This is a genomic window from Actinomadura hibisca NBRC 15177, from assembly GCF_001552635.1.
GTDB lineage: Bacteria > Actinomycetota > Actinomycetes > Streptosporangiales > Streptosporangiaceae > Spirillospora > Spirillospora hibisca.
The window spans coordinates 1-96483 of record NZ_BCRO01000033.1; the positions used below are offsets into that span (position 1 = coordinate 1).

Sequence of the window (96483 nt, forward strand, 5' to 3'; positions counted from 1 at the left end):
CCCGCCGCAACCCGCCGCCAGCGCCCCGGCGGCCAGCACCGCCGCAGCGCCCCGCATCGCCCGGCCGCGCACCGTCCGGCCGCGCAGCGCCGCGTCGCAGACTGCCCGGCCGCGCGCCGCCGTCCACCGTCCCCGTCGCCGTGCCCCCACGAACAAAGCCGTACCCCCGTCGTTCCCCGCCGCTCGAACGACAGGAGCGTATGCCCGCCTTTGTCGCTATATGCCGCAACAGTTAGGTACTGTCCGAGTTTTTCCCTGGCGGGAGAACCGCTTGCCCACCGCTTTGCCTTTCTTTGACTCTGGCCCGTCCGGGCGGTCCTCTGACATCGTGAGTACCCGGGGAGTGCACGCTCCGCCCTCCCGCGGAGCGGCCCGGGGGCCGAGAGGTGAACGTTGATGGAGAGCCCGCGTGTCCGGCCCGGAGCCGCGCCCATGCGCGGGCTGCGCCCGACCGACCCCACCCGGGTCGGCCCGTACGTCCTGGAGTCCCGCGTCGGCGAGGGCGGCATGGGCGCGGTCTACCTCGGCCGGGGCCCGGACGGGCACCCGGTCGCGGTCAAGATCGTGCGGCCGGAGCTGGCCGACGACCGCGGGTTCCTGGCCCGCTTCCACGACGAGGCGCGCAACGCCCAGCGGGTCGCCTCGTTCTGCACCGCGCAGGTGTTGCGGCACGGCGAGGACCTGGGGCTCGCCTACCTGGTCACCGAGTACATCGACGGGCCCTCGCTGCTCCAGCACGTGTCCGACACCGGCCCGCTGTCGCCGGGGATGTTGCACGGCGTCGCGGTCGGCGTCGCGGCCGCGCTGGTCGCCATCCACTCGGCGGGCCTGGTGCACCGCGACCTGAAACCCAGCAACGTGCTGCTGTCGATCACCGGGCCGCGCGTCATCGACTTCGGGATCGCCCGCGCGCTGGACGAGGCGAGCGGGCACACCCGCACCGGCCAGGTCGTCGGCACCCCCGGCTACATCGCGCCCGAGCAGATCACCACGCAGGAGATCTCCCCGGCGGTGGACGTGTTCGCCTGGGGCTGCCTGGTCGCCTACGCCGCCAACGGCCGCAACCCGTTCGGCCAGGGCTCCCTGCAGGTCATGGTGGGCCGGGCCCTGCACGCCGAACCCGAACTGGGCGCGCTCACCGAGCCGCTGGCCGGGCTCGTCCGCGAGGCGCTGAGCAAGGAGCCCGGACGCCGCCCCACCGCGCGCGGTCTGCTGCTGAGCCTGGTCGGCGGCGGCGCGACCGAGTCCGACGTCAACACGACGCTGGGCGAGGCGTGGACGGCCCCGCCGGTGCTGCCGCCGAACCCGGGCGAGACCATGACCGACCCCGGGGCCCGCCGCGTCGCCCCGTCGCCGCCCGTGCCCACGCCCACCCCTGAGGCCGAGTCCCGGTCCAGGTCCGCGTCCGAGGCCGCGCCCGCGGCCAACGCCATGCCGCAGGCCGAGCCCCGCCCGGCGTCCGGCCGCCCGCCCGCCTTCGCGCCCGTCCCCACGCCCGACCCGACGCCCGACCCCGCCCCCACGCTCAGGGCCGAGCACGGCACCGACCCCGGCACCGACCCGGCCGCGCACCTGCCCACCGAGCCGTCCGGCCCGTCCGGCCCGCCGCCCGTCCTGCCGGTCCCGATCCCCGGCACCGACCCGGCCTCGACGTTCCCGCCCCAGCCCGTCCCCCTGCCCGCCGCGCCGCCCTCGCACCGGCGGTCGCGCCGCTCCGGGCCGCTGGCGGCGGGCGCGGCGGCCCTGCTGGTCGCGGCCGCCGCGGGCGGCACCTACCTGCTCGTGCAGGCCAGCAGCGGCGAGACCGGCGAGCCCCAGAGCGGAGGCGGCGGCAACTCCGCGGCGTCGTCCAAGTCCGGCGGCGCCGCGTCCGCCGGACCGCCCGCCGAGCCGATGCTCGTGCGCATCGACACCGAGCCGGGCTGGCCGTCGGAGTGCCACGGCGACATCGGCGTGTTCACGCCCGGCTCGGCCGCGCCCACCACGCTGGTCACCGGCGACACCTGCGACATCCTGCCCGAACGCTCCCCCGACCGGTCGCAGATCGCCTTCACCCGCACCGCCAACGGCAAGAGCGAGGCGTGGGTGACCGGGGCCGAGGGCAGCCAGCCCCGGCGCGTCACCGACCAGCTGGCGGGCGGCCGGGTCACCTGGTCACCCGACGGCAAGCTGCTCGCGTTCATGGGCCGGGCGGGCGGCGTGCGGCAGATCTTCACCGTGCCCGTGGCGGGTGGGCAGGCCCCGCGCCAGCTCACCACCGACTCCGCCGACAAGGACGACCCCATGTGGTCCGCCACCAACCGCATCGTGTTCTGGAGCAAGCGCGACGGCATCGAGCAGATCTACACCATGTCCCCCGACAGCCCCGACGACTGGACGCGCGTCACCAAGGACGACGTGCGGGCGGTCGACCCGGAGTGGTCCCCGGACGGGAAACAGATCGCCTACACGCGCGGCGCCAGCCCCCAGGCCGACATCTGGCTCGTCGGCGCGGACGGGAGCAGGCCGCACGCGCTGGTCCGCAAGTCCGGCCACGACATGGACCCCGCCTGGTCCGCCGACGGCAAGTGGATCTGCTACGCGCACGGCCCGACCGAGACGCCGCAGCTCCGCGCGGTGCGGGCCGCCGACGGCAAGGGCGACACCGTGCTCACCCCCAAGGGCCACACGCTCGGCCACCCCAACTGGTAGCTCAGCCGGTGATCATGTCCAGCCGGCGCAGGATCACGCCCTCGCGCAGCGCCCACGGGCAGACCTCCAGCTCCGGCACGCCGAACAGGTCCATCGCGGCGTCGGCCACGATCGCCCCGGCCGGGAGCTGCGGCACGCGCCGCTCCGAGACGCCGGGCAGCGCGGCGCGGTCCTCGGGCGTCATCCGGGCCAGCTTCTCGGTCAGCTCGACCAGGTCGCCGTGGTCCAGCGCGCGCTTGAGGAACGGTCCCTCCGACGACGGCGCGGCCCCGGCGATCCGGGCGAGCTGCTTGAAGGTCTTGGACGTCGCCACCGCGTGGTCGGGCGCGCCGTAGCGGGCGACCTCGCCGACCCGCCGCGCGATCTCGGCGCGCACGTGCCGGCGCAGGTTGCGCACCTCCTCCGGCGGCACCGGGTCGGCGGTGAACCAGTCGCGGGTGAGGCGGCCCGCGCCGAGCGGCAGCGAGATCGCCACGTCCGGCTCCTCGTCGATGCCCGAGGCGACCTCCAGCGAGCCGCCGCCGATGTCGACCACCAGCAGCCGCCCCGACGACCAGCCGAACCAGCGGCGCACCGCCAGGAACGTCAGCTTGGCCTCGTCGGCGCCCGACAACACGCTGATGTCCACCTGGTGGTCGGCGCGGATGCGGGCCAGGATCTCCTCGCCGTTGACGGCGTCGCGCACCGCCGAGGTGGCGAAGGCGACCAGGTCCTCCACGCCCTTGTCCTCGGCGACCTGGAGGGCCTCCTCGACGAAGGCGCGCAGCTTGTGCTCGCCCTCCTCCGACAGGCGGTCGCCGTCCTCCAGGTGGGCGGCCAGCTTCAGCTCCGCCTTGTGGGAGAACGCCGGCAGCGGGCGCGCGCCACGATGCGCGTCCACCACCAGCAGATGCACCGTGTTCGAGCCCACGTCCAGCACTCCGAGTCGCATGGCCCCAGACGCTACCGAACCGGGCACGGTCCGCGACGCCCGGATCCCCTTGCCCGACGAGCTTCCCGCCATGTCCTCAGCCGCCCTTCCCCTCGGCCAGCGTGTCCACCGCGACCGCGACGGCCAGCACCAGCGGCACGTCCGGGGTGTCGTCGGGGAGCTCCACGTCGTAGGCGTCGCGGACGCGCACCCACTTGCGGGAGATCACCGCGACCGGGCCCGCGTCGCCCTCGATGGTGTAGGTCTTGTTGAAGACGTTGCCGCTCACCGCCCACTCGCCGCCGCCGGCCAGCTCCACGGTGAACCGGTCGCGCGGCAGGTTGATCAGGTGCTTGCGCACCACGGCCGCCTGCCGCCCGTCGCGCTCGACCGTCATCGCGTTGTGGATGCCGAGCATCTTGCGGCGGATCACCGCCAGCACCGCGCCGTCGACGTCCTTCAGCTCGAAGGTCTGCCGGACGCCCAGCACCTTGCCGTCCACGTGGAAGGCCCGCTCGCCCGCCTCGTCCTCGATCCAGGAGTCGTTGCCGATGGCCACGATCCGCTCGCGCACCTTGAATCTCATCATCGACTCCTTTTTGCCCGGTTCGCCGCGTTCCGAACTCTCTACCGCCCGGCCGGACCGGGCGCCAGACCCGGCTACCGTGAGACACGTGACCCGAACGAACGGTCCGGCGGCGCAGTGGCGGGTGCCGCCCAAGCTGACCGTGCTGACCTGCGCCGCCGCCGTGCTGGTGACCCTCTGGGCGATCACCTCGATCGGCGACGCCCAGCGCCTGGTGATCGCCTCGATCGGCGCGGCCGGGCTGCTCGCGCTCGCGCTGCGCGACCTGGTGGCCCCGGTGCGGCTGGCCGCCGACGCCGACGGGCTGACGGTGGTCAGCGGCTACGCCCGGCGGGTGCGGGTGCCGTGGGAGGACGTCCAGGTGATCCGGGTGGACGAGCGCCGCCGCTGGGGCCTCCGCTCGCGGCTGCTGGAGATCGACACCGGCGACGACGTCCACCTGCTCAGCGCCATGGACCTGGGGGCCGACGTGTGGGACGCCGCCGACGAGCTGGCCCGGCTGCGCCCCGCCGCCTAGCGCGGGGCCCGTGCGGGGCCCGTGCGGGGACGCGCGCCGTTGGCTTCGGAGGTTAGGTAGACCTAACATCGAGCCGACGCCTCCGGCCGCCGCCGGTCCGCCGACTCTGGAACGGGGAACCCCGCGATGCGAGACACCTTCTGATGCGCGACACCTTCTGGGGCATGCCGCTGTGGCTGGGCGTCGTGGTGGCGGTCGCGATCATCTTCGTGCGCGGCCTGGTGTACTACGGGATCGGCCGGGGCGTCGGGCCGAGGATCTACACCTCGCGGCTCGGCCGCAAGATCGGCGAACACCGGTTGCGGCGGGTGGAGGCGCTGGTGGCGCGGCGCGGGATGCTGGCGATCGTCGGCGCGCACTGGGTGGCCGGGATCCGGCACGCGATCCCCGTCTGCGCCGGGGTGATGCGGATGCCGCTGCCCCGGTTCATGCTCGCGTCGCTGGTCGGCGCGTTGTTGTGGACGCCGCCGTGGGTGGTCGGCGGGTACGCGGTGGTGTGGGGCTGGCTGGAGGTCTTCGGGCGGTCGCCGCTGGCGCTGGCCGGGCTCGTCGCGGCCGTCGTGCTGCTGGTCGGCGGGCTGGTGGCCCTCCGGCGCCGCCGGGCGGCGACGCCGGAAGGACCTGACCAGGAGAACGAGGATCAGTCCGACGGCTCGCCGGGCGGCTCCTCGGACAACTCGCCGGGCAGCTCGCCGGGCAGCTCGTCCATGCCCGTCGGGTAAGAACTCTGCGCGCCCGGCCGCCGCACGGCGGCCGCCCCGACCCGCACCGCGAACCGGGCGGCGGTCTCCAGGTCGTCGCCGCGCGCCAGCCGCAGGCACAACGCGGCGGTGAAGGCGTCCCCCGCGCCCGTGGTGTCCACCGGCTCCACCTTCGGCGACGGCACGGCCGCCGTGACCGTCCCATCCGCCACCAGCGCCCCGTCGGCCCCCAGGGTGATCACGACCGAGCGGGGGCCGCGCTCCAGCAGCGCCGCCGCCAGCACGGCCGGGTCGTCGCCCGCGCCGTGCTCGGGCAGCAGGAACGCCGCCTCGTGCTCGTTGACCACCAGCGGGTCGCACAACGCCAGCAGCTCGTCCGGGACGGCGGCGGCGGGCGACAGGTTGAGCACCACCCGGGCTCCCCCGGCGGCCGCCGCGCGGGCGGCCGCCAGCACCGTCTCCTGCGGGACCTCCAGCTGGAACGACACCACCGCCGCGCCCGCGACCAGGTCGCGGGCCGCCGCCACGTCGTCCGGCGCGAGCCGGGCGTTGGCCCCGGGCGAGACGATGATGCTGTTGTCCCCGCCCGGGTCCACGGTGATCAGCGCGACGCCGGTGGGGCCCGGCGTGGTGATCAGGTGCGTCAGGTCCACGCCCGCGTCGGCCAGCGACGCGCGCAGCAGCTCCCCGTGCCCGTCGTCGCCGACCCGGCCGAGGATCGCGACCCGGCCGCCCAGCCGGGCGGCGGCGACCGCCTGGTTGGCGCCCTTGCCGCCCGGGTGGGTGGCGAGGTCGGAGCCCAGCACGGTCTCCCCCGCGGCGGGGCGGCGCTCCACGCCGACCACCAGGTCGGCGTTGACCGACCCCACCACGACGACTTCCTGCTGCTCAGGCACCTGCTGGGCTGGCACGGGGACTCCTGTCACGAGGTGGCGAACTCGGCGGCGTTCTGCCGGGTCGCCATCTTCACCGGCACCGCCTGGGTCGGGTCGATCCTGTCACCCTGGGCGGCCTTGACCGCGCTCTGCACCGCCATCTGGCCGAGCAGCCGGGGCTGCTGGGCGACGGTGGCGCTGAGCGTGCCCGCCTGGACGGCCTTGATGCCGTCGGGCGTGCCGTCGAAGCCGACGACCTTGACCTGCCGCCCGGCCTTGCCGCCCAGCGCCTTGACCGCGCCGAGCGCCATCTCGTCGTTCTCGGCGAACACGCCGGTCACGTCGGGGTTGGACTGCATGAGGTTGGTCATGACGTCCAGGCCCTTGGTGCGGTCGAAGTCGGCGGGCTGCTTGGCGACCACCTCGATGCCGGGGAACTTCTTGATGCCCTCGGCGAAGCCCTGGCCGCGCTCGCGGGAGGCCGAGGTCCCGGCCTGCCCCTGGATCCAGGCGACCTTGCCCTTGCCGCCCATGTCCTTGGCGAGCTGCTCGGCCGCCAGCCTGCCGCCCGCGACGTTGTCGGAGGCGATCATCTGGGCGACCTTGGCGCCGTTGACGCCGCGGTCGGCGGCGACCACCGGGATGTCGGCGCGCTCGGCCGCCTGGACGGCGGGCGCGGCAGCGTCGGAGTCCACCGGGTTGACGACGATGGCCTTGACGCCCTGGCTGATGTAGTTCTGCACCTGGTTGACCTGCTGGGAGGCGTCGTTCTGCGCGTCGCCCACCGTCAGCGCCACGCCCTGCTTCTTCGCCTCGTCCTCGGCGCCCTGCCGGAACTGCACGAAGAAGGGGTTGTTGAGGGTGGACACCGACAGGCCCATCTTCAGGTTGCCGCCCCCGGCCGCGCCGGTGGTGCCGGTCTTGGAGCCAGTGGAGGCCACGCCCACCGCGATGGCGGCGACGACCGCCACGACCGCGACGCCGCCGACCCAGAAGGTGGCCGGGCGCATCCGCAACCCGCGCCGCCGCACGGTGTCCAGCAGGACCGCCAGCGCGATCACGACGCCGATCACGACCTGCTGCCAGAACGCCGACACCGACAGCAGGTTCAGGCCGTTGCGCAGCACCGCGAGGATGAGCGCGCCGACCAGGGTGCCGAACGCCTTGCCCTTGCCGCCCGACAGGCTCGCGCCGCCGATGACGACCGCGGCGATCGCGTCCAGCTCGTAGCCGTTGGCGGCCTGCGGCTGCGCCGAGGCCAGGCGGCTGGCCAGCACGATGCCGGCGACGGCCGCGAACGCGCCCGACAGGGCGTAGGTGACGAGCTTCTGGCGGTTCACCCGGATGCCCGACAGGCGGGCTGCCTCCTCGTTGCCGCCGATGGCGTACATCGCGCGGCCCGAGTAGGTGCGGGCCAGGATCAGCGCGGTCAGCAGGCCCATCGCGATCATGATGAGGACCGGGACCGGCAGGTAGGAGCCGATGGTGTCGCCGAGGTGGGTGACGGCCGAGGGCAGCGCGATCGGGCTGCCGTCGGAGATCACCAGGGCCAGGCCGCGCGCCACGCCCAGCATCGCCAGCGTGGCGATGAACGGCGGGAGTTGGCCGTAGGCGATCAGCGCGCCGTTGACCAGGCCGGCGGCGACGCCGACCACGATCGCCAGCACCAGCGCCAGCGGCCAGGGCACGCCGCCCTCGGTGGCGGTCCAGGCCAGCACCACCGCCGACAGCGCGGCGACCGCGCCGACCGACAGGTCGATCCCGGCGGTGACGATGACGAAGGTGACGCCGAAGGCCAGGATGGCGGTCACGGCCGCCTGCACCCCGACGTTCAGCAGGTTGGTCACCGTCAGGAAGTCGCCCGACAGCAGGGCCAGGGCGACCACCAGGACGACCAGGCCGATCAGCGCGCCGTTCTCGCCCAGCAGGCGCAGCGCGGTCCGTCCCGCGCCGCCCTCGTTGTTGTGCGGCTGCTCGCGCAGCGTGTCCGCGGACATCACGATCCTTCCCCCGCGTCGGTACCGTGGGCGCCGGAGACGGCCAGCGCCATCACCGCGTCCTGTGTGGCCTCCTCGGCCTCCAGCGCGCCGGCCAGGCGGCCGCGCGCCATCACCAGCACCCGGTCGCTCATGCCCAGCACCTCGGGGAGGTCGCTGGAGATCATGAGCACCGCGTGCCCGGAGGCGGTCAGAGAGTTGATCAGCCGGTAGATCTCGACCTTGGCGCCGACGTCGATGCCGCGCGTCGGCTCGTCGAGGATCAGCACCCGGGCGTCGGCCAGCAGCCATTTGCCGATGACGACCTTCTGCTGGTTGCCGCCCGAGAGCGTGCGGACCTCCTGGCGCAGGCCGCTCATCCGCACGTTCAACTGCTTCGCGATATCGGCGGCCTTCCGGCGCTGCCCGGCCCGGTCCACAAGGCCGCCCTTGACGGCCTTGTTCAGCGTGACCATGCCGAGGTTCTCGGCCACGTCCGCGCCCAGCACCAGCCCCTGGCCCTTACGGTCCTCGGGGACCAGGCCGAGGCCAGCCTCCATCGCGGCGTGCACGTCGCCGCCGGGCAGCGCCGCGCCGCCGACGACGACCTCGCCGCTGTCATAGCGGTCGGCGCCGAACACCGCGCGGGCCACCTCGGTACGGCCCGCGCCGACCAGCCCGGCGAGACCGACGACCTCGCCCGCGCGCACCTCGAAGGACACGCCCTCGAAGACGCCGTCGCGGCCCAGGCCGCTGACCTTGAGCAGCGGCTCGCCCGCCTTGGAACGTTCCCGCGGGTACTGCTGCTCAATGGACCGGCCCACCATCAGGCGCACCAGCTCCTCTTCGGGGGTGTCGGCGGGCACCTGCGCCACCGACCTCCCGTCGCGCAGCACCGTCACCCGGTCGCCGACCTGCGGGATCTCCTCCAGGTGGTGGGTGATGAACACGATCGCCACGCCCTGGTCGCGCAACGTCCGGACGATCGCGAACAGCCGCTCCACCTCGCCGGTGGTCAGCACCGCGGTCGGCTCGTCCATGATCAGCACGCGCGCGTCCAGGCTCAGCGCCTTGGCGATCTCCACCATCTGGGCGCGGGCGATGCCGAGGTCGCCCATCCGGCGGCCCGGCTCGGCGTCCACCCCGACCCGCTTCAGCAGGTCGCGGGCGGCGGCGTCCATCGCGCGCCGGTCGACCAGGCCGAACCGGCGCGGCTGGCGGCCGAGGAACAGGTTCTCGGCGACCGTCAGCTCGGGCACCAGGTTGAACTCCTGGTAGATGGTGGCGATCCCGAGCTTGGCGGCGTCCTCGGCCGAGCGGATCTCCACCGCGCGGCCGTCCACCTCGATCTCGCCCCCGTCGGGGCGGTGCGCGCCCGACAGCGTCTTGATCAGGGTGCTCTTGCCCGCGCCGTTCTCGCCGAGCAGCACGTGCACCTCGCCGGGGCGCAGGTCGAAGTCCACCCCGTCCAGGGCGACCACGCCCGGGAAGCCCTTGCGCAGGCCGCGCACGCGCAGCAGCGGTGGGGCCTGCCCGGCGGTCTGTCCGGTGGCCGAAGTCATCAGCCGCTCCCTTCCGTTTCCCCGCAGGAACGCCGTACCAGCAGCCGCGCCTGGAGGACCACCGGCTCCACCGGGCGGCCCGCGACGCGCTCGGCGAGCGCGCGCACGGCCCGGCGGCCCAGGTCCTGGACGGGCTGGCCGATCGCGGTGATCGGCGGGTCGAGATGGGTGAACCAGGGCACGTCGTCGTAGGACGCCAGGCCCACGTCCCCGGGGATGCGCAGCCCGCGGGCGCGGATCTCGTCCAGCGCGCCCAGGGCCATCAGGTTGTCCCCGGCGAAGATCACTTCCGGCGGCTCGGGCAGCTCCAGCAGCCGCGCCGCCCCGGCCCGGCCGCTGGCGGCCTGGAAGTCCCCGGCCTCCAGGTACTCCGGCCGCACCTCCAGGCCGTGCCGGGCGAGCGCGGAGATGAACGCGTCGGTGCGCTCGCGGCCGGTCGACAACAACGCCGGACCGGACACGAACGCGATCCGGCGGTGCCCGAGCCGCTTGAGATGGGCCACCAGCGCGTCCACGGCCGCCGCCCCGTCGGCGCGCACCGCCGGGACCTCCAGCCCCGGCAGCGTGCGGTCCAGGAAGACCAGCGGCAGCCCGGCCGCCACGGTGTCGCGCACCAGCGGGGTGATCTCGGCGGTGGGGCACAACAACAACCCGTCCACCCGCTGCTCCAGCAGCGTGCGCACGTAGTGGTCCTGCCGCTCGGGCCGCTCGTCGGCGTTGCCGATCACCACCGACAGGCCCAGCGTGCGGGCCTCGTCCTCCACGGCGCGGGCCAGCTCGGTGAAGAAGGGGTTGAGGATGTCCCCGATCACCAGGCCGATCGTGCGGGTGGCGTCGGTGCGCAACGAGCGGGCGACCGCGTTGGGGCGGTAGCCCAGCTCGTCCACCGCCGCCTGTACCCGGGCGCGCGCGCCGGGACTCACCGCGGCGCTGTCGTTCAGCACCCGCGAGACGGTGGCCACCGACACTCCCGCCAGCTTGGCCACGTCCTTCACGCTCGCCATCGTCACCTCCCCGGTCCTGTTCGACACTTCCAATGTAAACGATTACACGCGATGTGGTGTAAACGATTACACGATGCGCGGCGATCCGCGCAAGACCGACGGTGGAACGGCCTCGTTCCCGGCTCTGGCCACCCGGCCGTTCCGCTACGGTGACCCGGTGAACGAGGTGCGTGACTCCAGGGTGGCCCGCCGGGTCGGCGAGGCCGCCGACGAGCTGGTGCGGCGGTCCCGGTCGGTGTCGGCGGTGGAGGTGTTCGTCCGGCTGCGCTGGCTGAAGCAGGCGCAGGTGACCGAGTGGCGGCAGGGCCGGGTGGACCCGTTGTCGGCGGCGATGACCGTGCGGCCCGACCGGCTGGCCGCCGCCGCGCGGGCGCTGGGCGAGTGGGCGCGCGAGCGCGGGCTGGAGCCCGTCGAGGCCGCCTACACCGCCGCGACGCGCGACCGGCGTCCGCTGCGCTTCACCGAGGAGTCCGGCGGGGACGGCGGCGAGGACGCGTTCCGGACGCACTGGGTCTCCCCCGGCATGACCGCCGCGCAGCGCGCCCGGCTGGCCGCCAAGCTCGACCAGGCCCCCGACCTGGAGGCGCTGGTCCCGGCCGACCCCGGCTGGGGCTGCCCGTCCTGCCATCGCACCGGCGGTTTCCAGCTGATGGAGGACGGCGCGCCGCTGTGCCTGTCCTGCGCCGACCTGGACCACCTGGTGTTCCTGCCGTCCGGCGACGCGGCGCTGACCCGGCGGGCCAAGAAGGAGAGCCGCCTGTCGGTGGCGGTCGTGGAGCACAACCGCCGCCGCAAGCGGTACGAGCGGCGCGGCCTGCTGGTGGAGGAGGCGGCGCTGGAGCGCGCCGAGGAGCAGTGCCTGGCCGACGAGGACCTGCGGGCGCGCCGCCGCGACCGTGATCGCGAGCGGCGCGCGACGCAGGACGTGGAGTTCCAGGAGGCGATGGCGGCGCAAGTCAGGCGGCTGTTCCCGGGCTGCCCGGCCGACCGCGCCGAGGAGATCGCGCGGCACGCCGGGCAGCGCGGCAGCGGGCGGGTCGGCCGCACGGCGGCCGGGCGCGAGCTGGAGCCGGAGGCGGTCACGCTGGCGGTGATCGCCTCGGTGCGGCACCGGGACACCGACTACGACGACCTGCTGATGGCGGGGGTGCCGCGGACCGTGGCGCGCACCCGGATCCGCGGCACCGTGGACGCCGTGCTGGCCCGCTGGCGGGCCTGAGTCGCGCTCGCGGGCTCAGGCCCGAGGCGCTGACGGGCCTGGGGCGCGCTTGCGGGCTCGGGCCTGGGACGCGTTGGCGGGCCTGGGGCCGCTATCCGCGTCCGGCCAGGAAGTCGGCGCGGGCCTCGACGGCGGTGTCGGGGTTGTCGCTCCAGACGCCGTCGATGCCGGTCCTGAAGAAGAGCCCGTACTCCTTGAACGCCTGGCCGTAGTCGGCGGGGACGGTGCCGACGCGCAGGTCCTTGGGCAGGAACTGGTTCTCGTTGCGGAAGGTGTAGACGATGACCTTGAGCCCGGCCTTGTGGGCGTCCTTCACCAGCGGGGTGGGGGCGCCGATGGTGCCGTCCGCCTTGTTGGGGATCACCCGGGTCTTCTCGGGCCCGACGAGGTCGGCGTAGGTGGAGATCTCCTTCAGCCCGGCGGGGGTGACCATGTCGTCGAAGGTCGGGCCCTTGCCCGCCACGACGGTGTCGTAGGGCGCGCCGGAGGTGGAGATCGCCTGGAGCACCGACACCTTGAGGCCCTTGTCGAGGATGCGCAGGCTGGTGGGCTCGAACGACTGGACGATGGCGCGGCCGTCGCGGTCGTCCAGGCCGTTGCGGCGCAGCGTCCTGATCAGCGTCTCCTCCAGCGGCAGCCCGATCGACCGGAAGTAGGTCGGGTGCTTGGTCTCGGGGAAGACGCCGACGCGCCGGTCGTACTTGCGGCCGAGCCGCTTGGCGAGGTCGATGACCTCCTGGAGGGTGGGCACCTCGTAGCGGCCGTTGTAGAGGGTGTTGCGCCTGCGGACGTCGGGCAGCCGCTCGACGGCGCGCAGCGTCTTCAGCTCGGCGAGGGTGAAGTCCTCGGTGAACCAGCCGGTGACGTTCTGGCCGTCGATCTTCTTGGTGGTCCGGCGGGCGGCGAACTCGGGGCGGCTCGCCACGTCGGTGGTGCCGCCGATCTCGTTCTCGTGCCGGGCGACGAGCTGGCCGTCCTTGGTGGGCACGAGGTCGGGCTCGATGTAGTCGGCGTTCAGCTGCACGGCCAGCTCGTAGGAGGCCAGCGTGTGCTCGGGCCGGTAGCCGGGCGCGCCCCGGTGGCCGACGACCAGGGGCCGGACCCCGGGGCCGTGGTCGGGCGCGGCCTCGGCGGGACCGGTCAGCGCCAGCAGCGGCAGCAGCACGGCGCCGGCCGCCAGCAGGGCGGCGCGGGCGCGGCCTTTCTTGGATGCACCGGCGGGCATGGGGGCTCCTCTCCCGGCGGCCTCCCCGGCGACCGCCGCCGGAAGATCACCGCTCCCGGAAGGTAACCGGCGGCGGGCGCCCCGGCCAGGAGCCGTCCAATGGCGGCCTGGCCAACCTTGGACGGCGGATCGGTGAACGCGGCCATGCCGCCGATCGCACTATGAGTGACCAGGATCATACTGTGCGTGACTGATCCCGATAGAGTGGTTCATATGATGAGACGCATGAGAGCGGGGCTGGTCACGCTGGCGCTGGCCGTCCCACTGGTGCTGATGGCCTGCGGGCCGGCCTCGTCCGATGATGGCGGAGGCGACGGCGACGCGGGCGGTCCGGCGGGGACGCCGGTCGGGCCGGGCGAGGTCTTCACGCTGGCGCCGGGCGGCTCGGCCCGGCTCGCCGACGGCGCGCTGACGGTCACGTTCAAGGACGTCGCCGGGGACAGCCGCTGCCCGACCGGCGCGCAGTGCATCTGGGAGGGCGACGCGACGGTGGCGGTCTCGGTGGCCGAGGGCGGCGGCGCGCCCGCAGCGCACGAGTTGCACACCACGCTCCAGCCCGGCGAGGTCGCCGTGGGTGGGTACACGTTGCGGCTGGTCGCGCTCAACCCCTATCCGGAGCAGGGCGATCCCATCGGGGCGGGCGACTACCGGGCCGACTTCACGCTGACGCCGAACTGACGCTGGGCTGACGCTGGGCTGACGCTGCACTAACGCGACGGCCGCGGCCCGGTGGGTGTCCGGGCCGCGGCCGATGTGACGCGAATGTCAGCGCACGTCGAAGGTGGCCGGGTCCGGGCCGATCCGGGCCTCGCTGTCCAGGTCGGCGATCGCCGCCAGGTCGTCGCCGGTCAGCTCGAAGTCGAACACGTCGAAGTTCTCCGCGATGCGCGACGGGGTCACCGACTTGGGAATGACGACGTTGCCGATCTGGAGGTGCCAGCGCAGCACCACCTGCGCGGGCGTCCTGCCGTGCGCCTTGGCGATCACGGCGAGCGCCGGGTCGTCCAGCAGCCCCTGCCCCTGGCCGAGCGGGCTCCACGCCTCGGTGTGAATACCGTGCTCCTGGTGGAACTCGCGCAGTCCGTTCTGCTGGAGGTAGGGGTGCAGCTCGATCTGGTTGACGGCCGGGACGACGTCGGTCTCCTCGATGAGGCGCTGCAGGGTCTCGACGGTGAAGTTGGAGACGCCGATGGCGCGGATGCGGCCGTCGGCGTGCAGCTTCTCCATGGCGCGCCAGGTGTCGAGGTAGGTCCCGACCGTCGGCATGGGCCAGTGGATCAGGTACAGGTCGAGCTGGTCGAGGCCGAGCCGCTCCATGCTGGCGTCGAAGGCGCGCAGCGTCTGGTCGTAGCCCTGGTCGCTGTTCCACAGCTTGGTGGTGACGAACAGTTCCTCGCGCGGCAGCCCCGAGGCGCGCAGGGCGCGGCCCGTGCCCTCCTCGTTGTCGTAGATGCGCGCGGTGTCGATGCTGCGGTAGCCGGTGTCGAGGGCGGTCCGCACCGCGCGCTCGGCCTCGTCGTCGGCCACCTGCCAGACACCGAAGCCGAGCTGCGGCATGGTGATCCCGTTGTTGAGCGTGACGTCGGGCGTGCCCACTGTCCCCCCTGGTCGTGAGTTCGGTGCCGGATGCGTCGGCAGATCTTGATCCTCCTGCCCAGGATATCGCCGCGAAACCTCTCATCCCTGACAAGAAATGGCACGTCGGGCACGTTCCAGGCTTTACGATCATGCGAGGCCGGACGTCGAGGGAGCGGACATGGCGGAGCAGGTCGGACGGGTCCCGTCCGGAGTCGACGTGAACACGCCGAGTCCCGCGCGAGGCTACGACTTCCTCCTCGGCGGCAAGGACAACTACGCCGCCGACCGGGAGCTGGCGCAGAAGATGCTCACCGTCGCGCCCGACACCCGGGCCGTCGCCCGCGCCAACCGGGCGTTCCTGGTCCGCGCGGTGCGCACGCTCGCGGAAGCCGGGGTGCGGCAGTTCATCGACCTCGGCTCGGGCATCCCCACCTCGCCGAACGTGCACGAGGTGGCGCGGACGGTGCACCCGGAGGCGCGGGTCGTCTACGTGGACGTGGACCCGATCGCGGCCGCGCACGCCCGCGCGTTGCTGGCGACCGACGCGTCGGTGACCGCCGTGCGGGCCGACGTCCGCGACCCTGCTTCGGTGCTGGCCGACCCCGGCGTCACCGGGCTTATCGACTTCGCCGAGCCGGTCGGGGTGCTGATGGTGGCGCTGCTGCACGTGGTCGCCGAGGACGCCGACCCGGACGCGCTCGTGGCGGCGTTCCGCGCGCCGCTGGCGTCCGGCAGCCACCTGGTGGTGTCGCAGTTCTCCACCGACAGCGACCCGGCGGCGATGGAGCACGCCTCCCAGCCCGGCCCGATCCAGATCACCTTCCGGTCCCGCGAGCGCATCGGGACCTGGTTCGACGGGATGGAGCTGCTGGAGCCGGGCGTCACCGACGTCACCGCCTGGCGGCCCGACGGCGCCGCGCCCGCCGAGCAGGCGCGCAGGATGCGCATCGCCGCCGCCGTCGGCCGCAAGCCTTAGGTGTCGGACCCGGTCTATCCTCGCCTCATGCCGCTCCGCCTTCCGCGTCGCCGCACGCTCGGCTGGATCACGCTGGGCGGGGTCGCCGGGTACGCGCTGGCCTGGCTGGCGATCAGCGCCGTCATCCTGCTGGTGAGCGAGACGATCCGGATCTCGGACCGGACGCAGCGGCCCGCGCCGCTGCCCGGCGTCCACAACTTCGCCCGCGTTGACGACCGCGTATGGCGCGGCGCGGCTCCCACCACCGCCGGATACCGCGCCCTCGCCGAACGCGGCGTGCGCACGGTGGTGGATCTGCGCGCGGAGAAAGATGTGCAGATACCGCGCGAAGTCACCTCCCTCGGCCTGACGGTGCTGCGGCTGCCGGTACGCGACGGGCAGACGCCCACCGCGACCCAGGTGGACCGCTTCCTGGCCGTAGTACGCGAGGCGCAGGGCCCCGTGTTCGTGCATTGCGGCGCGGGCGTGGGCCGCACCGGTTCGATGGCGGCAGCCTACCTGGTGGCCACCGGGCAGGCCGACGCCGTCACCGCGACGCGGCGCAGCCTGGCGGTGGGGCCGCCGTCGCTGGAGCAGATCGCGTTCATGCGGGGGCTGCGCGGCGGGCGCGCCGCCCGGCCGCCCGTCGCGCTGGTGGCGCTCAGCCGCGTCGCGGACTCGCCCCGGCGCTTGTGGTCGCGGCTGCGGCGTTAGGGCACCGTTCCGGCACCGGAGGACGCTATTAGATGACGAGTACGGCACGGTTCGCCGTTGTCTGTTGACACCCGGGGCCCGACGGCGGTTGATAGCACTGGACCAAGTCGTACGGAGGAGACAGGCCCGCTGCGGTCGGCGCGCCCGTGGGCGGGCGTGTTGCCCCGCCGCGGTCGGGGCGCCGTCGGTAGAGTGACGCCCGCGATTCTCATTGATCGCGACATTGAAGGATGAACACGGCGTCTCGACCGCCTGTCACTGTTGGGGTGTGGACATGGAGGGTCGTGCGGACGGCCGGTTGGCCCGGACGCCGGAGAACACTCCGCTGGTCGGGCGGCAGCAGGTGCTCCAGATGCTGGAGCAGGCGCTGGACGACACCGCCGGCGGGTCGTTCCGCTTCGTCGCGCTGGTCGGCGAGCCGGGCGCGGGCAAGTCCCGGGTGCTGGGCGAGCTGACGGTCGCCGCCGGGGCGCGCAAGCTGGCCGCGCTGGCCGGGCGGGCCGCCGAGTTCGAGCAGGAGATGCCGTTCGGCGCGGTGGTGGACGCGCTGGACGACCACCTGGAGGAGAACTTCCCCGACCTCGGCCACGGCGCGGTGCGGCTGCTGGCCACGGTGTTCCCGGCGCTGTCGACGAGCCTGGCCGACCCGCCCGCCGCGCTCGCCGGCGGCGCGTCCGCCGCCACGCCGGTGGCCCGCTACCAGCTCTACCGCACCGTGCGGCACCTGCTGGAGGAGCTGGCCGCGCCGTCGGGGCTGGTGCTGGTGCTGGACGACCTGCACTGGGCCGACGACGCCACCATCGAGCTGCTGGACCACCTGGTCCGCCACCCGCCGCGCGCCCGCGTGCTGATCGCGTGCGCCTACCGTCCGGCGCAGGCCGCCGCGCGGCTGGCGGGGCTGGTGCACGCCTCGGTGCAGGGCGGTTGCGGGCACCGGGTGCCGATCGAGCCGCTGACCGAGCCCGAGGTCGCCGAGCTGCTGGGCCCACGCGTCAGCCGGGCGCGCTGCCGCGAGCTGTTCCAGGCCAGCGGCGGCAACCCCTTCTACCTGGAGGCGCTGGCGCGCAGCACCGAGCCGTTCGCTGGCGGCGAGCAGCAGGGCGACCTGCCGCCCGCCGTACGCGCCGCGCTCCAGCTGGAGCTGAGCGGGCTGTCGCCCAACGCGCTGCTGGTGGCGCAGGGCGCGGCGGTCGCCGCCGACGAGTTCGCGCCGCTGCTGGCGGCGGCGGCGGCCGAGGTGTCCGAGGGCACCGCGCTGGAGGCGCTGGACGAGCTGGTCGCCCGCGACATCGTGCGGCCGAACGCCGAGCGGTTCCGGTTCCGGCATCCGCTGGTGCGGCACGCCGCCTACGGGTCGGCCGCCGCCGGGTGGCGGCTGGCCGCGCACGGTCGCATCGCCGTCTACCTGGCCGGGATCGGCGCGCCCGCCGCCTTCCGCGCCCGCCACGTGGAACGGTCGGGACGCGTCGGCGACCGCGACGCCGTCGCGACGCTGGTGGAGGCCGCCCGCGCGTTCGCCGGGCAGGCCCCGGCCACCGCCGCGCACTGGCTGAAGGCCGCGCTGCGGCTGATGACCGAGAACGGCGCGCTCACCGGCGACCCCGGCGAGCGGGGCGCGCTGCCGTCCCGGCTGGAGCTGATGCTGGAGCTGGCGCAGGTGCAGTCGGTCGGCGGCCACCTGGCCGAGGGCCGCGAGACCGCGCACAGCCTGCTGAAGCTGCTGCCCGCCGACGCCTACGAGCACCGCGGCCGCGCCGCCCGGTTCGCCGCGCTGATGGAGCGCCAGCTCGACCGGCCCAACGAGGCCCGCGCGCTGCTGCTGGACGAGCTGCGCCGCATGCCCGACCCGCGCTCCTCCGCCGCCGTGCCGCTGCGCATGCGGCTGATCGCCGAGCGCATGATGCGGCTGGACTTCCGCGCCGCCCAAGCAGTGCTGGACCTGATGCCCGACAACTCCGCCGACTGGGACCCCAGCCTGGAGGTGGCGGTCGCGGCGATGCGGCCGATGCCCGCGCTGGCGGCCGGGCGCGTGGAGGACGCGGTCCGCTACGACGACGCCGGGGCCCGGCTGGTGGACGCCGCGCCCGACGAGTACCTGGCCGACTGGATGGACGCCATCGCCTGGCTCTGCTGGGCCGAGACGATGATGGGCCGGTTCCGGGGCGCGGCCGAGCGGTTCGGCCGCGCGGTGCGGGTCGCCCGCGCCACCGGCCAGCTCTACATCGTCACCAACCTGATGGCGGGCCTCGCCCGCTCCTACGGGACGCTGGGGCGGCTCGCCGACGCGACGGCCGCCGCCGAGGAGGCGGTGGAGGAGGCGCGGCTGCTCAACTCCGGCCAGCAGCAGGTGTTCGCGCTCACCCAGCAGAGCCTGATCGCGGGCTGGACCGGCGACGACGACACCGCGCTGCGGATCGCCGAGGAGGCGATCCAGCTCGGCGCGGGCGTCGGCGAGTGGTGGGGCTCGATGGCCCGCTACGCCCGCGCGGTGGCGCTGCTCGGGCTGGGCCGCCACGACGAGGGCGCGCAGGCGGTCATGGACACCTGCAACGGCTTCGTCAACCCCACCCTGGACGCGCGCACGCTGCTGTCGTGCTGCGAGATCATGGCCGCCACCGAGGCGGCGCGCGGCCGGGGCGCGGCGGCGGTGGAGTGGGCCGACCGCACCGCCGCGTTCGTCCTGCCCGGCCTGCCCGCCCACAACGCCCCCGCGCGGCTCGCCCGCGCGCACGCGCTGCTGCACACCGACCCCGCCGCCGCAGCGGCCGAGGCGCTCGCCGCCGCCGCGGACTTCGCCAGCGAGGACCTGCGGCTGGACGTAGGCCGCAGCCACCTGCGCGCGGGCACCGCCTACGCCGAGGCGGGCGACCGCAAGGCCGCCCGCGACCAGCTCAAGACGGCGGTGGCGGTGTTCGAGGAGTGCGGGGCACGCGCCCTGCACGCGCAGGCGGTGCGCGAGCAGCGGCGGCTCGGGGTGCGGGTGCCTGCGGGCGGCGGCGGGCGCAGCGCCGACCCGGGCGGGCTGTCCAAGCGCGAGCTGGAGGTCGCGGCGCTGGTGGCCGAGGGCCGCACCAACTCGCAGATCGCCGAGCGGCTGTTCGTCAGCGTCCGCACCGTCGAGACGCACCTGTCGCACATCTTCGCCAAGCTGGGGGTCACCTCACGCGTCGGCGTGGTAGGCGCCCTGAACCGCGACCCAAGCGACACCGTCCCCGACTGACCCGTCCCACCGCCGGAACGGCAGAACCGGCGCGCCCTCCGTGGCGTCTCACCCGAACAAGGCCCGATACCCGGACCGTCCGCGAGCAAACGACGATCGGGGTACGGGGGGCAAGTCAGGACTCTCCCCCCATCTGGGACCCAGCGGGGGCGGCCGGAAGCGGGACCGACCCCCGCACCACCAGGGACCGCCCCCCGGTGTCGGCCGCCTCCACCCGCACGCGCAGCAGTTTCAGCGTCCGCGCCTGCAGCCTCTCGTCGGCCCCCTCCAGCCGCGCTCTCGCGAACGCCGCCAGGTGGCAGGCCGACCGGTCCACCTCGCCCAGCTCGGGCGGGGCGTCCATGACCTGCAATTCGGCCAACCGCTCCCGGGCCACCCGAAGGTCGCTCTCGATCGCGGACGTAGCCGCCCTCACCACCTCGGCCGGGAAGCCCTGCCGGGCGTAGTCCACCACGACCGTGGTCAGCGAGGTCTCCAGCTTGGCGACCTGCGCCTGTACCTGCCGCAGCTCGTCACCGGCCGAGGGGGCGGCAAGCCCCGCCAGCCACCGCTCGGCCAGCGCCTGCAGGCGGTCCGGGTCGCCCAGCAGCGACACCACCTCGCCCCACACGCGGGCCTCCATCTCGTCGGCGGCCAAGTGCGCGCAGTCGCAGCGCGGACGCTCAGGGTCCGGCACCGGGCTCCAGCGGCGGCTGTGGCACCGGTAGCGCCGCGCCGCACGGTCGCTGCGGTACCAGCCGCCGTACGTCTGCCCACAGGCCGAGGTGAACAGCCCGCCGCCCAGCGGGTAGACGAACTCGCGCGGAGCGGCCCTGGCGACCTCGGACCGCACGGCCTGCAGCCGCGCGAACTCGTCCTCGGTCAGCACTTGCTCCTCGGCCTGCCACACGATCGGCTCGCCGTACTTTCCGGACGCGCGGCGGCCACCGCCCCACCGGAACTCGCCCACCAGGTTCCGCGACTTGAACACGTCCCGCAGCGTGTGGTGCGACAGCGGCTTGCCCTGCCTGCCCACCACACCCATGGCGGCCAGGCGCTTGGCGACGGTGGGCCAGCCCGCGCGCTCGGTGACCCGCCACTCCCACGCCCGGCGCATCCAAGCCACCTCGTCCTCGTCCAGCACCGGCCGGGACGTGCGGCCTGTGCCCTCGATCTGCCAGCCGTACGGCACCACCCCGCCCGGCCACCCGCCGCGCCTGGCCTTGCCGCGCTGCCCGTGGGCCAGCTGCTCGACGATGCTGTCCCGGTCGAACTCGGCGAAGCCCAGCATCTGCGTGCGGAACAGGCGGCCCTCCTTGGTGGCCGCGTCCACCTCGCCCTCGACGGTGGCCAGGACGACGCCCAAGCGCTCAAGGTCGGCGCTGATCTGCAGCCCGGCCAGCGCACGCCGGGCGTACCGCTTCCAGTTCAGGACCACCACGCCATCGAACCGGTCTCGTGCCGCGTCGGCCATCAGGCGGTCCCAGTCGGGGCGGCTGGCCACCGTGCCCGTGAAACCCTCGTCGACGTAGACCCCCACGACGGTCCAACCCTTGCGCTCGGCATACTCGCGGTTCCGCCGCAGCTGCTCGGGGATAGAGGTGGTGCCCTCGGCCGCCTGTTCCTCGGTGGACACCCGCGCGTACAGGACAACTCGCATCTTGCCTCCTAGCCGTCTGCTACATAACGCGGCCGGGGAAAGGTCGTCATCCCCCCGGCCGGAACCTTTACCTGCGCGCCGCTACTGCCACTCGCCGTCCGCGCCCGGCTTGTGCGTGCAGGTGGCCTTGCCGAGCTGGTGCTGTGCGTGCCCGTGGCGGTCCACCGTCGCCGGGTAGCTGCGCTTGCCGTGGCTCACGCGGACCTCGGTGCCCTTGGCGGGTGCGGTGGCCTGCGCCCTGGCGGCCTTGGCCTGCGCCCTGGACGCCAGGCGGTCGGCGGACGCCCGGACCTTCTCCACCAGCAGCGCGGACGCCCCGGTCTCGCGCGCCGTGTTGACGGCCAGCAGCGTCGCGGCCTCGACGTCGAGACTGCCGCTGGCCACCCGCTCCGCCGCCTCACGCCCCAGACGCCCGACCATCCGCGCATCGTGGCCAGGGGCGAAGGTGCGGCGGGTCGTGGCGGTGCAGTCGGCCGAGCACTGGCAGGGGCGGACGGCAGGGGCTGCCTTCGCGGCCGAGGGGGTGGCCCGCTTGGCGGGTGCGGTCTTCGCGGCGGGGGTGGCCTGCTTGACGGGCGTCTTGCTCTTCACCATGGGGGCGCTCCTTTTCGGAGGGGGTGTTTTTGAAAGGGAAACCCCAGCGAAACAGCGCCCGGATATGCGCCGCAAGATATCGGCCACATAATGGCCGTATAATCCCGATCACAGGCCACGGCACCGCCGCGCTTTACGCCGCGCCTTTCACCGCGTCCGGTAACCGGCCCCTACCCTGTACGCCATATGGGCGGTAGGTGTACATGCCATATGGCATACCCACCCCCTATCCGCCCCTGCCATGCGGTCCTGCCGTGCCGCGTTGCGGTGCGCGCGCACGCGCTGTGTGCGCGCACGGCCAGCCACTCGCGCGTTGCTGTTGCGCCGTGTCGCACGGTTCGCACTCGGCTCTGCTGCGCGTGCTCCGGCTCAGCGCCGCTGTTCACGGCCTGCGTGCGTGCTCTGCCGCCGCTCACGCCGCCCACACGCGCGCCGCGCGCTCCAGCGGCCGTGCGGCCTGCCCTCCGCTGGCCTGTGGCGGGCAGCCCAGGACAGGGCCTCGGAAGGCGACGAGAAACCTGCCCAGGGCCGGGGGTTGTTTCGGTGCCCGGCCGCCCCTCGTGCGGCTTCCCGCGTACCCCTCCGGCCCTCGGGGACACCAGGGGAAAGCCCCCTCGCCGCCCTCGGACCTCCCACATATAAAGGGGCACCCGGTAGCGCGAACGGAAGGGGGGTATAGAGGGCGACCCCGCCATCCTTTCTCTTTGAAAACTTACCAATACGGCATACCTCTAAGTACTCAGAGATATTCACTCGACAAGCCGATATACCTCTGACGGATATGGAGAGACCCCGGTCCGGGGTGCCGAAGCCCGGTCCGGGGCCGCTCGGGCGGTTGTAGGACCCGCCCTGTGTGCCGCGCGCGGCGTGTGAAGTTGGACGGGCTACGGCTCCGAGCCCAAGACGACGCACCTCTCGGAACCGCAACCCACGGGCGGGGGTGGCTGGCGACCGAAACCCGCCACCCCCGCCCGAGCTTTAGGCGGCGACCGTGATCTTGGTGAAGGCAGAGGGGCGCAGGACCGCCACACCGAAGCGGCCCTCGGCGCGGAACTTCACCTGGTTGGTCTCGAACAACTCGCCGGACCGGTCGGCGTCCAGCCGCAGGTCTTCGCGCACCACCAGCCGCACCATGGTCCAGTCGCCCATCAGCGCGGTGCCTGCCGGGACGCTGGGGCTGACGATCGGTGCGACCAGGCCGAGGATGTTGCCCAGCCCGGCACCGATCAGCCACGCGCCGTCCGAGGTCTGGGTGAGGTCCATCGTCTCGGCGTCGGACGGGTGCAGGACCACCGCGTTGGGGTTCTCGTTGGCGAGCTGCATCGCGGTCCGCGCCTTGCGCAGCGTCTGGTAGATGTTGCTGCTGAACGCCTGGGTGCCCACGCCCGAGGTGTTCAGGATGCCCGTCATGTTCTCGCCCGACCCGGAGCCGCTGACGAGCTGGGTCTCCACCGCGTCCACGACGCCCGAGTACATCTCGGCTTCCAGCCACCGCAGGACCTCTGCGTGGTCGGCAAGGATGCGCTCGGGGATCGCCTCCGACAGGTGTGCGATGACCCGCACCCGGTCCTCGATCGGCGTGGCCGTGTAGACGCTGGTCGGCTTGGTCGCACCGTCCGCGACCGGTGCGGCGTTGCCCGTCCGCACGGTCTGCCGCAGGTACTCGAACTCGTTGCCGCTGATCGGCTGGCGGTTCACGACCAAGTCCACCAGACGCGCGGGGTTGGTCGGCTTGGCGACCACGTCCGGCAGCAGCGGGTTGGGGGTGTCGATCGAACCGGATGTCAGCGCCTTGACGCCGTGCGCGTGCGCGGTCCGGTCCAGCTTGGTCTTGACGACCTGCGCCCATTCGCGGCCGGTGGCGAACCCGCCGGACTCGGCGGCCTTGTGCTGGCCACCCCTGCGCGCAGGGACGCCCTGGTCGGTCCAGCCCCTGTCCATGGCCTTGAGAAGCGTTTCGAGGACGTCGATCTCATGACGCAGCTTCTCGACCTGCTGGACCTTCTCCCGGCCCGTCAGGCCACTCAGGCACTTGATCCGGGACGCGTCCGGCTCGTCGCCGGGTCCGGAATCGGCCTCTTCGAGGGCGCGCTTGTGGAGCGCCTTCTTCTGTTCGAGCTGCTCTTCGATCTGCTTACGCGTGCCACCCATGGTCTTGTCTCCCTTCCGGCCGCCTGGCCGGACGTAGCGGATGAAGGTCGGTCAGCCGTTCACCCAGGGAGACCACGACTCGCCTGCAGGTGGCCCGGGGCACCACGAGCGCCGGGGGCTTTGCGCGCGTTTCAACACCCATAGATGATCTTGATATTTCAGCCGTCGAGCCCGGCTTCGAACTGTCGGGTCTCCCACCACAGCTCAAGCGATGCGGCCATCGCCCGCCACACCCGCCACACCCCCTCCGGGACGCGCGGGTCGGCCCGCAGCTCCAAGGCGCGCACCCCGAACGGCTGCGCCCAGTACTGCGGGTCGTTGTCGGCGGTCACCCACCGGTCGATCTCTTCGTCCAGCTCGCGCAGGACGCGTTCTTGCTCGGGCCCCGTCAGCTCGGCCAGCGCGGCGATCACAAGGCTCTCGCGCACGGCGGGGCAGTCGGTCGGGTCAGTCACGGTCGTGCTCCTCTCGGTAGGCCAGCCCGTGGCCGGGCGGCTCTGTGTGGGGTCTGGGAAGGGCTCTCCGCACCGGGGTGGGGTTCGGGCACCCTTGCGCCCCGGTGCGGGTTTTCCATGGGCTGCCAGGGCGTCACGCCACCTCCCCGGCCCGCGCCGTCGCGCACCCGTCCACGAACGCCCGAACCTCTGAACTGGTGCGTCCCTGGCGGTACCCGAAGATGTCGTCCAGGGCGTTGATCAATCCCCTGGTGTCGGACAGCCCGTGCTTGCCGACACCGCGTTCGCCAAGGTGTGCCGCCCACCTGTTCAGGATCTTTGTGAAGCGCGGCCCGGTCTCGGGCCACGCGCACGGCTCGCTGCACAGGTCGACGGCAAAGCCCTCGAACACGTTCTCAAGCGTGTAGGTCCTGGTGTCCAGGTACCACGACCCCCACGCGCTGGGCGTGGTCTCCCACGAGACGGTTTCCATGATCCTTGCTCCTCTCGGTCGTGCGTGCCGTCGGTGTGCTGGCCCAGAGCCAGGCCCGGCCCCTGGCCCCCACGGGGCCCTACGGGGCCCCTGTGGGGCCAGGGCCAGGTCTGGCCCCCGGCACCTGGCCCCGAGGGCCAGCCGACGGGACGGGGCCTGTGAGGGTGTGGGGCCAGCCGGGGCCAGGGGCCAGGGCCAGCCAGATCTGGCCCCAGTGGGGCCAGGTGCTAGACGGCCTTCCACCGGGCCACCGCCTCTTGCCAGAGCTTGTCGCTCTTGAAGCCCTCGCCCCCGTTGGGGAGGGTGGCCAGCAGCGCCTTCTTGGCCGCGCCCCGGCCTGCGGTGGTCGGGTCCAGGTCGGACGCCTGGAGCGCCTCGACGAGCTTCCTGATCTTGTCCTCGGGGTCGGCAGGCCCAGACTGCGGCGGTCGGCCGCCCTTGGCCGGGGCGGCGGTGGCCAGGACCAGCGAGTCGCCCGTCAGCCCGCCGACCCCGGTCACCTGCTCGAAGGTCAGCGCCAGGTCCGGGGTCTGCTCCGCGTTCTTCTGCTTGGGGTTGGCGAGGGTGGCAGACGGCGGCTTGCCCGACATCACGAACTCGGAGGTGATGGCGGCCGGGACCGCCGACGACCCGCGTCCCCGCGCGGCTTCGTAGCCCGTGTGGTGGACCAGCACCACGCACGCCCCGGTGGCCTGTCGCAGCGTCTCCAGGCGATCCACGACCACGCCCATGTCCAGCGCCGAGTTCTCGTCCACCCCGACCGTGATGCGGGCCTGCGTGTCGATGACGATCAGGTCCGGCCCGATCCGGCGGCACGCCTCCACGAAGGCGTCCCACTCCGGCCCGGTGGCCTGCAGCGGCCGGGCCAGGAACTGCACGTTCTCCAGCTTCCGGCCGCTCCGGGACTCCCAGGCCCGCTTGCGCTGCCCGAACCCGTCCGCGCCCTCAGCGATCATGTACAGGCTCCGCCCCTGCCGTACCTGGTGGCCGTGCCAGTCCTGGCCCGCGCCGACGCACGCGGCCCAGTCGAGCGCGACGAACGACTTGCCGGACCCGGACGGCCCGTTGAGCCTGGCGATCGAGTCGCGCTCCAACCACCCCGCCACCAGCCACTCAGGGGCCGGGATCGCGTCCAGGCCGTCGCCGTCCAGCAGCTCGCCGAGGATCTGGTCGGCGGTCGAGCCGGACTCCAGGGGTGGAGGGTGGCGGGCCTCCAACCGCTCCTGCAGCGATCGAGGGTTTTTGGCCCCGTACGCGAAATCGTCCATGAGCTCGGCCTGCGCGTCCGGGTGAACCTCCTCCAGCAGGTCGGCCAGTTCGTCCCTGACGGCCTCGGTCGCGCACTCTTCGAGTTCGCCCTCGGCCAGCAGGTGGCCCAGCTCTCTGGCGGCGTCCTGCGCCGCGTCGAAGTCCCGGAGCCGGTAGCAATCCGTGGCGTCGTCCCAGACCCGCAAACCCCTCAGGTCGGCTAGCAGCCGCTCAAGCTGGCGCAGGCCGTCCGGGGTGGCGAGCTTGCCGATCGGGATCGGCTGCCCCTGGTCGTCGTAGGTCACGGCCCGCCACCGCCGTCGCTGGCCCCGACCTCGTCCGGGAAGGTCCGGATCCAGGCCGAGCAGCCCGTGCCCGGCCACGTCCGGTAAGGCTCGAAGCCCGCCGCGTGGAGCCAGGCGCGGGCGGCACGCAAGGTGCAGACGGTCCACTCGGGGTCGGCCGGGCCCTCGGCACCGCTGGCGAGCTGGACGACCACACCGCCGCCGTCATCCTCGGCCAGGCCGATCACCGGGTACAGCAGCACGGTCGTACGGCCGGGAGCCCGGAAGGTCGCGACGGCCACGTGCTCAAGCGGCGGCATCGGAAGTCACCTCCCCGGTCTCCTCGCCGGGGGGTCGATCTGCGACGGCCTGCTGGTCCTGATTCGGCAGCGGCCCGAACAGCAGCGCCATCAGCCGTGCGGCGCGGATGTCGTCAGGCTCGAACACCCACTCGGCGGTCACGTCACGCATCGCCGCCGCCCTCGGCCGGGACCGCGAAGAAGGCGTCGATCGAGCAGCCGAGCGCGTCGGCAAGCTGCCCCAGTCGCTTGGCCGAGGGGGTGGCGGCGGCCCGCGCGGTGCGGGGTCGTTCGTAATTGAAGACCGTGTTCGGGGTCGAGTCGATCTTGATGGCGACCTGCATGCGGGTCAGTCCCGCACGCTCACGTTCGCGGATCAGGGCGTCCGGCGAGTACTGCTTCGCAGCCATGGCGGCTACCTCCAGGTGTGAAACCTGGAGCCGGTAGGGGCGACGGCTCTGCTGGTACGAGAGCACCTTGCGATGCTCTCTCCACCCCGTGTCACTCACCTGGATCGGTGCCGCGAATTCGCGCGGATGCCGGAGTGCCGATTGGCCCCTCACGACCCATTACACCCGATCGGAGCGCAGGCAAATACCCCTCAGGGCGGTGTGACGTAGACCACGCGTTGGGAGGGCGTGGGAAACCCGCGAGGGGCGCGAGGGGGTTCTCAGGGCGCAGCAGCGGCCGGGCAGGTTTCCCGAGGGGCTCCGAAGGCTTCCCGGAGGGCCTCGGGGACACCTCGGACAGCAAGCGGCCCCGGCACCCATGGGGGGTGGCCGGGGCCGCAGGTTCAGCCGCTACGCGGCCTGCTGCTCTCCGTCCCGCTGGTCGGGGCGGTAGGACTTGATCTTCGCTCGGACCTCGCCGTCGTCGTTCTCGTGCACGACCCGGACCGTCACGCACTTGCCGATCAGGTCCTCGAAGTCAGCGTCCTCGAAGCCGACCTCGAACGCGGCGCAGACCTGGACCGCCTTCCACAGCAGCCCGTCACGCAGGACCACGTAGTCACGCAGGCGCTTGGCCGACCAGGGATCGGCCAGCTCGAAGTCGAGCACCACCATCTCGTCGCCGCGCTTCGACGTCGTGTACTCCGCTCCGATCAGCTCCACCCGGTGCGTCCCCTCCGGGAGGAGTTCCGCCTCCTGCTTCAGCTTCTCGACGAGCTCAGGCTTGAACCTCATGCGTCCGCCCCCTGGTCCTGGTAGTCGAATCGGTCGGGCGCGATCCGATCCAGCATCCGCTGGTAGTCGAACTCGCGCATCTGCTGGGCCACCGCCCAAACGTCAGGGTCTACCTGGCCCGGCTCGAAGACCGGAGCCTCGAACTCGGGCTTGGCCTTCGCCCGCCACTCCGCGTCGGACTCGTCCGCCAGCTTGGCGATCACGTCCGCGATGTACGGTGCTTTCACCTTGCTATCCCCCGTCCGCCGAGCCCCCGCTCGGCTGTGGGGGATATAACGCCACGTTTGGGAATACGCCTTCCCGAAGGCAGGTAGATCTTTAAGTCCTGGTCAGCGGGTGGGCTTGGAGGGGTGGCCCGCCTGCGCGTCGGCCAGCAGCCTGCCGTACCAGGCGAGCCATTCGGCGTCCGCCACCTCGTCCGGCATCAGGGCCAAGCCCTCGGCCAGCAGTTCGGCGGCCTGCGCGTGGCGGCCGAGGAAGTGCAGCACCACGCCCCGTTGCATGGTCAGCATGGCCCGGTCGTAGAAGTACGCCGAGCCCGGTCGGCCGTCCGCGTCGTACGCTTGCTCGGCCTCGTCCATGGCAACCAGGGCCGCGCGCTCCTCGCCCCGCAGGGCCAGGCCGCGCGCCTGCTGCTGCGCGGTGATGGCGCGGGTGGCCGGAAGCTGGGCCAGCCGCCGCGCGGCCCCGGTCGAGGCGAGCATCGTCCCGGTGTCGCGCTGGAGCCACGCCAGGTGCCCGCGCATCGACAGCGCCGTTGCGCTCGCGTCCTGGTCGTCGGCCTCCAGCGCCAGCCGCAGCGACAGGTCGTACAGCCGCCCGGCGTGCCGGAACTGCCGCAGCGCCGAGTGCAGCCAGCCCGCGAACTGCGCGGACGAGGCGGCCACCAGGGTCAGCCGCTGGCGGGCTTCGCCCCTGGCCTCGAGCAACGCCTTCTCGGTGGCGCGCTGGTGCGCCTGCGCCGCCGGAAGCACAGCCGTCGCGCCCGCTACGTCCTCAAGCCTGCGGTGCGCGTCCAGCACGGCCGCAAGGGCTCTGGCGTCGGCAGGTCCGGGACGGTCGGTCCGCAACGCCCTGGCCTTCTCGGCGGCCTCTTCCAGCACCGCCAGCGGCACGCCCAGGGTGGTGGCCAGCGCGGGCAGGTCGGCCACCGGGATGCGACGGCCGGACTCCCAGCGCGACACCTCCCAGCGCGTCAGCGCCTTGCCCGTCAACACGTTCAGCCGGTCGGCAAGCTGCTGCTGCGACAGCCCGGCCGAGATGCGCAACTCCGCGATCAGCGGTCCGATCGGCTTCGTCATCTGTGGGCCTCCGCTGTGGGTGTGGGCCAGGCAACTCCTGCCGGATCACGCGGCTGGTGCGCTGGGAAGTCCGGGCACACACGGTGACAGAGAGGCCACGCCATGGAAACCCCGCCAGCACCCCGACGCTGGAACCCGCCGCGCCTGTTCTCGTGGGACGTCCCCGCCGCCAGCACCAGCGGCGTGACGGACGACCCCCAGCGCGCCATCCGCCACATCAAGCAGGCGCTGGCCACCGCCCCTCTCGGCAGTCGCGCCACCGTCAAGCGGGTCGCGCTGGGGTGCGCGCTCAATGGCGAGTACCACGTGATCGACCAGGTGGCGGCGGCGCGCAGGGACCGGACCTCGGGAAAGGTCGTCTGGGAGCTGTAGCGGCACACGAGCAGGCTCGTGGGCGCGTCCCCTCCCCTCCAGAGGGACGCGCCCACAGCCGTGCCCGGGTGGCGTCGCATCACGGCTTCACCTCCAGGAACGGACGGCTCCGGTAGGTGAACCACGAGCCGTCCCGGTACGTCGGACTACGCGAAGACCACGAACGGTACGGGTCCCACGTACGTGGAAAGCCAGGGTTTACCACGATGCCCGGCCCCGCCCCGGGGCCGCATCATCAATGCGGACGACGACGGAGGCGGGACATGGAACGGACGATCGCGCGGTTCACCCTCGACGGCGTACGGGACGCCGACATCACGGTGCACCCGTTCGCGACCGAGGACGGTCTCGGGCTGGAGCTGACCCGCTTCACCCGCGGCGAGTCCGACGACGTCGTCCTGCTGGTGCACGGCCTCACCTCCGCCAGCGACGTGTTCATCATGCCCGAGCACCGCAACCTCGCCTCCCACCTGCTCGACAACGGTTTCACCGACGTGTGGGCGCTGGACTTCCGCATGAGCGGCCGGTTCCCCTACGACACCGAGACCCACCGCTACACCCTGGACGACATCGCGCTCCACGACTTCCCGGCCGCGATCGACGTGCTGCGCCGCCATATCGGGGGCCGGCGCCTGCACGTCATCGCGCACTGCCTGGGGTCGGTGTCGTTCACCATGAGCCTGTTCGCCGGGAAGGTCACCGGGATCACCTCGCTGACCTGCAACAGCGTCTCGCTCACCCCCCGCGTCCCGGCGTTCTCCAAGCTGAAGCTGTCCTTCGGCCCGGCGTTCCTGGAGTACGTGGTGGGGCTGCCGTTCATCGACCCGCGTTTCGGGGACGCGCCGATGTTCACCCGCGGCTGGATGTTGTCGAAGGCCGTCTCGCTGTTCCACAACGAGTGCGGCGAGACGGCCTGCCACCTCCAGAGCTTCCAGTGGGGCGCGGGGCGGCCCGCCATGTACGAGCACGCGAACCTGCTGCCCGTCACCCACCAGCGCATGGCCGACATCTGCTGCGCGTCGGGCCTGCACTACTACCGGCACGTCCGCAAGATGGTCGAGGCCGGGAACGCGGTGAAGTACGACCGGCGCAACTCCGCGCACGCCGCCCTGCCCGACGACTACCTGCGCGACGCGGCCGAGGTCGAGACGCCGCTGCTGCTGCTCGCGCCCGAGCGCAACAAGGTCTTCACCGACTCCAACGTGCACTTCCACAAGATCCTGGAAGAGCTGGCGCCCGGCCGCCACGAGCTGGTCCCGCTGCCCGGCTACGGCCATCTGGACCCGCTGATCGGCAAGGACGCGCACGTGGACGTCTTCCCCAAGATCGTCGACTTCCTCAAGCGGCACAGCGGCTGACCGGCCCACCGACAGAAGGAACAGGAACACAGATGGAGCACTTCGACGCGATCGTCGTCGGGTCGGGATTCGGCGGCTCGGTGGCCGCCTACCGGCTCGCCGAGGCGGGGCGCTCGGTGGTGCTGCTGGAACGCGGCCGGGCCTTCGGCCCCGGCGACTTCCCCCGCTCCCCCGCCGAGATGGGCCGGGCCTTCTGGGACCCGGCGGCCGGACTGCACGGCATGTTCGACGTGTGGCGCTTCGGCGGTTGCGACTCGGTGGTCTCCGCCGGGCTCGGCGGCGGCTCGCTGATCTACGCCAACGTGCTGCTGCGCAAGGACGAGCGCTGGTTCTGCCACGAGGAGCTGCCCGGCGGCGGCTACGAGTCGTGGCCGGTGACGCGCGCCGACCTCGATCCGCACTACGACGCCGTCGAGCGGATGATCGGCGTCTCGCCGTACCCCATCGACCGCCCGCCGTTCGACGACACCCCCAAGACCCACGCCATGCAGGACGCGGCCGCCGAGCTGGGGCTGCACTGCACGCTGCCGCCGCTGGCGGTGTCGTTCGCGCCTTCCCCCGGCGCCGAGCCCGGCTACGGCCTGCCGATCGTGGACGCCGGGTACGGCAACCTGCACGGCCGCCCCCGGCGCACCTGCCGGTTGTGCGGCGAGTGCAACATCGGCTGCAACGAGGGCTCCAAGAACAGCCTCGACCACAACTACCTGTCGGCGGCCCGCCACCACGGCGCGGACCTGCGCACCTCGCACGAGGTGAAGGCGGTCCGGCCGCGTCCGGGCGGCGGCTACGAGGTCGACTACCTGCACCACCAGGACATCGACGCGCCGGGCACGCCGTCGCGGGCGACGCTCCAGACCATGAGCTGCGACCGCCTCGTCCTGGCCGCCGGAACTTACGGCACCACGTTCCTGCTGCTGAAGTCGCGCGCGGCGTTCCCGGGGCTGAGCGACGCGCTGGGCACCCGGTTCAGCGGCAACGGCGACCTGCTGACGTTCCTGCTGAAGGCCAAGGACCGCAACCGGATCCGCCCGCTGGACGCCTCCCGCGGCCCGGTCATCACCACCGCGATCCGGCTGCCCGACACCCTGGACGGCGTGCCCGGCGCGGGCCGCGGCGCCTACATCGAGGACGGCGGCTACCCCGGCTTCGTGGACTGGCTGGCGCAGCCGTTCGACCTCGGCGACCAGGTCGAGCGCGCGGTGAAGTTCCTGTGGGGGCGCTTCACCGAGTTCTTCAAGGACGCGCCCGACACCAACCTGTCGGAGGAGCTGGCCTCCCTGATCGGCGACGGCGCGCTCACCGCGAGCTCGCTGCCGCTGCTGGGCATGGGCCGCGACACCCCCGACGGCGTGTTGTCGCTGAAGGACGGCCGGCTGGCGGCCGAGTGGAGCACCAAGAGCAGCGAGCTGTACTTCGAGCGGCTGCGCAAGACCATGCAGGGCATGGCCGACGTGCTCGGCGCCGACTACGCCGACAACCCGGTGTGGTTCCGCAAGCGCGTCGTCACCGTCCACCCGCTGGGGGGCACGCCCATGGGGGCGCACCCGGACGAGGGCGTCTGCGACGCCTTCGGGGAGGTGTTCGGGTTCCCCGGACTGCACATCGCCGACGGGGCGGCGATGCCGGGACCGGTGGGCCCGAACCCCTCGCTCACCATCGCCGCCATGGCCGACCGGATGAGCACGCGGATCCTGGAGGGGGCCGCGCCCGCGCGGCGCTCCTCCGCGGGGGCCGGGCCGGTGGGGACCGGCCCGCAGCACGACGCGGCGTACGGGCCGGATTCGGGGCTCCTCGACGGGACCAGGGGACCGTCCCCCGAGGAGACCGGCCCTACGTCGTTGTCGTTCACCGAGACGATGACCGGGCACCTGACGTTCGGCGCGACCGACCCGCGCGCCGGCGAGCGGTCCGCCGACCGTGTGGCGGCGTCGTTCCGCCTGACCATCACCGCCGACGACGTGGAGCGCTTCCTCGCCGAGTCCGAGCACACCGCGCGGGCCGAGGGGCACCTCACCGTCGCCGGGGACCGCCGGCCGGTCGAGCGGGGCGTGTTCAACCTGTTCGCCCCGGCGGGGCCCGCCGACCGGCGCCTGATGCGCTACCGGCTGCACCTCACCGACGGGCAGGGCCGCGCCCGCACGCTGGTCGGGGAGAAGAACGTCCTGCACGGCCCGCCCACGCGGATCTGGCCGGACACCTCCACCCTCTACGTGCGGCTGCTGGAGGGCCACCCGGCCGACGCCGAGGCCGACGGGGACGCGGCGGTGCTGGGCGCGGGCGTCCTGCACATCCAGCTCACCGACTTCGCGCGGCAGCTCACCACCTTCCGCACCGCGGGCCCGCGCGGCGCGGCCGCCCTGATCGACTTCGGCCGGTTCTTCGCCGGCGAACTGTGGGAGGTCTACGGCCCCGACCTCGACTGAACGGGGCCCCACGAACGCGCAAGGCCAAGAGAACTGCGGGGTGCTCTTGGCCTTGCGCCCTTTTCCGCGCCTTTCCGTCAGGCGAGCCGGGACCGGTAGACGGCGCGGGCGGCGTCGATGAGGTCCAGGTGGTCGGCGAGCTGCCGCTCGGTGTCCAGGCGGCCGTGCTCGCGGATCATCGTCTCCAGGCCGTCCAGGAAGTCCAGGCACCACCGCACGTCGGCCGGGCGCGCCACCGACGCGCCCGCCACGTCCAGGCGCACGGGGCTGGTGTGGGCGAACGCGCCCCCGTAGTGCAGGGCGCGCGGGTGGGCCGGGCCGGTGGCGACCGCGACGACGTAGGTCGGGTCGCCGACCGTCAGCTCGGCGGTGACCTCGCCGGGCGGTCCCTCGGCCAGCACGCCGTCGGCGGTGCGCAACTGCACGGTGAGCACCTCGGGGCCGACGCTGCGCGCGGTGACGGTGACGGTGTCGCCCGCCGCCAGATCCAGCACGTCGCCGGGGCCGTACGCGCCGGATGGGTCGGTCACCTCCAGTTCCAGCCACGGGCCGGTGGTGGCGAAGGTGCGCCCCGCGCGGATCGCGTCGGCGAACGAGGCGGCGGTGAGCGGCCCGTCCACGCGGGCGTAGACGCGTTCCCAGCCGGGCGGGCTGGACTGGTTGCCGCGCCGCGCGAACGACAACATCGCGTCGGTGCCCGCCGTCACCGCCAGGCGGCAGCCCGCGCCCAGCAGCCGCCGGTACACCACGGCGGTCGCCTGCACCGAGGAGTGGTTCAGCACGTCGAGGCTGTCCACCAGGCCGAGCGCGGCCCCGGCGACCAGCTCGCGGGCCGAGCAGTTGCGCCCGGCGGTGAGCGCGGCGGCGGCCGGGGCGTCGTCGTCGAACGGGACGTGGAAGGGGTGGCTGTAGCCCATGACCGCGCCGAGCGCGCGCAGCTCGCGGCAGCCCTCGGCGTTGGGCGGCCAGTCCACGGTGCCGAGGAAGCCGGTGTGGTAGCGGCCGGGCGGGGCGGCGACGCCGAAGGCGTACAGGTGGCCGAGCAGGTCGTTGCGGTACTCGACGCCGAGGCGCGCGACGTGCGAGGCGTCGGACCAGGGCAGGTCCCGTCCGGCCCAGTGCTCCAGCGCCTCGCGGTCGTAGACGCGTTCGGAGGAGACGTTCCCGGCGACCAGGTTGAGCACGTGCAGGTCCTCGCCGTGCTGCACCGCGGCGGCGTGCGCGGGGGTGCCGACCGTGTCGCCGGACCAGTTCATGTGGACGTGCATGTCGCCGCCGTACCAGCCGCGCGCGGCGGCGTCGTACAACCTTCGCGGGGTCAGCTCGACCAGGGTCTCGGTCCCGGCCTCGGGGGTGACGGCGCGTTCCTCGGTCCCGTACTCCATGCCGCGCGTGACGGTGACGGTGAGGGGTTCGGCGGGAACGTCCAGCACCAGGTCGTCGCCGTGGAAGTAGGGGCGGCGGTGGGCGTCGATGCGGTGCGGCGCGCCCTCGGGGTACCAGCCCTGGCCGTTCTCGCCGCGCACGCTCCAGCGGCAGGGGAACCCGGCGCGCAGCCGCAGCCGGGCGGCCGGGGCGGCGCGGGTGAGGGCGTCGAGCGGGACGGGGACACGGTCCACCGCGACGCGGCTCTCGGAGGTGACGGGCACCAGCAGTGCGCCGCCCGCCGACACGACGTAGACCGAGCCGTCGATGTGGACGGTGACGGGCTGGTCGCGCGAGGAGTCCAGGAGCAGGTGGGCGCGGAGCGGCGCGCCGTCCAGGACGGCCCGGGCGCCGACCTCCAGGGAGACGCCGCCGGGGGTGACGCGCAGCGCGGCGACGTTGTCGGGGACCTCGCCGTCGAGGGCGTCGCGGATGACCTCGTGCATGTCCAGCTCGCGGATCAGGTCGTCGAACCGCTCGGCGGTCGCGCCGGGCTCGCGGTCCAGGACGTGCTGGAGGCAGGTCAGGTGGAACCTGTGCTCGTCCAGCACGAACGCGCTGGTCTCGATCTGCCGGACGTAGGGGACGGGGTCCTCGCCCCAGGTCGGGCCGTGCCGGGCGAGCAGCTCGCGGTAGTCGTCGAGGGCCTGGCGGACCGAGGGCGGCAGCTCCGTCTCGTCGCACATGCGGCTTCTCCCCGTCGGGTGGTGTCCGGACCGCCGTCAGCGTGACACGGATCACCACACCGGGAAAGCGGACGATCGCGGGCGGTGGAGGGATCACCCTCTCCGGTGGAACGAAGTTCTACCGGTTCGGTCGTTCTTCACCCGGTATGGAAGCGGGCGAGGAGCGCCTTCTTGGCAGTGGTGAACTCCTCTTCGGTGAGGATGCCGTCACGGTGCAGCTCGCCCAGCTCGCGGAGCTGGCGCATCAGCACGTCGGGATCGGCGTCCTCCTGGACGGCCGGGGCGGTGATCTCGGCGGGGGCCTGGGCTCCGGACGCCGCCGCCGGATGCGGCAGCCGCGCCAGGACGGCGGCGGCCAGCAGGGCGCTGGTGCCGCCCTCGCGCTGGATGCCCCACGCCAGGCAGCACGGGTCCTCCTCCACCGACGGCTCGGCCCGCTCGCCGCGCACCCGGAACCGCAGGTGCCCGTACCCGAGGCCGGACTGCGGGGCCCACTCCACGCCCTCCAGCTCGTTCAGCGTGAAGGTGCGCACGCCAGCGCGCGTCTTGGCGGTGGAGGCCATCCAGTTCCACTCCAGGCGCACCCGCTCGCCGTCGAAGGACGCGGTGCCGTCCCCGGCCGCGACGGTGATCGGCACCGGCGGGCCCGGCAGCAGGTACCGGTCGGCCGGGGCGTCGGGCACCTCCCACAGCAGGCGGTGGTTGCGGACGTCGTCCACGAAGTACTCGGCCGCGCCCACCCGGTCCTTGCCGACCGCGAGCCGGTAGGGGTCGGCGTCGGCGGTGAGGCTGCCGCCGACCGCCTGGGCGAACGGGTCGGCCCCCACCCGCAGCCGGAGCCGCAGCCGTCCGCCTTTGCGCGCGGGCTCGAACGCCACGCCCGCGATCGCCTCCAGGGGGACCACCAGCTCGCCCAGCGCCCTGCGCAGCCGGTGCACCGTCCGGTCGTCGCCGGGGACGATGCGCACGATCTCGCCGTCGAACGTCCACGCCCCGTCGCGCGTGGTGATTTCCGCCATGACGTGATGGTAGGTCCTGGGCAGGCGGCGGCCCTGCCGAACACCGGCCGTCCTCGCACCGCCCTCACCGGCGGCGTGCCCAGGGGGTGCGGCCCCAGGGGCGGCAGACCGACAGCACCGTCATGCTCACGTACATCGTCAGCGACACCACCGGCGGGAACAACATCTGCGCCGAGGGGGTGACGGGGGTGGCGGCCAGGGCCGCCTCGGCGGCGTGGTGCAGTTCGGGGCGCAGCGCGAAGACCGTCAGGGTCAGCGCGGTCAGCGTCAGCACCACCTTGGCCAGCACCCAGTAGTGCCGGGTCACGCCCCAGTGCGTGCCCAGCGACAACACCAGGCCGCTGGCCAGGGTCAGGAGCGCGGCCGGGATCAGCAGGACGTCGCCGAAGATCCGCATCGCCACCAGGGCGGCGCGCAGGGTGGCCGGGTCGCCGGTGGTCAGGGCGGTGACCGTCAGGGTCAGCAGGCCCACGTCCAGGCCCAGCCAGGTGATCGAGACGATGACGTGCAGGACGACGTTGGCCTTGCGCGTGCGCGGTGACATGCGCCGCGTCTTGGGCCGTCGGGTGCGTACTACTGAGGTCGTCGTGGGTTGTGGCGGGGTTGTCATGCCTGCACGATGGCGGCGCGGTACGGTCCCGCGCATCGCATGGGCGGCGGCTTCGGGGTTACCCCGGGCGCGGTAGCGGGCGGGCGTGCGGCTACCGCGCCCGGGGTAGCGGGCTCAGGCCGGGGGCTGCCCGTAGAGGCGCTCGACATGCAGGTGCAGCGCCACCCGCTTGTCGGCGACCATCGCGCGCCGGTAGTCGTCCCAGTCGGGGTGCTCCTCGCCGCGCACCGCGCGGTACAGGTCGATCAGCTCCTCCACCGTCGCGTCGTGCTCGTCGGCGGCCGGGCCGACCAGCTCGGCGGTGCCCTCGGCGACCGCCCACGACCAGCCGTCCGGCGCGCTGACGTGCAGGCTGGCGCGCGGGTCGCGGCGCAGGTTGCGGGCCTTGGCGCGGTCGTCGGTGATGGAGACGCGGATCAGCCGCCGCTCCGGGTCGTAGTGGTAGTTGATGTTGGACAGCTGGGGGCGGCCGTCCTTCTTCAGCGTGGCCAGCACCCCCAGGTTCCGGTCCTGGACCAACTTCGTCAAAGCCGCGTCGTTCGCCATCGTCGCCTTCCCTCGCGGACACCCTGCTCGTACCTGTCGGTATTCCGCACAACCCGCGCGGGGTCCGGTCGCTTCCCGCCTCAGGCGTGCAGCAGGGCGGGGAAGTCCAGGACGCGGGCGCCCGTGGCGGGACCGTCGCCGGACCCGTCGCCCGAACCGCCCTGGCCGCGCGGCCGGGCCGCACCGCCGATGCGGCCGGTGAAGATGTGGCCGCGGAACACCGTGCCCTTGGCGGTGACCTCGACCGGCTCGAACCCGGTGGCGGGCAGGCTGACGAAGCCGGTGCGCACCACGTCGTCGTAGAGGGTGTCGGACACGATGTAGACCAGGTCGCGGCCGGGGTCGTCGGCCAGCAGGCGGCGCAGCGGGTCGGCGTCCAGCAACCGCTGCACGACGATCGGCGCGTCACCGGCCGGGCCGAACGGCCCCTCGGTCAGCGTGCCGTGGTGCAGGGCCAGGCGGATGCGCAGCCGGGGCGGCGCCTCGCCGGTCGCGCCGTCGCCGTGACCGCCGCGCGCACCGTGCCCGCCGCGTTCGGCGCTCTGGTTGGCCTCGCGCAGCGCGGCCGCCAGCCGCACCACGAACTCCCCCGCCACCAGGGCCGCTTCCACGCCCTCGGGCAGGGTGGCCAGCTCGCCGTCGCCGCCGACCTGCTTCAGCCAGCGGTCGCGGTCCAGCCCGACGCCCGCCGCCGCGGCCTGCAGGGCGGTGTCGAGCTGCCACTGCGCGAGGAGCTGCTCGCGCGCGTTCCGCCTGCTGTAGGCCTGGATGTCCACGGCCAGCAGCAGCCGGTAGATCAGGGGCTTGTCGCCGTTCACTCCCGTACGCCTTCCGATCGCCGTCGGTCCTCTGGGCAAGTCGGGCCGGAGGGCCCTCATTCGCTCCACTCGCGGAGTGAGTGTTGCCGGGCGGGAGGACCGGCACGATGGCGCGGCACCGGGGTGGGGCGCTGTGGCGCGGGTGGCCTCCTTCGTCCTCGTGTGGTGCGAGCGGTCGTCTCTACGACGTTCCCCGCAATCCCTTCCGCCTCATTAGTAAGGCCCTTCTAACCCGGAAGTAAGGCTGAACCGGGACGCGCGGGCGCCGCGTACTGCCTCCCGACGCGACGTCCAGCACGCCCGGAAGGAAACGGCCATGACAGTCCAGCGACCGATCGCCCTCGCCGGGAGCGCGGCGGCCTGCCTCGCGCTCGCCGCGTGCGGGGCGTCCGGCGGCGCGGCGCAGTCCCCGGGCGGCGGAGGCGGTGAGGCGGCCGCCGCCGCGCCCGCGGCCCCGGCCGCGCCGACCGCACTGCGCGTGGTCCCCACCGGCACGCTGGGCCGCATCGTGATCGACAGCGCCGGGCGCACCCTGTACCGGTTCGACCGCGACTCGGCCCGCCCGCCGGCCGCGACCTGTGCCGGGGCCTGCGCGCGGATGTGGCCGCCTGCGGTGTGGCGCGAGGGCCTGAAGGCCACCGACCTCGACCCCGCGCAGGTCGGCCGGGTCCGCCGGGCCGACGGGACCTGGCAGGTCACCGTCGGCGGCTGGCCGATGTACCGCTACGCCAGGGACAGCGCGCCCGGCGACGTCACCGGGCAGGGCATGGGCGGCGCCTGGTTCGCCAGCACCGCGACCGGCGCGAAGGCGCGGTCCGCGCCGGACGTGCCGGTACCGCCCACCGGAGCCGACACCCCCGCCGGGAACGGCGGTACGCGACCCACCTCCGCGCCACCGGACATGCCGCCCATGCCCGGCATGGACATGGGCTACTGATCCCTCCTCCGCACTCCCCCGCCCCCGACGAGCCGGAGTCCCCGAATGGCCCACAGATCCCCGACCGCCGCGCCGACCGCGCGCGGCCGCGCCCGGCGCGCCGCCGCGGACTCCCCGGGCGGCCCCTGGAGCTGGTTCCGCGGCGGCCCGCGCCCGGTGGACGCGGTGGACGACCAGGTGATCATCACCGAGCTGTACCGCGTCTACGGTCGCCCGCTGCTGTCGCTGGTGTTGCGGCTGACCGGCGGCGACCGGCACTGGGCCGAGGACGTGGTGCAGGAGACCATGATCCGCGCCTGGCGCAGCGCGCACCGGCTGGACGCCGGGGCCGTCTCGCTGCTGCCGTGGCTGGCCACGGTGGCGCGCCGCATCGTGATCGACGACCAGCGGCGCCGGAACGCCCGACCGCAGGAGGCGGGCGAGGGCCCGCTGGAGAACCTGCGCGCCCCCGACGGGACGGAGGACCTGCTGCGCTCGGTCGTGGTGTCCGAAGCCCTGCTCGCGCTGTCGCCCGCGCACCGCGAGATCCTGAACGAGACCTTCTTCCGGGACCGGTCGGTCAACGAGGCCGCCGCGTCCCTCGGCATCCCCGTGGGCACCGTGAAGTCCCGGGTCTACTACGCGCTCCGGGCGCTGCGCGTCGCCCTGGAGGAAAGGGGCGTGACGCCGTGACCGCGGGGAGCGCGAGCATCGGGCGCCACATCGAGGTGGCCTCCTACGCCCTGGGGCTGCTGGAAGAGCCCGACCGGGCCGCCTTCGAACGGCACCTGCCCGGCTGCCCGGCCTGCCGGGGCGAGCTGGCCGAACTGCGCGGGCTGGCCGAGGTGCTGGAGGGAATGCCGCTGATCGAGCCGGTCCCGCCGCCCGCCGGGCCCGACCCGGCGGCGGTGGGCGACCTGCTGCGCCGCCGCGCCCGCCGGGAGCGGCGCGGCCGCACCGCGCGGGCACTGCTGGGCGCGGCGGCCGGGGTGGTGCTGCTGGCCGGGGCCCTCGGCGTGGGCGTCACGCTGGGCGCCGACCGGGCCGAGCCGGACGTCCCGCCGCCGTCCGACGACGCGGCGTCGGTGTTCCGGACGGGACGCCAGATCGCCGCGACCGACGGCCGCACCGGCGTGGCCGGGCAGATCGCGTTCGAGCCGAAGGCGTGGGGCAGCCGGGTCGCAATGCGGCTGGGCAAGGTGCGAGGCCCGCTGGAGTGCGAACTGGTCGCGGTGGACGAGAACGGCCGCGCGCACGCGGTGGCCGGATGGGCGGTGCCCGACAAGGGCTACGGACTGCCAGGCTCGCCCGCACCACTGACGTTGCAGGGCGGAACGGCACTGTCGCCGTCCCAGATCGCACACTTCGAGGTACGAACCCTGGGCGACGGCCGCACCCTGCTCACCATCCCCGCCTGATCAGCCCGCCTGACCGGCCCGCTCGGCGTTCCCGCCGAGCGGGCTACCGGGCGGTACGAGCGGTGTGGGCGGCGTCTACCCTGGAGCGGTGAGCACCACCCGACCAGCCCGCGAACCCCGCCTGATGTTGCCCGCCCTGCGCGAGGTGTACCAGGCGTACGTGCGGGCCGCCGACGCGCTGCCGGCCCTGCCGTCGGCGCTCCAGGCCGAGGTGTGGGCCTCGGCGCAGCTCGGCTCGCTGGAGGCCGCCGCCCCGCACGCCGCGGGCCGCCGCGCCGCGCTGGCCGACCTGATCACCAGCCTGCGGGCCGCCGCGACGCCGGGGGCCGGGGTCTTCCTGCGGGCGCTGGCGGCGATCGGGCCGGAGGAGGCCCGCGCGGTCGCCGGACGTGCCGCCGACTCCCTGGCCGGGGTCGCCGAGCCGGACTGGAGCGGCGCTCTCGGCGCGGTCCGGCCGGGCCTGGTCTACCTGATCCAGGAAGGACCGCTGGACGGCGACCGGCTGATCTGCGAGTTCCGCTACGAGGGCGGGACGGGGCTGCACGCGCTGGCGGTGCGGCTCACCTACGGCGACGCGCCCAGCGAGATCGTCGTGGTGGGCGACGTCCCGGCGCTGATGACCGCCGCGCGGCAGGCCATGCAGGCCGAGCTGTGCGTGGTGCAGCCCTACGACCCGGCGGCGGTCGGCGTGCGGCTGCGCGCCGCGCTGGGCGGCGCGCAGCCGATCCCCGAGGAGGGCTATCCGGCGCTGGCGCTCGCCCGCCACCGCGCCGCGCTCCTGCCGGGCTCCTGACCTTTCGGCGGTCCGGTCACCGGTCCAGGTTCCGGTAGCGACGCACCGCCAGCGGGAAGAACACCGCCGCCAGCAGCACCGGCCACGCCACCGCCAGCGTCAGCGCGTGCTCGGCGGCCCATGATCCGCTGCCCGGCACGGGATCGCCGAACAGCTCCCGGCCCGCGGTGACGGTCGCCGACAGCGGGTTCCACTCGGCGATCGCGGCCAGCCAGCCCGGCAGCGTCGCGGGCACGACCAGCGCGCTGGACAGGAAGCTGACCGGCCACACCAGGATCTGCACCACCATCAGCGACTCGGGCCCGGAGGCGACCAGCCCCAGGTAGGCCCCGACGGCGACCATCGCAAGGCGCAGCGCCAGCAGCAGCCCGAACGCCGCCAGCGCCCGGCCCACGCCGTCGTGCCAGCGCCAGCCGACCAGCAGCCCGCACAGCGGCATGACCACCAGCGCGGCGGCCGCCTGGAGCAGGTCGGCGACGGCGCGCCCGGCCACCATCGCCGAGGGCGCCATCGGCATCGCGCGGAACCGGTCGGTGACGCCGCGCCGCTTGTCGGTGGCGACCGCCGCGAAGGTGTTCTCCACGCCGAACAGCATGGCCATCGCGAACATGCCGGGCATGACGTAGGCGCGGTAGTCCCCGCCGCCGGGCACCTCGGTCTGCCCGCCGAACAGGTAGCCCATCATCAGCACCACCAGCACCGGGAACAGCAGGCCCGCCACCACCTGGCCGGGCTGGCGGGCCCAGTGCGCCAGCGCCCGCCCGGTGATCGTCCAGGTGTCGGCGGCGGCCCAGCGCAGCCGGGCGGCCGGTCCGGCGGGCGGCGGCGGGACGGGGATCGCGGTCGTCGTGGTCACGGGGCGGTCCTCCAGCGTCGTCGTGGTCATACGGCGGCCTCGGTTCGTGCGGTCGGCCGGTCGTCCGGTGCCGGTTCCTGCGGGGAACGGTCGCCGGTCAGGGCGAGGAACACCTCGTCGAGGGTGGGGCGGCGCAGCGCGATGTCGGCGACCTCGACGCCCGCCGCGTCCAGGGCGCGCACGGCCTCGGTGAGCGCGGCGGCCCGGTCCGCGACGGGCGCGCCGACGCGGGCGGCGGCCGCGTCGGTCTCCGGCTCGCCGCCCGAGATCCGCGCCAGGACGGCGGCTGCGGCGGGCAGGTCGGCCGGGTCGGCGACGGCGACGTCCAGGCGGTCGCCGCCGACCCGCGACTTCAGCAGGTCGGGGCTGCCCTCGGCGATGACGCGGCCGTGGTCGATCACCGACAGGGAGTGGGCGAGCCGGTCGGCCTCCTCCAGGTACTGGGTGGTGAGCAGCACGGTGGTGCCGCCCTCGGCCAGCGCGCGGACCGCGTCCCACACCTCGGTGCGGGCGCGCGGGTCGAGGCCGGTGGTGGGCTCGTCCAGGAACAGCACGGGCGGGGCCAGGATCATCCCGGCGGCCAGGTCGAGCCGCCGCCGCATCCCGCCGGAGTAGCCGCGCACGGGACGGTCGGCGGCCTCCTCCAGCCGGAACGCCGCCAGCAGCTCGGCGGCCCGCGCCCGCGCGGTCCGGGTCGTCAGGTGGAAGAGCCGCCCGAACAGCACGAGGTTCTGCCGCCCGGTGAGCAGCTCGTCCACCGCGGCGTGCTGGCCGACCAGCCCGATCCGGGTCCGCGCCCGCGCCGCGTCGCGCACCACGTCGTGCCCGGCGACCTCGGCGCGGCCGCCGTCGGGCCGGATGAGGGTGGCCAGGACGCGGACGGTGGTGCTCTTGCCCGCCCCGTTGGGGCCGAGCAGCCCGTGCACCACCCCGGCCGGGACGGCCAGGTCCAGCCCGTCCAGGGCCGTGGCGCGCCCGAACCGGCGGCGCAGCCCGGTGGCGCGGATCATGTGCTCGCCCATCTCCACCTCTTCTCTGTACGGCGTATGGAGTTGATACGCAGAAATTAACGTACTCTGTACGGAATTTCAATCCGTAAGGTGTACGGATTTTCTGTCAGGATGGGGAACGTGAGCACCGAGCACACCGGCACCGGCGACCCCGTCCGCACCCTGGAGCTGCTGTGGGGCGTCCCGGACCGGCCCCGGCGCGGACCCAAGCCCAAGCTGACGGTCCCGGAGATCGTCGTGCGGGCGGTCGAGATCGCCGACGCGGAGGGGCTGGAGGCGTTGTCGATCCGGCGGATCGCCGAGGCGCTCGGCGTCGCGCCCATGTCGATCTACACCTACGTGCCGGGCAAGGCCGAGCTGGTCGACCTGATGGTGGACCACGCCTACGGCGAGCTGCGGCCGCCGTCCGGCGGGGACTGGCGCGCGCGCCTGGAGCACGTCGCCCGCGACAACCTGCGCCTGTACCGGCGGCACCCGTGGCTGCTGCACGTCGCCACGATCCGGCCCGCGATGGGCCCGAACATGCTGGACAAGTACGAGTACGAGCTGGCCGCCGTCGAGGGCCTGGGCCTCACCGACCTGGAGATGGACTCGGTGGTCACCCTGGTCAACGGGTTCACCCAGAGCGCCGCGCGGGTCTGGGACGAGGCGGCGCAGGCCGAGCGGCGGACCGGCATGAGCGATCGCGAGTGGTGGGAGAAGGCCGGTCCCGCCCTGGCGAGGCTGGTCGACACCGACCGCTACCCGCTGGGCAGCCGGGTCGGCACGGCCGCCGGGCAGGCCCACGAGGGCGCGGTCGGCCCCGAGCACGCCTTCGAGTTCGGCCTGGCCCGGGTGCTGGACGGCGTCGAGATGCTGATCCAGGCCCGTCCGGGCAGCGGCTAGGGCCTGTCTCCAAGACCTCAGCCGTCGCGCGAGTGACTAACTGTCCCGGCGGTTGACGCGGCGGGTCGCGACGGCCTGCGTCGGGTCCTCCGGCCAGGGGTGCCGGGGGTAGCGGCCGCGCAGTTCGGCGCGGACGGCCTTGTAGCCCTCGCGCCAGAACGAGGCCAGGTCGGCGGTGACGGCGGCGGGCCGCCCGGCGGGCGACAGCAGGTGCACCACCAGCGGCACCCGTCCCCCGGCGAGGCGCGGCGCGGCGTCCCAGCCGAACAGCTCCTGGAGTTTGACCGCCAGCACCGGCCGCTCGCCCGAGTAGTCGACGCGCACCTTCGAGCCGGACGGCACCTCGACGCGTTCGGGCGCCATCTCCTCCAGCCGCGACGCGCACTCCCACGGCAGCAGGCCGCGCAGCGCCGACACGACGTCGATCTTGGCCAGGTCGGCGCGCCGCCGGGCGCCGGCGGCCCACTCCCCCGCCCGCGCGGCCAAGGCGGCGTCGTCCATGGCGGGCCACGGGTCGCCCAGGGCACGGTGGCAGAAGTCGAGGCGTTGGCGCAGTGCCACGGCCGCCGGGGTCCAGGTCAGCAGCGACAATCCCTCGGCGCGCAGCCCGTCGGCGACGGCCGCCGCGACCAGGGCGGGGTCGGGTCGATCCAACGGTCGCGCGGCCAGCTCGATCGCGCCGAGCCGTTCGACGCGGCGGGCCACCACGTCCCCGTCGCGCCAGGTGACCTCCTCTTCCCTCCGCAGCAGGGGCGTGGCCGCTTCGCGTGCGATGTCCTCGTCGATGACCACGGCCTGCCGCACGCGCGCCGAGGCCGCTCCGGCGGGCCGGTCGGCGGACGCGATCGCCAGCCATCCGGCGCGCGCCGCCGCCAGGCTCGATCCGTCGCGCAATTCCGCGCCGGTGCCGGAGGCCATGAGGTAGCCACCACCGCCGCGCGCCCGCGCCACCCGCTCGGGGAAGGCGAGCGCCACCACGCGTCCGACGACCGCGTCGTCGGGCCCGGCCGGTGCCTTCGGGCCTGCCTCGCCGGTGAGGGCGTTGTGGAGGCGGCGGGTCTCGTCGCGCCAGCGGGCGGCATGGGCGTCGGCGGGACGGCCGTCGCGGCGCAGCGCCCGCCAGATGGCGGTCAGGTCGTCGCCCGCGCCGGGCGGCGGCGGTTCCGACAGCAGCGCCACCACCTGCGCGGCGGCGCGCCCGCCGACCTCGCGGGCGCCGTCGATCAGGGCGCGGGCCAGGCGCGGGTGCACGCCGACACGGGCCAGGGCGCGGCCCCGGTCGGTCACGCGGGCCGGGTCGTCGGGCGTGAGCGCGCCGAGCGCGGTCAGGGTGGCGCGGGCGGCCTGGAGGGCGGCGGGCGGCGGCGGGTCGAGCAGGGCGAGGCCGGAGGCGTCGGGGTCGCCCCAGCAGGCGGCCTGCAACGCGAAGGCGGTGAGGTCGGCCAGCTCGATCTCGGGGCGGGGGCGGGCGGCCAGCCGCTCGTGGTCGGCCTGGCTCCAGCAGCGGTAGACGGTGCCGGGGGCCTCGCGGCCCGCGCGTCCGGCGCGCTGCTCGGCGGCGGCGCGCGAGACCCGGACGGTGGTGAGCGCGCCGAGGCCGCGGGCGTGGTCGGTGCGCGGCTCGCGGGCCAGGCCCGCGTCCACCACCACGCGCACGCCCGGCACGGTGAGGCTGGACTCGGCGACGGAGGTGGCCAGCACCACGCGGCGGCGCTCGCCCGCCGACAACACCGCCTCCTGCACGGCCGCGCCCGCCTGGCCGTGGACCTGGAGGATCTCGGCGTCCACTCCGGACAGCGCCCCGGCGACGCGGGCGATCTCGCCTGCGCCGGGCAGGAAGCACAACACGTCGCCGTCGCGTTCGGCCAGCGCGCGGCGGACGGTCGCGGCCACGTGCGCCAGCAGCGCCGGGTCCACGCGCATGCCGTGCGGCGGGGGCAGCGGCCGGTCCGGCGGGGCCCACACCACCGCCACCGGGTGCAGCGCGGCCTCGGTCTCCACGACGGGCGCGGGTTCGTCGCCGCTGCCCAGCAGGTGCGCCCACGGCCCGGTGTCGGCGGTGGCGGAGGCGGCGACGAGGGCGAGATCGGGACGCAGCGCGGCCCGCACGTCCAGCAGGAACGCCAGGGCGGTGTCGGCGTCCAGATGGCGCTCGTGGCACTCGTCCAGGATGACGGTGCCGACGCCGTCCAGCTCGGGATCGTGCTGGAGGCGCTGGAGCAGCACGCCGGTGGTGACGACCTCGACCAGCGCGCCGGGCCGGTGCTCGCCGCGCACGGTGAGGCCGATCCGCCCGCCGACGCGCTCGTCCAGCAGCCAGGCCATGCGGCGGGCGGCGGCGCGGGCGGCCAGGCGGCGGGGCTCGACCACGATCACCTTGCCGTCCCGCACGGGCGTCCCGCCGCCCGGTCCGCCGGTCAGCCCGGCCAGGGCGAGCGGGACCAGGGTGGTCTTGCCGGTGCCCGGCGGCGCGGCCAGCACCGCCAGGCCGCGCCCGGCCAGGGCGGCGCGCAGTGCCGGGACGGCGTGCCGGACCGGCAGCCCGGTGGCCGCCGCCAGCCGATCAGAGTGCCGAGCAGGGTGCATCGTCCCAGTGTGCCGGGCGCGACGGGGCGTCCGGCACACCCGCGCTTGGCACGCTCGGTCCGCATTCGCCTCCACCGCGTCGCCAATGTGATAAATGCCACGGCGCGAAAACGGTTCTGAGGCTTGCGGTGATAGTTGCACCGCGCCTTTCGCGTTTCCCTGAGAATGTTCTCAAGAGGACGCCATGAACTGGCAATAGAAGCTCCACCCAAAGCCGAAACTTGCGGTACGACTTCCACTATCGGTGGCTTTCCGGTTTTAGTTCCCTCACCCGACCCCGTGCGATGGCATTATCCCGGGTATGCCCATAATCAGCCTCGTCACCACTGGGCAGGGAGGGTACGGCGATGATCGGCAGCTCCATCTACCTGAGGGACCGGGCGGCGTTCACCGGGGGGTCACCGCAGGCGGTCTACGAGGAACTCTGGCAGCGCGGGCGAAAGGGCCGGCTCCGAACGCGCGCCATTTTCGCGATCCTGACGCTCGTATTGTGCGGGATGGCGGTGAACGCCGTTTTCGGCGTCGTGATGGCCGTTGCGGTGGCGGCCGTGGACGCCTACTTCCACTGGTACGGATATAACGCCGCCAGCGTCTGGCGGCGCGGGCTGCGCGGCGAGGAGCGCACCAACCGGTGGTTGCGCCACACCCTGGAGCGCCGCGGTCACCGCGTGCTGCACCAGCGCGTCGTGCCGGGCCACGGCAACGCCGACCAGATCCTGTTCGGGCCGGGCGGGGTGTGGCTGGTCCACAACGAGGCGTGGCACCCCGAGGCGGAGATCGCCCCCTACGGCGGCCGGCTGTTCATCGACGGCCGTACCCAGTCGGCGCTGGTGAAGGGGCTGACCTCGGCGGCGGCCGACATCGGGCGGGTGCTGGGCGAGCGCACCGGGCACGAGGTGACGGTGACGCCGCTGCTGGTGGTGCACGGCGGGCGGCTCGCGCGCGCGCCCTTCGAGGCCGACGGCATCGTGTTCGCGCCGCCGCTGGCGATGGTGCGCTGGATCCTGCGCAACCCGATCGCCGAGTACACCGCCGAACAGGTCGAGGAGCTGATGCGGGCGGGCGTGAACGCCCTGCCGATCGGCGGCCGGACCATGACGGCGGCCTGAGAGCCGGGCGGCGCCGCGCAGCCGCCCCTTGAATCGTCGCCCGTACGGGACATCCGCGACCCCTGCCCGTACGGGCGTCGTCATCTGCGGCGGCAGATCCGTGGAGGTCCCTAGGCGGCGCGCCGGTCCCTGCGGGACACGTGCCACAACCAGTACAGCCCGACGACCGGCAGCACCAGCGGGACGAAGCCGTACCCGCGCCCGAAGGCCGACCAGACGGTGGCGTCGGGGAAGGCGGCGGGGTCGGCGAGGCTGAGGGTGCCGACGACCAGCACGCCGGCCAGCTCGACCGAGCAGGCGGCCACCGCGACCCGGCGTGAGGTGCGCCCGTCCATCGCCAGCGCGACGGTGGCCAGCACGTAGACCACCGCGGCCAGCGCCGACAGCGCGTAGGCGACCGGGGCCTCGTCGAAGCGGGTGGCGATCTGCACGCCCGCGCGGGCCCCGGCGGCCAGCGCGAAGATCGCGTAGACGGCGACCAGCATGCGGCCGGGGCCGCTGCCGGTGCGCGCGGCGCGGCCGTCCGGCGGCGCGGACGGCGTCGGGGGGCTGGAGGAGGATTGTTCAGACAACGGTGCCCTGCCAGATCTGCTGCATGCGGACGATCATGATGGCGACCGCCAGGCAGGCGACCACGATCACCCCGGGCCCCCAGCGCGAGCGCTCCAGCAGCCCCCACCCGGCCCCGGCGGCGGGGATGAGCAGGACCGCCAGCAGGTAGCCGACGAACGTCGCGCCGTCCTTGGGCCCCTCGTCGCCGCCGAGCTTGGCGAACCCGACGACCGCCTGCACGATCAGCAGCACCTCCACCACGCCGAGCGCGACCAGGTCGCCCCATCCCATGGGGCGGTTCCGGAAGGCGGTCACGGCGCTGAAGGCGGCGGCCAGCAGCGACACCACGATGATCACGGTGGCGAGGGCGTTCGTCATAGGGCCCCCACAGTACTACCGGCTGTAGTGCACGGCCGACCGGCGGGGCGTGGAATCATGCAGGCGTGGACACCCTCGAATGGCTGAACCTGACCAGGCACGGGGAGAGCACCGGCAACGTCGCCTACTACGCCGCCGCCGACGACGCCGAGGAGAACGGCATCGCCGAGCGCGACGCCGACATCCCGCTGTCGGACCGGGGACGCGAGCAGGCCGCCGCGCTCGGCCGCTGGCTGGCCAAGCTGCCCGAGGACGAGCGTCCCACCCTGCTCCTGGCCTCCCCCTACCTGCGCACGCGCGACACCGCCGAGATCGCCCTCGCCCAGATCCCCTACCCGCTGGAGATCCACACCGACGAGCGGCTGCGCGACCGCGACCAGGGCGTGCTGGAGGGCCTCACGCCGCTGGGCATCCGGCGGCGCTTCCCCGAGGAGTGGGAGCGCAAGCGGCGCATCGGCAAGTTCTACTACCGCCCCCCGGGCGGCGAGTCGTGGACCGACCTGGCGCTGCGGCTGCGCAGCCTCTACCAGGACGTGCGGGCCGAGGCGCCCGGCGGCCGCGTGCTGGTGGTCACCCACGACGCGATCGTGGTGGTGACCCGCTACCTGGTGGAACACCTGACCGAGCGCGAGATCCTGGAGATCGAGAAGACGCCGGTGGCCAACTGCTCGATCACCCGCTGGCGGCAGGACGGCGGGCGGCTGCGCACCGTCAGCTACAACGACTGCGGGCACCTGGCCGATCCCGGCCGCTGAGCGCGTCCGGGCCGCTCGCCCGTTCCTCGTCCGCCGCTCATCTGCCGCTCGCAGGCCGGGCGACATGTCCGGTTCACGGGTCGTTAACGCCGGGTTCGCCTACAGTTGGGAGGGCATCCCGCGTCGAGATCGACCCCTCCGAGGAGCGTCATGGCCGTGTTCCCGCGTCTGGTCCGCCGCGTCGCCGACGAGGCGGAGCGCCATCTGCGCGGTGGCCTGGGCCGCCTGGCCCTGATGCTCGCCGATCCGAACCGTTCCGCCGAGTTCGACCGGCTGCTGGCGCTGGTGGACGCGCAGGGCGAGCGCGTGCACCGGCTGGAGGAGACCCTGCGCACCCAGGACGCGGGGCTGCGCGCGCTGCGCGGCGAGCTGGACTCGCTGATCGCCCAGCTCAACGACCGGCTGCTGCCGCGCATCGACGAGCGCATGGACGACCTGGAGCGCGACCTGACCGCGTTCGCCACCGGCCTGGTGCGGACCGGCCGCGAGACCGCCGCGGGCCGCGCGCAGCTGGAGACCGTCGAGCGGCGCCTCGCCGACCTGCGCGAACGCCAGGCCCGCACCGAGGAGCGCGCCGGACTCTGGCGCGACCTCCAGGCCAGCATGGCGCGGCTGGGCGACGACATCGACGCGCTGCGCGCCCGCGTGGACGGCCGCCCGGCGGAGACCGCCGAGGAACCCGTTCCCGGCGAAGCGCTCGCATGATCGTCCCGGTCCGGCCCAGAATGTGGGCATGACCGAGAACCCGAGCATGACCGGCCGCGTCGTGGTGGTCGCCGGTTCCGGCGGCCCGGCGGGCCGCGCGGTGGTGGCCCGGCTGGCCGCGTCCGGCGCCCGCGTGATCGCCGCCGACCGCGTCGAGCAGGAGTGGGACGACCCCCGCGTGTCGGCCGCCGTGGTGGACCTGCTCGACGAGGCCGGCACCCGCGCCTGGGCCGAGGAGACCGCCGCCCGGCACGGCGGCGTGGACGGGCTGATCCACCTGGTGGGCGGCTGGCGCGGCGGCAAGCCGTTCGCCGACACCGACCTGGCCGACTGGGCGGTGCTGCACGACCTGCTCGTCCGCACCCTCCAGCACACCACCCTGGCCTTCCAGCCGCACCTGGCGCGCAGCCCCCGCGCCCGCTTCGCGATCGTGTCGCAGCCCTCCGCGCGGCACCCCTCCCAGGACGCGGCGGCGTACGCGGCGGCCAAGGCAGCCGCCGAGGCGTGGACGCTGGCCCTGGCGGACTCGCTGGCGGACGCTCCGGACGCGGCGGCTACGATTCTGGTCGTCCGGGCCCTGCTCACCGACGCGATGCGCGCCGAGCGTCCGGACGCGCCTCTCGCCGGTCGCACGCACGTGGACGACCTCGCTTCGGCCGTCGCCGGGTTGTGGGACCGGCCCGCAGCCGAACTGAACGGAACGCGAGTTGACCTCACCCCCGCCTGAGCGCGGTTTCGCCAGCGACAACCAGTCCGGCGTCCACCCGGAAATCCTCGCCGCCATCGCCGCCGTCAACACCGGGCACCAGCCCGCCTACGGCGACGACGACACCACCGCGCGGCTGCGCACCGTGTTCGCCGGACACTTCGGCGAGCAGGCCGCCGTCTACCCCGTCTTCAACGGCACCGGCGCCAACGTAGTCGCGCTCCAGGCGATGTCGGACCGCTGGAGTTCGGTGATCTGCCCCGAGGGCGCGCACATCAACGTGGACGAGTGCGGCGCGGCCGAGCGCGTCGCCGGGCTCAAGCTGGTCGCGGTGCCCGCGCCCGGCGGCAAGCTGACCCCCGAGGCGATCCGGCGGCACGCGACCGGATTCGGCGACCCGCACCACGCCCAGCCGCGGGTGGTGTCGATCTCCCAGAGCACCGAGACCGGCACCGTCTACACCCCCGGGGAGATCGCCGCGATCGCCGAGACCGCGCACGGGCTCGGGATGCTGGTCCACATGGACGGCGCGCGGCTCGCCAACGCCGCCGCGGCCCTGGACCTGCCGCTGCGCGCGCTGACCACCGACGCCGGGGTGGACGTGTTGTCGTTCGGCGGCACCAAGAACGGCCTGATGCTGGGCGAGGCGATCGTGGTGCTGAACCCGGACGCGGTGCGCGGCGTCGAGTACCTGCGCAAGGCCGGGATGCAGCTGGCGTCCAAGATGCGCTTCGTGTCCGCGCAGCTCGTCGCGCTGCTGGAGGGCGACCTGTGGCTGCGCAACGCCCGCAACGCCAACGCCATGGCGCGGCTGCTGGCCGACGCGGTGCGCGACCTGCCGGGCGTGGAGGTCCAGCAGGAGGTGCAGGCCAACGCGGTGTTCGCGGTGCTGCCGCCCGGCGTCGCCGACCGGCTGCGCAAGCGGTTCGCGTTCTACACCTGGGACGCCGAGGCCGGTTCGGTGCGCTGGGTGTGCTCGTTCGACACCACCGAGCAGGACGTGGCCGCGTTCGCCGCCGCGCTGGCGGAGGAACTGCCGCGCTGACCGGTTGAGCGCCGCGCCGCCGGGCACGGGCGTGCCATGGAGACGGTCAGCGTTCGGTACATCGTGGACGACGTCGCGGCCGCCAGCGCCTTCTACACCGGGCGGCTGGGCTTCGACGTCGTCTTCTCCCCCGGCCCGGACTTCGCCATGCTGGCGCGCGGCGCGCTGCGCCTGCTGCTCAACGAGCCCAAGGGCTCCGGCGAGGCGGCCGAACCCGGCGCGGAGGAACGGCCGCCCGCGCCCGGCGGCTGGAACCGCATCCAGATCAGGGTCTGCGACCTGGCCCAGAAGATCGCCGAGCTGGAGGCGGGCGGGGCGCGGTTCCGGGGCGAGATCGTGACGGGCCGGGGCGGGCGGCGGATCCTGGTGGAGGACCCGTCGGGCAACCCGGTGGAGCTGTTCGAGCCGTTCGGCGGCGACTGACCCAACCTAACGCCCGCTTGGTCGCCCGGCTATCGTGGGGTCCGAACCCCGTTCGGCACCCCTGGAGGCGACCAGATGGCCAACCGCACCTTCGTCATCGGCGTGGGCATGACCAAGTTCGAGAAGCCGGGTTCCCGCGACTGGGAGTACCCCGACATGGCCAAGGAGGCGGTGGGCAAGGCGCTGGAGGACGCGGGCGTCGCCTACGACCGCGTCGAGCAGGCGTACGCGGGCTCCATGTACGGCGCGATGGGCCAGCGCGCCCTGTACGAGACCGGCATGACGGGCATCCCGGTGATGACGGTCGCCAACGCCTGCGCGACCGGCTCCAGCGCCCTGTTCCTGGCCCGGCAGTCGGTCCGCGGCGGCCTGGCCGACTGCGTGCTGGCGCTCGGTATGGAAAAAATGCAGAAGGGCTCGCTGGGCGCGGGCGTCGGCAAGTCCAAGGTCACCATCATCGACCACCACCTGAACGCGATGGTGGCAGGCCGCCCGTGGGAGATGGACAAGGCGCCGATGCCGCAGATGTTCGGCAACGCGGGCCGCGAGCACATGGAGAAGTACGGCTCCACGCCCGAGCACTACGCCTGGATCGGCTGGAAGAACCACAAGCACTCGGTGAACAACCCCTACGCCCAGTTCCAGACCGAGTACTCGCTGGACGACGTGCGGAACGCGCCCATGATCTTCGACCCGCTCACCAAGCTCCAGTGCTCGCCCACCTCCGACGGGGCGGCCGCCGCGATCGTGGCGAGCGAGCGCTTCGTGGACGAGCACGGGTTGTGGGAGCAGGCCGTCGAGATCGCCGGGCACCACATCGCGACCGACACCCCCGACAGCTTCGCCGACCACTCCTCCATCCAGGCGGTCGGCTTCGGGGTGTCGCGGCGCGCGGCCCGCGCGGCCATGGACGAGGCGCAGGTCGCGATCGAGGACGTGGACGTCATCGAGCTGCACGACTGCTTCTCGGCCAACGAGCTGATCACCTACGAGGCCCTGGGCATGGCCGAGGTCGGCGAGGCCCACAAGCTCGTCGAGGCCGAGGCCACCACCTACGGCGGGCGCTGGGTCGTCAACCCGTCCGGCGGCCTGATCTCCAAGGGCCACCCGCTCGGCGCGACCGGCATCGCCCAGTGCGCCGAGCTGACCTGGCAGCTGCGCGGCAAGGCCGACGCCCGCCAGGTCGAGGGCGCGCGCGTCGCCCTCCAGCACAACATCGGCCTGGGCAGCGCCTGCGCGGTGGCCGTCTACAAGCCCGCCTCCTGAGGGGACCGTGCCCGGGGGGCGACCCCCCGGGCACGCCGGACATAAGACAAACATTGACTCACGTCTCATCCCGGTTATCCTGGTAAGCAAGGATTTATGGGAGGTGGGATGACCGCTCCGCTGGAACCGGGCTGCCTGCTGTGGCGGTATGCGAGCGACCTGCGCTCCCTGCTCCCCGGCGCCGCCGCCGGCCTGATGCAGCTGCTGCACCCCGGCGTCGGCGCGGGCGTGGGCCAACACTCGGCGTTCTTCGACGCCCCCTTCGACCGCATCCACCGCTCGGTGCCGCAGATCTGGGCGACCATCCTCGCCCCCGACGGCACCGACCGCGCCCGCCAGATCCGCGACCTGCACCGGACCATCGGCGGCGCCGACGAGCACCGGCGCCGCTACCATGCCCTGGAACCGGAGACCTTCTGGTGGGCGCACGCCACCTTCACCTGGGAGATCTTCAAGGCCGCCGAGGTGTTCCACCCCGAGACCCTCACCGCCGAGGACCACGAACGCCTCTACGCCGAGACCGTGACGTGGTACTCCCGCTACGGCGTCAGCATGCGCCCGGTCCCACCCGACTACGCCGCCTTCCGCTCCAAGTTCTGGCACGTCTGCGCCAAGGAACTGGAGCTGACTCCGGCCGCGGCCCGCGCCCTCGACATCGCCCGCAGCGGCTCCGACACCATCTCCCTTCTCCCGGTCGGCGGCGCGATGGCCGAAAGAGCAGGCCGCCTGGTGGCCGAACGCCCCCTGCGCCTGGTGACCTTCGGCTGCCTCCCGCCGATCGTGCGCGAACGCTTCGACATCCCCTGGGGCCCTATGGACCAGGCCCGCTTCAGCGCCCTGGCCCTGGCCAACCGGCAGGGCTACCGGATGGTCCCCAGCGGCCTCAACCACTGGGCGCTGCGCAACATGTTGCGCTACATCGGCGCGCAGACCCGCGAGCAGCGCTACCGGCCCGCCGCCTGAACCTCCCCTGCGGACACCGGCCCGTCGCATACCCTTCAGCGAAATGGCCGATGAATAAGGTGTGGAGACGACCGCTGACGGCGCCGAACACGAGGCGCCCGCCGCCCGAAGCGGCGACGCCGCCACCCACCGACTCCACCGGCACCTCCGGGCCGCACCCTTCCAACTCCCCCGCGCCACCTCCTTCCGACTTCGCCGGACCGCACCCTTCCGGCACCTCCGGGCCGCACCCCGCCGACTTCGCCGCGCCGCACCCCTCCTGATTCCAGTCGTCCTGCTGGCGGCCGTCCCGCTGATCCCGAGGGAAACCTTCCACGGCACCCGCTGGGAGTTCCTGCCCGCCCTGGCCGCGCTGTCGGTCCTGCACTACGTGTTCGCGGCTCTGGCTCTACGAGGCGTGAGCGGCCGACGACTTCCCCTGCTGAGGACGACCCTCGCCCAGTTCACCGCGGCCGCCGCCAACCGCGTGACGCCCGGCGGCCTGGGTGCGGCGGCCGTGAACACCCGCTACCTGACCTGCCACGGCCTGCCCCTGCCGCAGGCGGCGGTCGCCGTGGCGGCGATGCAGTTGGTCGGCGTGCCCGCAGACCTGCTGTTGATCGGCGCAGTCCTCACGCTGAGCCAGGACAGCCACACCCTGACCACGCTGGGCGCCCAGGCCGCAGACCTGCTCCCCACAGGCCCGCTGCTGGCCCTGCTACTCGTCCTCCTCCCGGCAACAGCACTGTGGGGCCGCCGAGCCGCCCGCTCCACCTTGGCCGGCCAAGCGATAAAGGGCCTGCGAGACCTGGCCAACCGCCCCCGCGACCTGGCCCTGACACTGACGGCATCAGCCGCGACGACCCTGGTCCTGGGCGTGGCATTCGCCCTGAGCCTGGTGGCAGTACCAGGCACGAACACCGACGCAACCGACACCCTCCCCCTGGTGGCCGCTTACCTGCTCGCTGCCGCAGCCGCAGCGGCGATCCCAACACCCGGCAGCATCGGCTCAACGGAAGCGGCCCTGGTAGCAGCGGCGGCAGCCCTGGGAGTAGCAGCGGCTCCCGCCCTCCAAGCAGTACTGCTCTTCAGAGCGATCACCTTCTGGGCCCCGGTCCCCGTAGGTCTCCTGTCGACCCGAACCCTGCGCCGCTATGAGCGCCAACCACCCCCCTTTACAAAGTAGATCACTAAGCACCGCCCATCACCCCGGCAGAACGCGCCCGCCGCCCGGAAAGGACTCTCGGGCTGAGCCGCCCCCCAAGAAGGAGCCCCGAGCTGCCTCACCACGTGGAAAGAACCCTGAGTTGGGCCGCATCTCAGGAAGGAACCTGAGCCGCCCTCTCACGGAGAGCCCCGCGCTGGGCTGCCTTCCGACGAAGGTCCCCAAGCTGAGCCGCTTTCCGGGAGAGGGCCCTGAGCTGGGCCGCCTCCGCTGCTCTCCGCCTCCCCTGGGATGATTCGAGCATGGAGAGGACTTTCGAGGAGCTGGTGGCGGAGGCCGACGCGGTGTCGGTGGACGGTTGGGACTTCTCCTGGCTGGACGGCCGCGCCACCGAGGAGCGCCCGTCGTGGGGTTACCAGCGCCTGATGAGCGAGCGCCTGGCGTCGGCGACGGCGGCCCTGGACGTCCAGACGGGCGGCGGCGAGGTCCTGGCCGAGGCCGCGAAGCTGCCGCCGGCGATGGTGGCGACCGAATCGTGGCCGCCGAACGTGGCCAAGGCGACGCGGCTGCTGCACCCGCGCGGCGCGATCGTGGTGGCCGACCCCGACGAGCCGCCGCTGCCGTTCGCCGACGCGGCGTTCGACCTGGTGACCAGCCGCCACCCGGCCACCGTCTGGTGGACGGAGATCTCCCGGGTGCTGCGGCCGGGCGGCGTGTACTTCGCCCAGCACGTGGGCCCGGCGACGGTGTTCGAGCTGGTGGAGTACTTCCTGGGCCCGCAACCCGAGGCCCGGAAGGCGCGCCACCCCGACACCGAGACCGCCGAGGCCCGCGCGTCCGGACTGGAGATCGTCGATGTGCGCACCGAGCGGCTGCGGATGGAGTTCTTCGACATCGGAGCGGTCGTGTACTTCCTGCGCAAGGTGATCTGGACCGTGCCCGGATTCACGGTGGAGAAGTACCGCCTCCGGCTGCACGCCCTGCACGAGCAGATCCAGGAAGAGGGCCCGTTCGTGGCGTACTCCTCCCGCACCCTGATCGAAGCCCACAAGCCGATCTGAGCAAGCGAAGACCAAACACACCGACACACTCCGGCGCACCTCTTCCCTTCTACTCCTGTGCCCCTTTCCTCCGTCCTCTCCTTTCCCAGCCCTCCCCGCTTCCTCCCGCTTTCCCCATGCCCTCACCACCCTCTTCACCTGCCCTTTCTTCCGGCTCGGCGTTGTCGGAGGCGGGCGAGGCAGGAGGCGATGCGGTCCATGGTCGCGTCGTCGGGGTCCCAGCCGCGGTGGAGCAGCGCGGTGAGGAGCGCTTCGAGGTACGGCCCGGGGCTGGGCAGCACGTCCTTGGTCACGGAGATGACGTCCCAGCCCATCTCGCTTCTCAGCCAGCGAAGGCGTCCCATGTCCCGGGTCCGTGCTCGGCGGCCGGAGTGATGGGACTCGCCGTCGTACTCCAGGCCGACCCGGTACTGGGGATAGCCCATGTCCACGTACAGGGATGCGCCGCATGGGCCTCGCACGGGGATCTGGGTCTGCGGGCGGGGGAAGCCGGCTTTCAGGACGATCAGGCGCGTCCGGCTCTCCCCCGGCGACTCGGCACCCTCATCACCGAGCGCCAGCAGCGTGCGCAGCCGCTTGTTGCCGCGATATCCCGTCAGCGGACGCGCCATCGATCTCAGTTCGTCCCGGCGGACCCCGCGCCGCAGGAACTGGTCGAGCGCCGCCAAAGCCTCCGGCTCCGACAGCCAGCGCGCGCAGTCCAGCGCCGTCCGGGATAGGGAGGTCAGCCGCACTCCCGACTCTTCGGTGACGTGTTCCTCCGGTAACTCCACCCAGCGTGGGTCGTCTCCCGGTGGTCCCTCTCCTGACGGCAGGATCAGATCGACCTCGCGTTCCGTCCACCGCGCTCCCGGAGGGAGGACGTCCAGCCCCCAGAGCCAGGCGGCCGTGCCGCGTGCGGCGACGGCTCCGTCAGGCACCAGCGGCTTCACGGCCAGAGCATGGTCCGCGATCGGCGTTCCCTGATCGGGTTCTTTCCGCAGCACCGGCGTGACGAGACCGGTCGGGCTTGCGTCCTCGCTTACGTTCAGCTTGCTCATGTCACTGATGGTGGTCGCCGCGAGAGCGCGGTGAAAGGCCCCGGCAAGATCTGTGGATAACTTCCCGGCCGCCCGCTGACGGACCCGCGTTCTAGGGTTCGGGGCATGGCAGATTCCTTTGAGCTCCTCCTGTCGGCCGAGCTGCCGCCGAGCCTGTCCGCCGACGAGGTCGCCGAGCTGAGCTGGCACACCGGTGCCGGTCCCCAGCCCGACGCCTTGACGATCGTGTCCGACTTCACCGAGGTCTTCGTCGACGACGACGGCCGGTTCGAGTACGAGAACCTCCCTCGTCCTCTCCTCGGACCCCCTCGTGCGGCCTGGCGCATCGGCGGTGTCTGCCACGCCGCCCTGCTGCCCAAGGAGAAGGGCGGCTGGGCCCTCAGTGCCCGGCAGGAGCTCCACCCCGACGACTTTGATCTGTTCAACGGCTTACTACGTTGGCTCAAGGAGCACGCGACCGCCTTCGCCTGCCACACGCGTTTCTACGAGGAAGAAGATTTCGCCCCCGTCCGCGACGGCCGACTCGTCTTCTAGGGCGACGCCGTCCTGGTCGGCCCGCACGCCCACATCAACGGCACGCCGATGCGCGACGTCGTGGCCCGCCAAGCCGACTTCTACGGAGCCCATCTGGACGACCGCCTCATCGACTGAGCAGGGTCACTCCTGTAGGGAGGCCCAGTTTCCGATCCGGTCGATCAGTTCGGGTGTCGCCGCGGCCTCCGCGTGGCCGAAACCGGGCTCGATCCACAGTTCGCGTGGCTCGCCCGCGGCCTCGAACAGCTGGCGGGCGTGCTCCAGCGGGAGGAACGCGTCGGCATCGCCGTGCACGACCAGCAACGGCACCGGCGCGATCCGCCCCACGACCTCGTGCGGCGCCTCGGGCACCGGGTCCCAGCCCTTGGCCGCGACGCGGGTGCGCCGCGCCAGCCGCACCGCCAGCCGTCCTGCCCGCCGCTCGATCGCCCAGTGGACGCGCCGCATCGGCACCGTGTCCCGGTAGTACCAACGGGCCGGGGCGCTCACCGTCACCACGGCGTCCACCGAACCGTGCAGCGCGGCGTGCCGCACCGCCACCGCGCCGCCCATCGAGAACCCCACCGTGACCACGCGCCCGTATCCCCGGCGACGGGCCGCCTCCACGGCCGCCTGGAGGTCGAGCACCTCCCGGTCACCGACCGTGGAGCGCCCACCGGAGCGGCCGTGCCCGCGAAAGTCGAACGCGACCACCCCGCCGTGCCGGTTGAGCGCCCCGGCGATCCGGCGGAGCATCGGCTGCCGCCACGAGCAGGTGAACCCGTGCGCCAGCACGAAGCAGACCTCGTCCGGTCCGCGCAGGTATCCGGCGTCAAGCCGCACGTCGTCCCGGGTGTAGAGCGTCAGCGGTTCCAGATTCTCCACGTCCCAATGATCGCCGATCCACGGAGGTCAGCGACAGAACAGCTCGTAGAGGTTGCCGCCCTCGTCGGCGAAGTAGACGCCGCGCGCGCCCAGGGGGTGGGCCTCGTCCACGCGGCCGTTGGCGGGAGCGTTCGGAGCGTCCCCGTAGGCGGCGTCCCGTTCCCGGAGGCGGGTCAGAGCTGTGTCGAAGGTGGCGGGGTCCGTCTCGAAGGCCAGGTGGACGCCCGTCGCGTCCGGCGCGGTCATGAAGTCCAGCGTCAGGTCGCCGTTCACCTTGACGGGCGTGAAGTGCCGCGCGTGGGGGTGCGGGCCGGTGTACTCCAGGCCCAGCACGTCGGCGAAGAAGCGGGCGGCCGCGTCGCCGTCGGGGGCGGGCACGATGGTGTGGTTCAGCGTGATCGTCATTCCGGCGTCCTCTCTCCGGTCGTCGCGCCGTGCAGGAACACCGCCAGGAAATCCGTGAGGTCCGGGCGTCGCCGGGCCGGGGGCCGGGCCCAGGCGAGCACCGTGCCCATGAAGATCTCGGCGATCTGCTCCGGGGGCAGGCGCAGGGTGTCGCGGTCGGGTTCGAGCAGGGCGGTCAGCGCGTCGCGCGTCCGGTCCATCGCGGCGTCACGGTCGGGCGCCGGACGGCCGCCGGACGCGGGTCCGTCCGCCGAACGGACCCGGCCGCCGGACGCGGAGCCGTCCGTCCGCCGTCCGCCCCGGTCGTGGCCCGTCGCCTGCAAGGCCGCGATCACCTGGCCCATGCGGGCCAGGTACGTCTCGATCGCCGTCGCCGCCCCCGCCAGCCGGGTCGGCAGCGGGTCGGTCAAGGGGATCGCGGCGAGGTCCGCCAGCACCCGGTCCGGGCACAGCGCCTCCGCCAGGCACGCCTCCAGCAGCTCCCCCTTGTCGGCGAAGACGCGGAAGATCGTCGCCTCGCCGATGCCCGCCGCTCGGGCCACCTGGGCCGTCGTCACCGCGTCCCCGCGGGCGGCCACCAGCGGCAGGGCCGCCTGGACGATCATGCTGCGGCGCTCGTCGGCGGGCATGCCGCGGGCGCGGCGCGGGGAGGACGGCATGGGCCGACGCTACGGAGTGAGCGCTCACTCCGTCAAGGGGGCGGCAGCGCGGCCGATCCGGAACGGCTGATAACGTTGCAGATCACGCGCGTCTCGGAGCGAAGTCCGGTGCGAATCCGGCGCTGTCCCGCAACTGTGTGCGCCCGTCTCGACGGCGGGCCGAGCCAGGTCGCCTCCGCGCGCCGACGACCATCGACCTCGCGGAAGGCCGACCCGTCCCGTCTCGGGCCGCCCGTCTTCCCCGCAGCCAGGAGGCCCCTCGTGAGATCCGTACGCGCCCTGAGCGCCGTCATCGTGGCCGGTGCCATGGCGCTGAGCGCCTGCGGCGGCAGCGGCAAGGACGACCAGGACAAGCCCGCCGCCCAGGGAGTGACCGTCCAGGCGGGCAACGGCAACGTGACCATCCCCGCCACTCCCAAGCGCATCGTGTCGCTCGCCCCCACCCACACCGAGACCCTGTTCGCCATCGGCGCCGGGTCCCAGGTCGTCGCCGTGGACGAGTACTCCACCCACCCGGCCGAGGCCCCCAAGACCAAGCTGTCGGGCTTCAAGCCCAACGCCGAGGCCATCATCGGCTACAAGCCCGACCTGGTCGTGATCTCCAACGACCAGGACGGCATCGTCAAGTCGCTGGAGAAGGTCAAGGTCCCGGTCCTGGTCGAGCCCGCCGCCGCCAAGCTCGACGAGGTCTACGACCAGATCCTCGACCTCGGCAAGGCCACCGGCCGCACCGCGCAGGCCGAGCAGCTCACCGGCAGCATGCGCACCAAGATCCAGGAGACGGTGCGGGGCGCCGCGGCCGCCAAGGGCCTCAGCTACTACCACGAGCTCGACCAGCAGTCCCACACCGTGACCTCCAAGACCTTCATCGGGCAGGTCTACGGCCTGTTCGGGCTCCGCAACGTCGCCGACGCCGCCGACAAGACCGGCGGCGGCTACCCGCAGCTGTCCCGCGAGGCGCTGCTGAAGAGCAACCCCGACCTGGTCTTCCTCGCCGACACCAAGTGCTGCGGCCAGACCGCCGCCACCGTCGCCAAGCGTCCCGGCTGGGCGGGGCTGGCCGCCGTCAAGAAGGGGAACGTGGTCGAGCTGGACGACGACATCGCCTCCCGCTGGGGTCCGCGCCTGCCCGAGCTGGTCACCACCATCGGCGACGCGGTCCGCAAGCACAAGTGACCCTCCTTCCCAAGGGCCTCCCCAACGGCGCGGCCCGGCTGCGGCCGGTCCAGCTCGCCGCGGCGCTGACGGTCCTGGCCGCCGCGCTGCTGGTCGGGCTGCTGGTCGGCGCCGCCGATCTCCCGGTCGGCGGCGTCGTCAGGGAGCTGCTGGACCGGCTGCCGTGGGTCCACCTCGACTCGGGCCTGTCGCCGGTCGAGCAGAACGTGCTGTTCGAGCTGCGCCTGCCCCGCGTCCTGATGGGCGCGCTGGTCGGCGGGATGCTGGCCATGGCCGGGGCCGGTTACCAGGGCGTGTTCCGCAACCCGCTCGCCGACCCCTACCTGCTGGGCGCCGCCGCCGGGGCGGGGGTCGGCGCGACGCTCGTGATCGTCGTGCTGCCCGGCGACCTGTCGTTCGGGGTTCCGCTGGCGGCGTTCGTCGGCGCGCTGGCCGGGGTCCTGCTCGCCTACGCGCTGGGCAACACCGCCGGGTCCGGCGCGGCGACGCTGGTCCTGGCCGGGGTCGCGGTCTCCACATTCCTGGCGGCGGTGCAGACCTTCCTCCAGCAGCTGCGCACCGAGGAGCTCCAGCGCGTCTACGCCTGGATCCTCGGCGGCGTCGGGTCCGCCGACTGGCGGCAGCTCGCCGTCGTGGCCCCGTACGCGCTGGTGTCCACCGGCGTGCTGCTGGCGCACGGGCGGCTGCTGGACGTGCTCGGCGTCGGCGACGAGGAGGCCACCTCGCTCGGACTGTCGGCGGCGCGTGTCAGGCTGGTGGTGCTGGCCGCGGCGTCGCTGGCGACGGCGTGCGCGGTCGCGCTCAGCGGGCTGATCGGGTTCGTGGGGATCGTGGTGCCGCACGTCGTGCGGCGGCTGGCGGGCGGCTCCTACCGCGTGGTGCTGCCGCTGTCGTTGCTGGGCGGGGCCGCGTTCCTGACGCTGGCCGACCTCGTCGCGCGCACGGTGGTGGCCCCCGGCGAGCTGCCGCTGGGCGTGGTGACGGCGTTCATCGGCGGTCCCTTCTTCGTGCTGGTGCTGCGCGCCTCCCGGCGGCAGGTGGACACGTGACGGTCGAGGTCGCGGGCCTGTCGGTGGAGCTGGACGGCCGGACGGTGCTCCGCGACGTGACCATGCGCGCGCCCGCCGGTTCCTGGACGGCCGTCATCGGCCCGAACGGCGCGGGCAAGTCCACGCTGCTGCGCGCCGTCCTGGGGCTGCGTCCCGCGCGCGGCGAGATCTCCGTCGCGGGCGCCGACCCGCGCGCCCTCAAGCCGCGCCGCCGCGCCCGCCTGGTCGCCTACGCGCCGCAGTCGCCGAACCTGCCGTCCGCCATGACCGTCTTCGACTACACCCTGCTGGGCCGCTCCCCCTACATCCCGCACCTGGGCCGCGAGAGCGCCCGCGACCGGGCCGTGGCGGACGAGGTCCTGGAGCGCCTCGACCTCACCGGCCTCGCCGCCCGCGAGCTGGGCCACCTGTCGGGCGGCGAGCGGCAGCGCGTCGTGCTCGCCCGCGCGCTGGCGCAGCAGACCTCGGTGCTGCTGCTGGACGAGCCCACCACCGCCCTGGACATCGGCCACCAGCAGCAGGTCATGGAGCTGATCGACCGGTTGCGGCTCGCCGACGGGCTGACGGTCGTCACCACCATCCACGACCTGACGCTCGCCGGGCAGTACGCCGACGGCCTGGTGCTGCTGTCGGGCGGCCGGGTCGCCGCCGCCGGGCCGCCCGCCGAGGTGCTGACCCGCCGTATGATCGCCGAGCACTTCGACGCGCGCGTGCACGTGTCCCCCGGCCCCGACGGCCGTCCCGTCCTGTCCCTGGAGCGCCCGTGAACCCCGAGTTGTTCTGGCGCGAGGAGGACGGCGTCCGCCTCGGCGCCACCGTCTGGCGCGCGGGCGACGGCCTGCGCGCGGTCTCCTCGGCGATGGTCGGCGGCGGCATCGGCCCCGCCCGCTGGGTGCTGAACGCCCAGGTCGCCGGGGTCTACGCCCGCATGGACCCCGAGGCCCACCTCCACGAGCTGGCCGCCGCCTACGGCCTGGACGGTCCCGGCGTCGGGATGTTGACGGCCGCCTCGGTGAGCCGCACCTTCCTGCGCTCCGACGGCGGTGTGCACGCCTCCGCCACCGTCGGCCTGCGCGTGCCGACCTGGGCCGCCGCGCCCGAGGACACGGCCGACCCGGAGCTCGCGCCGATCACCGCCTGGCGGCCCGGCACCGTCAACATCGTGGTCGCCGTTCCCGTGCCGCTCACCGACGCCGCGCTGGTCAACGCCGTCATCACCGTCACCGAGGCCAAGACGCAGGCGCTGCTGGAGGCGGGCTACCCCGGGACCGGCACCGCCTCCGACGCCGTCTGCGTCACCGCGCCCGAAGGCGGCGACGCCGAGCCGTTCGCGGGGCCGCGCTCGGTGTGGGGCGCGCGCGTCGCCCGCGCCGTGCACGCCGCCGTGCACGCCGGGGCCGTCGACTACACGGCGATGCTCGACGCCCGCGACGCCGCCGAACGCGGTACTCCCGCGCCCCGCGACGCTGAACTCGGCATCCCCGAAATCCGCACCCCCGAACGCGGCACCCTCGAAGACCGCGCCGCCGGACGCTCCGCTCCCGAGCCCCGCACCGCCGAACAGCGCTGAGCACCGGCCGCCGCGACATCCCGGAACGTCGCGGCGGCCGGTGCAGGGCCAGCGCTCTGTTGTGACTTCACCTCCTCCCGTCTCGTCGGCTCGGAAGCCCGATCACCCCGCGTGGGGAAGCGGGAAGCCGTTCAGCGAGTGCAGTCCCGTCGGCGGTTCGGGTTCGGCGTCCGGCCATCTCCCGGCCGCCGGGCGTCCCCCGGCCTGGGTGAGGGCGTCCACGCGGCGGCGCGCCCGCTCGGCCTCCGTGCGCGCGGCGTCGCGTTCGGCGGTGAGGGCGTGCAGGGCCGCGCGCATCTCCTCGGCGGTGCGGGCCAGCCGCCAGTTCCGCTGCTCGCACTCGTGCAGGCGCGCCTGGGCCTGGTCGCGGGCGGCGACGGCCTCGGCCGCCTCGGCGCGCATCCGTTCCACGTCCTGCTCGGCGGCGTCGGCCCGCGCGCGAGCGGCGGCGACCTCCCGCCACGCGGCCTCGGCCTGCCGCTGGGACGCATCGCGCTCGCCCTGCGCGACGGCGACCTCCGCCGTCGCCTCGGCGCGCACGGCGGAGACCCGGCGCTCCACGCCCGCCACGCTCAGCTCGGACGTCAACGAACCGGCGAGCTGGTCGGCGACCTGCTCCAGCCGCTCCACCATCTCCCACGTCCAGGCGACCTGCCCGGTCAGGCCGGGTGCCTGACGCCCCTGGTCGCGGCGGTCACGGGCGGCGCGCTCGCACGCGCCGCCGTCCTCCTGGCAGTAGCGGACGGTGCGCGCGCCGCGCACCGGCTGCGGGACGGGCCGTCCGCACCCCGCGCAGGGCCACACCGCGACCGGGTCGCCGACCCGCGCCACCTCGGCCCCGGCCGGGACGGGGACCTCGTCCTCCCCAGAGGGAAAGGGCGCCACCTTCAGATCCGCCTGGTCCGTCATGTGCAGTGGTACGCCAACGGACACGGGCGCGTTCAACGTTCACGCCAACGATTTCGGTCCTTTGCAGGAACCTCCCCCTCAGAGAGCCTTCTCCTCCAGGTAAGCCTCACGGACGCGGCTGCGGCTCAGCTTGCCCGAAGGCGTGCGCGGCAACGACTCCCGGAACTCGATCCGGCGCGGATGCTTCACCTTGGCCAGCAGCCGCCCGCAGTGCTCCAGCAGCGCCGCCGCCAGCTCCGGGCCCGCGACGGCACCGGCGGCGGGCTCGACCAGCGCGACCGGCCACTGCCCCCACTCGGGTTCGGGCACGCCGATGACCACCGCGTCGGCGACCGCCGGGTGTTGCAGCAGCGCCGCCTCGATCTCGGCCGGGTAGAGGTTCACCCCGCCCGAGATGATGAGGTCGGTGCGCCGGTCGCTCATGTAGAGCCAGCCGTCGCCGTCCAGGCGCCCGAGGTCGCCGGGCGTGTACAGGTCGCCGCGCATGCTCGCGGCGGTCTTGGCCGGGTCGCCGTGGTACTCGAACGCCGTCTGCCCGCGCGCGTAGATCAGCCCGGTCTCGCCGGGCGGCAGCTCGGCCCCGTCCGGCCCCAGGATCCTGATCTCGACGCCCGGCACGGCGTGGCCGACCGTGCCGGGACGCGCCAGCCACTCGTGCGGACGCGCCACCACGACCGCGCCGCTCTCGGTGGACCCGTAGTACTCCGTCAGCACCGGCCCCCACCAGTCCATCATCCGCTGCTTGGTCGCGACGGGGATCGGCGCGGCGCTGTGGAAAACCTGCCGCAACGACGACAGGTCGTAGTGGTGACGGATCTCTTCCGGCAACGCCAGCATCCGGTGGAACATCGTCGGCACCATGAAGGTGTTGGTCACCCGGTGCCGCTCGATGAGCGCCAACGTCTCCTCCGGCTCGAAGCGCGGGACCACCACGACCGCGTGCCCCAGGTTCAGCGCCATCATCGCGTGCATGCACGGCGCCGAGTGGTACAGCGGCCCGACGGCCAGGTGCACCTCGTCACCGGCCTCCAGATCGAGGTGACGGCCGATGCTCCCCACCATGACCTGCACCAGCACCTCCGGCGGCACGTCCAGCACGGGCCGCCGCACGCCCTTGGGGCGGCCGGTGGTGCCGGAGGTGTAGAGCATGATCGACCCCATCGTGCGGTCGGCGGGCGGCGCGGGGTCGGCGGCGGCGCACAGCGCGTCCAGGTCGGCCCATCCCCGCGCGCCGTCCACCGCGAGCCGGGCCTCCGGCGCGATGCCCGCCGCGTCGGCCGCCTCCGCCGCCGTCCCGGCGAACGCGCGTTCGCTCAGCACGACGCGGGCCCCGCTGTCGGCCAGCACATAGCCGATCTCCGGCGCGGTGAGGTGCCGACTCACCGGCACCAGGTACACGCCGCTCTGCAACGCGGCCAGCAGCGCGGTCAGGAACTCCGGCCGGTTGCCGAGCACCGTCGCGACGGCGTCGCCGCGCCCCACGCCGAGCGCGCGCAGCACGTGCGTCAACCGGTTCACCCGGGCGTGCAGCGCGCCGTAGGACAGCGTCTCCCCGCCCGGTCCCCCGAGGAACGCCGGGCGGTCCGGGTCGTGCGCCGCGATCTCGTAGAAGCCGACACCCTCGACGCCCATCCGGTGCTCCTCGCCTCGGCGATCTGCCCTGTCCCCATCTGACAGGCGATGTGAAGACGGCGACAAGCCGCGCCGCCCTGAAAAAGCGTCCGACCCCGGACACGTGAATCGCTGGCCGAAACAACGCCGTTACGTATCATTGGTGCCGCGGATCCGGGGGGATCTTCGCGACCTACGGCGGCGAGAAACTGGATGAGCGGTCCGAACCAGGGCGGATCAGGACAGGGACCAGGGCACGGGCCGGGGCACGACGGCGGGGGCGAGCAGGGCGGCGGGCAGGGCGGCGGCTCCGGCGGGACGCGCGGCACCGGCGCCGACTCCTCGACGGGGGCGCTGCTCGGCGGCGTGCTCGCCATCATCGCGGCCATCATCACGGTGATCGGCGCGCGCGCCGAGTGGATTCCCGTAGCGATCGGCCTCGGCGTGGTCACGCTGGTCGCCACCGCCTTCGGGCTCACGCTCCGCTACCTGCCCCACCTCACGCACGGTGCCGCGTCCCCGGGCCCGTGGTTCACCGCGTTCGCCGACGGCGCGAAGTGGTTGTCGGTCGGCGCGTCCGGAACGGCCCTGGTCTGCCTGGTCGCCATGGCGGTCGCCGACGGCGCGGGCGGGACGGGCGAGCGGTGCGGCCCGCCCCTGGAACTGCGCGCGGCCGTCGCCTCCGACGCCGTCGCCGCGCTGCGCCAGAGCGCCGCCGAGTTCGTCACCGGCACCGCCGACGACGGTTGCCCCCGCTACCACGTCGAGGTCACCCCCGAGCCGGGCCCCGCCCAGGCGACGGCGGGCTTCACCAGCCCCTGGGAGCAGAACGAGACGCCGGTCGGCGCCCAGATGTTCGGCCCGCAGCCCGACCTGTGGATGCCCGCGACCAAGGGCGAGAAGGACGCCGTCGCCTGGCGGCAGGACCCCCGGCCCGGCGACGTCGCCGACGGCCTGGTGTCCTCGCCGATGGTGATCGCGGTGTTCCCCGCCGAGCACCGGCGCGTCTACCGTCCCGGGGCCTGGCCCAACACGCCCGCGCTGGTGAAGGCCCTGGAGGAGGCGGGCGTGCGCATGATCGCCCGGCCGCTCCCGGAGAGTTCCGCCGCCGCCCTCGCGGTGACCGAAACCCTCTACAAGGCGCGCCATCCGGCCTCCTACCGCGACACCGAGAAGTTCCTCAGCCCCTCCGGCTGGCTCGCCCCCGACGCGGCCTCGCTGCTGTGCCGCATCCGGGGGCAGGCGGCCGAGGGCAAGGACCCGCCCGAGGGCCTCGCCGTCGTCGTCCCCGAGCACCTGCTGAACGACTACCTGTGGGGACGGCCGCTCGGCGACCGCTGCGCCGCCCACCGGGGCCGGAACTGGCCCTACCCGCGCTGGCGGCTCTACCCGCTCTACGCCTCCGACCTGCCGTCGCTGACCTACCCGTCGGTCCAGATCAGGTGGGGCGGCCAGGACGACCGGCCGCGCGACGAGGCCGTCCGCGCCCTGCACCGCTGGTTGCGGGAGCACCCGCTGACCGCGCAGGGCTTCCGCGACGCCCAGGGCCTGTTCCCCGCCACGCCCGGCGCCGACTACGCCCACCCCTACCTCAACGGCCTCGACCAGTGGGTGGGCTCCGGCGTCGTGCCGCCCACCGCCCTGCACGCCGAAGCGCCCCGGCCCGGCGCCGCGCTCGACGTCCTGCGCGCGAGCCGCGGCAAGTTGTCGATCAGCCTGGCGGCGGACGTGTCGGGCTCCATGGGCGAGCCCGCCTCGGCGCAGCAGAGCGGTTCGCGCCTCGCCCGCGCGGCCGGGCTGCTCCAGAACGTGGTGACCCAGCTCAACGAGGGCGACGACGTGGCGCTGTCCGCCTTCTCCCGCGCGGGCGGTCGCGACGCGCCCCACGAGGTCATCGCCTCCGGCCTGGCCACCGCCGAGCAGCGCCGCAAGGTGACCGACGGCCTGCGCGCGCAGATCCCCTCCGGCAAGGACCTGCCCCTGACCAGCGCGATCGCCCGCGCCCCGGTCACCGACGACACCGGCCGGCTGGTCGTGGTGAGCGACGGGCAGAGCGAGCGTCCGCTACCCGCCGCCGACCGCCGCGCCCTGGAAGAGCTGCGCGAACGCCGCCCGAAGTTGCGGCTCACGCTGGTGCCGACCGGCCCCACCGGCTGCGGGACCGCGCCGCTGCCCGAGATCGTCGAGGTCATGGGCGGATCGTGCGCGGCGCTGACGGGCGAGCCCGACGCGGTGCAGGCCGCGCGGCTCCTGGCCGGGATGCGGTGATCCGATGACCTCCACGGGCACCCCCGCCGGGCGGGCGCGGCGGCCGTCCCTGCGGGCCGCCGTCGCGATGGCGGCGGGCGTCCTCGTGACGCTCCCGATCGGCCTGTGGGCCGCCGACCACGAACCGCCCGGCTACCCCGCCATGGCCGCGCACTGCGACGAGCGCATCACCGTCGTCGGCGGCACCGACGCCAGCCTCAACGCCCAGCGGCAGAACCTCATCCGCGCCTGGAACGACGGCGACCTCGGCGGCCCCGACCACGTGGATGCGCGGCTGGTGGAGGTGTCGCCGTCAGCCGACCAGCAGCGCTCGCAACTCTGGGCGACACTGAACGCCCGCGACTGCGTACCCGACGTCGCCATCCTGGACTCGCCGCTGACCGCCGAGTTCGCCGGAGCCGGATTGCTGACGAAGCTGGCGGACATCCCGTCCTGGCCGCAGGCGCTCCGCCAAGGCTTCGACGGCGACTTCCTCCCCGACACGGTGGCGGCGGGCGAGTACCGGGGCGAACGCTACGCGGTGCCGTTCAACCTGGACGTCGGCCTCATGTACCACCTCAAGGGCACCACCCCGCCCGCCACCCAGGAGCAGATGCTCGGCCAGGGCTACATCGCCCAGTTCGCCGACTACGAGGGCCTGACCGTCAACATCCTGGAGTCGGTCTGGAACAACGGCGCGCGGCACGCCCTCACCGCCGGACGGGCCACGAGCCGCGCCGTCCTGGCCGACGACGTCTTCCCCGCGCTGGAACGCCTGGCCACCAGCATGTCCAAGGACGACGCGTCGGGCGGCCAGCAGTCGTTCCAGGAGACCGAGAGCATGGAGGAGTTCGCCTCGGGCCGCCGCGACGGCAAGGTGCTGCGCCACTGGATCAACGCCTACCGCTTCCTGGCCTCCGACCTGCGGATGCGGCAGGGCCCCGGCAACGGCGAGCTGCGCTTCCAGGTCGCGCCGCGCCCCGGCGCGACCGTGCTGGGCGGCCAGAACCTCGCCGTCCCGGCGCGGTCCCGCCGCCCGGCCGCCGCGCTCAAGCTGATCGACTACCTGACGCGCACCGAGTCGCAGCGGCGGTTGTTCTCCTGCGGCGGCTTCGCGCCCACCCGCTACTCGGCGTTCGGCCTGCAACCCGTGCCACCGGCGAAAGCGGTAGTGCAGGAACGGAACGTGGCGGCCTGCTCCCAACTGCCTCCGCTGGACCCGAACGCCGAGCCGTCCGGCGAATCCGACAACGTCACCACCGCACAGCTCACCGAACTCGCCAACGCGACGATGAAAGCGCTGGCCAACGCCGAACGCCGCCCGACGTCGGAGCACTACAGCACCTTCAGCGCGGTGCTGCGGACGTGCCTGCTCGGGTTGCTACCGCGCATGGAGCAGCCGGGCGCGCCGCGCAGGCCGACCAAGGACTCATTCGCCAAGGCGATCGAAGACTCCCTGGACGGCCGTATCACCCCCTGCTGAGAAGCAACGTACTCAAACCATCAGGGCAGCGCGGGCCATGGTGTGCAGCAGATCGGCCATCGCGGCGCGGTCCAGGCCGGACGCGCTGTGCGGGGTGGAGTTGAGCAGCCCGAAACAGGCGTGCACGGCCGCGCGCAGGCGCTCCTCGGGCCGTCCGGGGTGCAGGCGGCGCAGCACCGCCACCCACTCCTCCACGTAGGCGCGCTGGAGGCGGCGGATCTCGTGCCGCTGCGGCTGCGGCACGTTGTCCAGCTCGCGCTCGTGCACGGTGATCAGCGCAGGGTTGTCGAGCGCGAAGGCGATCTGCCAACGCAGCAAGGCGTCCAGTGCGCACGTGGGGTCGGGATCAGCGGCGCGCCGGGCGCCCTCGGCGCGCAGCCGGTCGCTGATGTCCAGCAACATCTCGGCGAGCACGGCCTCCTTGCCGCGGAAGTGCCGGTACAGGGCGGGGCCGGTGAGGCCCACGGCGCGGCCCAGGTCGCCGATGGAGGTGCCGTGGTAGCCGCGGCGCGCGAACAGTTCGGCCGCCGCGCCCAGGATCTCGGCGCGGCGCGGGTTGGCGCCCACGGTCCCGGTCATGATGGAGAGTGTAGACGAACGATGTTAACGAGCGTTAACATCGGCCTTGTTAATGAGCGTTAACTGTCGATGAGGACGGGTGATGACCGCACCTGAGCTGGGCACACGCGCCGATCCGGGCGGCGCCGCCTTCAAGGAGAACGCGGCGCACAACCAGGCCCTGGCCGCCGAACTGCGCGACCGCGTGGACCGCGCCGGGCGCGGCGGCCCCGACCGCGCCCGCGAGCGCCACCTGGCGCGCGGCAAGCTGCTGCCCCGCGACCGCGTGGACGCCCTGCTGGACCCCGGCTCGCCGTTCCTGGAGCTGTCGCCGCTCGCCGCCACCGGCATGTACGGCGACGAGGCGCCCGGCGCGGGGATCATCACCGGCGTCGGCCGGGTCTCCGGCCGCGAGTGCGTGGTCGTCGCCAACGACGCCACCGTCAAGGGCGGCACCTACTACCCCGTCACGGTCAAGAAGCACCTGCGCGCACAGGAGGTGGCCCTGCACAACCGGCTGCCGTGCGTGTACCTGGTCGACTCCGGCGGCGCGTTCCTGCCGAGGCAGGACGAGGTGTTCCCCGACCGCGAGCACTTCGGCCGCATCTTCTACAACCAGGCCACCATGTCGGCGCGCGGCATCCCGCAGATCGCGGCGGTGCTGGGCTCGTGCACGGCGGGCGGCGCCTACGTCCCGGCGATGAGCGACGAGGCCGTGATCGTCCGGAACCAGGGCACGATCTTCCTGGGCGGGCCGCCGCTGGTGAAGGCCGCCACCGGCGAGGTCGTCACCGCCGAGGAGCTGGGCGGCGGCGAGCTGCACTCGCGCGTCTCGGGCGTCACCGACCACCTGGCCGACGACGACCCGCACGCGCTGGCGATCGTCCGCGACATCGTCGCGACCCTCGGCCCGCGCGAGCCGCGCCCGTGGGAGACCGCGCCGCCGCAGGAGCCCGCGCTCGACCCCGGCGAGCTGTACGGCGTCGTGCCGCCCGACCCGCGCACCCCCTACGACGTGCGCGAGGTCATCGCGCGGATCGTGGACGGTTCGCGGTTCCAGGAGTTCAAGAAGGAGTACGGGAGCACGCTGGTCACCGGCTTCGCGCGCATCCACGGCCACCCGGTCGGGATCATCGCCAACAACGGCATCCTGTTCGCCGAGTCGGCGCAGAAGGGCGCGCACTTCATCGAGCTGTGCGACCGCCGCAACGTGCCGCTGGTGTTCCTGCAGAACATCACCGGCTTCATGGTCGGCCGCGAGTACGAGGCCGGCGGCATCGCCAAGCACGGCGCGAAGATGGTCACCGCCGTGTCGTGCGCGCGGGTGCCCAAGTTCACCGTCGTGATCGGCGGCTCGTTCGGCGCGGGCAACTACGCCATGTGCGGCCGCGCCTACTCGCCCCGCTTCCTGTGGATGTGGCCGAACGCGCGGATCTCGGTGATGGGCGGCGAGCAGGCCGCCAGCGTGCTGGCGACCGTGCGCCGCGACCAGCTCGGCGACGCCTGGAGCGCCGAGGAGGAAGAGGCGTTCAAGGACCCGATCCGCGCGCAGTACGAGGAGCAGGGCAACCCCTACTACTCCACCGCGCGGTTGTGGGACGACGGGGTGATCGACCCGGCCGACACGCGCCGCGTGCTGGGCCTGGGGTTGTCGGTGGCCGCCAACGCACCGCTGGAGCCGGTCGGCTACGGCGTCTTCCGGATGTGAGGGGCGAGATGTTCGAGAGCGTTCTGGTCGCCAACCGCGGCGAGATCGCGGTCCGGGTCTTCCGCACGCTGCGGCGGCTGGGGATCCGGTCGGTCGCCGTGCACAGCGACGCCGACGCCGGGGCCCGGCACGTGCGCGAGGCCGACGAGGCGGTGCGCGTCCCGTCCTACCTGGACATCGACGCGGTGGTCGCGGCGGCCCGCACGACCGGCGCGCGGGCCGTCCATCCCGGCTACGGGTTCCTGGCGGAGAACACCGCCTTCGCACGCGCCTGCGCCGACGCCGGGCTGGTGTTCGTCGGGCCGCCCGCCGAGGCGATCGAGGCGATGGGCGACAAGATCCGCGCCAAGCGCACCGTCGCCGCCGCGGGCGTCCCGGTCGTGCCGGGCCGCGACGAGGCGGGCCTGTCGGACGAGGAACTCGCCATCGCCGCGCTGGAGGTCGGCCTGCCGGTGCTGCTGAAGCCGTCGGCGGGCGGCGGCGGCAAGGGCATGCGGCTGGTGCGCGACGCCGCCGGGCTGCCCGAGGCGATCGCGTCGGCCCGCCGCGAGGCGCGCGCCTCGTTCGGCGACGACACGCTGCTGGCCGAGCGGTTCGTGGCCAACCCCCGGCACATCGAGATCCAGGTCTTCGCCGACGCGCACGGCAACGCCGTCCACCTCGGCGAGCGCGAGTGCAGCCTCCAGCGCCGCCACCAGAAGATCGTGGAGGAGGCGCCGAGCCCGCTGCTGGACGAGGAGACGCGCCGGCGCATGGGGGCGAGCGCCGTCGCCGCCGCGCAGGCCGTCGGCTACGTCGGCGCTGGCACGGTCGAGTACATCGTGTCGGCCGACCGGCCCGGCGAGTACTTCTTCATGGAGATGAACACCCGCCTCCAGGTCGAGCACCCGGTCACCGAGATGGCGACCGCGATCGACGGGCGGCCCGGCCTCGACCTCGTCGAGCTGCAACTGCGCGCCGCCGCGGGCGAGCCGTTGCCGTTCGACCAAGGGTCAGTGTCGTTCCACGGGCACGCCGTCGAGACCCGCGTCTACGCCGAGGACCCGGCGCGCGGCTTCCTGCCGACCGGCGGCACCGTCCTCGCGCTGGCCGAGCCGTCCGGCGACCACGTGCGCGTGGACTCCGGGCTGGACGAGGGCACCGAGGTCGGCGGCTCCTACGACCCGATGCTCGCCAAGGTGATCACCTGGGGGGCCGACCGCGCCGAGGCGCTGCGCCGCGCCGACCGGGCGCTGGCGGGCTACCGGCTGCTCGGCGTGCCCACGAACGTGGCGTTCCTGCGGTCGCTGCTCCGGCACCCCGAGGTCATGGCCGGACGCCTGGACACCGGGCTGGTCGAACGCGTTCTGGACGAGCTCAACGACGGCGCGGCGACGCCGCCGGAGGTCCTGGCGACCGCCGCGCTGGAGCGCATGGCGTCGCTGGAGACCGCCGATCCCGACCCGTGGGAGATCCCGGACGGCTGGCGGCCGGGCGCGCCCGCGTGGACGCCGTGGATCATCACGCCGTCCGGCGGCGAGCCCGTCGAGGTCCGCGTCCGGGGCCGCGCCCACGACGCCGAGGTGGACGTCGCGGGCACCACCGCGCCCGCCGCGCTCACCAGGCACGACGACACGCTCACCCTCACCTACGACGGCCGCGCGCTCACCTTCGCCGCCGCCCGCGACGGCGACACGCTCTGGCTGGGCCGCGACGGCCGCACCTGGGCGCTGACCGAGCACGTCCGCGCCGAGGGCGGGGGCGCGGACGCCGCCGCCGGGGACGGCGTGCTGCGCAGCCCGATGCCCGGCACCGTCCTGGCGGTCAAGGCCGCCGAGGGCGAGCGGGTCGCCGAGGGCCAGCCGCTGGTGGTGGTCGAGGCGATGAAGATGGAGCACACCGTCACCGCGCCGGTCGCGGGCGTGGTCGCCCGGCTGCCGGTCCGGGCGGGCGCGCAGGTCGCGCTGGACGCCGTGCTCGCCGTGATCGAGCCCGCGGCCGACGAGCCCGTGGTCGAGGAGGAATGATGCCCACCCCGCTGCCCGGCCTGCCCGAGCGGGTCACGATCTACGAGGTCGGCCCGCGCGACGGCCTGCAGAACGAGAAGGCGGTCGTCCCGGTCGAGGTGAAGGCCGAGTTCGTGGCCCGCCTCGCCGCCGCGGGCCTGACCACGATCGAGACCACCAGCTTCGTGCACCCGAAATGGGTGCCGCAGCTCGCCGACGCCGAGGAACTGCTCAAGGCGCTGCCGCCCGGCGGCGGCCCGCGCCCCGTCCTGGTCCCCAACGAACGCGGCCTGGACCGGGCGCTGGCCCTCGGCGTCAAGGAGATCGCGATCTTCGGCAGCGCCACCGAGACCTTCGCGCGCCGCAACCTCAACCGGACCGTGGCCGAGTCCCTGGACATGTTCGCGCCGGTCGTGGAGCGCGCCCGCGCCGAGGGGTTGTGGGTGCGCGCGTACGTGTCGATGGTGTGCGGCGACCCGTGGGAGGGCGCGGTGCCGGTCTCCCAGGTCGTGTCGGTCGCCACCCGCATGATGGCGATGGGCTGCGACCAGCTCAGCCTCGGCGACACCATCGGCGTCGGCACGCCCGGCCAGGTCACCGCGCTGGTCGGCGCGCTGCGCGAGGCGGGCCTCGACGCCGGCGACCTCGCGGTCCACTTCCACGACACCTACGGGCAGGCCCTGGCGAACACCCTGGCCGCCCTCCAGGCGGGCGTCACGGTCGTGGACGCCTCGGCGGGCGGCCTCGGTGGTTGCCCGTACGCCGAGTCCGCCACCGGCAACCTCGCCACCGAGGACCTGGTGTGGATGTTGAACGGGCTCGGCGTCGAGACCGGCGTCGACCTCGACCGGCTGGTCGCCACCAGCCGGTGGATGGCCGCGCAACTCGGCCGCCCCAGCCCGTCCCGCGTCGTGCAGGCCCTGTCCCCCAAGGAGTGACGTAATGATCGACTTCAAGCTCACCGCCGACCAGGAGGAGCTGCGGAGCACCGTCGAGCGGTTCGCCCGCCAGACCGTGGCCCCGGTGATCGGCGACCTGTACGAGCGCGGCGAGTTCCCCTACGAGATCGTCGCGGCGATGGGCAAGATGGGGCTGTTCGGCCTGCCGTTCCCCGAGGAGCACGGCGGCATGGGCGGCGACTACTTCACCCTGTGCCTGGCGCTGGAGGAGCTGGCCCGCGTCGACTCCTCGGTCGCCATCACGCTGGAGGCGGGCGTCTCGCTCGGCGCCATGCCGATCTACCGCTTCGGCTCCGACGCCCAGCGCGCCACGTGGCTGCCGGTGCTGACCTCCGGCGAGAAGCTGGCGGCGTTCGGCCTGACCGAGCCGGGCGGCGGCTCCGACGTCCCCGGCGGCATGCGCACCACCGCGCGGCTGGACGGCGACCACTGGGTGATCAACGGCTCCAAGTCGTTCATCACCAACTCCGGCACCGACATCACCGCGTTCGTGACCGTCACCGCCTTCACCGGCGAGAACGAGATCTCCACGATCATCGTCCCGAACGGCACGCCCGGCTTCACCGTGGGCCGCAAGTACTCCAAGGTGGGCTGGTCGGCCTCCGACACCCGCGAGTTGTCCTTCGACGACGTGCGCGTGCCCGCCGAGAACCTGGTCGGCGAGCGCGGCCGGGGCTACGCCCAGTTCCTGCGCATCCTGGACGAGGGCCGCATCGCGATCGCCGCGCTGTCGGTCGGCCTCGCCCAGGGCTGCGTGGACGAGTGCCTGCGCTACGTCCGCGAGCGCGAGGCGTTCGGCAAGGAGATCGGCCGCTACCAGGCCATCCAGTTCAAGGTCGCCGACATGGAGGTCCGCGCGCACACCGCGCGCCTCGCCTACTACGCGGCGGCGGCGAAGATGCTGGCGGGCGAGCCGTTCAAGAAGGAGGCGGCGATCGCCAAGCTGGTCGCCTCCAACGCGGCGATGGACAACGCCCGCGACGCCACGCAGGTCTTCGGCGGCTACGGCTTCATGAACGAGTACGCGGTCGGCCGCTTCTACCGCGACGCCAAGATCCTGGAGGTCGGCGAGGGCACCTCCGAGGTGCAGCGGATGCTGATCGCCCGCGCCCTCGGCCTGCCCAACAACTGACCCGCCCGCCCCACCAATGGGCGCGGCCACTCCCTTACCGGGAACGGCCGCGCCCAAACCTTTTTCAGCCCCATCCCGACAAGCTGAAGTTCCTGGCCTCCGCCGAGGCGGGCGCGGGCGCGTTCGTCACCGACGTGTCCTCCGAGGACGCGGCCGCGCGGCTACGCGCCGTCACGCCCTGACCTCTCCCCTCCAGGGACGCTCACGGCGGCCAGGTGACCGGAACCGAACCTGTCAGCGAATCGACGACGAGTTCCGGTCCGTCCGCAAGTCGGTACCCTCGGCGGGCACACCCCGGTGTCGGGTACGTCACACCGGCTTGACCTCAAGCGGGCTTCAGGGACTGGACTGGGGTGACGAGCTGGGCGGACCCGCCGAAAATGTCAGACCTCAGTGGAATACTCACCAAACCTCGCTCGTTTAATCGTTCGCGAAAATGTCAGTCACTGCAGTATTTTGCTGCGGTATCCCCCGACCCCGGCCTGCGGCCGACGCTGCCCGCACGTGCCCTGACGATTGGAACAGACTTGACCGCTCCCGCCTCACCCAAGGCGACGGACGGCCCACCCCCGGCGTCCGACGGCGGCGGCCTGGATCGCGGCGTGCTCGCGGTGGCCATGGTCGTCGTCCTCGGCGCCATCATGTCCATCCTGGACGTGACGGTCGTCAACGTCGCCCTCAAGCACCTGGTCGAGGACTTCGACTCGACCCTGCCGACCATCCAGTGGGTGGCGACCGGCTACACCCTGGCGCTGGCGACCGTCATCCCGGTGACCGGCTGGGCCTCGGCCCGGTTCGGCACCAAGCGGCTGTACATGATCTCCATCGCGCTGTTCGTGGCCGGCTCGGCGCTGGCGGGCATGGCCTGGGACGACAAGTCCCTGATCGCCTTCCGCGTGCTGCAGGGCCTGGGCGGCGGCATGATCATGCCGGCCGGCATGACGATCCTGACCCAGGCGGCCGGGCCGCAGCGGGTCGGCCAGGTGATGAGCATCGTCGGCATCCCGATGCTGCTCGGCCCGATCGCGGGCCCCATCCTGGGCGGCTGGCTGGTGGACGACGTCTCCTGGCGCTGGATCTTCTACATCAACGTGCCGATCGGCGCGGTCGCGCTGTTCCTGGCCTTCCGCATCCTGAAGAAGGACGAGCCCAAGCGGGCCGAGCGGCTGGACTTCCTCGGGCTGGTGCTGCTGTCGCCCGGTCTCGCCATGCTGATCTACGGCCTGGCCACCGGCGCGGAGAAGAACGACTTCGGCCGCGGTGACGTGCTGGGCACCACGATCGCCGGCGCGCTGCTCATCATCGGCTTCACCGTGCACGCGCTGCGCCGCGGCAACACCAACCCGCTGATCGACCTGCGGCTGTTCAAGCGCCGCTCGGTCGCGGCGTCGTCGGGCACCATGGTGCTGTTCGCGTGCGCGTTCTTCGGCGCGATGCTGGTGCTGCCGCTGTACTACCAGTCGGTGCGCGGCGAGACCGCGTTCGCCTCGGGGCTGCTGCTGGCCCCGCAGGGCCTGGGCGCGATGGTCACCATGCCGATCGGCGGCAAGCTCACCGACAAGCTCGGTCCGGGCAAGGTCGTGCTGGTGGGCCTGTCGGTGGTGGTGCTGGGCGTGGCGGGCTTCGCGTTCCAGATCACCCCGGACTCCTCGTACTGGACGCTCGGCCTCGCGCTGTTCGTGATGGGCATGGGCATGGGCATGACCATGATGCCGACCATGTCGGCGGCCATGCAGACCCTCCAGCACGACGAGGTGCCGCGGGCCAGCACCGGGCTGAACATCATCCAGCAGGTCGCCGGCTCCATCGGCACCGCCTTCATCGCGGTGCTGCTGACCTCCCGGATGGAGGCCGAGGGCCTGCCGTCCGGCGGGCTGGCGCACGCGGCCGACCCGAACGCGCCCAAGCCGTCGCCCGAGCAGCTGATGGCGTTCGTCGAGAAGATGGCCAACGCCTTCCAGACCACCTACTGGTGGTCGCTGGTGCTGCTGGCGTTCGCCTTCCTGCCGGCGCTGATGCTGCCGCGCAAGAAGCCGAAGGCGCCGATCGACGCCCCCATGCCGATGCACTAGGGGTTCGACCCGCACCACCGACGCCCCGTTCCCGGACCGCACGGTCCGGGAACGGGGCGTTCGCCGTCGCGGGCCGCCAGAAGCGGGCTGCGCGCCGTCCGGCGTCCGGCGGCGCTACGCGGGCGCGGCGCGGTGGTCCTTCCAGTACTCGTCCTTCAGGAGCCGCTTGTAGAGCTTGCCGGTGGGGTGGCGGGGCAGCTCGTCGCGGAAGTCCACCGAGCGCGGGCACTTGTAGTGCGCCAGGTGCTCGCGGCAGTGGGCGATCAGCTCGGCCGCCAGCTCCGGCCCCGCGCGGCCGGGGTCGGCGGGCTGGACGACGGCCTTGACCGCCTCGCCCATCTCGGCGTCGGGCACGCCGAGCACCGCGACGTCGGCGACGGCGGGATGCACGGCCAGCAGGTTCTCGGCCTCCTGCGGGTAGATGTTCACGCCGCCGCTGATGATCATGTAGGAGCGGCGGTCGGTGAGGTAGAGGAAGCCGTCCCCGTCCACGTAGCCGACGTCGCCGAGGGTGGTCCAGCCGTGCCCCCAGGGGTCGCGGGCGGCCTCGGTCTTGGCGCGGTCGCCGTGGTACTCGAAGGTGGGGCCGCCACCGAAGTAGAGGGTGCCGGGCGTGCCCGGCGGCAGCTCCGCGCCCCGCTCGTCGCACACGTGGATCTCGCCGAGCAGCGGCCGTCCCACGGTGCCCTTGTGCGCGAGCCAGTCGGCGGCGCCCGCGTAGACGAAGCAGTTGCCCTCGGTCCCGGCGTAGTACTCCTGGACGACCGGGCCCCACCACTCGATCATCCGCTCCTTCACCGGGACGGGGCAGGGCGCGGCGGCGTGCACGGCGTGCTTGAGGCTCGACACGTCGTACCCGGCGCGGACCTCCGGCGGCAGCTTCAACATCCGGATGAACATGGTCGGCACCCACTGGCTGTGGGTGACGCCGTACCGCTCGATCAGCGCCAGGGCCTGTTCGGCGTCGAACCTCTCCATCACCACGACGGTCGCGCCGAAGCGGTGGAAGTTCAGGCAGTAGCGCAGCGGCGCGGCGTGGTACAGCGGCGCGGGCGACAGGTAGACCGAATCGCCGTCGGGCTGGAACAGCAGGGAGATGAGCCGGTACAGCGGGCCGGGCGTGCCCATCTCCACCAGCGGAAGCGGCGGTTTGACGCCCTTGGGGCGGCCGGTGGTGCCCGAGGAGTAGAGCATGTCCGAGCCCTCGCGCTCCTCGGCGAGCGGGACGGGCGGGTGGGCGGCGACGCGCTCCTCGTAGGAGTCGAAGCCGGGCGCGGTGCCGTCGAGCATGAGGCGCAGCCGGACGCCCGGCGTGCGCTCGGCGACCGCGGCGGCGGTGCCGCCGAGCGCGGCGCTGCTGACGAAGGCGCGGGCCTCGCAGTTGGCGACGATGTAGGCCAGCTCGTCGGGCTGGAGGCGGGAGCTGACGGCGGTGTAGTAGAGCCCCGACCGCTGCGCGGCCCAGGCGACGGCCAGGAAGAGCGGGTGGTTCTCCAGCATGAACGCGATGTGGTCGCCGGGGCGCAGCCCCTCGGCGTGCAGCAGCTGCGCGAGCCGGTTGGACTCCTCGTCCAGCTCGCGGTAGGTGACGACGCGTCCGGAGCCCGCCATGATCACGGCGGGCTTGTCGGGCGTCTGCGCGGCGATCTGCCCCAGGTGCATGCCTTCGCACGCTACCGGGCCGCACCCACGAATGGAACGGGATTCGGTTTACTTCCCGCTCAGACCAGCATGTGGTCGAAGTCCCCGTCCTTGGCGCCGCCGACGAACGCCTCGACCTCGGCGCGCGTGTAGATCAGGATCGGCCCCTCCGGGTACCGCGAGTTGCGCACCGCGATGTCGCCGGTGGGCAGTTCGGCCAGCTCCACGCAGTTGCCGCTCGGATTGCTGCGCCGGCTCTTCTGCCAGACCAGGCGCTGCCGGCCGCGGTCGAGCGGGTCGAGCGGGTCATAGGCGTCCATCAAAAGCCCCCTTGAAAAGCGGTTCCGCCCCCCTGCCGGGAGGCCGCGGTCTCGCCCCGCCCCATGGCGATGGTACGAGATGCACGTGCATTCGTTCTTGCATTCGTTCATGCAGACGGTCTTGCATCTGCACGGCTTGGGGAGCAAGATAGCGAACGCCCGCCCCCGTCCCGCCCGCTCGCCTTGGGGTTTGACAATGATCGTTGACCAGGCAGACTCCGTCGCCGCCCGCGCAGTGGCCCACGCGCAAGGCGGCCGCCGGCACGTCACGCCGGACCACCGACCCGATCACCCGCACCGCGCCGGGGGCCTGCCGCCCCTGGCGGGCTTCCCGCACACCGACCCGGTCCCCGGCGGCGACCGGCCGGCGGGCGGCGACGACCCGGCGGTCCGGCCGGGCCTGCGCGGCTGCTGGCCCGCGCCGCACGCCGGCACCCCCCGCACCGCGCGGTGCGTGCTGCGCGCCGAGCCCGCCTCGCCGGGGCGCGCCCGCGACTTCACCGCCGCGACCCTGGCGGGCTGGAGCCTGGCCGAACACTCCGACGACGCGGTCATCGCGGTGTCGGAGCTGGTCACCAACGCGCTGCGGCACGGGCTGCGCGAGGTGCCGCACGGCCCGTCGGGCGGCCTGGTGCAGCTCGTCCTGCTCAACCACCCGCGCCGCCTGGTCGTCATGGTCACCGACCCGGGCGAGCGGGTGCCCGAGCCGGTCGCGCACGAGCCGGAGTGGTTCGGCGAGGGCGGCCGCGGCCTGCTGGTGGTCGGCGCGGTCAGCAGCGCCTGGGGCTGGGCGCCCTTGACGACCGGCGGTAAGGCGGTCTGGGCGGCCTTCGAGCTGCGCCGCCCCGCGCGGGACGAGGCCGTCGCCGCCTCCTGAGTCACACCCGCCCCGGCCACCGAACGGCTGCGGGCGGCAGCACCCTCTTTACGGTCAGCTCTGACCCGGAAATTCGGTCAGACCAAAATAAGAAAACGCCACCGGCGTGGCGGCCGGGCCCGCGCTCCTGCCGATCAGGGGCGGGCAGGCGCGGACCGGGCCCGGCTCCGCATCGCGGGCGTGACCGGAGGTCGGCCGCCCGGGGCCGGGGTCGAAGGCGAGGCCCGGGTCCCGGCGCGGCGGGCCGCACAACGAAGCGCCCGCATGCTTTCGGCCCGGTTCGCGAGCCCTCAGGGGCGGGCGAACCGGGCCGGAAGTCGTTTGACGCCGGTTACGCGGGCTGCGGCTCGGCCACCTGCGGCTCGGCGGGCGTCTCCAGCTCGTCCAGGAACGAGCGCGCCCAGCGGTCCACGTCGTGCTCCTGCACCCGCCTGCGCATCGTGCGCATCCGCTTGGCCTGCTCGGCGGGCTCGGTGTGGATCGCCTTCAGCAGCGTCTCCTTGAGCCCGTCGATGTCGTAGGGGTTGACCAGGAACGCGCCGCGCCCCAGCTCCCCCGCCGCGCCCGCGAACTCGCTGAGCACCAGCGTGCCGCGCAGGTCGTCGCGGCAGGCGACGTACTCCTTGGCCACCAGGTTCATGCCGTCGCGCAGCGGCGTCACCACCATGACGTCGGCGGCCAGGTAGAGCGCGGCCAGCTCCTTGCGGTCGTAGGAGGTGTGCAGGTAGTGCACGACGGTGGTGCCGAGCTCGCTGTGCTCGCCGTTGATCCGGCCGACCTGCTGCTCGATCTGGTCGCGCAGCAGCTGGTACTGCTCGACCCGCTCGCGGCTGGGCGTCGCGATCTGCGCGAAGACCGCCTCGCCGGGCTTGAGGTCGCCGTCGCCGAACAGCTCGCCGAACGCCTCCAGCCGCTGGGTGATGCCCTTGGTGTAGTCGAGCCGGTCGACGCCCAGCAGCACGGTGCCGCCGCCGAGGTCCTCGCGGATCTCCTTCGCGCGGGCGCGCACGTCGGGGCGCTCGATGAGGTCGTGCAGCTCCTCCACGTCCACCGAGATGGGGAACGCGCGCGCCCGCACGACCCGGTCGTCCCAGTAGACGTCCTGCTTGCTGTAGCGGGCGTCCAGCAGGCGGCGGCACAGCCGCACGAAGTTGGAGGCCGCGCCGGGCAGCTGGAAGCCGACCAGGTCGGCGCCGAGCAGGCCCTCCAGGATCTGCCGCCGCCACGGCAGCTGCCAGAACAGCTCCAGCGGCGGGAACGGGATGTGCAGGAAGAAGCCGATGCGCAGGTCGGGCCGCAGCTCGCGCAACATCTTGGGCACCAGCTGGAGCTGGTAGTCCTGGATCCACACGATCGAGCCCTCGCCCGCGACCGCGGCGGTCACCTCGGCGAAGCGCCGGTTGACCCGCACGTAGGCGTCCCACATCGCGCGGTCGTACACCGGCGGGGCCACCACGTCGTGGTAGAGCGGCCACAACGTGGCGTTGGAGAAGCCCTCGTAGTACAGCTCCACGTCCTCCGACGACTGGAAGACCGGCACCAGCGCCATGCCGTCCTCCTGGAACGGCTCCAGCTTCTCGTCGGCCTTGCCCGCCCAGCCGATCCACGTGCCCTGCCGGCGCCGCATCAGCGGGGCGATCGCGCTGACCAGCCCGCCGGGGCTGCGGCGCCAGGACGGGGTGCCGTCCTCGCCGACGACCCGGTCCACCGGAAGCCGGTTGGCCACCACCACGAACTCGCTACCGTCCGACACCGACGACCTGCCTTCCCGCAACCGTCGAGACCGCGCCCGGCGTCGTCCGCCGAGCGCGTCCCGTCATTCTGCCTGTTCCGCACCGGCGCGGGTGGCCAGCGCCCCGCCCGGTGATCGCCCCGGTGTACTACCCGCGAAATCGCGCTCCACGCCGCCGCGCCGGGTCGCGTTCAGCACATTTCACTCGTTTGTCAGACAGTGCGGTCAGAGTTCACCTGTTCGGAACGTTCCGGGAGGTCATCGACGCGCTCGCCCTCGGCGTCCCTCTCGTCCGGGCCTCGGCCGCGCCGTCGCGTCCACGCGGCCGTCACGGCGGCCACGGCGGTGGTCCGGAGGCACTCAGACGCCTGCAGTCTCACGTTCGGGCGCAGCGGTGCGGGAGCGCCGTCCCCACAGGACGGCGTCGGCCGAGAACCGGCCCGCGCCGGTACAGGCGAGCAGCAGCGCCATCGCCCCGAGGACCAGCACCAGTTCGTAGCCGCCCTCGGCGGCGAACAGGCCCTTGTCGATGTGCGCGAACCACAGCGCGCCCGCCATGTCGGCGGCCAGCAGGAGCCCGGCCAGCGGGACCAGCAGGCCCAGGATCAGCGCGACGCCGCCGAGCAGCTCGACCCAGGTCGCGAAGGCCGCCGCCACCGAAGGCAGCGGGATGCCCATTCCCTTGAACATCTGCGTGACCCCGGCGTGGCCGACGTCGGTGAGCTTCTGCCAGCCGTGCGCGACGAAGACCACGCCGAGCACGATCCGGCCGACGAGCAGCCCGGCGTCGGGCAGGTGGGGGAACCGGCGAATGGGAGCCATGTCGTCCTCCTGAGAAGTAGTTCAAATCTGAACGACCGACGCTACCAGGAGATAGTTCAAATCTGGACCAACTAGACTCGGGGCATGACCGAGCCCGACGCCCTGGAGCCCCGCGAACTGCACGCCTGGATCGGGTTCCTGGCGGCGGCCCACCTGCTGGAGCACGAGATCGAGCGCCAGCTGAAGCGGGACGGGGACCTGTCCCATCCCGAGTTCGAGGTGCTGGTCAAGCTGGCCATGGCCGAGGACCGGCGGCTGCGCATGTCGGACCTGGCGCGGCAGGTGATGGTGTCCAAGAGCCGGCTGACCTACCAGGTGACCCAGCTGGAACGTGACGGCCTCGTGCGCCGCACGGCGTGCGGCAACGACCGGCGCGCGGTGTGGGCGGAGCTGACGGACGCGGGCGCGGACGCGCTCACGAAGGTGCGTCCCGGTCACCGCAAGGTGGTCCGGGAGAACCTGATCGACGTGCTGACGCCCGCCGAGCTGGAGACGCTGGGCACGGCGTTCGCCCGCGTGGCCGCCCGCCTGCACAACCGGCCCGCGCGCCCGGCGGCGTCCGACTGATCGTCCGGCCCGCGACGAGCGGTGGTCAGGGGGTCTGCCGGGCGGGATACTCGGCTACGAGTGGGCCGGATAAGCGTTCTGGAAGGCCAGGCGTGCGTCGGCCCCGGCGGCTAGGCGCTCGCACGCCTCGTCCAGCGCCAGGAACGCCTCCCAGGGCTCCTGGCCGGACGCGGCGGCGAGGCGGTCCACGACGGCCTGCTCCAGATCGGTGACGCGCTTGGCCTTCCACACCTTGTCGGCGAGCGCGACCAGGAGATCGTCCAGGCCGGTGCCCGGCCGGTCCCACGCGGCGTGCGTGCGGGCGAAGCGGGCCAGGCGGGCGGGGACGCCACGGTCGAGCAACAACCGCTCCCCCGCCGCCTCGTGCTCGGCCCCCGGCCCGGACAGCTCGGCGGGGTGCAGCACCTTCCCGATGTCGTGGGTGGCCGCGCCGAACAGCACGGCCCCGGCGTCCACCTCGGCGGCCGGGTAGCGCTCGGCGACCCAGGCGACCAGCTCGCACGCCACGTCGTGCACGGCCCGCAGATGCGCGCCCAGCCGGGGCGGGGCGTCCAGCTCGACCAGGAGGCGGGCGGCGTCGGCGGGCAGCGGCCGCAACCCCGGTTCCTCCAGCGCACGGAGCAGGACGGCGGCGGCCATTCTCAGCGCTGGGCCAGGGCCACGACCTCGGCTCCCGGCAGGGCGGCGAGGGCCTTGCCGGGGACCAGCAGCTTGGAGCGGCGCAGGCCGCTGCCGATGACGACCTGCGGAGCGGCGGCGACGGCCTCGTCCACCAGGATCGGCCAGTCCGCGGGCAGGCCCACGGGGGTGATGCCGCCGTACTCCATGCCGGTGCGGCCGGTGGCCTCGTCCATGGGCGCGAACGAGATCTTCCGCGCGCCCAGGTGCTTGCGGACGAAGCCGTTGACGTCGGCGCGGTCGGTGGCCAGCACCATGCAGGCGGCGTAGCTGATCTCGCCGCCGCGCTTGGCGGCCACGATCACGCAGTTGGCGCTGGCCTCCAGGGGCACCGCGTAGCGCTCGCAGAAGGCGGCGGTGTCGGCCAGCTCCGGGTCGATCGCGGCGGCACGGGCGTCGGCCACCTCGCCGACCGCCGCCGCGACGGGCGCGGCGAGCAGTTCCGTGCGCTCCTGCGCGGGTTCCCAGTCCAGGCTGCCGACCATGCGTGCGCTCCCTCTCGTGTCGCGTTCGCGCCCAACAATGCCACGCCCCGCCCCACGAACGCGCACCAGCGGCGTCGGCGCGGAGGGATCAGGACCCCAGGTAGCGCAGCACGGCCAGGACCCGGCGGCTGTAGCCGGTGGTGTGGGACAGGTCGAGCTTGTCGAAGATCGCGTTGACGTGCTTCTCCACCGCGCTCTGCGACACGTGCAGGTGCGCGGCGACGGAGGCGTTGGTGTGGCCCTGGGCCATGTGGTCGAGCACGTCGCGCTCGCGCGGGGTGAGGCGGCTCAGCGGGTCGCCGTGCGAGCTGCGCATGACCAGCTGCCGCACCACCTCGGGGTCGAAGGCGGCGCCGCCGGCGGCGACCCGGTCGAGCGCGTCCAGGAACTCGTCCACCTGCGCGACCCGGTCCTTCAGCAGGTAGCCGACGCCGGTGGGGTCGGTGGAGATCAGGTCGGCGGCGTAGCGCTTCTCCACGTACTGCGACAACACCAGCACCCCGACGCCCGGCGCGCGGCGGCGGATCTCCAGGGCGGCGCGCAGGCCCTCGTCGGTGTGGGAGGGCGGCATCCGCACGTCCACCACGACCACGTCGGGCGTCTGCTCGGCCACCGCCGCCAGCAGCGCCTCGGCGTCGCCGACCGCCGCCAGGATCTCGTGGCCCTCCTCGGCCAGCAGCCGCACCAGGCCCTCGCGCAGCAGCGTGGAGTCCTCGGCCAGGATCACCCGCACGGCAGCTCCGCCCTGATCTCGGTGGGCCCGCCGGGCGGGCTGGTCACGGTGAGGCCGCCGTCCAGCGCGGCCACCCGCCGGGCGAGCCCGGCCAGGCCGCCGCCGGCGGCGTCGGCCCCGCCGGAGCCGTCGTCGGTGATGGTCACGGTGATCATCCTTCCGTGCCCGGCGACCGTGACGGTCACCCGCCCCGCCCCCGAGTGCTTGGCGGCGTTGGTGACGGCCTCGCAGACCACGAAGTAGGCGGCCGTCTCCACCGCGTGCGGCGGCCGGCCGGCCAGGCCGTAGTCGATCGCCACCGGCAGCGGGGAGCGCTCGGCGACGGTCTCCAGCGCCGCCCGCAACCCCTCGCCGTCCAGCGCGGCCGGGTAGACGCGCCAGGCGACCTCGCGCAGCTCGGCCAGGGCGCGCTGCGACTCCTCGTGGGCCTGGCGCAGCAGGTCGCGGGCGCGCTCCTCGTCCCCGGCGCGGCGGGCGCGGCCGATCAGCATGCCGAGCGCGACCAGCCGCTGCTGGACGCCGTCGTGCAGGTCGCGCTCGATGCGGCGGCGCTCGTCGTCCACCGCCTCCACGACCTCGGCGCGGCTCACCGACAGCTGGGCGATGCGCCGCTCGTACTCCTCCAGGGGGCTGGGGCCCAGGCAGCGCCGCGCGACCCGCTTCTCCAGCTTCACCACGCCGACCAGGCCCTGCAGGGCGATGAAGGCCAGGACCGTCCCCACGATCGCGGTGTAGACCACGATCCAGGGCTCGGGGCGGATGCCGTCCATGTAGTCGCCGGTGATCCACCAGCTCACCGCGAGGGAGACCAGCAGGGCCGCGCCGTACCCGGTCAGCAGCAGGATCGCCCCGCCGAGCAGTCCCACCGGCGCCCGCAGCACCAGGTAGGCCAGAGCCCTGAGCGGCCCGTGGGCGGCCTCCTCGGCGTATCCGAAGAACGCGCCGAGCCGCCTGCGCTCCATCCGGCTCAGGGCGACCGCGATGTCGGCGACCGTCCCGGGGACCGCGCGCCGCCCCCGGGAGAAGGCGACCGCGTACGCCATGAACAGCGCCGCCACGGCCAGCAGCACCAGCTCGACCGCGCCGGTGGCCGTGCCCAGGACGAGTCCCACGCCCGCCCGCGCCATGCGCGTGGCCAGACCGCGGCGCCCGGTCGGCACCGCGGTCTCGGGGCGGGGCCCGTCAGCCGATCTGGTCACGTTCGAAGTCTCGCCGGTAGTAGACCTGCTCCGGCGCCCGGTGCGCCGGACGCTGCTGCGGCGCGTGGTACGCCTGGCCGTCCTGGCCCTGGTACGCCTGCTCGTCCTGGGCCTGGTAGGGCCGTCCGTGCTGGGGCTGGTACGGCTGGCCGTAACCCTCCGGAGCGGCGTACGCCGGCTCCTCCTGCGCGCCCTTGCGCCGCGCCTTCACGATACGCATGCCGACGAAGACCAGCACCGCGACGCCGACGACGGCCACGACCACCTTGGAATAGACGCCGACGTACTCCTCGACCTTGTGCCAGTTGTCGCCGAGCCCGTACCCGGCCAGCACGAACACGGTGTTCCACAGCGCGCTGCCCAGCGTGGTGTACAGCAGGAACGTGGTCAGCGGCATCCGCTCGACGCCCGCCGGGACGGAGATCAGGCTGCGGAAGATCGGGATCATGCGGCCGAAGAAGACCGCCTTGGCGCCGTGCTTGAGGAACCACGCCTCGGTGCGGTCCAGGTCCTTGATCTTGACCAGCGGCAGCCGCTCCACCATGCGCCGCATGCGGTCCCGGCCGATCAGCGCGCCGATGCCGTACAGGGCCAGCGCCCCCACCACCGAGCCGACCGTCGTCCAGATGAGGGCCGCGACCAGGCTCATCTTGCCCTGCGCGGCGGTGAACCCGGCCAGCGGCAGGATCACCTCGCTGGGCAAAGGCGGGAACAGGTTCTCCAGCGCGATCGCCAGGCCCGCGCCCGGCGCGCCCAGTTTCTCCATCAGGTCGGTGGCCCACCCGGCGATCCCGCCCGCCGGCGCCGCGCTCGTTGCTGTGATCATGCCTATAAAAGTAGGTAATGCGGGGACCTGGTCACGATGGTGCGCACCGCCGACCCGCCCGGCCGCGCGCCGCACCCCGGACCCTGCGGAAAACCACACCCCCCGGATCCCGCGCGGTGAGCGCGGGATCCGGGGCCTCCGGGGTCAGCCGACCGGCTCGTCCTCGCGCGAGGAGGACGAACCCTCGCGGCGGTTCTCCCGGACGCGCTTGACGACGAAGACCACGACGGCGAGGGCCATCAGACCCAGCACGCCCTTGGAGTAGATCCCGACGTAGCCCTCGACCGACTGCCAGTTGTCGCCCAGCGCGTACCCCGCCATCACGAACGCGGTGTTCCACAGCGCGCTGCCGAGCGTCGTGTAGGTCAGGAACTTCACCAGCGGCATGCCCTCCACGCCCGCCGGGATGGAGATCAGGCTCCGGAACACCGGGATCATGCGGCCGAAGAACACCGCCTTGGACCCGTGCTTGCCGAACCACTTCTCGCTCTTGTCCAGGTCCTCGACCTTGACCAGCGGGATCTTCGCCACCACGCGTCGCATGCGGTCGCGCCCGATCGCCGAGCCCAGCCAGTACAACAGCAGCGCGCCCAGCACCGAGCCGAGAGTGGTGCACACCAGCACGGCGACCAGGTTCATCTTGCCCTGCGCGGCGGTGAACCCCGCCAGCGGCAGGACCACCTCGCTCGGCAGGGGCGGGAACAGGTTCTCCAGCGCGATCGCCAGGCCCGCGCCCGGCGCGCCCAGCTTCTCCATCAGATCGGTGGCCCACCCGGCGATGCCGCCGGTGGGGCCGGGCTCCTGTGCCGCGTACACCGGCGTCGGGTACATCACGAGATCCACCACCTCCGTGCCCGGCCCGATACCCGGACGGCGGGGGATCGCACGTGACACACATCACATTCTTCGTTTCCCGGCCTGGTCCGGTCAGGGGGCCGGGCGGCCCCGGACCGGTTTGCGGCTCTGCGGGAGGCGGTCCACGAAGCGTCCCAAACGTTCCGCGGTGCCCTGCAACGGGCTGACGGTCGCGTTGAGCGTCTCGATCGCGCCCTGCATCTGCGTGACGGTGTCGGCGAGCGGCCGCAGCCCCTCCACGGTCTCCGACAGCGGCCCGACGGCCGACCCGAGCTCCTCCAGCGCGGGCACCACCCGGGCCAGCTCGCGCAGCTCGCCGATCGAGGCGGCGAGCTCCTCCAGCGCGGGCGCGACGGCGGCCAGGCGCTCCAGGTCACCGGCGACGTGCGGCAGGGATTCGGCGGCGTCGGCGAGCCTGCCCAGCTCGCGGGCCGCCTCCCCGATACGGTCCAGGGACGGGACCGCGTCCGACAACGACTCCAGGCTGACGGCCGCCTCGGCGAGCCGCTCCAGCGCGTCGGTCAGGCGCGGGATGGCCACGACCGCCTCGCCGACCGCGGCGGCGGTCGCCAGGGCGGCCGCCGAACCCGCGGCGGCGGCCCGCGCCCCGGTCCGCACTCCGGCCCGCGCCCCGGCGGCCAGCAGGGTGAACGGCGAGGGCACGCCCATGGCACCTCCAACGTCGACAGTGCTCCGATTGTGCAGGATCGTCGCTTTTGGGACCAAGGCGGCACCGGGTTTCGGCCCCCGGCCACCACATGATCCTTTTTAAGATTCTTTTCTGATCGACTTTTCCGATAACAGCCCTTCCTATAGGTTCGCAGCGTTTTGTGAAGCGAATTCATGATCCGTTGTCCCCGCCGCCAGATCATGGAAGGACCCCACGATGACCACGGCGACCGGCCCGGTCGCGGCCGTGCTCCCGGTTCCGCCCCCGGCCCTGCTCCCGGCACTGCTGGCCGCGCTGGCCGTGGCCGCGCTCCTGGCCACCGCACGGCGCCGCGGCCCGGCACGCCCCGCCTCCACGTCGGCCGCTCCCCCGGAGCCGAGCGCCCCATCGGACACCGGCGCCCTCCCAGAGGCCGGTGCCTTCCCGGGGAGCGGCGCCCTCGCAGATGACGCCTCCCAGGGCGCCAGCGCGCCCCAGGACGCCGACGCCTCCCAGGGCTCCGATGCCGCCCCGCACTCCGGCGGCTCGGAATACCCCGAGTCGCTGACCGCCGTCCTGGAGCCGGAGGCGGAGGAGTACCTGGCCTGGCTGGCCGACCACCACTGGCCCGCCGACGAGTACCTGGAACTCGAAGAGCACTGGCGGCACGAGATCGACCCGTTCGAGACCCCCGATCCGGCCGACATCCCGCTGTGCCCCCAGTGCCGCCTGCGGCGCGAGGACGTGTGGCCCTGCCCCCAGTGCGGCCGCCTGCTGCACTCCTCCTGCGGCCACGGGATGCGCCGTCGCCGGGTCGACCGGCCCTACCAGACCCGGGCCACCGACTCCGAGGCCGTCATCGCCGAATGGGTGTGCACGGGCTGCACGTCGGTGGTGGGCCTGGACGTCGGCCACGACGACGAGCCCGGCGGCGGCCTGCTGCGCTGAGCCCGCCGCGAGTCGTCCTCCGCTTTATTCACACGGCGATGTTCTTTTGATCTTTATGGCGACGCACGATCAAAGAAGCGCCGCCGCGCGCGGGCCGAACGCCGCGCGGCACTGCCCCGGCGCGATGTGATCCTCACCGTGAGGAAGGTAAAGACTTCCCCATATCGCCCCGGTTTCGGGCGTTTGATCGTTTTCGTTTCCACGTCCGGAACCCGACGGCGGCCCACGCGCGCGGCGAGCCGCGTCAGAGCCCCGCGCCGGAACCGTACGCCGAAGCCGTGCGCCGTCCAGATCCCGGCGACAGCCCACGCGTATGGCAAGCCGCGCGGGAGCCGTACGCCGGAGTTGGCGCGGGAGCCGTGCGCGGAAGCCGTGCGCCGTCCGGGACCCGGCAGCGGCCCACACTGTGGCGAGCCGCGCCGGAGCCGTACGCGGGAGCCATGGGCCGGAGTTTGCGCGGGAGCCGTGCGCGAGAGCGTGCGCCAGGCTCAGGCCGCCGCCAGACGCGTCACGCCGCAGGCGCGCGCCACCGTCGCCAGCGCCCAGCGCATCCGGGGCGCGTAGGTCTCGGGATGGTCGCCGGCCTCCTGCGCCACCAGCGCCGCGCAGGCGCGGCGGTCGCCGTGACAGGCGCGCAGCCGCTCGGTGATGGCGGTGCGGACCTGCTCGTCGGTCGCGCGGTCGGACGCCTGCAGTCGCGTGGTGAACAGGACCTGGGCCAGATCCGTGTTGCTCATCGGGGCCATGATGACCTCCCTCGCTGCGTGTTTTCCACGCTATCGGGAGGCACTGACATTTCCGGGGCCACCGCTTCCAGGGCCGCCGTTCTCAGCGCGTGCCAGCGCCACCGGGATGCCGTTGAGGTGCGCCATGCCCGCCAGCCGTTCCAGGTCCCCGGGATCGGGTGAGGCCAGGGCGTTGACGTTCGCCCCGCCCGCCGCGTTCGCCACCCGCCAGCCGCCCTCGTGGTCCCAGCCGTGCGGCACGGCGACCGTGCCCGGCGTCATCTCGTCGGTGACCCGCACCGGCAGCTCCACCGAGCCGTGCGCCGAGGTGATCCGGCAGCGGTCGCCGTCGGCCAGGCCGTGGGCGGCGGCGTCCTCGGGGCTGACCCGCGCCGCGTGGGTGCGCCGCCCGCGCATCAGGGCGGGCGCGTTGTGCATCCACGAGTTGTGCGACCGGAGCTCGCGCAGGCCGATCAGGCGCAGCGGGAAGTCCGCCGCTGGTTCGGGAGCCTCCCGCAGGCGCGCGATCTCGCTGACGATCTCGTCGGGCGCGAGGCGCACCCGCTTGTCCCGGTGCAGGATGCGGCGCCGCAACGTCCCGGTCCGCTGGTGCTCGGCCAGCACGACGCCGTGCGGCTCGTCGCGCAGCCTGCGCAGGCTGAGGCCGCCGCGCCGCAACCCGTACCAGTCACCGCGCGGGCCCGTCCGCAGCAGCGCGTCCACCAGGAAGCGGGGCGACGGCCGCACGCCGAGACGGTGCGCCAGCCGTTGCGGCCACAGCGCGCCGATCCCCAGGCCCATGCGCCGCGCCAGCTCGTCGATGATCTCCCACTCCTGGCGGGCCTCACCGCGCGGCGCGACGACCGGCTCGGTCCAGGTGACGTACGGAGTGAGGTGGTTCTGGAGGAACGGCAGCGGGAAGTCCTCGCGTTCCAGGAACGTCGTCGCGGGCAGCACGTAGTCCGCCTTGCGGCCCGTCTCGGTGACGTACAGGTCGATGCAGACCAGCAGGTCCAACCGGTCCAGTGCGGCGTCCAGCGCGGCCGTCCCGGGGACGGTGCGCAGCGGGTTGCCCGCCGACACCAGCAGCGCCCGCATCCGTCCTCGGCCCGGCGTGGTGATCTCCTCGGCCATCACGCCCGCCGGGAACGTCCCGAGCACGTCGGGGAAGCCGCCGACGCGCGAGCGCGTCTTGCCGTACGTCGCCAGCCCGGACAGGCGCAGCAGCTCGTCGGTCCGCAGCGGCGCGGCCCCGAAGACCGCGCCGCCGGGCCGGTCCAGGTTCCCGGTTACCAGCGTCACCGCGTCGATGAGGAAGGCGGTGAGCGTGCCGTGGCGGCCCAGGCAGGTTCCGGTCCGCCCGTACACGACGGCGCGTTCAGCGGCCGCCAGATCGCGCGCCAGCGCGCGGACGGTCGCGGTCGGGACGCCGCTGCGCCCCTCGGTGCGTTCGGGCGGGAAATCGGCGGCCAGCCTCCGCAACGTCGCGGCGCCGGTCGCCTGGCGGGCGCAGGCGCGCTCGTCGGCCAGCCGTTCCTCGAACAGCACGTTCAGCAACGACAGCAGCAACCATGCGTCGCCGTCGGGCGCGACCGGCAGGTGCTCGTGCACGCGGGCGGTCTCGGTGCGGCGCGGATCGGCCACCACCACGCGCCCGCCGCGCCGCACGACCGCCGCCAGCTCCTCCTTGATGCGCGGCGCGGTGATGAGGCTGCCGTGCGACACCAGCGGGTTGGCGCCGAGCATCAGCAGCAGGTCGGTGCGCTTGAGGTCGGGGATCGGCACCAGCGCGGGCGAGCCGTACAGCAGCGCGCTCGCGGCCAGCCGGTTGTTGACGTCCTGCGATCCGGCCGAGTACAGGTGCGGCGAGCCGAGCGCCCGCATGAAGCCGTTCAGCCACAGCGGGTGGCTGTAGGAGAAGGTGGCGGAGTTGCCGAAGTACCAGCCGATCTCGTCGCCGCGCAGGCGGCCGAGGCGGCGCGCGATGTCGGCGAGCGCCTCGTCCCAGCCCACCTCGTCGAAGCCGCCGTCCGGCCTGCGGCGCAGGGGGCGGAGCACGCGGTCCGGGTCGTTCTGGACCTCGGCCATCGCGATGCCCTTGGGGCAGGCGAAACCCGCCGACAGCGGGTGGTCGCGGTCGGGCCGGAGTTCGGCCAGCTCCCCGTCGCGGACGGTGGCGGTCAGCCCGCAGAGGGGTTCACAGATGCGGCAGTAAGTGGTCGCTTGCGTCGTCCCCATGGGGCGATTGTGCCTCACTCCACGGCGTTGTAGCGGACCAGGGAGGCGGCGAAGTCCGCCAGGTCGGCGTCCGACCACTCGTCGAGCCGGTCCCCGAACGCCTCCCGCTGCCGCCGCGCCGCGTCGGCCAGGGCCGCCCGGCCGCGCTCGGTCGGGCGCAGGATGCGCGCCTGCCCCTCCGCCTCGCGCTCGACCATGCCGAGCCGGTCCAGGGCCGCGATCTGGCGGCTGACGGTGGACTTGTCCAGCAGGAAGTAGGCCGCCAGGTCGGCGGCGCGGCAGCCGCCCCGCTCCTCCATGTGCGCCAGCAGGCTGTAGGAGACCAGCGACAGGCCCGGATGCAGCCGCTCGGCGAGCGCGCGCGCCCGGCGGGCGAACGCCGTCAACTCCCGGCGGATGGTCTCGATGGACTGGTCACGTTCCGTCGCCTCGCTCATGGTTGTATAGTACAACTATAGCTAGTTGTATTTTGCAACTTCGACGGACGGAGGAACCCCGCCCATGAGCACTTCCCGAGCCGCGCACGCGACCCCGCCGGGCGCGCTCCGGCACCTGCTCGCCCACCTGGCCGTGCCGCTGCTGATGTGCCTGGGCATGGGCCTGGCGTACCTGGGGGCCTTCCACTCCCCCGAGCCGCACGAGCTCAAGGTCGCCGTCGTCGGCTCCGGGCAGCAGTCCCAGCTCCTGGCCCAGGGCCTGAAGGACAAGGCGGGCGAGGCGCTGGACGTGCGCACCGTCGCCACCCGGGACGCCGCGGTGGCCGAGCTGAACGACCAGGAGATCTACGGCGCGTACGTGCCCGGCGACGCCCCCGAACTGCTGGTCGCCAAGGCGGGCTCGGAGACCACCGCCACCGCCGTGCAGGGCGTGTTCACCAAGGCCGCCGCCACGCAGAACGCGCCGCTCAAGGTCACCGACGTCGCGCCCCTGTCCGCCGGCGACCCCACCGGGCAGGGCATCTTCTTCCTGCTGGTGGCGCTGAGCATCGGGTCCTACGGCTCGGTCGCGGTGATCGGCGGCGTCGGCGCGGTGCTGCCGGTGCGGCTGCGCGCCCTGCTCGGCCTCGGCACCGCACTGGTGGTCAGCCTGATCGGCACCGCGCTGGCCGGACCGGTGTTCCACCTGGTGGATCGCGGCCTGGCCGGGGTGTGGGCGCTGTCCTGGCTGTACTCGGCGGGTGTGTTGTGGATCGGCATCGGCCTGCACACCTTCCTCAAGCGCATGACGACGCTGACGGTGATGGTGCTGTTCGTGATGCTGAACTTCACCAGCTCGGGCGGGATCTTCAAGCCTGAGTTGCAGCCGGGGTTCTTCGCGGCGCTGCACTCGTTCTGGAACGGCGCGGGCTTCGTGGAGGGCGCGCGCGGCCTGGTCTACTTCGACGGCCTGGACGTCGGCCGCAACGTCCTGGTGCTGGTGCTGTGGGCCGTCGCCGGGCTGGCGGTGATGGGACTGGCCGCCGTCGCCGAGCGGCGGCGCGTCGCTCCCGCGCCCGTCCCGGAGCCCGAACTGGAGCAGGAACTGGAAGAAATCGTCCCGGCCTGAAACGACTTCGAGACCGCCGCGTCCGCGCGGCGGTCTCGGCGTTTCCCGAGGTTGTGCCAGGTAGGGGAAAACTTCGCGGAATGACTCTTCCGGGCGTACGGCATGTCGTGCCACACCCGATAGGTCCCCCTAGTAGCGTTCACCTGCTTTACTCCTTACGCAAGGTCCTTTCACAAGGGCCCCGTACGCCTGGACACGATCGCGGAAGGACGGCGTGGTGTGATCACTGCCCTCGTTCTCGCCTCAATGGCCGCCCTGCTCTGCCTGTGCCTGACCCGGCTGCTACGGGCACCGGCGGCATCGCCCCGCACGGAGGAGTCGACCGGATATCCCGAGTCGATGACCGCCGAGCTCGATCCCGGCGACGAGGAGTTCCTCGCCTGGCTCGCCAGTGAACTATGGCCCGACGACGAGTACCTGGACATGGAGCCGAGTACCGACGGCGAGGAAGAGGCAGGCGGCAGCATGGCGCGTTGATTTGAAGTCCCGGCCCA

94 protein-coding genes are annotated in these 96483 nt (G+C 73.5%); 43 read left to right on the plus strand and 51 right to left on the minus strand.

The genetic code is table 11. From position 1 onward, the window contains the following. The first annotated feature begins 396 nt into the window (after nucleotides 1–396). A complete protein-coding gene (locus AH6_RS16770; protein ID WP_157431528.1) occupies nucleotides 397–2691 on the plus strand; it encodes a protein kinase domain-containing protein in 2295 nt (764 codons plus the stop codon). 1 nt (nucleotide 2692) lies between these two features. Here AH6_RS16770 and AH6_RS16775 read toward each other — a convergent pair whose 3' ends face one another. Next, complete coding sequence (locus tag AH6_RS16775) at nucleotides 2693–3622, minus strand: Ppx/GppA family phosphatase (protein WP_067480605.1); 930 nt, start codon at nucleotides 3620–3622, stop codon at nucleotides 2693–2695. A 76-nt stretch (nucleotides 3623–3698) separates the two neighbouring features. Beyond that, complete coding sequence (locus AH6_RS16780; protein WP_307190388.1) at nucleotides 3699–4190, minus strand: LURP-one-related/scramblase family protein; 492 nt, start codon at nucleotides 4188–4190, stop codon at nucleotides 3699–3701. Nucleotides 4191–4275: 85 nt separating this feature from the next. On the opposite strand from AH6_RS16780, the gene AH6_RS16785 reads away from it, so the two are divergent. Together AH6_RS16785 and AH6_RS16790 are read left to right on the plus strand one after the other, a co-directional pair. Further along, a complete protein-coding gene (locus AH6_RS16785) occupies nucleotides 4276–4704 on the plus strand; it encodes a PH domain-containing protein (protein WP_245679343.1) in 429 nt (142 codons plus the stop codon). Between the two features lie 143 nt (nucleotides 4705–4847). Next, entirely contained in the window at nucleotides 4848–5426 is a 579-nt protein-coding gene (locus tag AH6_RS16790) for a DedA family protein (RefSeq protein WP_067480614.1), read from the plus strand. On the opposite strand, the gene AH6_RS16795 is transcribed toward AH6_RS16790, so the two are convergent. Genes AH6_RS16795 through AH6_RS16810 form a run of 4 tightly spaced genes read right to left on the minus strand, consistent with a single transcriptional unit; the run spans nucleotide 5345 to nucleotide 10822 of the window. Continuing rightward, nucleotides 5345–6316, minus strand: a complete 972-nt coding sequence (locus AH6_RS16795; RefSeq protein ID WP_245679344.1) for a ribokinase — start codon at nucleotides 6314–6316, stop codon at nucleotides 5345–5347. The two genes, AH6_RS16790 and AH6_RS16795, sit on opposite strands and share 82 nt — an antisense overlap. A gap of 11 nt (nucleotides 6317–6327) precedes the next feature. Next, nucleotides 6328–8277, minus strand: a complete 1950-nt coding sequence (locus tag AH6_RS16800) for an ABC transporter permease/substrate-binding protein (protein ID WP_067480617.1) — start codon at nucleotides 8275–8277, stop codon at nucleotides 6328–6330. After that, the gene (locus AH6_RS16805; protein WP_067480620.1) at nucleotides 8277–9818 is read right to left on the minus strand and encodes a sugar ABC transporter ATP-binding protein; all 1542 of its coding nucleotides are present in this window, start codon (nucleotides 9816–9818) and stop codon (nucleotides 8277–8279) included. Before AH6_RS16805 ends, AH6_RS16800 begins: the two co-directional genes overlap by 1 nt. Next, complete coding sequence (locus AH6_RS16810) at nucleotides 9818–10822, minus strand: LacI family DNA-binding transcriptional regulator (protein ID WP_067480623.1); 1005 nt, start codon at nucleotides 10820–10822, stop codon at nucleotides 9818–9820. Before AH6_RS16810 ends, AH6_RS16805 begins: the two co-directional genes overlap by 1 nt. 73 nt (nucleotides 10823–10895) lie before the next feature. Here AH6_RS16810 and AH6_RS16815 point away from each other — a divergent pair, with 73 nt between their 5' ends. Beyond that, nucleotides 10896–12041, plus strand: a complete 1146-nt coding sequence (locus AH6_RS16815) for a DUF2293 domain-containing protein (RefSeq protein WP_083982979.1) — start codon at nucleotides 10896–10898, stop codon at nucleotides 12039–12041. A gap of 91 nt (nucleotides 12042–12132) precedes the next feature. On the opposite strand, the gene AH6_RS16820 is transcribed toward AH6_RS16815, so the two are convergent. After that, complete coding sequence (locus AH6_RS16820) at nucleotides 12133–13266, minus strand: glycerophosphodiester phosphodiesterase (protein ID WP_067480626.1); 1134 nt, start codon at nucleotides 13264–13266, stop codon at nucleotides 12133–12135. A 225-nt stretch (nucleotides 13267–13491) separates the two neighbouring features. Between AH6_RS16820 and AH6_RS16825 the strand changes: the two genes are divergently transcribed. Next, nucleotides 13492–13944: a hypothetical protein gene (locus AH6_RS16825; RefSeq protein WP_067480629.1), complete on the plus strand. Its 453-nt coding sequence runs from the start codon at nucleotides 13492–13494 to the stop codon at nucleotides 13942–13944. Nucleotides 13945–14031: 87 nt separating this feature from the next. Here the strand turns inward: AH6_RS16825 and AH6_RS16830 are convergent, their stop codons facing one another. After that, complete coding sequence (locus AH6_RS16830; protein ID WP_067480842.1) at nucleotides 14032–14823, minus strand: aldo/keto reductase; 792 nt, start codon at nucleotides 14821–14823, stop codon at nucleotides 14032–14034. Nucleotides 14824–15022: 199 nt separating this feature from the next. Here AH6_RS16830 and AH6_RS16835 point away from each other — a divergent pair, with 199 nt between their 5' ends. From AH6_RS16835 to AH6_RS16845, 3 genes are all read left to right on the plus strand, one after another. Continuing rightward, nucleotides 15023–15820 carry an SAM-dependent methyltransferase gene (locus AH6_RS16835; protein ID WP_067480632.1) on the plus strand — a complete coding sequence of 266 codons (798 nt, stop codon included), beginning with the start codon at nucleotides 15023–15025 and terminating at the stop codon, nucleotides 15818–15820. A gap of 27 nt (nucleotides 15821–15847) precedes the next feature. Continuing rightward, the gene (locus AH6_RS16840) at nucleotides 15848–16513 is read left to right on the plus strand and encodes a protein-tyrosine phosphatase family protein (protein ID WP_067480845.1); all 666 of its coding nucleotides are present in this window, start codon (nucleotides 15848–15850) and stop codon (nucleotides 16511–16513) included. A gap of 274 nt (nucleotides 16514–16787) precedes the next feature. Next, nucleotides 16788–19733 carry a helix-turn-helix transcriptional regulator gene (locus tag AH6_RS16845; RefSeq protein WP_067480850.1) on the plus strand — a complete coding sequence of 982 codons (2946 nt, stop codon included), beginning with the start codon at nucleotides 16788–16790 and terminating at the stop codon, nucleotides 19731–19733. A gap of 115 nt (nucleotides 19734–19848) precedes the next feature. Here AH6_RS16845 and AH6_RS16850 read toward each other — a convergent pair whose 3' ends face one another. From AH6_RS16850 to AH6_RS16900, 12 genes are all read right to left on the minus strand, one after another. Then, complete coding sequence (locus AH6_RS16850) at nucleotides 19849–21372, minus strand: recombinase family protein (protein WP_083982981.1); 1524 nt, start codon at nucleotides 21370–21372, stop codon at nucleotides 19849–19851. A gap of 81 nt (nucleotides 21373–21453) precedes the next feature. Beyond that, nucleotides 21454–21966 (minus strand): hypothetical protein, encoded by a 513-nt coding sequence (locus tag AH6_RS16855; RefSeq protein WP_067480637.1) that lies wholly within the window; start codon nucleotides 21964–21966, stop codon nucleotides 21454–21456. A gap of 978 nt (nucleotides 21967–22944) precedes the next feature. Continuing rightward, a complete protein-coding gene (locus AH6_RS16860; RefSeq protein WP_067480640.1) occupies nucleotides 22945–24117 on the minus strand; it encodes a phage major capsid protein in 1173 nt (390 codons plus the stop codon). Nucleotides 24118–24275: 158 nt separating this feature from the next. After that, complete coding sequence (locus tag AH6_RS16865) at nucleotides 24276–24572, minus strand: hypothetical protein (RefSeq protein ID WP_067480643.1); 297 nt, start codon at nucleotides 24570–24572, stop codon at nucleotides 24276–24278. 133 nt (nucleotides 24573–24705) lie between these two features. Continuing rightward, complete coding sequence (locus tag AH6_RS16870) at nucleotides 24706–25044, minus strand: hypothetical protein (RefSeq protein ID WP_067480647.1); 339 nt, start codon at nucleotides 25042–25044, stop codon at nucleotides 24706–24708. 227 nt (nucleotides 25045–25271) lie between these two features. Beyond that, nucleotides 25272–26597, minus strand: a complete 1326-nt coding sequence (locus AH6_RS16875) for an AAA family ATPase (RefSeq protein ID WP_067480650.1) — start codon at nucleotides 26595–26597, stop codon at nucleotides 25272–25274. Continuing rightward, nucleotides 26594–26896: a hypothetical protein gene (locus AH6_RS16880; protein WP_067480652.1), complete on the minus strand. Its 303-nt coding sequence runs from the start codon at nucleotides 26894–26896 to the stop codon at nucleotides 26594–26596. The genes AH6_RS16875 and AH6_RS16880 overlap by 4 nt, the downstream gene beginning before the upstream one ends. After that, nucleotides 26883–27047 (minus strand): hypothetical protein, encoded by a 165-nt coding sequence (locus AH6_RS43795; protein WP_157431529.1) that lies wholly within the window; start codon nucleotides 27045–27047, stop codon nucleotides 26883–26885. Before AH6_RS43795 ends, AH6_RS16880 begins: the two co-directional genes overlap by 14 nt. Then, complete coding sequence (locus AH6_RS16885) at nucleotides 27040–27285, minus strand: helix-turn-helix domain-containing protein (RefSeq protein ID WP_067480655.1); 246 nt, start codon at nucleotides 27283–27285, stop codon at nucleotides 27040–27042. The genes AH6_RS43795 and AH6_RS16885 overlap by 8 nt, the downstream gene beginning before the upstream one ends. 390 nt (nucleotides 27286–27675) lie before the next feature. Further along, nucleotides 27676–28059 (minus strand): DUF669 domain-containing protein, encoded by a 384-nt coding sequence (locus tag AH6_RS16890; RefSeq protein WP_067480657.1) that lies wholly within the window; start codon nucleotides 28057–28059, stop codon nucleotides 27676–27678. Further along, nucleotides 28056–28286, minus strand: coding sequence for a hypothetical protein (locus tag AH6_RS16895; RefSeq protein WP_067480660.1), 231 nt, complete (start codon nucleotides 28284–28286; stop codon nucleotides 28056–28058). Before AH6_RS16895 ends, AH6_RS16890 begins: the two co-directional genes overlap by 4 nt. A gap of 102 nt (nucleotides 28287–28388) precedes the next feature. Continuing rightward, nucleotides 28389–29360: a helix-turn-helix domain-containing protein gene (locus AH6_RS16900; protein ID WP_067480662.1), complete on the minus strand. Its 972-nt coding sequence runs from the start codon at nucleotides 29358–29360 to the stop codon at nucleotides 28389–28391. A gap of 102 nt (nucleotides 29361–29462) precedes the next feature. Here AH6_RS16900 and AH6_RS16905 point away from each other — a divergent pair, with 102 nt between their 5' ends. The 3 genes from AH6_RS16905 to AH6_RS16915 all read left to right on the plus strand — a co-directional run bounded on the left by AH6_RS16905 (nucleotide 29463) and on the right by AH6_RS16915 (nucleotide 33513). Continuing rightward, nucleotides 29463–29732, plus strand: a complete 270-nt coding sequence (locus AH6_RS16905; RefSeq protein WP_067480664.1) for a hypothetical protein — start codon at nucleotides 29463–29465, stop codon at nucleotides 29730–29732. A 263-nt stretch (nucleotides 29733–29995) separates the two neighbouring features. Then, the gene (locus AH6_RS16910; protein ID WP_067480668.1) at nucleotides 29996–31090 is read left to right on the plus strand and encodes an alpha/beta hydrolase; all 1095 of its coding nucleotides are present in this window, start codon (nucleotides 29996–29998) and stop codon (nucleotides 31088–31090) included. A gap of 32 nt (nucleotides 31091–31122) precedes the next feature. Beyond that, the gene (locus tag AH6_RS16915) at nucleotides 31123–33513 is read left to right on the plus strand and encodes a GMC oxidoreductase (protein ID WP_067480672.1); all 2391 of its coding nucleotides are present in this window, start codon (nucleotides 31123–31125) and stop codon (nucleotides 33511–33513) included. 77 nt (nucleotides 33514–33590) lie between these two features. On the opposite strand, the gene AH6_RS16920 is transcribed toward AH6_RS16915, so the two are convergent. The 5 genes from AH6_RS16920 to AH6_RS16940 form a co-directional block, all read right to left on the minus strand. Then, nucleotides 33591–35624 carry a CehA/McbA family metallohydrolase gene (locus tag AH6_RS16920; protein WP_067480675.1) on the minus strand — a complete coding sequence of 678 codons (2034 nt, stop codon included), beginning with the start codon at nucleotides 35622–35624 and terminating at the stop codon, nucleotides 33591–33593. 137 nt (nucleotides 35625–35761) lie between these two features. Further along, the gene (locus AH6_RS16925; protein ID WP_067480677.1) at nucleotides 35762–36643 is read right to left on the minus strand and encodes a DUF4429 domain-containing protein; all 882 of its coding nucleotides are present in this window, start codon (nucleotides 36641–36643) and stop codon (nucleotides 35762–35764) included. Nucleotides 36644–36707: 64 nt separating this feature from the next. Further along, the gene (locus AH6_RS16930; protein WP_067480681.1) at nucleotides 36708–37187 is read right to left on the minus strand and encodes a DUF2269 family protein; all 480 of its coding nucleotides are present in this window, start codon (nucleotides 37185–37187) and stop codon (nucleotides 36708–36710) included. Nucleotides 37188–37367: 180 nt separating this feature from the next. Next, complete coding sequence (locus tag AH6_RS16935; protein WP_067480684.1) at nucleotides 37368–37799, minus strand: PPOX class F420-dependent oxidoreductase; 432 nt, start codon at nucleotides 37797–37799, stop codon at nucleotides 37368–37370. 80 nt (nucleotides 37800–37879) lie between these two features. Beyond that, nucleotides 37880–38617 (minus strand): hypothetical protein, encoded by a 738-nt coding sequence (locus AH6_RS16940; RefSeq protein WP_067480687.1) that lies wholly within the window; start codon nucleotides 38615–38617, stop codon nucleotides 37880–37882. 316 nt (nucleotides 38618–38933) lie between these two features. Between AH6_RS16940 and AH6_RS16945 the strand changes: the two genes are divergently transcribed. The 4 genes from AH6_RS16945 to AH6_RS16960 all read left to right on the plus strand — a co-directional run bounded on the left by AH6_RS16945 (nucleotide 38934) and on the right by AH6_RS16960 (nucleotide 41744). Then, a complete protein-coding gene (locus AH6_RS16945) occupies nucleotides 38934–39554 on the plus strand; it encodes a hypothetical protein (protein ID WP_067480691.1) in 621 nt (206 codons plus the stop codon). Nucleotides 39555–39599: 45 nt separating this feature from the next. Next, nucleotides 39600–40226, plus strand: a complete 627-nt coding sequence (locus AH6_RS16950; RefSeq protein WP_083982983.1) for a sigma-70 family RNA polymerase sigma factor — start codon at nucleotides 39600–39602, stop codon at nucleotides 40224–40226. Continuing rightward, complete coding sequence (locus AH6_RS16955) at nucleotides 40223–40951, plus strand: anti-sigma factor family protein (RefSeq protein ID WP_067480694.1); 729 nt, start codon at nucleotides 40223–40225, stop codon at nucleotides 40949–40951. The genes AH6_RS16950 and AH6_RS16955 overlap by 4 nt, the downstream gene beginning before the upstream one ends. Nucleotides 40952–41039: 88 nt before the next feature. Further along, nucleotides 41040–41744, plus strand: coding sequence for a hypothetical protein (locus tag AH6_RS16960; RefSeq protein WP_083982985.1), 705 nt, complete (start codon nucleotides 41040–41042; stop codon nucleotides 41742–41744). 16 nt (nucleotides 41745–41760) lie between these two features. Here AH6_RS16960 and AH6_RS16965 read toward each other — a convergent pair whose 3' ends face one another. Together AH6_RS16965 and AH6_RS16970 are read right to left on the minus strand one after the other, a co-directional pair. Next, nucleotides 41761–42630, minus strand: coding sequence for an ABC transporter permease (locus tag AH6_RS16965; protein ID WP_067480700.1), 870 nt, complete (start codon nucleotides 42628–42630; stop codon nucleotides 41761–41763). Beyond that, complete coding sequence (locus AH6_RS16970; RefSeq protein WP_067480703.1) at nucleotides 42627–43622, minus strand: ATP-binding cassette domain-containing protein; 996 nt, start codon at nucleotides 43620–43622, stop codon at nucleotides 42627–42629. Before AH6_RS16970 ends, AH6_RS16965 begins: the two co-directional genes overlap by 4 nt. 99 nt (nucleotides 43623–43721) lie before the next feature. On the opposite strand from AH6_RS16970, the gene AH6_RS16975 reads away from it, so the two are divergent. Further along, the gene (locus tag AH6_RS16975; RefSeq protein WP_067480706.1) at nucleotides 43722–44495 is read left to right on the plus strand and encodes a TetR/AcrR family transcriptional regulator; all 774 of its coding nucleotides are present in this window, start codon (nucleotides 43722–43724) and stop codon (nucleotides 44493–44495) included. 36 nt (nucleotides 44496–44531) lie between these two features. On the opposite strand, the gene hrpB is transcribed toward AH6_RS16975, so the two are convergent. Continuing rightward, nucleotides 44532–47081 carry an ATP-dependent helicase HrpB gene (gene hrpB, locus AH6_RS16980; RefSeq protein ID WP_067480709.1) on the minus strand — a complete coding sequence of 850 codons (2550 nt, stop codon included), beginning with the start codon at nucleotides 47079–47081 and terminating at the stop codon, nucleotides 44532–44534. A 347-nt stretch (nucleotides 47082–47428) separates the two neighbouring features. Between hrpB and AH6_RS16985 the strand changes: the two genes are divergently transcribed. After that, a complete protein-coding gene (locus AH6_RS16985) occupies nucleotides 47429–48190 on the plus strand; it encodes a nuclease-related domain-containing protein (RefSeq protein ID WP_067480710.1) in 762 nt (253 codons plus the stop codon). Between the two features lie 110 nt (nucleotides 48191–48300). On the opposite strand, the gene AH6_RS16990 is transcribed toward AH6_RS16985, so the two are convergent. Next, nucleotides 48301–48675 carry a hypothetical protein gene (locus AH6_RS16990; protein ID WP_067480855.1) on the minus strand — a complete coding sequence of 125 codons (375 nt, stop codon included), beginning with the start codon at nucleotides 48673–48675 and terminating at the stop codon, nucleotides 48301–48303. A gap of 79 nt (nucleotides 48676–48754) precedes the next feature. Then, nucleotides 48755–49120: a hypothetical protein gene (locus AH6_RS16995; RefSeq protein ID WP_067480713.1), complete on the minus strand. Its 366-nt coding sequence runs from the start codon at nucleotides 49118–49120 to the stop codon at nucleotides 48755–48757. Between the two features lie 65 nt (nucleotides 49121–49185). On the opposite strand from AH6_RS16995, the gene AH6_RS17000 reads away from it, so the two are divergent. The 9 genes from AH6_RS17000 (at nucleotide 49186) to AH6_RS17040 (ending at nucleotide 57188) form a co-directional block, all read left to right on the plus strand. Further along, complete coding sequence (locus AH6_RS17000) at nucleotides 49186–49875, plus strand: histidine phosphatase family protein (protein ID WP_067480715.1); 690 nt, start codon at nucleotides 49186–49188, stop codon at nucleotides 49873–49875. A gap of 150 nt (nucleotides 49876–50025) precedes the next feature. Beyond that, a complete protein-coding gene (locus tag AH6_RS17005) occupies nucleotides 50026–50580 on the plus strand; it encodes a hypothetical protein (RefSeq protein ID WP_067480719.1) in 555 nt (184 codons plus the stop codon). Between the two features lie 28 nt (nucleotides 50581–50608). Then, nucleotides 50609–51307 (plus strand): SDR family NAD(P)-dependent oxidoreductase, encoded by a 699-nt coding sequence (locus tag AH6_RS17010; RefSeq protein WP_067480722.1) that lies wholly within the window; start codon nucleotides 50609–50611, stop codon nucleotides 51305–51307. Further along, nucleotides 51288–52331 carry a threonine aldolase family protein gene (locus tag AH6_RS17015; protein ID WP_067480725.1) on the plus strand — a complete coding sequence of 348 codons (1044 nt, stop codon included), beginning with the start codon at nucleotides 51288–51290 and terminating at the stop codon, nucleotides 52329–52331. The genes AH6_RS17010 and AH6_RS17015 overlap by 20 nt, the downstream gene beginning before the upstream one ends. Nucleotides 52332–52367: 36 nt before the next feature. After that, nucleotides 52368–52754 (plus strand): VOC family protein, encoded by a 387-nt coding sequence (locus AH6_RS17020; RefSeq protein ID WP_067480727.1) that lies wholly within the window; start codon nucleotides 52368–52370, stop codon nucleotides 52752–52754. Between the two features lie 75 nt (nucleotides 52755–52829). Further along, nucleotides 52830–54020 (plus strand): thiolase C-terminal domain-containing protein, encoded by a 1191-nt coding sequence (locus AH6_RS17025; protein WP_067480730.1) that lies wholly within the window; start codon nucleotides 52830–52832, stop codon nucleotides 54018–54020. Nucleotides 54021–54128: 108 nt separating this feature from the next. Further along, nucleotides 54129–54983, plus strand: a complete 855-nt coding sequence (locus tag AH6_RS17030; RefSeq protein WP_245679346.1) for an oxygenase MpaB family protein — start codon at nucleotides 54129–54131, stop codon at nucleotides 54981–54983. Nucleotides 54984–55044: 61 nt separating this feature from the next. Then, entirely contained in the window at nucleotides 55045–56148 is a 1104-nt protein-coding gene (locus AH6_RS17035; RefSeq protein ID WP_067480736.1) for a lysylphosphatidylglycerol synthase transmembrane domain-containing protein, read from the plus strand. 281 nt (nucleotides 56149–56429) lie between these two features. Next, a complete protein-coding gene (locus AH6_RS17040; RefSeq protein WP_067480739.1) occupies nucleotides 56430–57188 on the plus strand; it encodes a class I SAM-dependent methyltransferase in 759 nt (252 codons plus the stop codon). A gap of 134 nt (nucleotides 57189–57322) precedes the next feature. Here AH6_RS17040 and AH6_RS17045 read toward each other — a convergent pair whose 3' ends face one another. After that, nucleotides 57323–58228, minus strand: coding sequence for a type IV toxin-antitoxin system AbiEi family antitoxin (locus AH6_RS17045; RefSeq protein WP_157431530.1), 906 nt, complete (start codon nucleotides 58226–58228; stop codon nucleotides 57323–57325). Nucleotides 58229–58333: 105 nt separating this feature from the next. Here AH6_RS17045 and AH6_RS17050 point away from each other — a divergent pair, with 105 nt between their 5' ends. Continuing rightward, complete coding sequence (locus AH6_RS17050; RefSeq protein WP_067480745.1) at nucleotides 58334–58762, plus strand: hypothetical protein; 429 nt, start codon at nucleotides 58334–58336, stop codon at nucleotides 58760–58762. Nucleotides 58763–58885: 123 nt separating this feature from the next. Here the strand turns inward: AH6_RS17050 and AH6_RS17055 are convergent, their stop codons facing one another. Genes AH6_RS17055 through AH6_RS17065 form a run of 3 tightly spaced genes read right to left on the minus strand, consistent with a single transcriptional unit; the run spans nucleotide 58886 to nucleotide 60690 of the window. Next, nucleotides 58886–59626, minus strand: coding sequence for an alpha/beta hydrolase (locus AH6_RS17055; protein ID WP_083982987.1), 741 nt, complete (start codon nucleotides 59624–59626; stop codon nucleotides 58886–58888). A gap of 27 nt (nucleotides 59627–59653) precedes the next feature. Continuing rightward, nucleotides 59654–60031: a VOC family protein gene (locus AH6_RS17060; RefSeq protein ID WP_067480748.1), complete on the minus strand. Its 378-nt coding sequence runs from the start codon at nucleotides 60029–60031 to the stop codon at nucleotides 59654–59656. Then, nucleotides 60028–60690 carry a TetR/AcrR family transcriptional regulator gene (locus tag AH6_RS17065; RefSeq protein ID WP_067480751.1) on the minus strand — a complete coding sequence of 221 codons (663 nt, stop codon included), beginning with the start codon at nucleotides 60688–60690 and terminating at the stop codon, nucleotides 60028–60030. The genes AH6_RS17060 and AH6_RS17065 overlap by 4 nt, the downstream gene beginning before the upstream one ends. A gap of 261 nt (nucleotides 60691–60951) precedes the next feature. On the opposite strand from AH6_RS17065, the gene AH6_RS17070 reads away from it, so the two are divergent. The 4 genes from AH6_RS17070 to AH6_RS17085 are packed head-to-tail and all read left to right on the plus strand — an operon-like array spanning nucleotide 60952 to nucleotide 64485. Next, a complete protein-coding gene (locus AH6_RS17070) occupies nucleotides 60952–61866 on the plus strand; it encodes an ABC transporter substrate-binding protein (protein WP_067480753.1) in 915 nt (304 codons plus the stop codon). Beyond that, the gene (locus tag AH6_RS17075; protein ID WP_067480756.1) at nucleotides 61863–62915 is read left to right on the plus strand and encodes a FecCD family ABC transporter permease; all 1053 of its coding nucleotides are present in this window, start codon (nucleotides 61863–61865) and stop codon (nucleotides 62913–62915) included. Before AH6_RS17070 ends, AH6_RS17075 begins: the two co-directional genes overlap by 4 nt. Beyond that, entirely contained in the window at nucleotides 62912–63682 is a 771-nt protein-coding gene (locus tag AH6_RS17080) for an ABC transporter ATP-binding protein (protein ID WP_067480759.1), read from the plus strand. The genes AH6_RS17075 and AH6_RS17080 overlap by 4 nt, the downstream gene beginning before the upstream one ends. After that, entirely contained in the window at nucleotides 63679–64485 is an 807-nt protein-coding gene (locus tag AH6_RS17085) for an adenosylcobinamide amidohydrolase (RefSeq protein WP_169807867.1), read from the plus strand. The genes AH6_RS17080 and AH6_RS17085 overlap by 4 nt, the downstream gene beginning before the upstream one ends. 102 nt (nucleotides 64486–64587) lie before the next feature. Here the strand turns inward: AH6_RS17085 and AH6_RS45030 are convergent, their stop codons facing one another. Together AH6_RS45030 and AH6_RS17095 are read right to left on the minus strand one after the other, a co-directional pair. Further along, nucleotides 64588–65394: a hypothetical protein gene (locus AH6_RS45030; RefSeq protein ID WP_067480762.1), complete on the minus strand. Its 807-nt coding sequence runs from the start codon at nucleotides 65392–65394 to the stop codon at nucleotides 64588–64590. Nucleotides 65395–65472: 78 nt separating this feature from the next. Beyond that, nucleotides 65473–67026, minus strand: coding sequence for an AMP-binding protein (locus AH6_RS17095; protein ID WP_067480765.1), 1554 nt, complete (start codon nucleotides 67024–67026; stop codon nucleotides 65473–65475). Between the two features lie 192 nt (nucleotides 67027–67218). Between AH6_RS17095 and AH6_RS17100 the strand changes: the two genes are divergently transcribed. Both AH6_RS17100 and AH6_RS17105 read left to right on the plus strand, forming a co-directional pair. After that, entirely contained in the window at nucleotides 67219–69273 is a 2055-nt protein-coding gene (locus AH6_RS17100; protein WP_067480768.1) for a vWA domain-containing protein, read from the plus strand. A 4-nt stretch (nucleotides 69274–69277) separates the two neighbouring features. Next, nucleotides 69278–70735 carry an extracellular solute-binding protein gene (locus tag AH6_RS17105; RefSeq protein WP_067480771.1) on the plus strand — a complete coding sequence of 486 codons (1458 nt, stop codon included), beginning with the start codon at nucleotides 69278–69280 and terminating at the stop codon, nucleotides 70733–70735. A gap of 12 nt (nucleotides 70736–70747) precedes the next feature. Here AH6_RS17105 and AH6_RS17110 read toward each other — a convergent pair whose 3' ends face one another. After that, complete coding sequence (locus AH6_RS17110; protein ID WP_067480774.1) at nucleotides 70748–71314, minus strand: SACE_7040 family transcriptional regulator; 567 nt, start codon at nucleotides 71312–71314, stop codon at nucleotides 70748–70750. A gap of 82 nt (nucleotides 71315–71396) precedes the next feature. On the opposite strand from AH6_RS17110, the gene AH6_RS17115 reads away from it, so the two are divergent. The 5 genes from AH6_RS17115 to AH6_RS17135 all read left to right on the plus strand — a co-directional run bounded on the left by AH6_RS17115 (nucleotide 71397) and on the right by AH6_RS17135 (nucleotide 79149). Next, nucleotides 71397–73001, plus strand: a complete 1605-nt coding sequence (locus AH6_RS17115; RefSeq protein WP_067480776.1) for a carboxyl transferase domain-containing protein — start codon at nucleotides 71397–71399, stop codon at nucleotides 72999–73001. A gap of 8 nt (nucleotides 73002–73009) precedes the next feature. Continuing rightward, a complete protein-coding gene (locus AH6_RS17120) occupies nucleotides 73010–75007 on the plus strand; it encodes an acetyl/propionyl/methylcrotonyl-CoA carboxylase subunit alpha (protein ID WP_067480779.1) in 1998 nt (665 codons plus the stop codon). After that, on the plus strand, nucleotides 75007–75924 hold the full coding sequence (locus AH6_RS17125; RefSeq protein WP_218005866.1) for a hydroxymethylglutaryl-CoA lyase: 918 nt from the start codon (nucleotides 75007–75009) through the stop codon (nucleotides 75922–75924). The genes AH6_RS17120 and AH6_RS17125 overlap by 1 nt, the downstream gene beginning before the upstream one ends. A gap of 4 nt (nucleotides 75925–75928) precedes the next feature. Next, a complete protein-coding gene (locus AH6_RS17130; RefSeq protein WP_067480786.1) occupies nucleotides 75929–77077 on the plus strand; it encodes an acyl-CoA dehydrogenase family protein in 1149 nt (382 codons plus the stop codon). Between the two features lie 527 nt (nucleotides 77078–77604). Continuing rightward, complete coding sequence (locus AH6_RS17135) at nucleotides 77605–79149, plus strand: DHA2 family efflux MFS transporter permease subunit (RefSeq protein WP_067480790.1); 1545 nt, start codon at nucleotides 77605–77607, stop codon at nucleotides 79147–79149. A 114-nt stretch (nucleotides 79150–79263) separates the two neighbouring features. Here the strand turns inward: AH6_RS17135 and AH6_RS17140 are convergent, their stop codons facing one another. Further along, nucleotides 79264–80811 carry an acyl-CoA synthetase gene (locus tag AH6_RS17140; RefSeq protein WP_067480793.1) on the minus strand — a complete coding sequence of 516 codons (1548 nt, stop codon included), beginning with the start codon at nucleotides 80809–80811 and terminating at the stop codon, nucleotides 79264–79266. Between the two features lie 59 nt (nucleotides 80812–80870). Beyond that, entirely contained in the window at nucleotides 80871–81110 is a 240-nt protein-coding gene (locus tag AH6_RS17145; RefSeq protein WP_067480795.1) for a DUF397 domain-containing protein, read from the minus strand. 196 nt (nucleotides 81111–81306) lie between these two features. Here AH6_RS17145 and AH6_RS17150 point away from each other — a divergent pair, with 196 nt between their 5' ends. Beyond that, a complete protein-coding gene (locus AH6_RS17150; RefSeq protein WP_083982989.1) occupies nucleotides 81307–81987 on the plus strand; it encodes an ATP-binding protein in 681 nt (226 codons plus the stop codon). A gap of 331 nt (nucleotides 81988–82318) precedes the next feature. Here the strand turns inward: AH6_RS17150 and AH6_RS17155 are convergent, their stop codons facing one another. Continuing rightward, a complete protein-coding gene (locus AH6_RS17155) occupies nucleotides 82319–83740 on the minus strand; it encodes an alpha,alpha-trehalose-phosphate synthase (UDP-forming) (protein WP_083982991.1) in 1422 nt (473 codons plus the stop codon). A gap of 339 nt (nucleotides 83741–84079) precedes the next feature. After that, the gene (locus AH6_RS17160; protein WP_067480801.1) at nucleotides 84080–84541 is read right to left on the minus strand and encodes a DoxX family protein; all 462 of its coding nucleotides are present in this window, start codon (nucleotides 84539–84541) and stop codon (nucleotides 84080–84082) included. Between the two features lie 84 nt (nucleotides 84542–84625). On the opposite strand from AH6_RS17160, the gene AH6_RS17165 reads away from it, so the two are divergent. Beyond that, nucleotides 84626–85108, plus strand: a complete 483-nt coding sequence (locus AH6_RS17165; protein WP_067480805.1) for a MarR family winged helix-turn-helix transcriptional regulator — start codon at nucleotides 84626–84628, stop codon at nucleotides 85106–85108. A 54-nt stretch (nucleotides 85109–85162) separates the two neighbouring features. On the opposite strand, the gene AH6_RS17170 is transcribed toward AH6_RS17165, so the two are convergent. The 7 genes from AH6_RS17170 to AH6_RS17200 all read right to left on the minus strand — a co-directional run bounded on the left by AH6_RS17170 (nucleotide 85163) and on the right by AH6_RS17200 (nucleotide 90553). Further along, nucleotides 85163–85747, minus strand: coding sequence for an HD domain-containing protein (locus AH6_RS17170; protein ID WP_067480808.1), 585 nt, complete (start codon nucleotides 85745–85747; stop codon nucleotides 85163–85165). Between the two features lie 2 nt (nucleotides 85748–85749). Continuing rightward, entirely contained in the window at nucleotides 85750–86271 is a 522-nt protein-coding gene (locus AH6_RS17175) for a YbaK/EbsC family protein (protein WP_067480810.1), read from the minus strand. Nucleotides 86272–86359: 88 nt separating this feature from the next. Then, entirely contained in the window at nucleotides 86360–87004 is a 645-nt protein-coding gene (locus AH6_RS17180) for a response regulator (protein WP_067480813.1), read from the minus strand. Next, entirely contained in the window at nucleotides 86995–88203 is a 1209-nt protein-coding gene (locus tag AH6_RS17185) for a sensor histidine kinase (RefSeq protein ID WP_245679347.1), read from the minus strand. The genes AH6_RS17180 and AH6_RS17185 overlap by 10 nt, the downstream gene beginning before the upstream one ends. Further along, nucleotides 88187–89029, minus strand: coding sequence for a DedA family protein (locus AH6_RS17190; protein WP_157431531.1), 843 nt, complete (start codon nucleotides 89027–89029; stop codon nucleotides 88187–88189). The genes AH6_RS17185 and AH6_RS17190 overlap by 17 nt, the downstream gene beginning before the upstream one ends. A 144-nt stretch (nucleotides 89030–89173) precedes the next feature. After that, the gene (locus AH6_RS17195; RefSeq protein WP_307190389.1) at nucleotides 89174–89872 is read right to left on the minus strand and encodes a DedA family protein; all 699 of its coding nucleotides are present in this window, start codon (nucleotides 89870–89872) and stop codon (nucleotides 89174–89176) included. An 84-nt stretch (nucleotides 89873–89956) separates the two neighbouring features. Beyond that, nucleotides 89957–90553: a hypothetical protein gene (locus AH6_RS17200; protein WP_067480818.1), complete on the minus strand. Its 597-nt coding sequence runs from the start codon at nucleotides 90551–90553 to the stop codon at nucleotides 89957–89959. Nucleotides 90554–90770: 217 nt separating this feature from the next. On the opposite strand from AH6_RS17200, the gene AH6_RS17205 reads away from it, so the two are divergent. Continuing rightward, nucleotides 90771–91481 carry a hypothetical protein gene (locus AH6_RS17205; RefSeq protein WP_067480821.1) on the plus strand — a complete coding sequence of 237 codons (711 nt, stop codon included), beginning with the start codon at nucleotides 90771–90773 and terminating at the stop codon, nucleotides 91479–91481. A 488-nt stretch (nucleotides 91482–91969) separates the two neighbouring features. Here the strand turns inward: AH6_RS17205 and AH6_RS17210 are convergent, their stop codons facing one another. From AH6_RS17210 to AH6_RS17220, 3 genes are read right to left on the minus strand one after another with little or no spacing between them, the layout of a single operon-like run. After that, entirely contained in the window at nucleotides 91970–92218 is a 249-nt protein-coding gene (locus AH6_RS17210) for a hypothetical protein (protein WP_218005862.1), read from the minus strand. 39 nt (nucleotides 92219–92257) lie between these two features. Beyond that, nucleotides 92258–94444, minus strand: a complete 2187-nt coding sequence (locus tag AH6_RS17215) for a molybdopterin-dependent oxidoreductase (protein ID WP_067480827.1) — start codon at nucleotides 94442–94444, stop codon at nucleotides 92258–92260. Nucleotides 94445–94458: 14 nt separating this feature from the next. Beyond that, nucleotides 94459–94881, minus strand: a complete 423-nt coding sequence (locus AH6_RS17220; protein WP_067480830.1) for a MarR family winged helix-turn-helix transcriptional regulator — start codon at nucleotides 94879–94881, stop codon at nucleotides 94459–94461. A gap of 64 nt (nucleotides 94882–94945) precedes the next feature. Here AH6_RS17220 and AH6_RS17225 point away from each other — a divergent pair, with 64 nt between their 5' ends. Both AH6_RS17225 and AH6_RS17230 read left to right on the plus strand, forming a co-directional pair. Further along, complete coding sequence (locus AH6_RS17225) at nucleotides 94946–95989, plus strand: ABC-2 transporter permease (RefSeq protein ID WP_083982993.1); 1044 nt, start codon at nucleotides 94946–94948, stop codon at nucleotides 95987–95989. Between the two features lie 219 nt (nucleotides 95990–96208). After that, entirely contained in the window at nucleotides 96209–96466 is a 258-nt protein-coding gene (locus tag AH6_RS17230; protein WP_067480833.1) for a hypothetical protein, read from the plus strand. The last annotated feature ends 17 nt before the right edge of the window (nucleotides 96467–96483 follow it).

Coding starts and splice junctions, on each gene's coding strand:
- AH6_RS16945 (WP_067480691.1), top strand. CDS start 38,934: ATGACAGTCCAGCGACCGATCGCCCTCGCCGGGAGCGCGGCGGCCTGC.
- AH6_RS17030 (WP_245679346.1), top strand. CDS start 54,129: ATGACCGCTCCGCTGGAACCGGGCTGCCTGCTGTGGCGGTATGCGAGC.
- AH6_RS17125 (WP_218005866.1), top strand. CDS start 75,007: ATGCCCACCCCGCTGCCCGGCCTGCCCGAGCGGGTCACGATCTACGAG.
- AH6_RS17225 (WP_083982993.1), top strand. CDS start 94,946: ATGAGCACTTCCCGAGCCGCGCACGCGACCCCGCCGGGCGCGCTCCGG.
- AH6_RS17215 (WP_067480827.1), bottom strand. CDS start 94,444: ATGGGGACGACGCAAGCGACCACTTACTGCCGCATCTGTGAACCCCTC.
- AH6_RS16910 (WP_067480668.1), top strand. CDS start 29,996: ATGGAACGGACGATCGCGCGGTTCACCCTCGACGGCGTACGGGACGCC.
- AH6_RS17105 (WP_067480771.1), top strand. CDS start 69,278: ATGACCTCCACGGGCACCCCCGCCGGGCGGGCGCGGCGGCCGTCCCTG.
- AH6_RS16985 (WP_067480710.1), top strand. CDS start 47,429: ATGATCGGCAGCTCCATCTACCTGAGGGACCGGGCGGCGTTCACCGGG.
- AH6_RS16930 (WP_067480681.1), bottom strand. CDS start 37,187: ATGTCACCGCGCACGCGCAAGGCCAACGTCGTCCTGCACGTCATCGTC.
- AH6_RS16855 (WP_067480637.1), bottom strand. CDS start 21,966: ATGGTGAAGAGCAAGACGCCCGTCAAGCAGGCCACCCCCGCCGCGAAG.
- AH6_RS17175 (WP_067480810.1), bottom strand. CDS start 86,271: ATGGTCGGCAGCCTGGACTGGGAACCCGCGCAGGAGCGCACGGAACTG.
- AH6_RS17115 (WP_067480776.1), top strand. CDS start 71,397: ATGACCGCACCTGAGCTGGGCACACGCGCCGATCCGGGCGGCGCCGCC.
- AH6_RS16890 (WP_067480657.1), bottom strand. CDS start 28,059: ATGAGGTTCAAGCCTGAGCTCGTCGAGAAGCTGAAGCAGGAGGCGGAA.
- AH6_RS16810 (WP_067480623.1), bottom strand. CDS start 10,822: ATGGCGAGCGTGAAGGACGTGGCCAAGCTGGCGGGAGTGTCGGTGGCC.
- AH6_RS17060 (WP_067480748.1), bottom strand. CDS start 60,031: ATGACGATCACGCTGAACCACACCATCGTGCCCGCCCCCGACGGCGAC.
- AH6_RS17140 (WP_067480793.1), bottom strand. CDS start 80,811: ATGCACCTGGGGCAGATCGCCGCGCAGACGCCCGACAAGCCCGCCGTG.
- AH6_RS17160 (WP_067480801.1), bottom strand. CDS start 84,541: ATGGCTCCCATTCGCCGGTTCCCCCACCTGCCCGACGCCGGGCTGCTC.
- AH6_RS17220 (WP_067480830.1), bottom strand. CDS start 94,881: ATGAGCGAGGCGACGGAACGTGACCAGTCCATCGAGACCATCCGCCGG.
- AH6_RS16870 (WP_067480647.1), bottom strand. CDS start 25,044: ATGGAAACCGTCTCGTGGGAGACCACGCCCAGCGCGTGGGGGTCGTGG.
- AH6_RS17065 (WP_067480751.1), bottom strand. CDS start 60,690: ATGCCGTCCTCCCCGCGCCGCGCCCGCGGCATGCCCGCCGACGAGCGC.
- AH6_RS17150 (WP_083982989.1), top strand. CDS start 81,307: ATGATCGTTGACCAGGCAGACTCCGTCGCCGCCCGCGCAGTGGCCCAC.
- AH6_RS16850 (WP_083982981.1), bottom strand. CDS start 21,372: ATGCGAGTTGTCCTGTACGCGCGGGTGTCCACCGAGGAACAGGCGGCC.
- AH6_RS16820 (WP_067480626.1), bottom strand. CDS start 13,266: ATGCCCGCCGGTGCATCCAAGAAAGGCCGCGCCCGCGCCGCCCTGCTG.
- AH6_RS17205 (WP_067480821.1), top strand. CDS start 90,771: ATGACCACGGCGACCGGCCCGGTCGCGGCCGTGCTCCCGGTTCCGCCC.
- AH6_RS16835 (WP_067480632.1), top strand. CDS start 15,023: ATGGCGGAGCAGGTCGGACGGGTCCCGTCCGGAGTCGACGTGAACACG.
- AH6_RS16805 (WP_067480620.1), bottom strand. CDS start 9,818: ATGACTTCGGCCACCGGACAGACCGCCGGGCAGGCCCCACCGCTGCTG.
- AH6_RS17020 (WP_067480727.1), top strand. CDS start 52,368: ATGGAGACGGTCAGCGTTCGGTACATCGTGGACGACGTCGCGGCCGCC.
- AH6_RS17110 (WP_067480774.1), bottom strand. CDS start 71,314: ATGACCGGGACCGTGGGCGCCAACCCGCGCCGCGCCGAGATCCTGGGC.
- AH6_RS17010 (WP_067480722.1), top strand. CDS start 50,609: ATGACCGAGAACCCGAGCATGACCGGCCGCGTCGTGGTGGTCGCCGGT.
- AH6_RS16830 (WP_067480842.1), bottom strand. CDS start 14,823: ATGCCGCAGCTCGGCTTCGGTGTCTGGCAGGTGGCCGACGACGAGGCC.
- AH6_RS17040 (WP_067480739.1), top strand. CDS start 56,430: ATGGAGAGGACTTTCGAGGAGCTGGTGGCGGAGGCCGACGCGGTGTCG.
- AH6_RS16950 (WP_083982983.1), top strand. CDS start 39,600: ATGGCCCACAGATCCCCGACCGCCGCGCCGACCGCGCGCGGCCGCGCC.
- AH6_RS16935 (WP_067480684.1), bottom strand. CDS start 37,799: ATGGCGAACGACGCGGCTTTGACGAAGTTGGTCCAGGACCGGAACCTG.
- AH6_RS45030 (WP_067480762.1), bottom strand. CDS start 65,394: ATGACGGACCAGGCGGATCTGAAGGTGGCGCCCTTTCCCTCTGGGGAG.
- AH6_RS16990 (WP_067480855.1), bottom strand. CDS start 48,675: ATGCTGGTCGCCGTCTACGCGATCTTCGCGCTGGCCGCCGGGGCCCGC.
- AH6_RS17170 (WP_067480808.1), bottom strand. CDS start 85,747: ATGGCCGCCGCCGTCCTGCTCCGTGCGCTGGAGGAACCGGGGTTGCGG.
- AH6_RS16995 (WP_067480713.1), bottom strand. CDS start 49,120: ATGACGAACGCCCTCGCCACCGTGATCATCGTGGTGTCGCTGCTGGCC.
- AH6_RS16800 (WP_067480617.1), bottom strand. CDS start 8,277: ATGTCCGCGGACACGCTGCGCGAGCAGCCGCACAACAACGAGGGCGGC.
- AH6_RS17165 (WP_067480805.1), top strand. CDS start 84,626: ATGACCGAGCCCGACGCCCTGGAGCCCCGCGAACTGCACGCCTGGATC.
- AH6_RS16885 (WP_067480655.1), bottom strand. CDS start 27,285: ATGGCTGCGAAGCAGTACTCGCCGGACGCCCTGATCCGCGAACGTGAG.
- AH6_RS16840 (WP_067480845.1), top strand. CDS start 15,848: ATGCCGCTCCGCCTTCCGCGTCGCCGCACGCTCGGCTGGATCACGCTG.
- AH6_RS16775 (WP_067480605.1), bottom strand. CDS start 3,622: ATGCGACTCGGAGTGCTGGACGTGGGCTCGAACACGGTGCATCTGCTG.
- AH6_RS16925 (WP_067480677.1), bottom strand. CDS start 36,643: ATGGCGGAAATCACCACGCGCGACGGGGCGTGGACGTTCGACGGCGAG.
- AH6_RS16965 (WP_067480700.1), bottom strand. CDS start 42,630: ATGACCACGACGACGCTGGAGGACCGCCCCGTGACCACGACGACCGCG.
- hrpB (WP_067480709.1), bottom strand. CDS start 47,081: ATGCACCCTGCTCGGCACTCTGATCGGCTGGCGGCGGCCACCGGGCTG.
- AH6_RS16905 (WP_067480664.1), top strand. CDS start 29,463: ATGGAAACCCCGCCAGCACCCCGACGCTGGAACCCGCCGCGCCTGTTC.
- AH6_RS17050 (WP_067480745.1), top strand. CDS start 58,334: ATGGCAGATTCCTTTGAGCTCCTCCTGTCGGCCGAGCTGCCGCCGAGC.
- AH6_RS16920 (WP_067480675.1), bottom strand. CDS start 35,624: ATGTGCGACGAGACGGAGCTGCCGCCCTCGGTCCGCCAGGCCCTCGAC.
- AH6_RS17210 (WP_218005862.1), bottom strand. CDS start 92,218: ATGAGCAACACGGATCTGGCCCAGGTCCTGTTCACCACGCGACTGCAG.
- AH6_RS16845 (WP_067480850.1), top strand. CDS start 16,788: ATGGAGGGTCGTGCGGACGGCCGGTTGGCCCGGACGCCGGAGAACACT.
- AH6_RS17005 (WP_067480719.1), top strand. CDS start 50,026: ATGGCCGTGTTCCCGCGTCTGGTCCGCCGCGTCGCCGACGAGGCGGAG.
- AH6_RS17120 (WP_067480779.1), top strand. CDS start 73,010: ATGTTCGAGAGCGTTCTGGTCGCCAACCGCGGCGAGATCGCGGTCCGG.
- AH6_RS16825 (WP_067480629.1), top strand. CDS start 13,492: ATGAGAGCGGGGCTGGTCACGCTGGCGCTGGCCGTCCCACTGGTGCTG.
- AH6_RS17130 (WP_067480786.1), top strand. CDS start 75,929: ATGATCGACTTCAAGCTCACCGCCGACCAGGAGGAGCTGCGGAGCACC.
- AH6_RS16815 (WP_083982979.1), top strand. CDS start 10,896: ATGCGCGGCGATCCGCGCAAGACCGACGGTGGAACGGCCTCGTTCCCG.
- AH6_RS16790 (WP_067480614.1), top strand. CDS start 4,848: ATGCGCGACACCTTCTGGGGCATGCCGCTGTGGCTGGGCGTCGTGGTG.
- AH6_RS17045 (WP_157431530.1), bottom strand. CDS start 58,228: ATGAGCAAGCTGAACGTAAGCGAGGACGCAAGCCCGACCGGTCTCGTC.
- AH6_RS16975 (WP_067480706.1), top strand. CDS start 43,722: ATGGGGAACGTGAGCACCGAGCACACCGGCACCGGCGACCCCGTCCGC.
- AH6_RS16900 (WP_067480662.1), bottom strand. CDS start 29,360: ATGACGAAGCCGATCGGACCGCTGATCGCGGAGTTGCGCATCTCGGCC.
- AH6_RS17100 (WP_067480768.1), top strand. CDS start 67,219: ATGAGCGGTCCGAACCAGGGCGGATCAGGACAGGGACCAGGGCACGGG.
- AH6_RS16770 (WP_157431528.1), top strand. CDS start 397: ATGGAGAGCCCGCGTGTCCGGCCCGGAGCCGCGCCCATGCGCGGGCTG.
- AH6_RS17200 (WP_067480818.1), bottom strand. CDS start 90,553: ATGGGCGTGCCCTCGCCGTTCACCCTGCTGGCCGCCGGGGCGCGGGCC.
- AH6_RS17145 (WP_067480795.1), bottom strand. CDS start 81,110: ATGGACGCCTATGACCCGCTCGACCCGCTCGACCGCGGCCGGCAGCGC.
- AH6_RS16860 (WP_067480640.1), bottom strand. CDS start 24,117: ATGGGTGGCACGCGTAAGCAGATCGAAGAGCAGCTCGAACAGAAGAAG.
- AH6_RS43795 (WP_157431529.1), bottom strand. CDS start 27,047: ATGCGTGACGTGACCGCCGAGTGGGTGTTCGAGCCTGACGACATCCGC.
- AH6_RS17025 (WP_067480730.1), top strand. CDS start 52,830: ATGGCCAACCGCACCTTCGTCATCGGCGTGGGCATGACCAAGTTCGAG.
- AH6_RS16780 (WP_307190388.1), bottom strand. CDS start 4,190: ATGATGAGATTCAAGGTGCGCGAGCGGATCGTGGCCATCGGCAACGAC.
- AH6_RS17095 (WP_067480765.1), bottom strand. CDS start 67,026: ATGGGCGTCGAGGGTGTCGGCTTCTACGAGATCGCGGCGCACGACCCG.
- AH6_RS17190 (WP_157431531.1), bottom strand. CDS start 89,029: ATGATCACAGCAACGAGCGCGGCGCCGGCGGGCGGGATCGCCGGGTGG.
- AH6_RS16915 (WP_067480672.1), top strand. CDS start 31,123: ATGGAGCACTTCGACGCGATCGTCGTCGGGTCGGGATTCGGCGGCTCG.
- AH6_RS16970 (WP_067480703.1), bottom strand. CDS start 43,622: ATGGGCGAGCACATGATCCGCGCCACCGGGCTGCGCCGCCGGTTCGGG.
- AH6_RS16880 (WP_067480652.1), bottom strand. CDS start 26,896: ATGCCGCCGCTTGAGCACGTGGCCGTCGCGACCTTCCGGGCTCCCGGC.